Source organism: Mesorhizobium sp. M7A.F.Ca.US.011.01.1.1, from assembly GCF_003998295.1.
Lineage (GTDB): Bacteria > Pseudomonadota > Alphaproteobacteria > Rhizobiales > Rhizobiaceae > Mesorhizobium.
The window spans coordinates 1-89,035 of the sequence record NZ_RZRT01000022.1 but is presented as its reverse complement, the minus strand read 5'-3'; the positions used below and the strand labels follow the sequence as shown (position 1 = coordinate 89,035).

Here is an 89,035-nt window from a genome sequence, read left to right as displayed (position 1 = left end):
TTCAGGTTGATGGTTCACCGGTGGGAAGGGACCGAGCCATGCCACGGCCTGTCCTCGAAAGGACGACCAGGATCCCCTCGGTCTCCTTCCCACTTCAGACATAGCATGGGAACAACACACAGGATCCTAGGGTCTCCGCGGCGTCGGTTCGCGACTGCTACGCCCTAGGATGACGAAGCGTGGGGGCTTCTGGCTAGTCACAGAGATGGAGTTTGGCATCGTAGCAATAGCCGACTTTCGAGGTTGGCCGAGGCATCTTTCTCTTCGTCATCCTAGGGCGGAGCAAGGAGCGAAGCGACGCGGCGCAGACCCTAGGATCCATGCCGTTACTGCGGCCGAAGAGTGAGGCGGTCCAGAATCTTCAAACGCGCGGCTTTCCTGTCCAGCCCAATCCTCAAATAGCCTTCATCCAATTTGCCAGCCGGTGCGCCGCTTCCTCGACCTGGTCGAGGCGGCGGTGGAAACACAACCGCAAAAACGCCTCGCCGCCGGGGCCGAAAGCGGTGCCTGGCGCCAGGCCGACATTGGCCTTGTCGACAATGTCGAAGGCAGCGGTGCGTGAATCGGTGATGCCGTCGACAGTGAAAAACAGATAGAACGCGCCCTGCGGCACCGTGAACCGGGCGCGGCCGGTGGCGCCGAGAATGCCGCAGACAAGGTCGCGCGCCTTGCGCGCCCGCTCCACCTGTTCGGCAACGAAGGCATCGCCCCCGTCAAGCGCGGCGGCCGCGCCGCGCTGCATGAACTGGGCGACGCCGGAGTTCGAATACTGGATCAGGTTCTCGAACACCTGCTGCAAGCTCGGATGCGTCTTGATCCAGCCGACGCGCCAGCCGGTCATCGCCCAGTTCTTGGAGAAGGAATTGACGTACAGGATGCGGTCTTCCGCCGACGCGATGTCGAGGAAGGACGGCGCGCGGCCGTGGCCATAGTGGAAAAGCGAATAGATCTCGTCCGCGATGATCCAGAGGTTTTTCGCGCGCGCCAGATCGAGGATGGCCTGCAAGGTCTCATGATCGGCGGTCCAGCCGGTCGGATTCGACGGCGTGTTGATGAACAGCGCCTTTGTGCGCGGCGTAATCGAAGCCGCGATCTTCTCGACGTCGCAGGACCAGCCATTGCCGGAATGATCGAGCGTGACCGCCACCGGAACGGCTCCCGCTATCCCTGCTGCGGCGTCGAAATTCGGCCAGGCCGGCGACAGATAGACCACTTCGTCGCCGGGGCCGGCGAGCGCGTCGAGCGCCAGCTGGATGGCATGCATGCCGGAGCCGGTGACGATGAATTCTTCCTCCGGGAAGGTCTTGCCGAAATGCCTGGCATAGTAGCGGGAGAGCGCCTGCCTGAGATCGGGGATGCCCCTTTGCCAGGTGTAGAATGTCTCGCCGCCGGCCAGCGCCTTCGACGCGGCATCGGTGATGAAGGCCGGCGTCGGCAGGTCGCCCTCGCCGGCCCAGAGCGGAATCATGCCTTCGCGCAGGCGGCCGTAATTGACGACGGCGACAATGCCGCTTTCGGGTGCCGCACGGGCCTCGGTGCGCAAGCTGTCGATCAGGGTCATTGGCGGGTCCGTTTTGGTCTGCGGTTTTCGTCAGCGGTCCTTATCAGATGCGAAAACAGAAAACCCCGGCCGCGAACGACCGGGGTTTTGGTCCAGCAAATGCCGGCCGCGGTCAGCGCCTGGCGAGCAGATCGCGAATTTCGGTGAGCAGCGCGACGTCGGCTGGCGGCGGAGCGGCCGGTGCAGCGGGCTTCTCGCGCTCAAGCCGCTTGCGCATGTTGTTCACCGCCTTGACCATCAGGAAGATGATAAAAGCGAGGATGAGGAAGTTCAGCGCCACGGTGATGAAGCTGCCATAGGCAAAGACCGCGCCTTGCTTCTTGGCGTCCGCCAGCGAGGTCGCGTTGACGGCTGAGGACAATCCGAAGAAATAGTTGTTGAAGTCCAATCCGCCGAAAATCGCACCGACGATTGGCATGATGATGTCGTTGACAAGGGAATCGACGATCTTGCCGAAGGCCGCGCCGATGATGACGCCGACCGCAAGGTCCATCACATTACCCTTGGAAATGAATTCCTGGAATTCTTTCAGCATTCGACCCTCCTTGTCGTGACTGGCCGAGCTGCCGTTTCCGTCCTTGCGGCGTCGACCTGAGGCAACATAACAAAAACCTCCGGTTGCAACATCGATAAAAAGGAGAAAGCAACCGGTTTCTCCTTACCGGGATCCGGCCAGGTTGCCCGCCAAGACCCCGGTTCGGTTGTTCGAGGCCCACGGCTTGGCAGGAGCAGAGTTGAATTTCCGGCAATCATAGGCGTTTTCGCCTATAATGTTCTCATGAACATGCTCGAAACCATCAGCATTGATGTTTATCCGTGGGCGGCTCCAACAAAGGAGCAGCGCGCTTGGTTTGACGCGCTTTCGCCCGATGAGAAGCGGAAAGCGATTCAGGCGGCGATCAACGAAGGTTTCGAGAGCCCCGTCAGCGAAAAGTCGATCGATGACATTATTCGGGAAGCGCGTGCCGAATAACGCATCGCGCCGAACGCGATCTGAAAGACATTTACCGCCACACCTTCGAAAACTTCGGCCACACCCAGGGCGAAAAGTACCTGCGCGAACTCGATGCGGTGTTTGAGTTGCTCGGCGATTACCCGAATATGGGCAGGCTCTATGAAGGCAGGACCCATCAGTTCGTCCATGGCAAGCACATCATTCTCTACCATATGGGTTCGGAGGAGATCATTGTGGGCCGCATTTTCCACGGCGCTCAGCGGCGATCTTCACCATAACGACACCGACGCGCCGGCCTGAGAACCGTCCTATGCAGCTCCGCAATGGACTCCGACGCCAAGCTGTGATTGCGTCCGGGCAAGCCGGATAAAAAGGCGGCAGAGGAGGAAAGTCCAGGCGTGCAGGGCTTGTTCATCGTCATCATCGCGGTCGCCTATGTGACGCTGCTGTTTGCCATCGCCAGCCTCGGCGACCGCCGCTCGGCCATTTCAGGGCCGAGCCGGGGGCGGCCTTTCATCTACGCGCTTAGCCTCGCGATCTACTGCACATCCTGGACTTTCTTCGGCTCGGTCGGCCTCTCTTCCGAACGCGGCCTCGAATTCCTCGGTATCTATACCGGCCCGGTGCTGGTCTTCGTGTTCGGCTTCCCGCTGCTCAACCGCATCGTGCGGCTGGCCAAGACCGAGAAGATCACCTCGATCGCCGATTTCCTTGGCGCCCGCTACGGCAAGAGTTTCACCGTCGCGGCGATCGCCACGCTGATCGCCACCATCGGCGCGGTGCCCTACATCGCACTGCAGTTGAAGGCGATCTCCGGTTCGGTCAGCCTTATGGTCGAGCACTATACCGGATCGCCGCCCTCCTTCGATCCCTTCGTCAGCGACATCTCGCTGGTCGTCGCCATGCTGCTGGCGCTGTTTGCGGTGCTGTTCGGCACACGCCACGCCGACGCCACCGAACACCAGGACGGGCTGGTGCTGGCGGTGGCCGTCGAAACCGTGGTCAAGCTTGCCGCCTTCCTGGCCATCGGCCTGATGGTCACCTTCCTGATCTTCGGCGGCCCGGGCGACATGTTCGACAAGCTCGCCCAGAATGCTCAGGTTCGGCAGGCGATGAGCTACAACACCTCGCTCGCCACCTGGCTGGTGCTGACTTGCCTGAGCGGCTTTGCCATCATCATGCTGCCGCGGCAGTTCTACGTCACCATCGTCGAGAACCGCGGCGAGGCCGAACTGCGCACCGCGACATGGGTGTTTCCGCTCTACCTCGTGGCGATCAACCTGTTCGTACTGCCGATCGCCTTCGCCGGCCTTTCGCTGGTCGGCACCGGAACCAGCAGCGATCTCTACGTGCTGTCGCTGCCCCTGTTCAGCGGCCATGATTTGCTGGCGATGGCGGCTTTCATCGGCGGCCTGTCGGCGGCGACGGCGATGGTGATCGTCGAAAGCGTGGCGCTGTCGATCATGATCTCCAACGACCTCGTCATTCCGCTGTTCGTGCGCCGCCTGCTCAAGACCTCGACCTCCGAGACGGAGGACTGGTCGACGCTGATCCTCAATGTGCGGCGCGGGGCGATCTTCATCCTCTTGTTCATCGCCTTCCTCTATTATCGCGAGAGCACCGACAGCGCGCGGCTGTCGTCGATCGGCCTGATGTCGTTCGCGGCCATCGCGCAGTTCGCGCCCGCCCTGATCGGCGGGCTGATCTGGCGCGGCGCCAATGGCCGGGGTGCGGCACTCGGCATGATCGCTGGCATCCTCGTCTGGGGCTACACGCTGCTGTTTCCGTCGCTTGCCGCCCCTGATACCGGCATCATCGTGCACGGGCTGTTCGGCTTCGAGGCGCTGCGGCCGCAGGCATTGTTCGGCACCGTCGCCGAACCGCTGAACCACGGCGTGCTGTGGAGCCTGTCGATCAACGCGGTGTTCTTTGTGCTCGGTTCGCTGTCGCGCGCATCGGTGCCGCTGGAACGCATACAGGCGTCGATCTTCGTGCCGCGCGATGCCGGCCCGATGCCAAGCCTGCGCCGCTTCCGCACCGCCATCACCGTCAACGACCTGAAGGACACGATCGGGCGCTATCTCGGTGTCGAGCGCACCGAGCGCTCTTTCCAGTCGTTCGAAAAAACCAACGGAACCTCGCTGCACGGCAACGAGCAGGCGAGCATGGACGTCATCCGCTTCTCCGAGCAATTGCTGGCCAGCGCCGTCGGTTCCTCTTCGGCGCGGCTGATCCTGTCGCTGCTGTTTCGGCGCCACGACCGCGAATCCCGGGATGCTTTCCGCTTGCTCGACGACGCCACCGAGGCGCTGCAGCACAACCGCGACCTGCTTCAGATCGCGCTCGACCAGATGGAACAGGGCATCACCGTCTTCGATCGCGATTTCCGCCTGATCTGCTGGAACCGCCAGTACCGGGCGCTGTTCGACCTGCCCGATGAAATGGGCCAGGTCGGCGTCTCGCTCGACCGCATCCTGCGCCATCTCGCCGAGCGCGGCGACATCCCCGCCGATCAGCGTGTGGCCATGCTCAACCGGCTGACCAGTTTCGTCAGCCCGTGGCAGATGGAGCTGAAAACCTCGGGCCGCATCCTGGAACTGCGTTCCAACCCGATGCCGGACGGCGGCATCGTCGCCACCTATGCCGACATTTCCGGACGCGTCGAGCAGGACCTGGCACTGAAGCGGGCCAATGAATCGCTGGAGCAGCGCGTCAAGACCCGCACCATCGAGTTGACCCGGGTCAACGAGGAGCTGGCGCAGGCGCAGATGCTGGCCGAGGAGGCCAATCTCGGCAAGACGCGCTTCCTCGCCGCCGCCGGCCACGACATCCTGCAGCCGCTGAACGCTGCCCGGCTCTATTGCTCCTCGCTGATCGAGAAGGCCGGCAAAGGGCCTGCCGGCAAGGCGGCCGTCAACATCGAATCCTCGCTGGAATCGGTCGAGACGATTCTCGGCGCCGTGCTCGACATCTCCCGCCTCGACGCCGGCGCGATGAAGCCGGACGATACCGCCTTCAACCTCGACGGATTGCTGCGCCAGATCGGCAACGACTTCCGGCCGCTCGCCGCCGAAAAGAAGCTCGAGCTGACCATCATTCCGTCCTCGCTGACAGTGACGACGGACCGCAATCTGCTGCGCCGCCTGATCCAGAATCTCGTCTCCAACGCCATCAAATACACGCGCCACGGCCGCGTGCTGGTTGGCGTCAGGCGGCGCGGCGAACTGGCCGAGATCCAGGTGATCGATACCGGCATCGGCATCGCCGGCGACAAGCTGAACACCGTCTTTCGCGAATTCACCCGGCTCGACGAGGGCGCGCGCGAGGCCGAAGGCCTCGGTCTCGGCCTCTCCATCGTCGACCGCATCGCCCGGGTGCTGCGCCTGGAGATCCGGATCTTTTCCACCCCTGGCAAGGGCACGCGCTTCTCCGTCATCCTGCCCGTGGCGGCCGTGCAGGAGCCGCGGCGCGAGATCGAAACCAGGGCTCCTGCCCGCGCGACCGCTTCGCTGGCCGGGCTGCACGTGCTGTGCATCGACAACGACGCCCGCATCCTCGAAGGCATGCGGCTCCTGCTCGAAGGCTGGGGTTGCAACGTCGACACCGTGTCCGGCTCAAACGACCTCGACAGCGCCGCGATGCACCGCCCGGACATCGTCCTTGCCGACTATCATCTCGACGGCGAAACCGGTCTCGAACTCATCGTCAGGCTGCGCGCGATCCATGGCGATAACCTGCCGGCCGTGCTGGTCACCGCCGACCGCTCCAACGAGGTGCGCACGGCCGCGGGCGGGCTCGAGATTGCGGTGATCAACAAACCGCTCAAACCAGCGGTACTGCGCTCGATGATGGCCAGGGTGAGGCCGCTGGCACCGGCGGCCGAATAGCATCAAAGGCGCCCGGTCTCAGCCCTGGTGTCCGAGGGTGGGTCCTAGAGCATTTCACCGTTTCACCGAAACGGCGTTCTGCTCTAACTCTTTGTTTTAACGCAATTCTAGACGGAAAACCGCTTCACACTTCTCCTAGAATTGCTCTAGGCCAGGCCGTCGACCATCTGGGAACTGCGGAATCGAGGCCGTCCGGCATTGCCCGCCACAGGCGGACGATGCTCGCGAAAGGCCATTGCAAGCGTCCTCAGCGCCTCGCGGGACTTGGCGTCCGTCAGCGTCGAAAGCAGCACGATCTCGGAAGGCGGCAGCGCCGGCAGCCCGAATTTCCGGCTGACCTCGATGGTGCCGGATGGGGCGAGCCGGCAGGAAAATACCGAGGCTGCGAGGCCGGCCGAGACGGCCTCGGCAACGGCGAAGGAGCCGCAGCCGAGGAACACCTCCGTCCACGGTATTCCGACAGCGTCGAGCGCGCGGGTCGTGATGTTACGAATACCGCAGGATGGCGAGGATGCCGCCAGGCGCAGCGGCTCGTCGGCCCGGTGGACGAAGCCGGGCGCGGCGTACCAGCCGAAATGTTCGGGCGCCAGCACTTCACCATCGCGCCGGTCGTCCTCCCGACGGATGATCGCCGCGTCGATCTCACCGCGATCGAAAGCGTCCAGCAGGTCGCGCGAATCATCGAGCCGCACTTCGATGGTGAGCGCCGGGTCATGCGCATTGAGCCGCGCCAGCAATGTCGGGACTTCCGCGCCTCCGACATGGGTGGCGATGCCCAGTGTGAAGCGGCGGCGCACCGAAGACAGGCTGGCAATGGCGCGATCGTGTGCGGCGAGGAAGTCGCGTGCGGGCTGGAGAAACACCGCGCCCTGCGCCGACAAGCGAACCAGCCGAGGCGTGCGCTCGATCAATTTCTGGCCGACGCGCTCTTCCAGCCGCTTCAGCTTCACGCTGATCGCCCCTTGCGTGCTGCCAAGAGCCTCGGCCGCACGCGTAAAGCTCTGAAGATCGGCGATGGCGACGAATGTTTTCACAGCGTCTACGTCCAGCGTCATGTCAGCTATCCGCACTTGTTGTCTCTGAAATAGAGAACCATGCAATTCTAAAATGATCAAGCCTCGCCTACCCTGGGCCATACGCGCCGGGCGAGCTGAGATGGATTCGCCGATTGCCGCCAAATACGTTCGAAAGGTTGAACCATGCCCACTGTACCGACCCGCCGCGGCATCATCGTTCTGTTTGCCGCCTGCCTGGCGTGCCTGATGTTCGGCCTGGAGATTTCAAGCGTTCCCACGATCCTGCCGACACTGGAGCAGGTGCTGCACGCCGACTTCAAGCAACTGCAATGGGTGATGAACGCCTATACGATCGCGGTCACGACGGTGCTGATGGCGGTCGGCACGCTTGCCGATCGCTACGGACGCAAGCGTGTCTTTCTGGTCGCCATCGCCGCCTTCGGCCTGACGTCACTGATCTGCGGTCTCGCCGAAAGTGTCTCCACGCTCATCGTCGCCCGGTTTCTGCAGGGCCTGAGCGGCGGTGCGATGCTGATCTGCCAGCTTGCCGTGCTGTCGCATGAATTCCGGGAAGGGCGCGAACGCGCCGTCGCATGGGGCTGGTGGGGCGTCATCTTCGGCACCGGCCTCGGCTTCGGCCCCATCATCGGCGGCGGCATCGTCGCGGTCTCGAACTGGCAATGGGTATTTCTTGTCCACGTGCCGGTTGCGGCGCTGGCGTTCGCCCTCGCTCTGATGGGCGTTCACGAATCGAAGGATCCACAGGCGGGCAAGCTCGACATAGCAGGCATCCTGACGCTGTCGCCGTCGGTTTTCTGCCTCGTTTTCTACATCATCCAGGGGCCGGATCTGGGTTTCTCCAGCCCTGCCGCGCTGGCGATCCTCGCTATCTCGATAGTGAGCTTCATCGCCTTCCTCATTGCCGAGAAGGTCAGCCAGCGGCCGATGTTCGACTTCTCGGTCTTCCGGATCCGGCCTTTTTCCGGCGCCATCGTCGGCTCGGCCGCGATGAACCTCAGCTATTGGCCTTTCATGATCTACCTGCCGATCTGGTTCCACGCCGGGCTCGGCTATGACACTGTCTCCACCGGCCTTGCCCTGCTTGCCTACACGCTGCCGACGCTTGTGCTGCCGCCGTTGGCAGAGCGCTTTTCGCTGCGTTATCGGCCCGGCATCATCATTCCGGCGGGCCTCGTCATCATCGGCGTCGGGTTCATCCTGATGAAGTTCGGCAGCGCCGCCGCGCAACCGGACTGGCTGACGATGCTGCCCGGCTGCCTGATCGCGGGGATGGGTCTGGGGATAACCAACACACCTGTCACCAACACGACGACGGGTTCCGTTTCGAGCGATCGCGCCGGCATGGCCTCCGGCATCGACATGAGCGCGCGCATGGTTTCATTGGCGTTGAGCATCGCGGTGATGGGCTTCATCCTGGCCAGCGGTGTGCTGGCGCATTTGGGGCATGCGCTGCCCGACCTCGACGCTGCCCAATTGCGTCTTCTCGCCGAAGCTATCGCTGCTGGAAATCCCATCTCCGGGCTCGCCGGGACCGTCGCCCAGGATGCGCTGCGCAACGGCTTTGGCTGGGTCATGCTCTATGGCGGGATCGGCGTCTGGATCATGGCCGCCATCAGTTTCGCAAGCTTCAACGCCCGGCCGATGCGGCGGACGGAGGTTCAGTGCTCTGATTGAACTCTATTCTGATTGAACAGGCGCCCTGGCGATCAACTTGCCGGCTGCAGCGGGTCGCTGCCGATCTTGGACAGCAGGATCACCGCCTGCGTGCGGCTGTCGACGCCGAGCTTCTGCAGGATGGCCGAGACATGCGCCTTGATGGTAGCCTCGGAGACGCCGAGTTCATAGGCGATCTGCTTGTTGAGCAGGCCCTCGGCCAGCATGCCCAGCACCCGTGTCTGCTGCGGCGTCAAAGCCTGCAGCCGCTTGATAAGGTCCGATATTTCGGGATCGCGCTCCACGCCGAGATCGACGCCGGCTGGTGCGGCGATGTCGCCGGCAAGCACCGATTGCACCGCGCTGCGGATCTCCTCCATGCTGGCCGATTTGGAGATGAAGCCGGAAGCGCCGAGATCGAGCGCCCGCCGGATGGTCGCCGGATCGTCATGCGCCGACACCACGACCAGCGGCACCGCCGGATGGATGCCACGCAGCGAGACCAGGCCGGACAGGCCGCTGGCGCCCGGCATCGACAGGTCGAGCAGCACCAGATCGACGTCCTCGTTGGCCACGACCAGCGCCTTGGCGCTCTCGAAATCGCCGGCTTCATGGATGGCGGCGACATTGCCGATGCCGGCGAGTGCTTCGCGCAGCGCACCGCGAAACAGCGGGTGATCGTCGGCGATGACGAAAGAATAGCCTGCCGGCAAATGTCCCTCCCCAAATCCCCGATGATTTTTGGCTTTTCGGGTTCAATTGGACGATTATGAGGGGCTGCGCGCTGTTTTCAAGCGGCAAAGCCAGCGCGCCGCCTCCCGTGGTTGAAACGCTCAGGTCTTCTGCGAATTGGGCTGGGCGCCGTTGTCCTTGTCCATATCCCTGACGATGCCCATGAAGCCGCGAAGGAAGCGCTCCATGTAGCCCATCGTCTTGTTGAAATCCTCCTCGCTCGGCAGTTTCGATTCGAGGCGGGCGGAGAGCGAATTCTCGAGCTTGGTGACGCGCTCGTCCATCGCCTTCATCGAGGTCTGCAAGCGGTCGACCTCGTCCTGGAAAGCAGCGCGTTCGTCGGCCGCCATCTTGCAGACGAGCTGGCCCGAACGCTCCTCGCAAATCGACATGGCGCCGGTCTGCGTATCGATACGGACAAAGCCGTTATCGGACTTTTCCAGCCGGTAGCGGTCGGTTTCTTCCGAATAAGCTGAAGCCGCGATCAGCGAAACGAGCGCGGCGGGGATCAAGATGTGCTGCAGACGCATGTTGTCCTCCTTGGCCAAGGCCTCAGATATCGCATGTTTGCGCCGGAAATGGGGAAGACCCTTGGCGTGGCCTTTCCCGAATGGCTGGTTCGGAATCTTCTTGACGCAATTCCCAAGGGAAAGCGCTATGCGCTTTTCCCGGGAAAACCGTTTCACACTTTTCCTGGAACTGCTCTATAGCGCAACCATGTCTCAGATTATCTACAAGATAACCCCGCAAGCGCCATGGCGCGAGGCCGAAACACATGGCCGCTTCACCGGCGCGCCGATCGATGTCGCCGACGGCTTCATCCACTTCTCCACGGCAGCACAGGTCAGGGAAACGGCGGCAAAGCACTTTGCCGGCCAGACAGACCTTTTGCTGGTCGCCGTCGGCGGCGCCGGCTTGGGCGCTGCGCTGAGATACGAGGTCTCGCGCGGCGGCGAACTGTTTCCGCATCTCTACGACGTTCTGGACCTGAAAGCAGTGCTGTGGGTCCGACCACTGCCGCTTGGCGCCGATGGTGTGCACCAGTTCCCGGCACTGGAGGGGCAATGAGCGTGCTCGACCGGCTCGGCCAGAAGCTGCTGTTCGCCTTCGATCCGGAAACCGCGCATGGTATGTCGATTGCGGCGCTGCGATGCGGCGTTCCGGTTGGTGCGCCGGCGGTCCGCGATGACAGGCTGAAGATTACGGTCTGCGGCCTCGAGTTTCCGAACCCGCTCGGCATGGCAGCGGGCTACGACAAGAATGCCGAAGTGCCCGACGCGCTGATTGGCCTGGGCTTCGGCTTCACGGAGGTCGGTACCATCACGCCGCTGCCGCAAGCCGGTAACCCGAAGCCGCGTATTTTCCGGCTGACTGCCGATGATGCGGTGATCAACCGATTGGGCTTCAACAATGAAGGCCATGCAGCGGCCGAAAAGCGCCTTGCCGCACGTAAGGGCCGCTCCGGCATCGTCGGCGTCAACATCGGCGCCAACAAGGACAGCAGCGACCGCATCGGCGACTATGAGCGCGGTGTCGCCCGGTTTGCGCAATACGCCAGCTATCTCACCGTCAACATCTCCTCGCCCAACACGCCGGGCCTGCGCAACATGCAGGCGCGCGAGCAGCTCGGCGAACTCTTGTCGCGGGTCATGGCCGCGCGCGCCACGGGAACGGCGCAGCCGCCGGTGTTCCTGAAGATCGCGCCGGATCTGGTCGAGGCAGAGCTGGAGGACATCGCCGCCGAGGTCACCGAAAAGCAGGTGGACGGCGTCATCGTCTCCAACACCACCATTTCCCGACCGCCGCTGCGCAGCGGCGACACCAAGCACGAGACCGGGGGACTCTCCGGCAAGCCGCTGTTCGAGCGTTCGACCATCGTGCTGGCGAAGATGCGCAAATTACTCGGGCCGGAGCTTGCCATCATCGGCGTCGGCGGCGTCGATTCCGCCGATACGGCGCTGGACAAGATCCGTGCGGGCGCTGATCTGGTGCAGCTCTACACCGGCATGATCTATGCCGGGCCCTCGCTACCAGCCCGCGTTCTTTCCGGAATGATCCGTTTCGTCGAAAAGGAACGGTTGAAGTCGATTTGCGAGTTGCGCGACAGCCGCCTCGACTTCTGGGCGTCCAGGCAACTCTGAACCGCTCTCAGGAGCGTAGATTGCGACTGACGGCCCCGCTCGCAGATGGTGCCGCCGATGGCAGGCAACACTCCGAAGAGAAGCAACTGTGCGGTTCCGCCGATGCCAGAAACCGCGGAGAGAATGAACGCAGCGAGCAATCCCAGCGCCGCGCCCAAGACATATGGCAGGTAGCTTCGCATAAGCTTGCCCTGGAACAATTGGTGCATCAAGTCTGTTGGAAATCGACTGGAAGTGCAAGTGCATCCGACCGCACAGCATTGGCAACGAACCCGGGTTAACGAGCTGCTTCGGAGCCTCGCGGGCGCGTTGGCTGACGGAGCATCAAACGAAAAACCCGCCTGTGCGGCGGGTCACTGGCGCAAATCAGCACCATAAACAAATATGTACCATAGCTGAGGTCACCGAGTCAAGAAAAAATTCCTATCGCGAACAGGTGCCGTTCGGTGCCATGGACGACGCAGGGCCTTCCGGGGACACCGTCTAAAACGCCGTCCGCACCCTGAGCCTCAGGATTGTCAGCAGGCTGAAGCCTCGCACCAGCAGGAAGACGTGCAGCGCCGCCCACAGTCCATTGTTGCCGAAGGCGGGCGCAAGGGTCAGCAGCGCGGCGGCGAAAAACAGGAACGACAGCAGCATCATGTTGCGCATGTCGCGGGACCAGGTCGCGCCGATGAAGACGCCATCCATCTGGAACGCCAGCACACCGCTCAGCGCCGTGAATGCCGCCCACGGCAGGTAGATGTCGGCCACCGAACGGACGTCCTCCGATGTCGTCACGAGAGCGACCAGATTGGCGCCCCCAGACAGCATTACCAGCGTCGCGGCTCCCGCCAGTCCGAAACCCCAGAACAGCGTCAGCCGCACGGCCTGGCGGAACGGTGCGGCGGCACGTGCGCCGACGGCACGGCCCGCCAGCTGTTCGGCGGCGGTGGCAAAGCCGTCGAGGAAATAGCCGGCGACGAGGAAGAAGTTCATCAGCACGGCGTTGGCGGCCAGCGTCACCGTGCCGAACTGCGCGCCCTGGCGGGTGAACAATGCGAAGGCGGCGAGCAGCGAGAACGAGCGGATCATGATGTCGCGGTTGAGCGACAGCATGCGCAGGAAGGCGGCCATGTCGAGCAGGCGGTGGCGCGGCAAGGATGGGGCGGCCCGGAACCGGCGGATGACGATCGCCAGGCCGAGCAGCATGGCCAGGAACTCACCGGTGACGGTCGCCCAGGCAACGCCGGCGACACCCCAGCCAAGTTCCAACCCAAGCAGGAAGCAGAGCGCGATGTTGATGCCGTTCAGCACCAATTGCAGCATCAGCCCGAGCCCGCCCTCGCCGCGCCCCAGCACATAGCCGAGGATGGCGTAGTTGATCAGCGAGAACGGCGCCGCGAGCAGCCTGATCCTGATGTAGACGCCCATCGCCTCGCTGACGCGCGGTTCGGCGCCCATGAACTTTTGCCCGACGATGGCGACCAGCGGCGCAAGGGCAGCGAGCACGATGCCGGCGATAACCGCGATCAGCACGGCTCGCCAGAACACCGCCTGTTCCTCCAGGGCATCGCCACGCCCAAATGCCTGTGCGACAAGGCCAGTGGTGCCCGAGCGCAGGAAATTGAAAGAGGTGAAGACGACGTCGAAGATCAATGCGCCGGCCGCCAGGCCGCCAAGCAAGGCGGCATCGCCGAACTGTCCGACGACAGCCGTGTCGACCAGGCCGAGCATCGGCGTCGTCAGATAGGCAAGCGTCATCGGCACGGCGATGGCGAGCACGGAACGGTTGGTGACGACAAAGTATCTGGCGTCGGCTGGTGTTGCACCTTTGTCCAAGGATTGCTGCCTTGCTGATTGCGGCTTGATAGAACCGTCGATGTGCCCCATTTTCCGGCCACCGCGCAATCACCTATCCCTTGACGGCCAACCGAAATCCCGGTCTGGCGTGAGCCAGCCGGATACGATTTCATGCCTCTGCAGATCGTCCATCATCCCGACTACGACGCCGGCTTCGCCGTCAACCATCGCTTTCCGATGAGCAAATATCCCTTGCTGATGGAGGCGCTGCGTGCGCGCGGCCTCGCCGGCCCCGACGGGCTCAGCACCGCCGAACCGGCACCGGCGTCATGGCTGGAGCTTGCGCATGCGGCGGACTATGTCGACCAGGTCGTCAACTGCTGCGTGCCCGAGAAGATCGAGCGCGAGATCGGTTTTCCGATCGGACCCCGCGTCTCGCTGCGCGCGCAGCTTGCCACCGGCGGCACCGTGCTGGCGGCGCGGCTGGCCTTGCGCCACGGTATCGCCTGCAACACCGCCGGCGGCAGCCACCATGCACGGCGCGCGCAAGGCGCGGGATTCTGCACCTTCAACGATGTCGCCGTCGCCGCGCTGGTCCTGCTCGCCGAAGGCGCGGCACAAAACATCCTGGTCGTCGATCTCGACGTGCACCAGGGCGACGGCACGGCGGATATTCTCGCCGATGATCCGCGCGTGTTCACCTTTTCCATGCATGGCGACCGCAACTACCCCGTGCGCAAGATCGCCTCCGACCTCGATGTCGCGCTGCCCGACGGCACGGGTGACGTCGCTTACATGAAGAGGCTCGCCGCCATCCTGCCGGAACTGTCCGCCCAAGCCCATTGGGATATCGTGTTCTACAATGCCGGCGTCGACGTCCATGCTGAGGACCGGCTTGGCAGGCTGTCGTTATCGGATGACGGCCTGCGCGCCCGCGACGACATGGTGATCAGCCACTTTCGCACGCGGGGCGTTCCGGTGTGTGGCGTCATCGGGGGTGGCTATTCAACTGATGTGCCCGCACTCGCGGCGCGCCACGCCATCCTGTTCGAGGTCGCCGCGGGCTACGCCCGGTAGCACGATCTTGTCCAAAAACCGTGTGCCAGGGTTCGCTGACGCGGACCTGCGGTTCGAGCTCATGCTCTACTTCCGGTAGTTGGCGAGCCTCAACAGGATGAACGCCGGCACGACGATAGCCGCGCCCAGCAGGATATAGCCGAGGAAGCGGTCGATGGCGTGGAAGCCGAGATTCCACAGGTCCATGAAGAACTTCCGGATGCCATAGAGCACATCCATCGGCGACCAGCCGAAGGCATTCATGACCAGGCCGACGAGGAAAGACACCACCAGCAGTTTCAGGATCACCTTGAGCGGCGAGTCGCCAAGAAAGCGCGTCAATGCGGACAAGGCCCGTCTCCAGATTGAGGTACCCAGACTCGAGGGCGTCGGCTCAGACATACGCACTTGGCTTGCCCGCTTCAAGCCGGCAGTTTTGCGGGATGCAAAAGGCCTCAGCGAGCATGTGTGGCCCCCAAGCAGCGCCGAGACACCTGAAAGACAGCTGACCTACGGCCCGCGGCCGATCCCGCTGGCTTATCTGTTTTCTAACCAATTGCCGCTATTCCCAATCGAATAGCGGGAGCAAGGCTTTGGTGGAGACGGAGAAAAACACCGCGCGACGCGGCGTCATGCTGTCGGTGGTCATCCCATGCTACAACGAGCTGGATGGCGTGGCCGAACTGCATCGGCGGGTAACGGCCGCATGCCTTGAACAAGGCCCTTCCTACGAGATCGTCCTTGTCATCGATGGCGCGACCGACGGTACGCGCGAGGCCATTCTGCAGCTGGCCGAAAAGGACGACCATGTCGTCGCCATCGACCTTGCCCGCAATTACGGCCACCAGATCGCGTTGAGCGCCGGGCTCGAATTCTGCCGCGGCCAGCGCATTCTCATTCTCGATGCCGACCTGCAGGATCCGCCTGAACTGCTCGGCGCGATGATGACGAAGATGAACGAAGGCTTCGATGTGGTTTACGGCCAGAGGCTGACGCGCGATGGCGAAAGCTGGTTCAAGCTCGCCTCCGCGTCCATGTTCTATCGCTTGCTGCGCCGGATGGTCGACGTCGACATAGCCCCGAATACCGGTGATTTCCGGCTGATGAACCGTCGCGCGCTCGACCATCTGAACGCGATGCCAGAACGTTACAGGTTCATTCGCGGCATGGTGAGCTGGATCGGGCTGAGACAGGTGGCTTTCCCCTATGAGCGGCACCGCCGCTTTGCCGGCACCACCCACTATCCGCTGAAGAAAATGCTTCTTCTGGCGGTCGACGCGATGACCAGCTTCTCCATCGTACCCTTGCGGTTCGCCTCGCTGCTCGGAATGATGTTCGGGCTTCTGGGGCTGGTCGTGCTCGGCTACACCCTGTTCGAATGGTCGGTCGGAAACGTCTTGCCCGGCTGGACCAGCCTTGCCGCGATCATGCTGATCCTGGGCAGCGTCCAGCTCATGGTGCTTGGCATCTTCGGCGAGTATCTCGGGCGCATGTACATGGAGACGAAGCGGCGGCCGCTTTATTTCGTCAACGAGATCGTTTCGCGCAGCCAGGCAGCCGAGGACAAGGAGCTGCCCGTCCACCGCCTGCAAGAGATGGCAAAGAAGGCCGCACGTGCTTGAGACGGTGTTCTACCGATAGGCGCTGGCACACCAGGAACAGCATGCTGTCAAGTCTGCCATCCGATTTGTTGAGAATGTTGCGGTTTGGCGCCGTGGGGGTGCTCAATACCGCGCTAGGATATGCAACAATACTGGCTGGGCTTGCGCTGGGCCTTGGTGACATCGTTTCCAATGCAACAGGCTATGCTGCCGGCCTCATCCTTGGTTTCTTCCTCAATCGGCAATGGACCTTCAACAGAGAGGGGGGCTTTCGCCCCGGCACCGCCCAACGATATGTGATAATTTTTGTTGTCGCCTATGGCGCCAACCTGGCCATCGTGGTTGCCGCCGTTTCGGGAGGCATCCTCGAAAACCCATTCGTCCACTTGGCCGGAAACTGCCTTTACTCGATCATTTTTTACTTTGGTTCGGCCCGCTTTGTGTTCGTGGGAAATACGGATGGTAGCGCAGCGGCCATTCGGGCGACGTCAATGGACCACATTCCTTGATTGAGGTGCAATGCAATGGCTTTGGGGCATGATGTGAGCGAGATTCAATCGACTGTGCACGCCTTGCCGTCATTCGAGGATTCGCAGCGCATCCGGCTGATCTTCTGCCTGCTTGCGGCCTTGGCGATGGCGGGAGCACTGGCTGCCCAGGCCGCTTCCACCCTGCAGGATCCCGACAGCTGGTGGCAAATCAAGGTCGGGCTGGATTTCCTGGAAAACCGGACATTTCCGGCAGTCGACCCTTATTCCTACACTTTTGCCGGCCAGCCGTGGATTGCCAAGGAATGGCTGGGGCAGGTCCTGCTGGCTCTTGGCTACCGGGCAGGAGGCTGGAACGGGGTGGTCACGCTGATCATCGCCTCGATCTCCCTGACGGTGCTCCTGATGGGGTGGTTTCTCAGCACATGGCTGAAGCCGATGCTGGCGATTACGCTGGCCTTCGCCGCAGTGTTCCTGATCAATCCGATTTTCACCTCGCGTCCGCATGTCTTCACGTTCCCGATCATCGTCATCTGGACGGAGATGCTCTTTCGTGCGGCACGGGAAGAGCGGGCGCCGCCATGGTGGCTGCTTGTGCTGGTTGTGTTGTGGGCGAACCTGCACGCCACCTTCACCTTGAGCTTCGTCATCGCGGCTTTCGCCGGTCTCGATCTGCTGGAGCGCACAGGCCTGTCGAAACCTGCCCTCGTGGCGAAATGGATCGCATTCGGGCTGCTTTGCCCGCTGGTCAGCCTGATCCACCCCTATGGCGTCCAGGCCATACTGGCGACCCTGACCGTGGCCTATGGCAATGAGGCCGTGCCGCTGATCATGGAATGGAAACCCTTCAGTCAGCCGGATGGCCCCGTCCAGGAAGCTGCGATTCTGCTGGCGCTTTTCGGGCTTCTGGTGTCACGGCTGCGAATTGGCTGGGCCAAGGCGTTGTTCGTCGTCTTCACCTTGCATGTCTATCTCGCCCATGTGCGTTTCATGTATCTGTTCTTCCTGCTGGTTCCCCTGATGATCGCGGTCGAGGTCGCACAGCAATATCCCTCGCTTTCGGCCACCACATGGCTGGCCGAAAAGCGCGACGGACTGGAAAATTTCCTCGCCAGGCGGTTCTATGCGATCTGCGGCGCGGCAGCCGTCTTGCTGATCGGCGCGGTCGCCGTGCTCGGCAGTGCCTATCAGGTCGCGCCAAGCCCGAAGACGTCGGCCAGCGGAGCGCTGGCATTCGCCGAAAGCCATCATCTATCCGGCAACGTGCTGAATTCCTACAATTTCGGCGGCACGCTGATTTTCCACGGGTTCAAGACCTATATCGACGGAAGGACGGACCAACTGTTCCTGGGCGGTTTTACAAAGAACGACAACGAGACAGGACAAAGCGGCGGCAGGCCACTCCTCGAAGCCCGCCTGAAGAAATACGCAATAGGCTGGGCGCTGCTGTCGGCCGACGACAGCCGCATTCCCTTCTTCGACCAGTTGGGCTGGAAACGGGCCTACTCGGACGACTACGCGGTAATCTATCTGCCCGGCGTCTAATCCTGGTGCGTTCCTGGCGGATTTCGCGACAGCCAATATATGCCTTGACACCCATGTTGCAGCGCAGCAAAATTGCTGCCTGAGGGTAAGCCTGTGAGATCGACGAGCCGGGATTTTCAGCACGACCGAAGGCATCGCCGCATGAGCGTGTCGGGTGCGGCCGCACGGATCCTGGTGGTCGCGCGCGAGCCGGCCGGATGAACTACCGGCGCGACATCGACGGCCTGCGGGCCGTTGCGGTGCTGCCCGTCGTGCTCTTCCATTTCGGCGTGTCCGCCATTCCTGGCGGCTTCACCGGTGTCGACATCTTCTTCGTCATATCGGGCTATCTGATCAGCGGCAGCCTGCTCGATGATCTTGAGCGGGGCCAATTCTCGATCGGCCGCTTCTACTGGCGCCGCGCACGGCGCATCCTGCCGGCGCTGACCTTCGTCATCCTGCTCGCGAGCATTGCCGCCTGGTTCATCCTTCTGCCTTCGGATCTCCACGAATTCAGCCTTAGCGTGATCGCCGCCTCGACCTTCTGGTCGAACGTCTATTTCTGGAAAACGACGAACTATTTCTCCATCGACGCCGAACTGCGGCCGCTCCTGCACACATGGTCGCTTTCGGTGGAAGAGCAGTATTATATCTTCGCGCCGATCCTCCTTTATCTGATCTACCGATACGTCTCGAAGCGCTGGCTGACGGTACTTCTGCCGATGGCCATCGGCAGCTTTGCCCTGGCAGTCATAGCAACCTCGCTGGCACCGACGGCAGGGTTCTATCTCTTGCCGACGCGCATATGGGAGCTGGCGCTGGGCGCCATGCTGATGTTGCGGAAGCCTCCGGTCCTAGCCAGTCGGCTGGCGGCGGACCTGATCGGCCTCGCCGGCTTTGCCCTGATTGCATTTGGCTTTGTGATGATTTCGGACAGCGATCCGTTCCCCGGCTACAACGCCCTATTCCCCTGCATCGGAACAGCTTTGCTGATCTATGCTGGCCAGGATAGCGCCGACAGGCCGGCATCTGTCGCCACTCGCGTGCTTCGGTTGGCGCCGCTGGTCTGGGTCGGCCTCATTTCCTATTCGCTTTACCTCGTCCACTGGCCGATCAACTCGTTCGTCCATTATCTCTCCCTGAAGACTGTCGGTGTGCCAACGATTATCGCGATGACGGCGGCCAGTTTCGCCTTGGCGGCATTCTCCTGGAAATATGTCGAGCAACCCTTCCGCCACAAAGGAGCCTATACTGCCCCGCTGCCTATCTTCGCCTTTTCGGCGACGGCAATCGCGCTGCTGTGCGCCGGTGGTTTGGCCGGCGCACTGGGCAACGGTTTCCCGCAACGGTTTCCGGATTTCTCGACCGAACGTATCCCGGTCGGCGACTGGCGCAACGGCATCTGTTTCAACGAAAACGGGACCCGCATCGAAGACTGGAACCTTGCCGACTGCACCCGTACAACGGGCTTTGCCACCAATGTGCTGCTGTGGGGCGATTCTTTCGCTGCCCATTATGTTCCGGGACTTGAGCCCAACGCCCAGAAAATCCAGGCCAATGTCATCCAATACACCTATGCCGGCTGTCCGCCCGACCTGACCTATTTTTCCTATGCTCGGCCCGCCTGCACCCGCTTCAACGAACGGGCCTTGTCGATCATTCGCGACGCCAACATCCAGGCGGTGATCTTGAGCGGCCGATGGACCGACTACCAGGCCAGGGGCTTCGACGGCCTGCAGAAGACGATCGATCGGCTTCGCGAGATGGGGGTCAAGGTCTATACCGTCGGCCAGTCTCCGGAATTCATCGCCGACGTCCAGAAGATCGCTTTCTTGGTGAAACGGGAGCATGCCGGAACCACATCCTGGCCGATGGCTATGGATCCGGACATCAACTCACGGGTTCTGCCGTTCACCAAAGGGGCCGATTTCATAGATCCGCTGACGTATCTGTGCGACTCGGCCGGTTGTTCATACGCCGATGCCACGACCAATGAATTTCTCTACTTCGACTATGGCCACTTCTCTTCCGCCGGCGCGACGCTGGCCATCTCGAAATACTGGCCAAGCTTCGCCCCCGGCAATAAGGTCGCGGAGGCAAAACGGCAATTCACGGCCGCGGGCGCGCCGTGATCCGCAGCACGACCGTCGTGAGAACAGACCGCTTTGCGATTGCCCGAAGCCGGGCCGTCATGGTAACGAGGGCGCACGCGGGTATGATGTAATGGTAGCTTGTCAGCTTCCCAAGCTGAACGCGAGGGTTCGATTCCCTCTACCCGCTCCAGTCTAAGGCGTCAGAACCATTTCAGCGCCTGCCTGTTCGTCGAACACAACCGAGCAGCCTCGCGCAAGCGCCACCGTTGCGAGGGCGTTTGCCGCCACGTCATCCGATGAAACGAAATCGCCGGTCAACACCCGCAATTCTTCCACGCCTTCAGCCATGGAAACGAAATTCCCGACCGATCGATCGTGCTTGCAGGCCTCGATCACGCAAAGCAGATCGATGATTTCGAAGCTGCGCATGTTCAGCCTCCAGAAGAAATCGTCCCTTGCAAGATCATGAACGCATCGGCGGGAAACAATGTTCCCAGTTCGCTTTCGCTAGAGCAATTGCAGGAAGAGTGTGAAACGGCTTTCCGTCCGGAATTGCGTCAAAACGAGGAGTTAGAGCGGGTCGCCGTTTCCGTGAAACGGTGAACTGCTCTAGCCTCGGCCTGGCGGTGCTTTCGCCGGGCAACCTTACCCGAGCGAGCCATCATCCCACTTCTCTCAGAATGAAGTCGTGCAGCATCTTGGCGGCCGGCGACAGCGCGCGATTCCTGACCGTGATCAGGCTGTAGGGCCTGACCTCGATGTCGAATTCGGTCTGGACGACGTCGATGGCGCCGGCCAGCCCGTCAGGGTTCTGGATGAATTTCGCCACCTGGACAGAGACCGGTGCGATGGCATCGGATTGCGCGACCATGACCAGGGTCAGGAGCAGCGAACTGGTGTTCAGGATACGATCCGGCAAAGCGATGTTGCGGTTGAGGAAGTTGCTCTCCATGGCCTGGCGCAAGGGCGAGCCGCCAGACTGGAAAACCCAGTCATAGGCGGCGGTCTCTTCCAGCCGCACCGCCTCGCCCTTGGTGAGCGGATGGCCCCGGCGCACGATCAGGCAGGCCTTCTCGACGCCGATGACGCGCGACTCGAACAGCCGCGGATTGAGATCGTCCGGTATGCGCGCGATGATGAAATCATGACGCGTGGCGATCAGCTCGCGTGCCAGCACATTGGAGGTCTCGACCTGCATGGTGATCTCGATGCGCGGATAGATGCGGCGGATCTCACGAATTGCCGGCACCGCCAGCTCGATAGCCGGCGCGGTCACGGCACCCAGGAAAACCGAACCACCCTTGCCCGCCTTGAGCTCGGAAATCTCGCGGTCCACCTCGCGCATCTCCAGCAGGATCGAGCGCGCGCGCCTGGCCAAAGCCTTGCCGTATGGCGTCAAGGTGATACCGCGCGGCAGCCTCTCGCACAGCTTGACCTCCAGCACCGCCTCCATCTCCGCGATCATGCGCGAGGCCGCCGGCTGCGAAATGTTCAGAACCTGGGCTGCCGCGCTGACTCGGCTGTGGTCGTCGAGCGCGACGATCATGCGCATGTGACGCAGACTGAGACCGCTGCGCAGCAGGGTTTCGCCATCGCCCGGTGCTTCTCTGTAACCACTTGAAGTTGTTGTCAGATTCCCGGGCCGCGCCATCGCTTTTCCCTGCCTTCTGCTCGTGCAAGGTCGACCTTGGAGTCAGCCCGTCACGTCCCAATACATATACCAACCATGATATAGCAACCATCAAAGATCGCATTTGACAGTTATGGCAAAGACCCACACCCTCCGCGCGTTCCAAGACGTGACGGTCGCTGACGAGAAAAATCGTATCGATTGAATCAGCGTCTCGGGGCCATGGGAGGATACCGGAGATCGATATGACGGCAGCAGTGCCTTGGCGCTTCTGCACGATTGCGCGGCCCGCGACCCCCGGGGTGCCGCGTCCATCAAACAGGGAGAGTTGAAGTGAAAATCATCAAGACACTGGCCGCCGTCGCGGCCCTTGGCATCGCTGCCATGACCTACTCGGCGCACGCAGCCGACAAGGGTCTCGTCGGCGTGCTGATGCCGACCAAGACCTCGCAGCGCTGGATCAACGACGGCGATGCCGTTAAGTCCCAGCTCGAGGCTCTCGGCTACACCGTCGACCTGCAATACGCGCAGGACGACATCCCCAACCAGCTCAGCCAGCTGGAAAACGAAATCACCAAAGGCCCGAAGGCGCTGATCATCGCTTCGATCGACGGCACCACCCTGTCGGATGCTCTGCAGAAGGCCGCTGACGCGGGCGTCGTCGTCGTCGCCTATGACCGCCTGATCAAGAAGACCGCCAATGTCGACTACTACACCACCTTCGACAATTTCGGCGTCGGCGTGATCCAGGCGAATTCGCTGGTCAAGGGCCTCAAGGAGCGTTTCCCGAACACCAAGCCGTGGAACGTCGAACTGTTCGGCGGCTCGCCCGACGACAACAACGCCTTCTTCTTCTACAATGGCGCCATCTCCGTCCTGCAGCCGCTGATCGACGACGGCTCGATCAAGATCAAGTCCGGCCAGACCGGCATGGACAAGGTCGGCACGCTGCGTTGGCTCGCCGCCACCGCCCAGGCGCGCATGGACAATCTGCTGTCGGCCAACTATTCGGACGGCAGCCGCGTCGATGGCGTTCTGTCGCCCTATGACGGCCTGTCGCGCGGCATCACCGCCTCGCTGCGCGCCGTCGGCTACGGCACCGAGGCTCAGCCGTGGCCTGTTGTGACCGGCCAGGACGCCGAGACCGCTTCGGTCAAGCTGATCATCTCGGGCGAGCAGTACTCGACCGTGTTCAAGGACACCCGCGAACTGGCCAAGGCCACCGTCGAACTCGTCGACAAGGTGCTCTCGGGCGGCAAGCCGGACGGCCTCGATGAAAAGACCTACAACAACGACGTCAAGGTCGTTCCCTCGATCCTGTTGACGCCGCATGAGGTCGACAAGTCGAACTACCAGGCGCTGGTCGTCGACTCCGGCTACATCAAGGCCGACGAACTGAAGTAATCCCGGTTACAAAGTCAGGGGGTCCTGCGCAACGCAGGGCCCCTTTTCGTTCACCAGCGAGCCCGGTATTGTCACCGACCTCGCCGGCAATGTTTGCCGAGCTCTCAAGGAGCGGTAGTCCCCATGGCCCCGACGATTTTGGAGATGCGCGACATCACCAAGACGTTCCCTGGCGTGAAGGCGCTGTCGAACGTCAATCTCAGCGTCGAGGAAGGCGAAATCCATGCCGTGGTCGGCGAAAACGGCGCCGGCAAATCGACGCTGATGAAGGTGCTGTCGGGCGTCTATCCCACAGGCACCTATGACGGCCAGATCATCTTCCAAGGCCAGGAATGCCAGTTCAAAGGCATCCATGACAGCGAACACAAGGGCATCGTCATCATCCACCAGGAGCTTGCGCTGGTGCCGATGCTGTCGATCGCGGAAAACATCTTCCTCGGCAACGAACACGCCAAATTCGGCGTCATCGACTGGGATGCCAACGAGGCGCGCACCAGCGCGCTGTTGAAGAAGGTGGGCCTCAAGGAGGACCCCAAGACGCTGATCACCAATATCGGCGTCGGCAAGCAGCAGCTGGTCGAAATCGCCAAGGCGCTGAGCAAGGAAGTCAAGCTGCTGATTCTGGACGAGCCGACGGCTTCGCTGAGCGAGAAGGACAGCCAGGCGCTGCTCGACCTTCTGCTCGAGTTCAAGCGGCAAGGCATGACCTCGATCCTGATCTCGCACAAGCTCAACGAGGTGAACCGGGTCGCCGACAAGGTGACGGTGATCCGTGACGGGCGCACCATCGAGACGCTGGCCAAGAAGGACATCTCGGAAGACCGCATCATCACTTCGATGGTTGGCCGCTCACTCGACGACCGCTATCCGCCGCGCGAGCCTGATATCGGCGAGGTCGTGTTCGAAGTGAAGAACTGGTCGGTCTATCACCCGATCCATGCCGAGCGGCAGGTGATCAAGGGCATCGACATCAACGTGCGCAAGGGCGAAGTGGTGGGCATTGCCGGGCTGATGGGCGCTGGCCGCACCGAATTCGCCATGAGCCTGTTCGGCCGCTCCTACGGCCGCCGCATCTCCGGCGAGGTGCTGCTCAAGGGCAAGCCGGTCGACGTATCCTCCGTGAGCAAGGCGGTCCAGCACGGCATCGCCTACGTCACCGAGGATCGCAAGACTTACGGTCTCAATCTCATCGACCACATCAAGCACAACATCACGCTGGCCAATCTTGGCGGCGTGTCGCGCCACAGCGTGATCGACGACATGCGCGAACTCGCCGTTGCCAACGATTATCGCAAGAAGACCAATATCCGCGCGTCCAGCGTCTATCAGATGACCGGCAATCTCTCCGGCGGCAACCAGCAGAAGGTGGTGCTGTCGAAATGGCTGTTCGCCGACCCGGACGTGCTGATCCTCGACGAGCCGACACGCGGCATCGATGTCGGCGCCAAGTACGAAATCTACACGATCATCGCGCGGCTCGCCTCGGAGGGTAAGGCGATCGTGGTCATCTCGTCGGAAATGCCGGAATTGCTCGGCATCACCGACCGCATCTACGTCATGAACGAAGGGCGCATCGTGGGCGAAATGCCCGCCGCGGAAGCAAGCCAGGAAAAAATAATGCGCGCCATCGTTCGTGGAGAAGGAAAAGCAGCATGAGCACCGAAAGCGCCCCCGCCCCGCAGGGCAAAGTCGCCGAAGACGTGCAGCAGGGTCCACGCATCGCCGTCTCGGCGCTGGCGACGAACCTGCGCGAGTACGGCCTGATCCTGGCGCTTATCGCCATCATGGTGTTCTTCCAGGTCACCACGAACGGAACGCTGTTCAAGCCGGTGAACCTGAGCAATCTGGTGCAGCAGAACTCGTTCATCATCGTGATGGCGCTGGGCATGCTGCTGGTGATCGTCTCCGGCCATATCGACCTCAGCGTCGGATCGGTCGCCGGTTTCATCGGCGCGCTGGCGGCGATGATGATGGTCATCTGGCCGCTCGGCCCGTTCAGCAATCCGCTGGTGGTGTCGATCATCTGCCTGATCGTGGGCGGCGCGATCGGCGCCGCGCAAGGTTACTGGATCGCCTATCACCGAATACCGAGCTTCATCGTCACGCTGGCCGGCATGCTGATCTTCCGCGGCATCTGCCAAGCCCTGCTGGGCGGCGGCTCCTCGGTGGGGCCGCTACCCGATGGCTTCAAGGCGCTCAGCTCCGGCTTCATTCCGGATGTCATCGGGCCACTGACGCTGATCCCGCCGACGGTGAACGCGGCCGGCAAGACCATCATGGGCAGCGGCCTGACGCTGCACATGACGACGATCGTGCTGGGCCTGATCGCTGTGCTGGCCTACGCCTATTTCGGGGTGAGGACGCGCCGCAAGCGCGAACGCCATGGCTATGAGGCCGAGCCCTTTGCCCTGTTCGTCGTCAAGACGCTGGTCGGCAGCGCGCTGGCGCTGTTCCTGGTCTACCAGTTCGCCAGCTACAGGGGCCTGCCGGTGGTGCTGCTCGTCATGGGCGTGCTGATCTCGCTGTTCGTCTTCGTCACCAAGCGCATGACCATCGGCCGCCGTATCTACGCCATGGGCGGCAATTCCAAGGCCGCGCAGCTGTCGGGCATCAACACCGAGCGGCTGACGCTGATGGTGTTCATCAATATGGGCGTGCTGTCGGCGCTCGGCGGCCTGATCATCGCGGCGCGACTGGGACAGGCGGTGCCGGCCGCGGGCCTCGGCAGCGAGCTCGACGTCATCGCCGCCGTCTTCATCGGCGGCGCCTCGGCCATGGGCGGCGTCGGTCAGGTCATCGGTGCGGTCGTTGGCGGCTTCATCATGGGCGTGATGAACAACGGCATGTCGATCATGGGCGTCAATGTCGACTGGCAGCAGGTGGTCAAAGGCCTGGTGCTGCTCGGTGCCGTGATCTTCGACGTCTACAACAAGAACAAGGCCTGAACGGGCTTAAGAGCAATTCCAAGGAAAAGTGTGAAACGGTTTTCCGCCTGGAATTGCACCAAGACAATGAGTTAGAGCGGTTCGCCGTTTCCGTGAGACGGTGAACTGCTCTAGTCGAGGCAAGCAGGAGGCATACGATCGCGGCGCTGCCGGCAACCCGGTAACAGAAGTCCCTGAGGGACCAGGCCCGCGAGCGCAATCCGAACTGAGAATTTAAACCGTGGCATGGACGAGGTCCCGGCCGCGCCGAGCAAGGTCTGCCGTTTTGGCAGCCCTGCCAGGCAAATGAGAGAGGATTCATCATGCTGATCTCCCAGATCCTTGACGACGCCGAGACCATCCGCGTCGTTGCCCGCAATAGCGGCAAGACCCGGATCATCAATGGCGCCCGCAGCGTCTATTCGCTGGCGATGGAGGCCGCCCGCACCGGCGTCGGCCTCGTCGCGCTGATCGAACGCAAAGGACTTGGCGAGACGGTCGATCTCGAGGCCGCTTACAAGAAGGGGCGGCTGCTGTCGCCGATCAATCACCCCGATCCGGCGCATCTGCACCTGACCGGCACCGGGCTGACGCATCTCGGCTCGGCGGCGACGCGCGATTCCATGCACAAGAAGCTGAGCGCCGACGGCGAGGAGCAGCTCACAGATTCCATGAAGATGTTCCGCATGGGGCTGGAGGGCGGCAAGCCGGCGAAAGGCCAGATCGGCGTGCAGCCGGAATGGTTCTACAAGGGCAATGGCACGATGGCGGTGGCGCCAGGTGCCGCACTCCTGTCACCGGCCTTTGCCAAGGACGCCGGCGAAGAGCCCGAGGTGGCCGGCATCTATGTCATAGGCGATGACGGCGCACCTTTCCGCGTCGGCTTCACGCTGTCGAACGAGTTTTCCGACCACGTCACCGAGCGCGTGAACTATCTGTTCCTCGCCCATTCCAAGCTGCGCAACGCCTCGTTCGGTCCGGAAATCCTGATCGGCGACCTGCCGCCCGATATCCGCGGCACCTCGCGCATCGTGCGCGACAGCGAGGTGCTGTGGGAAAAGCCGTTCCTGTCCGGTGAAGCGAACATGTCGCACACCATCGCCAATCTCGAGCATCACCATTTCAAATACGCGGCCTTCCGCCAGCCGGGCGACGTGCATGTGCATATGTTTGGTACGGCGACGCTGTCCTTCGCCGACGGCATCAAGACCGAGGCCGGCGATGTGTTCGAGATCGAGGCCGGGGACTTCGGCCTGCCGCTGCGCAACCCGCTGGAGATCGAGCTGCCCGTGAAGGTGGCTGTGAAGGCGCTTTGAAAGGGTGATCTCCCCCTCGTGGGGGAGATGTCGCCGAAGGCGACAGAGGGGGTCGTCGCGCGTGGAGCGCCACCTCCATCTGTCGCAAGAAGGTTGCATCCGGTCGAACCGACCCCCTCTGGCCTGCCGGCCATCTCCCCCTCAAGGGGGGAGATTGCTGCTTCAATAGATATCGAAGTCGAAATACTTGGCCTGGATCTTCTTGTAGGTGCCGTCGGCGACGATCGCGTCGATGGCCGCGTTGAGCTTGTCGCGCAGGGCCGTGTCTTCCAGGCGCACGGCAATGCCGGCTTGCGTCTCCGTACCCTTGACGTCTCCAATCATCTTGCAGCAGCCTTCGCTCGCCTTCTTCATCCAGTCCACCAGCACGAACTTGTCCGAAATGACCGCGTCGAGGCGGCCATTCTGCAGATCGGTGATCGCCTCTTCCTGGGTGGGATAGAGTTTGGCCTCCGCGCCGGCCTTGCCATATTCATTCTGGGCATAGTCGGCCTGCGTGGTCGAAGCCTGGGCGCCGACCGTCTTGCCGGCAAGGGCCGCCGGTTCGGTCGAGGTCAGGTCGCTGTCCTTCGGCGCCACCAGAGCGAGCGGTGTCGTATAATATTTGTTGGTGAAGGCGACCTGCTTCTTGCGCTCCTCGGTGATGCTCATCGAGGCGATGATGGCGTCGAATTTCTTCGCCTGCAAAGCGGGAATGATGCCGTCCCAGTCCTGCGTGACGATCTCGCATTCGACCTTCATCTGCGCGCACAGCGCATTGGCGATGTCGATGTCGAAGCCTTCGACCTTGCCGTCAGCGGTAATGGTGTTGAACGGCGGATAGGCGCCCTCGGTGCCGATCTTGATTTTCTCCTGCGCCTGCGAAAGCGAGCCGGCCGCCATCACCAGCATGGCAGCGCCTGCCGCCGATATGATCCATTTCGAAATCTGCATTTTCTTGGTTCCCCTTGAACGCCGGCATCTTGACGACCAGCAAGGCAGCCAAGCATGGCGAGCCGGTACAGGCAAGTATTTTGCCTGACGGCGGCGCTCAGCGCGCGGCGCGGAAATGCTTGGACAGCTTCAGGCCCTGCGCCTGGTAGTTGGAGCCGAGATCGGTGCCGTAGAGCGCCTGCGGCCGCTTCAGCATGTGCTCGTAGACCAGCCGGCCGACGATCTGGCCATGGTCGAGGATGAACGGCACTTCGTGGCTGCGCACTTCCAGCACCGCCCGGCTGCCGGTACCACCGGACGCGGAGTGGCCGAAGCCCGGATCGAAGAAGCCGGCATAGTGGACGCGGAATTCGCCGACCAGCGGATCGAAGGGCGTCATCTCGGCGGCGTAGAGCGGTGGCACGTGCACCGCCTCCTGGCTGACGAGGATGTAGAACTCGTCGGGATCGAGCACCAGTTCCCCGGCGCCGCTCTTGTGGATCGGCTCCCAGAAGTCGACGACTTCCTGGGCCCCGCGCTTGTCGACATCGACGAGGCCGGTGTGATGCTTGCCGCGGTAGCCGACCAGCCCGTTCTGATCGCCGTTGAGGTCGATCGACAGCGCGATGCCGCCGCCGGAAATGTTCGGCGGCTCGGTGGCGACCAGCGTCTGCGCGCGATGCAGCTCGTGCAGCTCGGCTTCCGAGAGCAGCGCATTGCCGGTGCGGAAGCGTATCTGCGACAGGCGCGAGCCGGTGCGCACGACGATTGGGAAGGTGCGGGGGCTGACTTCCAGAAAGAGCGGGCCATGATAGCCGGCAGCGATCTTGTCGAACTCGTGGCCGCGATCGGTCATGACCCGGGTAAAGATGTCGAGCCGCCCGGTCGAGCTCTTCGGATTGGCCGAGGCCGAAATGTCCGCCGGCAGCGCCAGGCTTTCAAGCAAGGGCACGATATAGACGCAGCCGGTCTCCAGCACCGCGCCCTCGGCAAGATTGATCTCGTGCAGCTGCAGCCGGTCGAGTTTTTCCGAGACCTTGTGGTTGGGGCCGGGCAGGAAGGAGGCCCGCACCCGCCAGGCCTTGTCGCCGAGCCTGAGATCAAGGCTGGCCGGCTGGATCTGGTCGGCGTCGAGCGCACGCGCCGACTTCAGCGCGCCGGACTGGAACAGCGCCGATATGTCCTGATCGGGAAGAATGCCTGTCTGCCGCAAGGCTCTGCTCCTAGAGTGCAGGCTTTTGCGGAACCTGCTGGTACAAACCTCTTAATGAAGCCGGCAATTGACGCAAGCGTGGCACGGGTCTAAAGGGTCATTATCCCGTGGTGATTTGGCCGGTCGGCTTGCAGCCACGTTAAACAAGTCGCTAAAGGACCGTCGGGCCGCAAGGCCGTATGGACCGGTTGCGACTTTCGCGGCCGGTTTTTTTGTGTCTGGAAGAAAAGTGATGAGCACCAACAAGCGCAACTGGAAGCCTCAGACGGCACTCGTGCACAGCGGAACGCTGCGTTCCGGTTTCGGCGAAACGTCGGAAGCGATTTATCTCACCCAGGGCTACGTCTACGAAACGGCGCAGGCCGCCGAAGCCCGTTTCAAGGGCGAGGAGCCGGGCTTCATCTATTCGCGCTACGCCAATCCGACCGTCGACATGTTCGAAAAGCGCATGTGCGCGCTGGAAGGTGCGGAGGACGCCCGCGCCACCGCCTCCGGTATGGCGGCGGTGACGGCCGCCCTTCTGTGCAGCGCCAAGGCCGGTGACCATATCGTGGCGGCGCGCGCCCTGTTCGGCTCCTGCCGCTGGGTGGTCGAGACGCTGGCGCCGAAATACGGCATCGAGGCGACGCTGGTCGACGGCACCGACATCGCCAACTGGGAAAAAGCGGTGAAGCCGAACACCAAGCTGTTCTTCCTGGAAAGCCCGACCAACCCGACGCTGGAAGTGGTCGACATCGCCGCTGTCGCTTCGCTTGCCAATTCGATCGGCGCAAGGCTGATCGTCGACAATGTCTTCGCCACGCCCTTGCAGCAGAAGCCCTTGCAGCTCGGTGCCCATATCGTCGTCTATTCGGCGACCAAGCACATTGACGGCCAGGGGCGCTGTCTCGGCGGGGTGATCCTGTCGGACAAGAAGTGGATCGACGAGAACCTGCACGACTATTTCCGCCATACCGGTCCAAGCCTGTCGCCCTTCAACGCCTGGACGCTGCTGAAGGGCCTGGAGACGCTGCCGCTGCGCGTGCGCCAGCAGACGGAAAGTGCCGGCCGGATCGCGGATTTCCTGGCCGACCGGCCGGAGATCGCCCGCGTCATCTATCCCGGGCGCGCCGACCATCCGCAGGCCGACATCGTCAAGAAGCAGATGTCGGGCGGCTCGACGCTGATCTGCCTGGACGTCAAGGGCGGCAAGCAGGCGGCCTTCGCCTTGCAGAACGCGCTCGACATCGTCTTGATCTCCAACAATCTCGGTGACGCCAAGAGCCTGATCACGCATCCGGCGACGACGACGCACAAGAATCTGAGCGACGAGGCGCGCGCCGAACTCGGCATCGGGCCGGGCACGCTCAGGCTGTCGGTCGGGCTGGAAGACACCGACGATCTGCTTGAGGACATCGCGCAGGCGCTGAAGGCCAGGTAGGGCCTTCAGGCGCCGGACGGCGTCTCTTCCAGCGCGGCCGTCTTGGTGCCGATGGTCATCGCGTTGCCGCGCCAGTCGACGGCGCCGCCGAGCCAGCCGCGCGCCCACATCGCCGGAAGGATCAGGTCGCGCGCCATGATCGCCGTGACCATGCGTGGCGACAGGTACCAGCCCTTGGACCAGGCCAGGGCGCACTCCGGAAGGTAGAAGGCCACCAGTACGGCAATGGCGGTTGCCCAGAGGCTGAAGCCGGCACTGGCCGCGGCAATCAGCGCAAGCACCAGAGGCACCACGGCGCCGGTCAGGATTTCGGGTGCGAAGAACAGCGGGAAAGTGACGCGGCGCAGGCGCGCCCAACGGGCCTGACGCGACCAGATCTCGTCAAACGAGCGCCGGCCAAGCGGCTGCTCGAAGGGGGCGGCGACGAGATTGACGCGCAGGCCGAGACTGTTCACCAGCTTGGTCGCGGCGGCGTCCTCGGCGATCTCGGCGGCCAGCGCGCGGATGCCGCCATTGGCGTCGAGCATCGGCTTGTTCCAGAGCATGCTCTTGCCCTGGGCAAAGCCAAGGCCGAGCGCCTCGCCGGCATATTGCCAGCGCGCCTGCAGCGTGTTGAGGAAAGCGCATTCGACCTCGGCCCAGAAGCCGGCCGGCCGCGAGCCAATGGGCGTCGAGCAGACAAGGCCGGTGCCGGGCCGCCAGGCAGCCATCAGGTGCTGGACGTAGTCTCTCGGCATCAGCACGTTGGAATCGGCCAGGACGACCCAGTCGTGTCGCGCCGCTTCCCAGCCCTTGACGCAATTGTTGAGTTTCGGATTGGCGCTGATGCGGTCGTCGCCGACAAGCAGCCGGGCCGGCACTTTCGGAAACAGGACGATCGTCCTGTTTATCAATTTGACCACCGGATCGTCGGCATGGGCAACGCAGAAAATCAACTCGTAGCGCGGCCAGTCGAGCGAGAAGGCGCGCTCGAGCGTCTCCTGCGTGAACGGCTCGACGCCGCGCGACGGCACGACGATCGACACCGGCCGTGGCTTGCCGGCCGGCGCGGCAATGGCGCGGCGCCGTTTCAGACGCGAAGCGGCGAGCACGATGCTGGCGAGATTTGAGAGGATGAGGGCAGTTGAAAGCGTGGCGGCTATGAGAGTGAGTTCCATCGAGATCCGGTCACTCCAGGAAAACCGGTCCGCCAGAACAATCTGGCTGGCATGACGACCGATTCAACAGTTCGACAGAGCGCCCGAGTCGCGCGGCACTGGTCGGCGCACACCATCATTGTCATGTGTCACTTAAATGACATTCTTTGCCGCCACCTGCGGTTCCGTCCGCAATGACAGGACGCGCACCGTTGACCAGCCCGCGTGGAGCGCCGAAAGTTCGACCTAGAGCCTGTTCCATCCCGATTGAACCGGGATGGGGCTCTATCTCTGTTTCTTTGAGCATGATCTCTTCTGAAAACCGGTTCCCACTTTTCAGGATCATGCTCTAGATTGTTTTGGAGCCGCTTATGTATAGCGCCGTCACGCGCAACATCGAAGTGCAGGTCAGGCCGTTCTATCTGGAGGACCGTTCGGATCCCTCGGAGAACCGCTATGTCTGGGGCTATCAGATAACGATCGACAATCAGTCGGACGATTTCGTGCAGCTTCTGTCGCGCTATTGGCACATCACCGACGGCACCGGTCGGGTGGAGGAGGTGCGCGGCCCCGGCGTTGTCGGCGACCAGCCCGAACTCAATCCCGGCGACAGCTACCAATACACGTCCGGTTGCCCGCTCTCGACACCATCCGGCATCATGGTCGGGCACTACACGATGCGCAACAAGCGGGGCGAGACGTTCGACATCGCCATTCCGGCGTTTTCGCTGGACCTGCCGGGGACGCGGCGGACGGTGAATTGATTTCGCCTCACCGGCCGCGGAGCGGTCGGTGAGGCGTGGTTTTTTCTCTACTGGGCCGCAAATTCCGCCGGATCGAAGTCATATTGCTTCGAGCAGAATTCGCAGGCGACGTGGATGCCGCCGTCCTCTGTACTGTCCTTGATCTCCTGCGCGGAAAAACCCTCGAGGATGCCGCGGATCTTGTCCCTGGAGCACGAGCACTGGTCGGCGACCGGAACGCCGCCGAAGACGCGCACGCCATGTTCGTGGAACAGCCTGTAGAGCAGCCGCTCGGCGCCGATCGTCGGGTCGATCAGTTCGGTCGGCTCGATCGTACCGAGCAGCGCCAGCAACTCCTGCCAGGAATTGTCGACCGGGTCGTGGATCTCCTCGCGCGGATCGCCATCGCCACCCGGCAGGTCCGGGACGCGCATGCGCTCGGGCGACTGCGGCAGGAACTGCGCCAGGATACCACCGGCGCGCCACTGCTCGCGGGCACCGCCAGGACCGGGCGTCAAAAGCTTGGCCACCGACAGCCTGAGATCCGTCGGGATCTGCTCCGACTGACGAAAATAGGTGCGCGCAGCATCCTCCAGCGTCTCGCCGTCGAGCTGGACGATGCCCTGATAGCGCTGCGTGTGAGCGCCCTGGTCGATGGTCAGCGCCAGCACGCCGCTGCCGAGCAGCGTCTGCTGGGAGGTTTCGCCGGCCGCGACCAGCGCTTCCAGCCGGTCGGCATCGAAACGCGCATAGGCGCGCAATGCCGAGGGCGTGGAAAAATCCGCGACCAGCATGTCGACAGGCCCGTCGGTGCGGGTCTGCAGGATGAACTTGCCCTCGAACTTCAGCGAAGTGCCGAGCAGCACGGTCAGCACACAGGCCTCCGCCAGCAGGCGGGCGACCGGCTCGGGATAATCGTGGCGGCCGAGGATGGCGTCCAGCATCGGCCCGAGTTGGACCGTGCGGCCCCGCACATCGAGAGGGCCGACCTCGAACGGCACGACGTGATCGTCGCCGGCATAGCCGAATTCGCCGAGTTTGGGGTGATGTTCAGTCACTTGATAGGTTTCCAACATGACAAAGCTCCGGGGCGCGGCCATGCCGCCCTCCGGGGCGCATGCGTCGAAACGCGCTGTTTTTGCGTGATGGCCCGCAGATAGGCATCACACCTCCGGAGATCAAGCGCCGAGGCACCAGGCGAGCACGGCCTTCTGGGCATGGAGCCGGTTCTCGGCCTCGTCGAAGACCACCGAATGCGGTCCGTCGATGACCTCGTCTGTCACTTCCTCGCCGCGATGCGCCGGCAGGCAGTGCATGAACAGCGCGTCCGGCTTGGCCCTGGCCATCAGCTTGGCATTGACCTGGTAGGGCGAGAACACATTGTGGCCGCGGGCGCGATGCTCCTGGCCCATCGAGACCCAACAATCGGTGACGATGCAGTCGGCCTGGTCGACGGCTTCCTCGGGCGAGCGGGTGAAGTGCAGCTTGCCGCCATGCGCCTGCGACCAGTCGATATGCTTCCGCGCCGGCTCGCTGCCTTCGGGAACGGCGACGTTGAGGTTGAAGCGGAACCGGGCCGAGGCCTCGAGCAGCGAATGCAGCACATTGTTGCCGTCGCCGGTCCAGGCGATGGTCTTGCCCGCGACCGGACCGCGATGTTCCTCGAAGGTCATGATATCGGCCATCAGCTGGCAGGGATGGGTGTCGTCGGTCAGTCCGTTGATCACCGGCACGGTGGCGTTCTCGGTCAATTCCAGCAGCCGCTCATGCGAGGTGGTGCGGATCATGATCGCATCGACATAGCGCGACAGCACCTTGGCGGTGTCGGCGATGGTCTCGGAACGGCCGAGCTGCATCTCGGTGCCGGTCAGCATGATGGTCTCGCCGCCGAGCTGCCGCATGCCGACGTCGAAGGAGACGCGCGTGCGCGTCGACGGCTTGTCGAAGATCATCGCCAGCACCTTGCCTTCGAGCGGTTTGGTGCGCTCGCCGGCCTTGAGCCGGGCCTTTCGCACCACCGCATCGTCCAGCATCAAGCGCAGATCGCCTTCGGAAACGGCGGAAAGATCGGTGAAATGGCGAACTGACATCAGCAATGGTTCCGGGATTACTTCGCCGCGGCGGAAGCGATCGCCTCCGCCAGGCCCTTGGCGCCGGCGCGGATGCGGTTGAGCGCGTCATGGAGCTCGGCGTCGGTGACGGTGAGCGGCGGCAACAGGCGAATGACGTTGTCGCCGGCCGGAACCGCCAGCAGGTGCTGGTCGCGCAAGGCCATGTTCACCTTGGTGTTGGGCATGGCGCATTTGAGCCCGAGCATCAGCCCGGCACCCCTGATGTCCTCGATGATTTCGGGAAACTCGTCGGCGACCGACGCCAGCCCCTGCTTCATCAGCAGCGCCTTGCGTTGGACATCTTCGAGGAAGCCGTCTTCCAGCACGACGTCGAGCACGGCGTTGCCGACTGCCATGGCCAGCGGGTTGCCGCCGAACGTGGTGCCATGCACGCCAGCGGTCATGCCGACGGCCGCTTCATCCGTGGCAAGGCAGGCACCCATCGGGAAGCCGCCGCCAATGCCCTTGGCGATCGCCATGATGTCTGGCGTTACACCTGACCATTCATGCGCGAACAGCTTGCCGGTACGGCCGATGCCGCACTGGACCTCGTCGTAGATCAACAGCAGGCCGTGCTGCTCGCACAATTGCCTGAGCCGCTTCAGCGACTGCGTCGGCACCGGGCGGATACCGCCCTCGCCCTGCACCGGCTCGATCAGGATCGCGGCCGTCTCCGGCGTGATCGCCTTTTCGGCGGCGTCGATGTCGTCGAAGCCGACCTGATCGAAACCTTCGACCTTGGGGCCGAAGCCCTCGAGATATTTGTACTGGCCGCCGGCCGCGATGGTCGCCAGCGTGCGGCCATGGAAGGCGCCTTCGAAGGTGATGACGCGGAAGCGCTCGGGATGTCCGTTGACGAAATGGTAGCGCCGTGCCGTCTTGATCGCGCATTCCAGCGCCTCGGCGCCGGAATTGGTGAAGAACACCTTGTCGGCGAAGGTGGCGTCGGCCAGCCGCTCGCCGAGCCGGTTCTGCCCGGGGATCTCGTAGAGGTTGGAGACATGCCACAGCTTGGCGGCCTGCTCGGTGAGTGCGGCGACCAGATGCGGATGACTGTGGCCCAGCGAATTGACAGCGATGCCGCCGGCAAAGTCGAGATATCGCTCGCCCTTGTCGGTAATCAGCCAAGTGCCTTCCCCGTGGTCGAAGGCCAGGGGTGCGCGAGCAAAGGTCTCGTAAAGCGCCGAACCGCTCATTATATGCGTCTCCGGTACCGGAAAATCAAAAAAGCCGCCAAAGCGGCGGCCTGTGCGGCTTATCCTGTTTTTCGGCCATGAAGTCAACGAAAACGTCGCGTAGTGGCGCGCGGCAAGCCCCCTGACGGGACGCCGGCTCATAAGCGACCGGGCAAGTTGGGGAAAACCGAAAAAACCGATTCGTGTTGCACTTGGGACTCTTGTCACCGAGTCAGCGCATAGAGTAGTTGTAGTCGAGAAATAACTAGATTTCGTGCGGCGGACCTAATCACCAGATATATGTGGTGTCTGCCCCGGCAAATGTTGCCGGGTCGGGAGAAGGATTCCGATTGCCGCACGCTTAGAGGAGCGCGGTCTCATGAACTGGACTGACGAGCGGGTAGAACTCTTGAGAAAACTGTGGTCGGAGGGTCTGAGCGCAAGCCAGATTGCTGCGCAGCTTGGAGGGGTCAGCCGCAATGCGGTCATCGGGAAGGTGCATCGGCTGAAACTGTCGGGCCGCGGTCGCTCGACCGCCACGCCGGCACGCCAGAAGAAGGCGGCACAAGGATCGACCGTCCAGAAATCGGTATCACGTGCAGCAACCACGGCACGCCATGTCACGACATCGATCGGCGCGACGGCCTTGCAGACACAGTTCGACGCCGAACCAGTGGCGCGCCATTACATCCGCCCGGTCGAAAATGTCGTGCTGCCGATCTCGCGGCATCTGCAGCTGGTCGAGCTGACCGAGCGGACCTGCAAATGGCCGAACGGCGACCCGCTTTCAGAGGACTTCCATTTCTGCGGCAACGATGCCGCCGAAACCGGTCCCTACTGCAAGTACCACGCCCGCGTGGCGTTCCAGCCGGCATCGGAGCGGCGGCGGAGCAGATAAGGGAGTAGGGGAATAAGGGAATAGGGCAGTAAGGGAGTATGTTGGGAGCTGCGCCCACAAAGGCGCTATTTTTACCTACTCCCGTACTGCCCTACTCCCTGATTCCCCTCTCTTCTCACAGCCACCCGTTCTTCCTGAACCGCCAGTAGAGAAACGTGCAGATCAGCACGATAGCGCCCAGAACCACCGGATAGCCGTATTCCATCTTCAGTTCCGGCATACTGTCGAAGTTCATGCCGTAGATGCCGGCGAGCGCCGTCGGCACCGCCAGGATTGCGGCCCAGGAGGCGAGCTTCTTGGTGTTCGCCGTTTCCTGACTCTGGCCGACCAGCAAGCTGGCCTCGAAAGCGAACGCCAGCACCTCGCGCAGGCTGTCGATCTTCTCCTGGACGGTGCGGATGTGATCGGTGACGTCGCGGAACAGCGGATGCATGGCGGTATGTATCTGCGGCAGCTCGGCGCTGGTCAGCCGTCGGCAGACTTCGACCAGCGGAAGCGCGGCATTGCGCAGGCGCAGGAGATCGCGGCGCAGCATATAGAGCCGTTCGATGTCGGGAGCGGTCATCGGCTTCAGCAGAACCTTGTCCTCGATCGCCTCGACTTCGTCCTCGATCTGCTCGAGCACCGGCATGTAATTGTCGACGATGAAATCGAGAATGGCGTAAAGGACGAAATCCTCGCCCTTGGCCAGCGAATGCGGGCAGCTTTCCCAGTGCTGACGAACGGCGGCATAGGACGTCGAAGGACCGTGCCTGACGCTGACGATGTAGCCTGAGCCAACAAACAAATGGGTCTCGCCGAAGGTGACCCGGCCGTCGATCAACTGCGCCGTGCGAGCGACGATGAACAAGGCGTCGCCATATTGCTCGATCTTCGGCCGCTGGTGCGGGTGCTCGGCATCCTCGATCGCCAGCTCATGCAGGTGAAACTGCGCCTGGACGCGCAGCAACAGGTTACGGTCGGGCTCCAACAGGCCGATCCAGACGACATGACCGGATTTCTTTGCCCATTCGCCGGCTTCCTCGATGGGAATGTCGGCGATGCGGCGCCCGGCCGTGTAGACGCCGCAAGCGATAATGCCGGATATCGGCCCAGGCGCCGGGGTCAGGTTCCGAACATTTTCCATCACGACCTCCCGGAGCAAATCCACGGACGAGGATAGAGCAAAGCCCGGAAAGCTTAGCGTAAATCGGATTACGGTTCGAGAGGCGCGTTCACTTCACCGGCTGCGTCTCGGAAAGGCTGATTTTGTCGGTCTTGTCGCCCTTGGGCCGCTCAGCCGGCAACTGATCGCCGGTGACGATGTAGTAGATGGTCTCAGCTATGTTGGTGGCGTGATCACCGATACGCTCGATGTTCTTGGCGCAAAACAGCAGATGCGTGCAGGGCGTGATGTTGCGCGGATCTTCCATCATGTAGGTCAGCAATTCGCGAAACAGCGATGTGTACATGGCGTCGATCTGGTCGTCGCGATCGCGCACGAAGCCGATTTTCTCCACCGAGCGAGACGCGTAGACGTCGAGCACTTCCTTGAGCTGGGTCAACGCCAGGTTGGACAGAGCCTCGAGGCCGCGGAACAGGCTGGTCGGCTGGCGTCCGTCGGTGACGGCGACCACCCGCTTGGCAACGTTCTTGGCGAGATCGCCAACCCGTTCGAGGTCGGCGGAGATGCGAATGGTCCCGACGATCTCGCGCAAATCCCCCGCCATCGGCTGACGCTTGGCAATGATGATGATCGCCTTGTCGTCGATTTCGCGCTGGCCCTCGTCCAGTACGGTATCGTCGCGGATGACCTTCTGGGCAAGGCCTGGGTCGGCATTGACGAGAGCGGCGACCGCCTGTTCGACCATGCGCTCGGCATGGCCGCCCATCGCGGCGATACGCTTCGACAGATATTTCAACTCCTCGTCATAAGCGCTGACGATGTGCACGGACTGCATGGCAAAATGCCTTCCCACGGGGTGTTTTGATTTTGAGTCGTTTCCTCGAATCCCCGCTGATACGCTAGCCGGATGACAGAAAAAAGAAACAGTCCCCTTGAATTAGGGCGATATCAGTGCGTCGGCAAATGAACCGAGAATGCCGCGCCGTTGCCGACTTCGGACTTGATCGAAAGCCGGGCGTTGTGGCGCGTCAGGATATGCTTGACGATCGACAGGCCCAGGCCGGTGCCTTTCTGGGTCCGGCTGGTCTCGACGTCGACGCGGTAGAAGCGCTCGGTAATGCGCGGAATGTGCTCCTCGGGAATGCCAGGCCCAAAGTCCCTGATCGTCACGTCGATGCCCGGCTCTGATCCGGCATCGCTATGCGCTATGGATACAACCACGCGCCCACCCGACTGCCCGTATTTGCAGGCGTTTTCCAGGAGGTTCTCGAAAACCTGGAAAAGCTCATCGCGATCGCCAGGCACATGAAGCGGCCCATCGGCGTAGTGCCGCTCGATGGCAACGGCGTTTTCGCTGGCCAGCGGTCCGAGCGAGTCGATGACGCTGTCGACGGTCTGGCGCAGGTCCACCTCGGTTCCCGGCCTCAGATAAGGTTTCATCTCGAGCCGCGACAGCGACAACAAATCGTCGATCAGACGCGCCATGCGACCGGTCTGGCTCTGCATGATCTGCAGAAACTGGTCGCGCGCCGCCGCGTCGTTGCGGGCTGGCCCGCGCAGCGTTTCGATAAAGCCGGCGATTGAGGCGAGCGGCGTGCGCAGTTCATGGCTGGCATTGGCAATGAAATCGGCGCGCATGCGGTCGATCCTGCGTGCTTCGCTCTGGTCCTTGAACACCAGCACATAGAGATCGGTGGCGTGACCGACCGAGGACACACTCACCCGGTAGGCCCGTTCGACCGGCAGCTTCTCCATGTAGTCGACGACATCGGAGGCGATATCACCAGATAGTACGCCATCCAGCAGGGTCTGCATCTCCGGTGCCCGGAATTTCAGCGACAGCGACATGCCTGGCGCGATGCCACCGAAAGCGGCGAAGGCGGCGGCGTTGGCATGCACGATGGTGGCAGCCCGGTCGAAGATGATCAGCGGATCGGCGACGGCGGCGGCCAGATATTCACCCGAGAGCCGCTGCAGGCCGATGGCCTCGATGGCAGCGCCGCTGCCGGTGGATTGGCGCGCGCCGGCGGTCGGCAGTATTGCCGCTGCAAGCAGCAACAGCAGCGCCGCGGGGACGACATAGGCTGAAATCCCGGCCAAGGCATAAACAGCGAGAACCGCAACAATACCGGCCGCAAGCAGCCAGCGGCTATGCCACAGCCGTGCGGCCATGGTTTGCGTGATGCCTCTCTGCTCTGTGTCCAGGTCAGCCATTCGCTCGTGACCTGCCCCCCAATGTCTTCGCACCCGGTCGCACTGTGGCGGAAAACTTCCACCAGATCGCTTGCCGCATGACCCCGAAAATCGGGAATCGATTTTCGGAAAGGATCATGCGCAAATTAAAAGTGCTACAGCGTCCTTTGCGCATCCAAACGGACGCGCGGCGCTGTAGTGGCTCCCCATAGCATGAGTCCGGAAGCTGGAAAGGGTTCGTCTCGATGAAAAAAGCCAAGGAAAGTCCCGCCGCGCCAACTTCGGGGCCGCTGAAGATCAGGATCGGCGGCAAGGAGCGGGAGTTCGACATCGAAAATCCCGTGCTTCCCGACTGGGTCGAGGACAACAAGCTGACCGCCGGCGGCTATCCCTACGACAAGAAGATGAAAAGCGACGAGTATGACGAGACGCTCGAGAAGTTGCAGATCGAGCTGGTCAAGGCGCAGGCCTGGCTGCAGTCGACCGGCAAACGGATGATGGCGCTGTTCGAGGGTCGCGATGCTGCCGGCAAGGGCGGCACGATCTTCGTGGTGCGCCAGTACCTCAATCCGCGCACGGCACGCAACGTAGCGCTGACCAAGCCGACCCCGACCGAGCTTGGTCAATGGTACTACCAGCGCTATGTCGACCACTTCCCGACTTCAGGCGAATTCGTCACCTTCGACCGGTCCTGGTACAACCGCGCCGGTGTCGAGCCGGTGATGGGTTTCTGCACGCCGCAGCAGCACGAGCAGTTTCTCGACGAGACGCCGCATTTCGAACGGATGATCTCCAACGAGGGCATCCACTTTTTCAAATTCTGGCTGAACATCGGCCGGGAAACGCAACTCGAGCGCTTCCATGACCGTCGCTACAGCCCGCTGAAGAGCTGGAAGTTTTCGCCCATCGACGTTGCAGGCATCACCAAGTGGGACGACTACACCAAGGTGCGCGACACAATGTTCGAGCGCACCCACAAGGAATTCGCGCCGTGGATCATCGTACGGGCCAATGACAAGCGGCGCGCGCGGCTGGCGATCATGCGGCGGATCCTGTCGTCTCTGCCCTATGAGGGGCGCGATCTCGAAATCATCGGCAAGGAAGACAAGAAGATCATCGGCGAAGGGCCGTCATTCCTCGGCAAGCAGGATTGACGCTTCCGCGCCGCGCGGCCTTGGCTGCGCGGCGCGTTCCTTGATGCTTTCGCTCAGGCCGCGAGCCGGGCGATGCGCTGCAATCGCCGCAGCGTGGTGTCGTCCTGCAGCGCCTGCTGGAAAAGCGAAATCTCCTGATCGATGCGGTCGCAGAGGGCCTCGGTGTTCCCCTTCAGCAGGCCGCGCGTCTGCAGCAAGGCGGCGACCGGCTTCTTGACGAGTTGTCTTGCCCGGCCGAGGGCCGCCTCCTCGACGGTGCCTCCCGGCACGATCTCCGCGACAAGGCCGAGCGCCCTGGCATCTTCGGCGCGAAGCGTGTCGCCGAGGCAGAAGAAGCGGAAGGCACCGGCATAGCCGAGCTTCTGCGGCGCCAGGATGCTGGTCGCCGCATCCGGCACCAGACCGAAATCGACGAACGGCACCCTGAACGTGCTCTCATCGGACGCGATCACCATGTCGCAATGGAACAGGATGGTGCAGCCGACACCGACGGCATCGCCATCGACGCAGGCAAGGATGGGCTTGGGAAACGTCGCCAGCGTGCGGAACAGGTCGGTGACGGCGGCAATCAGTTTCTGGTGCTTGGTGGCGTCGAGGAATTCGGAGAAGTCGCCGCCCAGGCAGAAACAGCCTGCCAGGCCGCGCAGCACGACAACGCGAACCTCCTCATTGTCGGCGGCTTCATGGAAGGTCCTTGCCAGGCTTTCATAGGCCCTCCTGTCCAGCACCGGCCGACCGTCACTCGACGACACGGTGACCACCAGCGTGTGGTTGCGAAGTTCAGGTTGCGGGTGTGTGCTCATGACTGTCTCCGATCTCATGACGCACGCCTTTGCCCGAGCATGTCAGGATATCCCCTGGCCAGCACGGGAGCAAAATGATTGCGGCGCGACCGCACCACATCGAGGGTGTGTTCGTTGAAGGTCAGCAAGGTGGCGACGACCTGCTGGTTGCCATAGGTGCGCTGATAGCCCAGCGGGGTCGCCAGGAAATGCAGTTGCAAGGCGCGCAGCACCCACATCGGCTCGAACTCGATGATCACCTTGTCGACGCCGCGCTTCAGCCCCCACTCGACGAAACCGGCAATCAGTTCGGTGCCGACGGTCGAAACGCCGCGACGGCCGTCACGAAAACCGGGAGCCACCGCGTAGCGGGTCAATTCCCAGATGTTTGGACCCGATGGCGGCGTTCCTTCGGAAAGATCGGTCAAGACCTCGGTCAGCAGATGTGGCCGCGTCGTCGGCAACATCCTCTGATAACCCGCCACTTCACCGCCCCTGATGACGATCTGATGGACAGCCTCGTCGTGATCGAACTGGTCAAGTTCGAGCCCGTCGGGGCGCCTGAGGTCATCCCACCCCATCTCTTCGACGAATATCTTGTAGCGCAACCGATGGACGGCCTCCCAAAGGTCGGGACGTTCCATCAATTCCTGGGTTGTAAGGGAAAAAAGCATTCCGCCGTCTCCTGCGTTCAGAGGAAGATACGGCCGTGCTTTGATGAGAAAATTGCGTGATCGCGTAGGCAAAAATTCCAGGTCGGCACGGCCGACCTAACTAATGTAGCCGCGCCGTATCGCTTCCGCGACGGCCTGCACCCTGTTGACGGCACCTAGTTTGCTTTTGGCGTTAAGAAGATGTTTCTCCGAGGTGTGTTCGGAAATGCCGAGGATTTGCGAAATCTCCCATTCGGACTTGCCGACGGCGGCCCATTGCAGGCATTCGCGCTCGCGCGGCGTCAGCACGATATGATCGATGGTGCTGTTCGCCATGGTGTGGAGTTGCATGGCGCGGCCAACCGCGTAGGTCGAGACCAGCGACACCTGGCCGAATTCGGCGACGGACAATTCCACGGCCTCGCCGCCGAGCGACACCATGACGATCTGGCCGTCGAGCGTGATCAACGGAAAGGCCAATCCATCACGCAGTTTGAAGGCGCCGGCATCGCCCATCACTTCGCCGCTGCTCTTGTCGATCCGGGTGCCCTGCGACGCCTCGTGCCATTGGAAGGGCGCCTGCAACTGTTTCATATGGCTGACGACTGGGTCATGATCGACATAGTTGCGCGCGACATAGCGTTCCAGCCACTCTCCCGGCCAATCGCAGAGAAGCACATGCTGCTTTTGCTGGCCGGCCGGCGTGCCTGGCTGCGGTACGGTTCCCGCCATCAGCGCGGTGAGGCCGAAATCCGATGTTATGCCCAGCAGCCTTTCACAGACCGCCGCCGCCGTTGCGGCGTGCTGCAGTTGGTCTATGTATTCCAGCGTGCGATCGAACTGACCCATCGCAACATCAACCCCATGTTGCCTCGTGCATTGCGGCCAATGATGCGTGCCTGATTTACACTTCGCCACCGACCACGGATTGCAAATCGCATACTTATTCTGTGGCTCCCCTCACCGAGGCGGCCGAAGCTGATTTGCAAACCGGTTGAATCATATCCTGAAATCGGCGGGTTGAAATCAAAAACCATTGTGCCTGTACCATTTTCGTACCAAAACCGGTGCGAGCACGACTGTGGCGGAGTTTTATCTTGGCGTTCCGGTGGAGATCCTTCGCCTTTGCGATGCTGATCGGGTTGCTGTCGTTCGCCGACGGTGCGCGCGCCGCGCCTCCTCAGGTTCCGGTGCTGTGGGACGCCAAGGAGCGGCTGCCCAAACCAGACCTTTCGACGCTGCCCCGGCTGAGATTCCTGACCACCACGGACTTCCCGCCCTTCAACTTCCTCGACGGTGCGGGAAAGCTGTCCGGCTTCCACATCGATCTGGCACGCGCCATCTGCGCCGAGCTTGGCATCGTCGAAAAATGCCAGATCCAGGCCCTGCCTTGGGCCGAGCTGGAAGGCGCACTGCGGAAAGACGAAGGCGAGGCGATCATCGCCGGCATCGCCGCAACACCGGAATCGCGCACGACCTACGCCTTCTCGCGCTCCTATCTACAGTTTCCAGCGCGCTTCATCATGCCGAAGAGCAAGGCACTGACCGAGCCCGTCTTTGACAAATTGCACGGCAAGCGTGTCGGCGTGATATCAGGCTCGGCGCATGAGCGCATGCTGCGCGACTATTTCAGCACGGTTCAGGTCATCCCTTTCGACAGGCCGGAAGACCTCTATGCCGATCTCAAGGCCGGCAAAGTCGACGCCGCCTTCGGCGACGGCATGCGCCTGGCTTTCTGGCTGGGCGGCTCGGACGCGGCGGGCTGCTGCCGCTTTGCCGGCGGGCCCTATCTGGCGCCCGAATATCTGGGCACTGGCATGGCCATCGCCACCAAAGCGGACAATCCGGCGCTGGCCGCCGCGATCGATTACGCGCTGCAGGAAATTTCGATGAAAGGCACGTTCGCCGAATTTTATCTGCGCTATTTTCCGGTCAGCTTTTTCTGAACCGGTTCGGTCAGCTTTGCCGGCCTGAGCTGAATCTCAACAACGCCGGCCAGGGACTTTCAGGTCAGCGTGCGCAGCCGCGCCTTGGCCGCGCGGCCGATGGCAGCAACCGTCAGCGTGTCGAGATCGAGCTGACGCCGGATCAGCTGCAGCACCCGCACCTCTTCCATGCGCATTTCGAGGTCGACGGCGGCAACCTCGAAGGCGGCGGCATAGGCGGTGTCGCGCAGCCGCTCAGGCAAGATCTCCGAGACTTCAGCCAGCACGCCCTCCAGCCCATCCTTTTCGTGCAGGCGCTTCTGGCAGTCCTGGGCGACGCCGACCAGCCTGTCGTGGTTGAAATCCTCGAACACCGGCCAGGAGCGGACGACCTCGCCGATCCGCGCCAGTTCGACATCGGTCATGTCGCGGTCGGAGGCCGAGGTGATGACCATCAGATAGATCAGGGCTTCATGAGGTGTCGGCAATTTTTTCTCCTTGAACCGGGCCTCGAAGTTAGGAACGCCCATTCTGCACCGCAAGGAAAAAGCGCCGCACGCGTTGACGCTCCGGCGCTGCACGCCTAGAGACCGGTTGAAAAACCCTTGCTGCGGCCCGCCTTCGGGCCGGCAAATGATTTGGAAAACTGTGACATGGCGGGATCAAACATCATCGATCTCAACCCCGAGCTACTGGCGGCCGCGACCGAAAGCAAGGCGTGGCCGTTCGAGGAGGCCAAAAAGATCATCGAGCGCTACAAAGGCGCCGACTTCCCGCAAACAGTCCTGTTCGAGACCGGCTACGGACCGTCCGGCCTGCCCCATATCGGCACGTTCGGCGAGGTGGCGCGCACCTCGATGGTGCGCCATGCCTTCCGCGTCCTGACGCAGGACAAGGTCGCGACCAAGCTGCTGTGCTTTTCCGACGATATGGACGGCATGCGCAAGATACCCGACAGCGTGCCGGACCGCGCCGCGCTCGAGCCGCATCTGCACAAGCCGCTGTCGTCGGTCCCCAACCCCTTCGGCGGCGACTATGCCAGCTTCGCCGACCACAACAACGCGATGCTTTGCCGCTTCCTCGACACGTTCGGCTTCGACTATGAGTTTGCCAGCGCGACGCAATACTACAAGGCCGGCCGTTTCGACGCGATGCTCAAGCGCGCCGCCGAACGCTATGAGCAGATCATGGCGGTGATGCTGCCGACGCTCGGGCCCGAGCGGCAGGCGACCTACAGCCCGTTCCTGCCGATCTCGCCGAAGAGCGGCCGCGTGCTTTACGTGCCGATGAAGCATGTCGACGCCAAGGCCGGCACCATCACCTTCGACGACGAGGGCACCGAGACGACGCTTTCGATCACCGGCGGTCGCGTGAAGCTGCAGTGGAAGCCGGATTTCGGCATGCGCTGGGCAGCGCTTGGCGTCGATTTCGAGATGTTCGGCAAGGACCACCAGACCAATGCGGTGGTCTACGACCGCATCTGCAACATTCTGGGCGGACGGGCGCCGGAGCATTTCGTCTACGAACTGTTCCTCGACGAGAATGGCCAAAAGATTTCGAAGTCTAAAGGCAACGGGCTGACCATCGACGAGTGGCTGACCTATGCGCCGACCGAAAGCCTCGGGCTCTACATGTACCAGCGGCCGCGGCAGGCCAAGAAGCTGTATTTCGACGTCATCCCACGGGCCGTGGACGAATACTATACGTTCCTCGCCGCCTATCCCCGGCAGGACTGGAAGGAACGGCTGGGCAATCCGGTCTGGCATATGCATGACGGCAACCCGCCCGCGATCGACATGCCGGTGCCGTTCTCGCTGCTGCTCAATCTGGTCAGCGCCTCCAACGCGCAGAACAAGGATGTGCTGTGGGGGTTCATTTCACGTCATACGCAAGGCGTGACGCCAAAGACGCATCCCGAGCTCGACCGGCTGGTCGGCCATGCGATCCGCTATTTCGACGATTTCGTGAAGCCGACGAAAACCTTCCGGCCCGCCGACGAGGTCGAGCGCGAGGCGCTGGCAGCCCTCGACGAAGCGCTTGGCGCGCTGCCGATGGACGCCAGCGGCGAAGCGATCCAGAACGCCTCTCTCAATGTCGCACGCAGGATCGAGCGCTATCAGGATCATTCCAAGCAGAGCCCGGAAGGCGGCCCCGGCGTATCGGGCGCCTTCTTCCAGATGATCTACCAGGTGCTGATCGGCCAGGAGCGCGGCCCGCGCTTCGGCTCGTTCGCAGCACTCTATGGCGTTGCCGAGACACGTGCGCTCATTGAGCGGGCGCTGGCTGGTCAGCTGGCTTGAGCACGCCATCGACCTCTTCGAGGATCGAACCCGGCGCCTGAGGCGCCGGGCCGGGCGGGGCCGGCATCGCCGGCATCCCGGACAAATCGGGCGCCGATCCGAAAATGCCCTTTTTCGCCGTGCGCGCCTTGTCGCCGGCCTCGATATAGGGGCCGCCCTTGGCGGCGCGCGCCCAGCCATTTTCGACCAGCCACTGACCGACATCCTGCTTGCCGATCCGGCACTCGGCTGCGATCAGGTCGCGGCCACCTTCCGGCGGCACCGTGCAGACCACCGCGCGGCCGCGCAGTAAGGCGCGGAACGCCGTCCGCGCCCGGACGCCGCACGGCCAGGGCTTGCCGTCCTCGCTGCAGGTCTCGTCCTGCCTGACGATATCGATGCCGGAAACCGCGACCGAGTAACCCTTTGCCTCGATCAGGCCGGCGGCCGGCGCAACCGGCTGGAACAGCTTTGTGCCGTTCCAATCGTCAGGCATTTTCGGCTTGGGCGGCACAGCCAGCGCGAGCTTGCTCAACGGTTCGCGCGGCTCGACCCGTTCAAGCCCGTCGGCGGGCAGTTCCGGCGGCGCGACGATTTCGGGATCGATTGCCCTTGAATGCGGCCCCGGCTTCGGCGGCTGTGGAGCTGCGATGGCTGAGGTGGCCGGCTCCTGCGGCACCGTCCCGGCAGCCTGCTGCGCCATCGTATCGGCGCCCGGATCAAGCTGGTCCACGGCAATGACGCTTTCACTTCCTTTCAACGTGCGACCGCCGGTGACGACCATGGCCGCCATCACAGGGACCATCAGAACCGCCAGCGCATGATGGAGAAGCCGCACCAGCTTGACCTATTGGCTTGCCCAGACAATCCGCGCCACCCACTCGACATCGCGCATGGGAATGTCGCGGTCGGGATGATCGGGATTGAGCGAGACCAGCGCAATCGACTTGACGCTCTGGCGCTCGAGCACCTTGGCCATCACCTCGCCTGATGTGGTCTTGACGACGACGCGATCGCCCTTGCGGGTGACGGCGCCCGGTTCGACGATGAGGACGTCGCCATTGCGGTAGAGCGGCAGCATGGAATCGCCCTGCACCTGCAGCGCGTAGGAGCTCTCGGTCGATTGCGCCGGCAGTTCGACCAGATCCCAACCCTGCCCGACTGGAAAGCCGGCATCGTCGAAGAAGCCGCCTGCGCCGGCTTGGGCAAAGCCGAGCAACGGCACGGAGCTTCTGCGGGCGACCGAAGCGGCATGGCTGGTCGAAGCACCATTGCTTATCCCGGGCCGGCCTTCGATCAGAACGGTGAATTCGTCGAGTGAAGCGCCCGTCGCCTCGATGATCTTGGCCAGTGATTCGGTCGAGGGCCAGCGCGGCCGGCCATCCGACGACAAACGCTTCGACTTGTTGAAGGCAGTGGAATCGAGCCCCGCACGCTTGGCCAAACCCGAGGCCGAAAGCGAATAGCGCTTGGCAAGAGCATCGATGGCAGCCCAGACTCGGTCGTGCGAGAGCATGCTCGCTCTCCTTCGAACAGGAAAAAATACCTTCCCCGTTCTAACCCCGGACCACCATCTTGTCCACACTGCAAAACTGACTCACGCCGCTTTCCTGGCCTCGTCTTTCGCATAGGGATCGAAGCGCTGGTAGAAGGTCTCACCCTTCTCGGCCATGTCGAGCAGCAGCTTGGGCGCCTTGAACTCGGCGCCGTATTTCTTCTGCAAACCCTTGGCGATCTTGACGAATGCCTTGGCGCCGATGCCGTCGATGTAGGACAGCGCGCCGCCGGTGTAGGGCGCGAAACCGAAGGCCAGGATCGAGCCGACATCGGCTTCGCGCGGGTCGGTGACGATACCCTCTTCCATCACCCGCGCCGCTTCCAGCGCGATGGTGACCAGCAGCCGCTGCTGCAGCTCCTCATAGTCGACCTTCTCGGGTGCAAGCTGCGGATAGAGTTCCCTAAGGCCCGGCCACAGCTTCTTCTTGGCCGGTTTGGCGGGATAATCGTAAAAACCCTTGCCGTTCTTGCGGCCGAAGCGGCCGTGATCGTCGACCATGGTGTTGATCAGCGCCATCTGCTTGGGATCGACCGCCTTGTCGCCCAAATCCCTGATGGTCTGCTTCATGATCTTCTGGGCAAGGTCGATGGCCGTCTCGTCGGTTAGCGCCAGGGGGCCGACCGGCATGCCGGCCGCCTTCGCCGCGTTCTCGATCATCGGCGCGGGAACGCCTTCGATCAGCATCTTGTAGGCTTCCGACATGTAGCGCAGCACGCAGCGATTGACGTAGAAGCCGCGCGTGTCGTTGACGACGATCGGCGTCTTCTTGATGGCGCGAACGAAGTCGATCGCGGTGGCCAGCGCCTTGTCGCCGGTCTTCTTGCCCAAAATAATCTCGACCAGCATCATCTTGTCGACCGGCGAGAAGAAATGGATGCCGATGAAATTCTTCGGCCGCGCCGAATTCTTGGCCAGCGCCGAGATCGGGATGGTGGAGGTGTTCGAGGCGAAGATCGCCGATGGCTTCAACACGGCTTCCGCCTGTTCGGTGGCGCTCTTCTTCACGCTCGAATCCTCGAAAACGGCCTCGACCACCAGATCGCAGCCGGCAAGATCGGCATAGTCCGCCGTCGGCGTGATCAGCGACAGCAGTTTGTCCTTGTCCTCCGGCTTGGCGCGGCCCTTCTTAACCTGATCCGAGATGAGGCCGTCGGAATGCGCCTTGCCCTTGGTAGCCGACTCCAGATCACGGTCGAGCAGCACCACCGGGATGCCGGCCTTGGCGGTGACATAGGCGATGCCCGCGCCCATGAAGCCAGCCCCGAGAATGCCGATCTTCTTGAACTTGGTTTCAGGCATGCCTGCCGGGCGGCGGGCGCCCTTGTTCAGTTCCTGCAGCGACACAAACAACGAGCGGATCATCGCCGCCGCTTCCTTGGTCTGCATGATCTCTGTGAAATAGCGCTGCTCGATGCGCAAGGCGGTGTCGAACGGCACCAGCAGGCCTTCATAGACGCATTTGAGGATCGCGGCGGCGGCCGGATAATTGCCGTAGGTCTCGCGACGCAGGATGGCGATGGCCGGTGGCCACAGATTGGCGCCCGCCACCGAGTAGATCGGGCCGCCGGGCAGCTTGAAACCTTTCTCGTCCCATGGCGCCACCGGCTTCAGGCCATTCCTGATCATCGCCTTGGCGGTCTCGACCAGTCTGACCGGCTCGGCGATCTCATGGATCAGGCCCATAGACTTGGCTTTCTGCGGCGACAGTGTCTGGCCGGAGGTCAGCATCTGCAGCGCCTGCTGCTGATCGGTCAGCCGCGGCACGCGCTGGGTGCCGCCGGCGCCCGGGAAGATGCCGATCTTCACCTCCGGAAGCGCCATCTTCACCTTGTCGTTGTCGGCGGCGACACGGCCGTGGCAGGCGAGCGACAATTCGAAGGCACCGCCCATGCAGGTGCCGTTGATCGCCGACACCCACGGCTTTCCGCAAGTTTCCAGCTTGCGGAACAGGCCGGTCATCATGCCGGCATTGTCGAACAGCGCCTTGGTCGCCTTTTCGGCGTCCTTGCCCTTTTCCGCAGCGAAGGTCGTCAGCATCTTCTGCAGCAGGGTGATGTCTGCACCGCCGGAGAAGGTATCCTTGCCGGAAGTGATCACGGCGCCCTTGATGGCGGCATCACCAGCCACCTTGTCGACAATGGCGTTCAATTCCCGCATCGCCTCTTCGGTGAAAACGTTCATCGAGCGGCCAGGCATGTCCCAGGTGACCAGCGCAATGCCGTCGGCGTCGATGTCGAGGGTGAAATTGGTGTAGCTCATCGTTTCTCTCCCCGTCAGACGCGTTCGATGATGGTTGCGGTTCCCATGCCAGCGCCGATGCACAGCGTCACCAGAGCAGTGTTGAGATCGCGGCGCTCGAGTTCGTCCAGCACCGTGCCGAAGATCATCGCGCCGGTGGCGCCGAGCGGATGACCCATGGCGATAGCGCCGCCATTGACGTTGATCTTGTCGTGATCGATGTCGAACGCCTGCATGTAGCGCAACACCACCGAAGCGAAGGCTTCGTTGAGCTCGAACAGGTCGATGTCCGAGAGCTTCATCTTGGCTCGCTTCAACAGCTTCTCGGTGACGTCGACCGGGCCGGTCAGCATCAGCACCGGCTCGGAGCCGATGTTGGCGAAGGTACGAATGCGCGCGCGCGGCTTCAGCCCCATCGCCTTGCCCGCCTTCTTCGAACCGAGCAGCACGGCTGCGGCGCCATCGACGATGCCGGAGGAATTGCCGGCATGATGGACGTGATTGACCTCTTCCACCTCGGGATGCTTCTGCACGGCGACGGCATCGAAGCCGCCCATTTCGCCTGGCATGACGAAGGACGGGTTGAGCGAGGCCAGCGACTGCATGTCGGTGGACGGGCGCATATGTTCGTCATGGTCGAGGATGGTCAGGCCGTTCTGGTCCTTGATCGGGACGACGGAATTCTTGAAGCGGCCATCGGCCCAGGATTTGGCGGCGCGCTTCTGGCTCTCGACCGCATAGGCGTCGACGTCGTCTCTGCTGAAGCCGTATTTGGTGGCGATCAGGTCGGCCGAGATGCCTTGCGGCACGAACCAGCCGGGCAGGCCGACCGAAGGATCCATGAACCAGGCGCCGCCCGAGGCGCCCATGCCGACACGCGACATCGATTCGACGCCGCCGGCAATGACGATCTCATCGGCGCCCTGCGCGATCTTGGCGGCGCCGAAATTGATGGCGTCGAGCCCGGAAGCGCAGAAGCGTGAGATCTGCATGCCGGGCGCCTTGGTGTCGTAGCCGGCCTCGAAGGCGGCGGCGCGCGGAATGACCGAGCCGGCTTCGCCGACCGGATCGACGCAGCCGAAGATGATGTCATCGACATTGCCGGTGTCGAGCCCATTGCGGTCGCGCAGCGCCTCGAGCGTCTTGGCGGCAAGCCGCACCGCCGGCACCTCGTGCAGCGATCCGTCCTTCTTGCCCTTGCCGCGCGGTGTGCGCACAGCGTCATAGACATAAGCTTCAGCCATTTGCTTGCTCCTTGGGTTTGCCGGTCGTTGCCCTCAGAGAGAGCGGCCGATCAGCAATTTCATGATCTCATTGGTGCCGCCGTAGATGCGCTGGACGCGAGCGTCGCGGAACATGCGGGCGATCGGATATTCATTCATGTAGCCATAGCCGCCATGCAGTTGAAGGCATTCGTCGACGACTTTTCCCTGCAGGTCGCTGAGCCAGTACTTGGCCATCGACGCGGTCACAGGATCGAGGCCGCCGGCGATGTGGCGGGTGACGCAATCATTGTAGAAGACGCGGCCGATGGTGGCCTCGGTCTTGAGTTCGGCCAGCTTGAACTGGGTGTTCTGGAAATCGATGATCGCCTTGCCGAACGCCTTGCGCTCCTTGACGTAACGAATAGTCAGCGCCAGCGCCCGCTCGATCATCGCAATGGCGCCGGTGCCGATCTGCAGTCGCTCCTGCGGCAGTTGCTGCATCAACTGTACGAAGCCCTGCCCTTCCTCGTGGCCGAGCAGGTTGGAGGTCGGCACGCGCATGTCGTTGAAGAACAGCTCCGACGTGTCGTTGGCCTTGAGCCCGATCTTGTCGAGGTTACGGCCGCGCTGAAAACCTTCGACCTCGTCGGTCTCGACGACGATCAGCGAGGTGCCCTTGGCGCCCTTCTCCGGATCGGTTTTGGTGACGACGATGATGAAGTTCGCAAGCTGCCCATTGGTGATGAAGGTCTTGGAACCGTTGATCTTGTATTGATTGCCATCCTTCTGCGCCCGCGTCTTGACGCCCTGCAGGTCGGAGCCGGCGCCGGGCTCGGTCATGGCGATGGCGCCGATCAGCTCGCCGGTCGCCAGTTTCGGCAGCCATTTCTTTTTCTGCTCCTCGGAGCCGTAGTGGAGGATATAAGGGGCGACGATCGAATTGTGCAGGCCGATGCCGAACCCGTCGACACCGACATGGCCGATGGCCTCGATGATAGCGCTCTCATGCGCGAATGTGCCGCCGGAGCCGCCATATTCCTCCGGCATCGAGGCGCAGAGCAGGCCGGCGGAACCTGCCTTCAGCCAGCTTTCGCGATCGACCATCTCGTTCTTCTCGAACTCGTCGTAGCGCGGCGCGATCTCCTCCGACATGAAGCGATGCGCCATGTCGTAGAGCATGCCGACCTCGTCCGCCGCCCAAGCGGGCTTCGGAAGGCCAAGGATTTCAGCTGGGTTGGTCATGCTGGTATGATACTCCTCCCGAGATGCATCATCGAAACTGAAGTCGGCGCACTGCCGCAACGACCCCTCCCGGCCCTTCGGGCCACCCTCCCCTCAAGGGGGAGGGGGACGCCGATCATCTTTAGAACGCTTCCGCCGGCAGTGCCATCAATGTGTCGGCGCCGCTCGAAATGCGGGCGAGATGCGCCGACGTCTCCGGCATGATCCGCTCCATGAAGAAGCGCCCCGTCACGACCTTGTTGTCGTAGAAAGCCACGTTGTTTTCATAAGAGGATTGCGCGCCATTGGCGTCAGTCTTGCCAAGTGCCACCTTGGCCATCTGCGCCCACATATAGCCCAGAGCGACGAGGCCGAAGAGATGCATGTAGTCGGTCGAGGCCGCACCGGCATTGTCGGGCCTGGCCATACCGTTCTGCACCAGCCACATGGTCGCCGCCTGCAAATCGTTGAGACCTTTCTTCAACGCCTTGGTGAACGGCGCCATCTTCTCGTTAGCGCGGTTCTCCTCGCAGAATTCGCCGACCTCCTTGAAAAAGGCCTGCACGGCGCGGCCGCCATTCAGGCCGAGCTTGCGGCCGACGAGGTCGAGCGCCTGGATGCCGTTGGCGCCTTCATAGATCATGGCGATGCGGGCATCGCGCACGAACTGGCTCATGCCATGCTCTTCTATGTAGCCGTGACCGCCGAACACCTGCTGCGCCATGACGGCGTGGTAGAACCCTTTGTCCGTGAGCACGCCCTTGACCACCGGTGTCATCAGGCCGGTGTAATCGTCAGCGGCCTGGCGGTCCTTGTCGTCGCCGGAGCGGTGGGCAATATCGGACTTAATCGCCGTCCACAGCGCCAGCGCGCGGCCGGCCTCGTTGAAGGCTTTCATGGTCATCAGGCTGCGGCGGATGTCGGGATGGACGATGATCGGGTCGGCCTTCTTGTCCGGCGCCTTCGGCCCCGACAACGAGCGGCCCTGCAGGCGGTCCTTGGCGTAGGCAACTGCGTTCTGATAGGCGATCTCCGACAGCGACAGCCCCTGCAGGCCCACACCAAGGCGCGCCTCGTTCATCATCGTGAACATCGCCTTCAGGCCGCCATTGGCCTCGCCGAGCAGCGTGCCCTCAGCCTCGTCATAGTTCATGACGCAGGTCGAATTGCCATGGATGCCCATCTTCTCTTCGATCGAGCCGCAGGAGACGGTGTTCCTCTCGCCCGGATTGCCCGATGCGTCGAGCTTGAGCTTCGGCACGATGAACAGCGAGATGCCCTTGACGCCTTCCGGCGCGCCCTCGATGCGGGCCAGAACCAGATGGACGATGTTGTCCGACATGTCGTGTTCGCCGGCCGAGATGAAGATCTTCTGGCCTGAAATTTTATAGGTGCCATCGCCGTTCGGCACCGCCTTGGTGCGCAACAGGCCGAGATCCGTGCCGCAATGCGGCTCGGTCAGGTTCATGGTGCCGGTCCAGGCGCCTTCGATCATCCTCGGCAACCATGTTGCCTTCTGCTCGTCGGTGCCGTGGGTGATGATCGCGGCGATCGCCCCCTGCGTCAGGCCCGGATACATCATCAAGGACATATTGGCCGACACCATATATTCGGCGACGGCGGTATGCACGGCATAGGGCAGGCCCTGGCCGCCGAACTCGACGGGTGCGGCCAATCCCATCCAGCCGCCCTCGCGGTACTGGTCGAAGGCCTCCTTGAAGCCTTTCGGCGTGGTCACTGAGCCATCATCGTGACGCACACAACCTTCCATGTCGCCGGCACGGTTCAGCGGATGCATGACGTTTTCGGCGAGCTTGGCGCCTTCGGCCAGGATCGCCTCGAGCACATCGGGGGTGGCGTCGGCAAATCCGGGAAGGTTCGAATAACGCTGATAACCCAACACCTCGTTGAGCACGAACAGCGTATCCTGGACCGGAGCCCTGTATGTCGGCATGCTTTTTCTCCACGCTGCAAACCCGGTCCGAATACCCCGAAGACAAGCCAGGGGCGGCATGCGGACCCACATTGGGAGCGGGATAGCAAAAATTGACGTTTGCGTAAACGTCAATTTTTTCGATGCGACAAGATTCCCCACCCACCAGAGCAATGAGCGTAGCGGCGCGACGTTGTGCAAGCCAGCGCCGAGAGGCCATAAGAGTGGCCAGGACACGAAAAGCCGCGTGGCAGGCCACGCGGCTCGACAGAACTCAGACAATCAGCAGACGACTTGGTGTCTGGCGCAATTCCGAACGGAATTGCTTTAGCTGGCGGCGCTCGCCTGCGGCGCCGAACGCTCGCTCAGCATCTGGCGCACCGCCGACATCGAGCCGCTCAACTCGTTGATGGCGTCGTCGATCAGCGCCCGTTGCTTCTGCAGGCGGGCAAGCTGCTTTTCCGACTTGTCCAGCGCGAGCTTGAGCTGCTTGGTGTTTGAACCGGTCGGATCGTAGAGATCCATCATCTGCTTGACATCGCGCAGCGAGAATCCAACCTTGCGGCCAAGCAGGATCAGCTTGAGGCGGGCCTTGTCGCGGCGCGTGTAGAGACGGGTCGATCCGTCACGCTGCGGGTTGAGCAGGCCTTTGTCTTCGTAGAAACGCAGCGTGCGCAGCGTCACTCCATATTTCTTCGCCATCTCGCCGATGCGGACGAGGTCCTCGCCGGCTTCGGCAGACATATTGGTATTGGCCGCGGTCTCGCCGGCCGAGATAAGCTTCATGGTCACTGGCTTCCCCGTCTGGTGGCGTCGCGGTCCCGGACCGTGCGTCGCCTGACTGGAAGCGGGGGCCTGCTTCCAGTCGTGGTTTCAACAAACAAATCGCAAACATGCGCTCAATGCGCCTTTTACGTTTACGTCAATTCTATACCGATTGCCGCATGATGACGCAAGGGCGTTCTGCGCGCCGCCCTTTATGCCGCACCGTCAGGCCGGCAGCCGACATCCTTTCAATTTCTTAAGTTTGGTTAACGCGTTGTTTACCACGTTGGGGGAAATGTGGGCGGGTCGGCTACCCGTGTTTATCCTGTATCGAATTTTTCACGGTTTTTCGGAGCGCGGGCGAGAGCCTGGGAAGCTCGTCTTCCGCCGCGGCATCGCCGCCGGTCGCCTTCGTTCCGATAGGGACCTGGGGGAACTGGCCGCGAGCCAGCCATTCTGAAAGACGGACGCACCGATGAACAGCAAGCGGTCCTATCTCGATACACTCAATGCCGGCAGGCAGCGCAGGCCGCAGACCACGCTCGAGCAGTTGAACCAGTCGCTGGAGACGCTGGAGCAGCGGCTGGAGCGGACGCGCGAGGATCCGATGGCACGTCCCGATCCCCGCCAACCAGATCTGCGCCAACCCGATCCCCGCCAATATGGTGCCGATGCGCGCTATCCCGCCGCCCGGCCCTCTGGCCAGCAGCGCTGGTATGAGGACCCGCAGCCCGCGCCGCGTCCGAAGAGCCCGATGCAGGGAGCCGCCGCTTTCGAGCAGAATTACCAGGCCATTGCCCGCGATATCGATCGCGTGCGCGGCCAGGAGGACGGCGTTGCCATGGTCGGCAAGATCGCCGGCGAATTGCGCGGCATGCGCGAGGAATTGCGCCACCAGATGACCGCGGGTCTGCAGCGGGAATTCGAAGCGCTGCGCAAGGACATCGAACGGGCTTTCCAGTCTGGCGCAAGGCCCGGTGCTTCGGCCAAGGGCAGCGCTGAACTCGGCCTTGAGTTCGAGCGGCTTTCGGGCGCCATCCAGACCTTGGCCGAGAAGAGCGACGACAGAAGCGTCAACATGCTGCGGCTCGAACTCGAACAGGTCAAAGCCGCGCTCGACACGCTGGCACGCGAAGAGAGCGTGCAGAAGGTCGACCGCCGCTGGGACGATTTCGATCGCCGCTGGACGGCGTTCGAAGACCGCGTCGACGCCGACCAGCGCAAGCGCTCGGACGACCCGGGCCTGTCTGCTCTGACGGCCCGGCTGGAGCAAATCAGCAATGCCGTCAACAATTTGCCGGAATCGTTGTCGCTGCGTTCGCTGGAGGAGAAGGTGCGCACGCTTGCCGGCGCTGTCGACCATTTCGCCAGCCAGCAGGACAATCGCGGCAGCGACACGCTTGGCATGATCGACGAGCGGCTGGACGAGATTTCCCGCGCCATCGTTGCATCCACGGTCGCCGCGCAAGCCAATTCATTCGACCACGAGGCTTTCGAGCGCATCGAGAGGCGGATCGACTCGCTTGCCAGCCAGATCGAGGAAGTGGCGCAGGATCGGCCGGGCAACGCGGTCATGGACCGGCTGAGCACGCTATCCGGTCGGGTCGACGAGCTCGCCGGTCGCGCCAATCTGCCCGAGCAGGCGATGGAGCGCCTGGCCAAGCAGATCGCACTCATCGCCGACAAGATCGACCAGGCGCCCGCCATGCCTGACGCCGACTACATCTTCCATGGGCTGGAGCAACGCTTCGACGTGCTGTCGAGCATGATGGAACGCCGCCAGGGTGACGCCATCGAACAGGGCAACATGCTGTTCCGCGATCTCGAGCGCAGACTGGACGAGGTTGCCGACAGGCTCGACCAGCGCATGCCGCAGGTCGACAGCGCCGGCATCATGGAAGCCATCGATGCCCGCTTTACGGCGCTCGCCAAGCGTATGGAAACGCGTGTACCCGATCCCGCGGGCGAAGCCGCGATCCGCGGTCTGGAGAGCCGGCTCGAAGACATTTCAAGCCGGCTGGACGCGTCGGCCGCACAGGTCGCCGGCATCGATCCGGCGCTGATCCGCAGCCTGGAAGCACAGGTTGCCGGCCTGTCCGCTCATCTTTCCAAGCCCAGCACCCCGCTGCCGGAATTCGAGGACATCAGCCCGCGTCTCAACGAAATTGAAAAATCGCTCGCAGGAACCCGCGATTCCATCCTTGGCGCGGCGCGCGAAGCGGCCGAGAACGCAGTGCAATCGCTGGCCGGTTCGAGCGCCAATACGAGCGCGGTTTCCGGCCTCGCCCAGGATTTGAAGACGCTTGAAACGCTGACGCGGCGCTCCGACGAGCGCAATTCGAGAACGTTCGAGGCCATCCACGACACGTTGCTCAAGATCGTCGACCGGCTGGGTTCGCTCGAACCCGGCGAGCCGGTCGAGGCGATGAGCGAATTGCTGGATGCGGCACCGGCCGAGCCGAGCAACTGGCGCGGCGCACGGCGGCCCAAAATGGCCGTCGACGCGCCGTCGATGGACATCGATCAGCCCCTGCCGCTGACTGGGGACATGGCCGATCTCGATGGCCGCGCCGCCGCCATCCTGCGCAACGAGCCGGGTGCGCGTGGCGACCTGGGTACGCGTAGCGACCTGGGTACGCGTGGCGACCTGGGTATTGGCATCGGCACGCGCACGCCGGCCGAGGCTGCCGCAGCGGCGGCCATGGCCGCGCTCGGTTCGGACACGATCGCCGAGAAAGGCGAACAGGCAGGCGGCCGCAAGTCGTTGTTCGGTGGCCTGGCTCGCGCCTTCAAGGGCAAGAAGGAGGCGGACATGCCGCCACTGGCCGGCTCGGCGCCGAGTGCCCCGATCCCGAGCGTCGATCTCGACGAGCCGCTCGATCCGAAAATGGCCAACCGGCCGCTGGAGCCCGGCTCCGGCGCACCTGACCTCAATGCCATCATGAAGCGCGTGCGTGACGAGCGCGGCCAGCCGGCCAAGCCCAGCGACACCGATGCCGCCAAATCGGACTTTATCGCCGCGGCCCGGCGCGCGGCGCAGGCCGCGGCCGCCGAGGCCGATGCGCTGAAGCGCCAGTCGACGGTGACCGGACCGGTGAAGGCGCTGCGGATCGGCGACCTGCTCAAGGCACGGCGCAAGCCGATCCTGATGGGGACAACCGCGATCCTGCTGGCGCTGGGCGCTCTGCAACTGGGCAAGGCCTTCTTCGCCGATCCGGCCCAGGTGGCGAGCAACGATGTCGCGCCGATCGTCGCCTCGCAGCCGGTGCAGACCGCCTCGCTCGATGCCGCGAGCCAGCCAAAGACGGACGCGCAGCCCGCGGCAGTGGAAAGCGCGCCGGACCATGCCGTCAGACAGGCCGAGCCGTCCGCACCGGCAACCAAGGATGACATGGCCGCGCAAAGCACTCCGTCGGGCGCCGAGCCGTCGATGGGTGCCGCGCCGACCGCCGAGCCGGTTCCCGCGCCCGTCGCCTTGGCCACATCGGCCGATGCGAACCCAGCGGTGTCCGAGACGACAGCCCCGGCTGCGCCGCCCTTGACCGTTCCGGTCGCCCCGGAAGCTGCCGATACCGACGCCGGCATCCAGCCTGTGGCGGCAGAGCCGACCACCGCCAAGGACACCACGGGCGCGGTTCCGCCGGTGGACGCTTCGCCGGCGACGACGGCAAAGTTCGACATTCCCGCTGACGCCGGCCCGGCCGCCTTGCGCGATGCCGCCGCCGGCGGCGACGCCAAGGCGCTGTTCGAGATCGGCTCGCGCTATGCCGAGTCGCGCGGCGTCAAGGAAGACATGGCGGCAGCGGCCAAATGGTACGAGAAATCGGCGGAACTCGGCTTCGCGCCGGCCGAATACCGCATCGGAAATTTCTACGAAAAAGGCATCGGCGTCGCGCGCGACATCAAGAAGGCGAAGACCTGGTACCAGCTTGCCGCAGCACAGGGCAACGCCAGCGGCATGCACAATCTGGCCGTCCTGTTCGCCATGGCGGCGGACGGCGTGACCGACAATGAATCGGCCGCGCACTGGTTCCAGGCGGCGGCCGATGTCGGCGTCAAGGACAGCCAGTTCAATCTCGGCATCCTCGCCGCCAAGGGCGTCGGCATGAAGCAGAACCTCGAGGAGTCCTACAAATGGTTCGCGCTCGTCGCCAAGACCGGCGACAAGGATGCGGCGGCCAAGCGTGACGAGATCGCCAATGCGCTGCGGCCCGAGCAGCTCGAGCGCGCCCGCGCCGCGACTGAGCTGTGGAAGGCCAAGCCGCTGGATGCGGCGGCCAATTCGGCCGATATTCCTGAATCCTGGCAGGACGGCACACCGCAGACGACAGCCAGCATCGACATGAAGAAGGCCGTCCAGAACATCCAGCGCATTCTCAACAAGAACGGCTACGACGCCGGCGGCGCCGACGGCAAGATGGGCCAGAAGACGAAGACCGCGATCATGGCTTTCCAGACCGACAACAAGATGCCGGCGACCGGCGAAGTCGACGAAAAACTGGTCAAGGCGCTGCTGGCGCGCAAATAACGGCGGAGGCGTCGTTTCCACGACGCCCTTGCCACACATTCGCCTGTTAACTGATTGAGATGTTTTTTGTTTCGGCGGCGTAGCGCGGTTTGACTTCGCAGCACCTCCGGCGCAAGAACGAATTGGCTTGTCGGTCCAAGATGCCCGCAACGGTTGCATTCGCCGACAGGCAGAACTGATCGAGACTGACGGGTGGGCATCTATCTCCCGATCGCGGAAATTTCCGTCAATATCTTCGTCCTGCTGGCCATGGGCGCGGCGGTGGGTTTCCTGTCGGGCATGTTCGGTGTCGGCGGCGGCTTCCTCATCACGCCGCTCTTGATCTTCTACAACATACCCCCGGCGATCGCGGTCGCCACCGGCGCCAACCAGGTCATCGCCTCCTCCGTCTCCGGCGTCCTTTCGCACATGAAGCGCGGTACGCTCGACTTCAAGCTCGGCGGGGTATTGCTGGCCGGCGGCATTGTCGGCTCCACCGGCGGCATCTACGTCTTCGCCTTCCTGCGCAGGCTCGGCCAGCTCGACCTGTTCATCTCGCTGCTCTACGTCGTGCTGCTCGGCACTGTCGGCGGGCTGATGCTGGTCGAAAGCGTCAATGCGCTGCGCGCCACGCGCAGCGGTGCGGCGCCGGTGCTGAAGAAATCCGGCCAGCACAACTGGATCCACCGCTTGCCGCTGAAGATGCGCTTCAGGGCGTCAAAACTGTTCGTCAGCGTCATCCCCGTACTTGGCCTTGGCGCCGGCATCGGCTTCCTGTCGTCGATCATGGGCGTCGGCGGCGGCTTCATCATGGTGCCGGCACTGATCTATCTGCTGAAAGTGCCGACCAACGTCGTCATCGGCACCTCGCTGTTCCAGATCATCTTCACCTCCGCCTACACGACGCTGGTCCACGCCACCACCAACCAGACGGTCGATGTCGTGCTGGCCTTCCTGCTGATGGCGGGCGGCGTCGCCGGCGCGCAGTACGGCGCCAAGGCCGGCCAGAGGCTGCGCGGCGAGCAGCTCAGGGCGTTGCTGGCGCTGCTCGTACTGGCGGTGGCGATACGATTGGCGATCGATCTGTTCGTCACCCCACCCAACCTCTATTCGCTGTCTGCCGCGGGCCTCAACTGATGAGGGCTCGCAACACATTCGCAACCGCTATTGTCCTGTCGCTGCTTGCGGCCGCCTTGCCGGCGAAGGCACAGGTCCCGCTGACCGAAGGCATCCAGATCGGGCTCTCCACCGACAACGTCTCGATCACCGCCGGCTTTTCCGGAGCCGACCTGACCATCTTCGGTTCGCTGGAAAACCCGGATCCACTCGTCGCGCGCCAAGGCCGTTACGACGTCATCGTCGTGCTCGAAGGCCCGCCCAAGCCGGTGGTGGTGCGTCGCAAGGACAGGGTGCTCGGCGTCTGGGTCAATCTGGACTCCGAAACCTTCGAAAACGTGCCGGTCTCCTATTCGGTGGCGACGACGCGGCCGCTGCAGGACATCACCGAACCCAACAGCTATAAGCAGCTGTCGCTCGGCGCCTCCAACCTCTACATGCAGCCCGCCGATGCCGGCGACAGCCCGGCGACGATCGAGGAGTTCACGGCGGCACTGCGGGAGCGCAAGTCGGCGACCGGCCTCTACAGCGAGAATGTCGGCGGCGTGCAATTCCTGTCGCAGAACCTTTTCCGCGCCACGGTGAGGCTGGCGCCAAATGTGCCAGTTGGAACCCATAAAGCCCGCGCGTTCCTGTTCAAGAGCGGCCTGTTCATCAAGGAAAGCTCGGCCCAGCTCGAAATCCGCAAATCCGGTTTCGAACAGTCGATCTTCCGTGTCGCCCACAATTATTCCTTCCTCTATGGCGTGTTCGCGATCTCGCTGGCCATGCTGACCGGCTGGCTCGGAAGGCTGATCTTCCGGCGAGATTAATGCATGTCGCCCAAAAGTGGCCCCGGTTTTGGGAGAACGACATGCATCGAATCAAAGACCTGAAGTGCGTCGCGTGAATCCGCTCAAACGCGACGCACTTCAGAACTTTCCCCGAAAAGTGGTTTCCCTTTGCCGAGGCATGCGGTAGACCGCGCTCCCCAGCCAAATGGCAGACACAAACAATTCGGTTCGGCAGAGCAGCCTGTCCCCGGGCAGCGCGCGATTTCTCGGCGCCTGTCGGCTCGCCGACGACAAATACAGGAACTTGTCATGCGACCAGCCTTCGGCGGCATCGACTTCGGGACTTCGAACTCCACCGTTGGCGTGGTCCGCAACGGGCAGCCGCGCCTTGTCGCGCTGGAGGACGGCCAGGTCACGCTGCCCAGTGCCGTGTTCTTCAACTTCGAGGACAACCGCACCTGCTTTGGCCGTCACGCCATCGCCAACTACACCGACAGCATCGAAGGCCGGCTGATGCGTTCGCTGAAGAGCGTGCTCGGCAGTTCGCTGGCCCATGAAAAGACCCGCATCAAATCGCGGTCGATCGGCTTCATGGAGATCGTCGGCCTGTTCCTCGGGCATCTTAAGAAACAGCTGGAAGCAGATGCCGGCGATACGGTCGAGACAGTCGTTCTTGGCCGGCCGGTGCAATTCGTCGACGACGACACGGAAGCCGACGCGAAGGCGCAAATCGAACTCGAGAACGCCGCCCGTGCCCAGGGCTTCAAGCACATCGCTTTCCAGTTCGAGCCGATCGCGGCGGCGCTCGACTACGAGCAGAAGGTGACGCGCGAGGAACTGGCGCTGATAATCGATATGGGCGGCGGCACGTCGGACTTCTCGATCGTGCGCGTCTCGCCGCAGCGCTCCCGGTCGCTCGACCGCAAGGACGACATCCTGGCCAGCCGGGGCGTCCATATCGGCGGCACGGATTTCGATCGGCTGCTGAGCATCGCCCATGTGATGCCGCAGCTCGGCTATTTGACGCCGACCAAGGACGGCAAGCGCAATCTGCCGGCCAGCTACTTCATCGACCTCGCGACATGGCAGCGCATCAATCTGGTCTACACGGCCAAGGCGATGACGCATCTGCGCCAGATCCGCTACGAGGCCGAGCGCGCCGACCTGGTCGACCGCTTCATCCACATCGTCGAGCACCGCTACGGACATGCGCTGGCGGCTCTTGTCGAAAAGGCCAAGATCGAGCTGACCGACGGCTCGTCCGCCCATGTAGCCGTGAAGCTGGCGGGTGCGGAGTTCGCCGCCGAAATCACGCGCAACGGGCTGGATGCCACGATCGCCAGGAATATCGAGCGTGTCACAGCAACGGTGGCGCAGACCATCCGTGACGCTGAGGTGAAGCCATCCGACATCACCGCGGTGTTCCTGACTGGCGGATCGACCGCGATCCCGCTGGCCAGACGAGAAATCCTGTCGCTGGTGCCGCAGGCGTCCGTCATCGAAGGCGACATGTTCGGCTCGGTCGGACTTGGCCTGGCGCTAGATGCCCAACGGAAGTTCGGCTGATCAGGGTCCATTGATATTCAGGTGATGCCGGCCTGCAAATGGCTGGTACCTGCGCTTCCGGTGCTCACGTACTTTAAGTACGCTCCGCTCCGGTTCTCGGCATCAGCCATTTTCGACTCGGCCTGACCTGAATTTCAACGGACCCTACCTTGGCGCGGACCCGTTCATCTCCGTACCCAAATGCGCCTTGAGCGCCATCTGGGCCAGGCTGGCCTGGCGATCGCGATGGGTGATCATGGCGAAGTCGCGTTTCGGCAGTTCCAGCGGCACGGATTTGAGACTGCCTTCGGCGACGGCGCGCGCCACGACAAGTTCGGAAATGATGGTCGCGCCGGCCCCCGCCTCGACGGCCTGGCGAATAGCTTCATTGCTCGGCAGCACCAGAAATATCTGCAGGTCGGCGAGCGAAATCCCTTCGTGGCGCGCCAGATCCTCCAGCACCTCGCGCGTGCCCGAACCACCCTCACGGATGATCCAGCGCAGACCCTTGATGTCAGGGCGGCCGGGCGTGACTTCGGGGATCTCCGGATGCGCGCTGGCAACCACCAGCATCAGCCTGTCGACGTCGACCTTGGTGCGGCGCAGTATGTCGGACTCGGTGCGGCCTTCGACCAGGCCGAGATCCGCAGCGCCATCGAGGACATTGGCCTCGACCTGCCTGGTGTTGCCGATGGAGACGCTCAGCCTGACGGCCGGATAGGCTTCGTGGAAGGAAGCCAGCCGGCGCGGCAGCCAATAGCTGGCGATGGTCTGGCTGGCGGCGATCGAGAGGCTGCCGGTGACGGTCTGTGAGACATGCTCCAGCACATTGCGCGCGGCGGCGGCCCGCTCGAGCACGGCCTTGGCCTCCGGCAGGAACCGGTGGCCGGTCTGGGCAAGCTCGATGTTGCGGCCGACGCGGTTGAACAGATGGACGCCGTGCTGTTCTTCAAGCGCCCGGATGGCGGCCGATGCGGCCGACTGCGAAATGCCCAGCAGTTCCGCCGCCTTGGTCATATGGCCGCGCTCTGCGACGGCGACGAAAATCCGCAGCTGGTCCAGGGTCATGTCTGCATTAAGAACCAATATCGATCGAATTTACAAGAACAACTGATTAGACAGATCGATAGCTTTATTCTAAGTTTTTGAACGAAGTTAGAAAAAATTCGCCGAGAGATCGCAGAGAGCAGAATGATCGGGCGGTTCAGATCCCTGCTTGCGCATTGGACCCGCGGCATAAGACGGCGGCTGGCCGGCGATCGCTACCACCCGGAAGAGCATTACATGCGCGGCCCCGGACCGAAGACGCGGGCCAAATCCATGGGTCGTACAGGCGCCACCGGATCATGATGCAGGGACCGCCGCGCGGCGCGAATTCGGCACCATCGCAACGCCCGCTTGCCGACACGCGCGCGCCTGACGAAGGCGACGGCGTCGACACCTCGCCTGATGTTTCCGACAGCGTCGCCAAGACGACCTGCTACATGTGCGCCTGCCGCTGCGGCATCGATGTGCACATCAAGAATGGCAAGGTCCGCTACATCAACGGCAACAAGGACCACCCGGTCAATCGCGGCGTGATCTGCGGCAAGGGCAGCTCCGGCATCATGCAGCACTACAGCCCGGCAAGGCTGAAGAAGCCATTGCTGCGCACCGGCCCTCGCGGCTCCGGCGAATTCCGCGAGATCGAGTGGGAAGAGGCGTTTTCGATCGCCACCGAACGGCTCTCGGCCATCCGCCGGACCGACCCTAAGAAACTGGCCTTCTTCACCGGCCGCGACCAGTCGCAGTCGCTGACCGGCTGGTGGGCGAGCCAGTTCGGCACGCCGAACTTTGCCGCCCATGGCGGCTTCTGCTCAGTCAACATGGCGGCCGGCGGTCTCTACACGATCGGCGGTTCGTTCTGGGAATTCGGTGAGCCCGACTGGGACAACACCCGGTATTTCATGCTGTTCGGCGTCGCCGAGGATCACGATTCCAACCCGATCAAGATCGGCCTCGGCAAACTCAAGGCGCGCGGCGCCAAGGTCGTCTCGATCAATCCGTGCCGCACCGGCTACAATGCCATCGCAGACGACTGGATCGGCATTCGGCCCGGCACCGATGGGCTGTTCGTGTTCGCCCTCATCCACGAATTGCTCAAGGCGGGCCGCGTCGATCTCGATTATCTGCTGCGCTACACCAATGCCCATGTTCTCGTCGTGCAGGAGCCGGGTGCCGCCGATGACGGGCTGTTCGTGCGCGACGCCGACGGAAATCCCCTGGCGTGGGACAGGGTTGCGAAGACGCCTGTCGGCGCCACTGATGCCAGTGCGAAGCCGGCACTGACGGGCAGCTTCACGATCGGCGGGCGCCACTGCGTCCCGGTGTTCCAGCTCATCGCCGACCGCTACCTCGATGAGAGTTATGCGCCGGACGCGGTCGCCGAGCGCTGCGGCATTGCCGCCGATACGATCCGCAGGATCGCCGCCGAACTTGCGCATGTCGCCTTCGAACAGACGATCGAACTGCCGATCGCCTGGACCGATTGGGCCGGACGCCGGCATGAGACCATCAAGGGGCGGCCTGTCTCGATGCACGCCATGCGCGGCATCTCGGCCCATTCGAACGGCTTTCACACCTGCCGCGCCATCCATCTCCTCCAGGTGTTGCTGGGCACGGTGGATGTTCCCGGCGGTTTCCGTTTCAAGCCGCCCTACCCCCGCTCCGCGCCGCCCGGTCCGAAGCCGGCAGGCAAATCCATCAAGCCGATGACGCCTCTCGACGGCATGCCACTCGGTTTCGTCTGCGGGCCGGACGATTTGCTGGTCAATGAGGCCGGCACGCCTCTTCGCATCGACAAGGCCTATTCATGGGACGCGCCGCTGGCCGCGCATGGGCTGATGCACACGGTCATCCGCAACGCCTGGGCCGGCGATCCTTACCCGATCGACACGTTGATGATGTACATGTCGAACATGGCGTGGAATTCCTCGATGAACACCGTCGAGACCATCGCCATGCTGACCGACCATGATGATGCGGGCAATTACAGGATCCCCTTCATCATCTATTCCGACGCCTATTATTCCGAGACCGTGCCATTCGCCGACCTGGTGCTGCCGGACACCACCTATCTCGAGCGGCATGACTGCATCAGCCTGCTCGACCGGCCGATCAGCCATGCCGACGGACCGGGCGACGCCATCCGCCATCCCGTTGTCGAGCCGGACCGCGATGTCCGGCCCTTCCAGTCGGTGCTGATCGAACTCGGCGCCCGGCTCGGCCTGCCCGGTTTCGTCAACGATGATGGCTCGGCCAGATATGCCGACTATGCCGACTACATCGTCAACCATGAGCGTACGCCTGGCATCGGCCCCCTGGCCGGCTGGCGCGGCAAGGACGGAACCTCGACCGGCAGGGGCGAGGCCAACCCGGACCAGCTGCAGCGCTACATCGACAATGGCGGTTTCTGGCACCATGATTTCGCCGACGACCAGCGCTACTATAAGATGGCCAACCGCTCCTATCTCGACTTCGCGGTGCAGATGGGCTTCATCCCGAAGGCGGAGCCGATCGTCTTCCAGCTCTACTCCGAGCCGCTGCAGCGCTTCCGCCTTGCCGCACGTGGGCATGGCCCTGTCTTGCCACCAAAGGGTGACCGCCAGCGCATCGAGACCTACATGGACCCGCTGCCGTTTTGGTACATGCCCTTCGAGGAAGCGGTCGTCGACCTCGAAAAATATCCGCTGCATGCGCTGACGCAGAGGCCCATGCACATGTACCATTCCTGGGGATCGCAGAATGCGTGGCTGCGGCAGATCACCAGCCAGAACCGGCTGTTCGTGCATCACCGGACGGCAGCCGGCCTCGGACTTGTCGACGACGACTGGGTGTGGATCGAAAGCATCAACGGCAAGGTTAAGGGGCAGATCAAGCTGATCGACGGGGTCAACGAAAGCACGGTCTGGACCTGGAACGCCATCGGCAAGCGGCGCGGCAGCTGGGGGCTGAAGGACGACGCGGCCGAGAGCAACCGTGGCTTCCTGCTCAACCATATCATCGGCGACCAGACCTCGGCTGACGCTCAGGGCAAGCGCTATTCGAATTCCGATCCGGTCACCGGCCAGGCGGCATGGTTCGACCTGCGCGTGCGCATCGTCAAATGCGCGGCTGAGGAAGCCGGCTTCACTGAGCCGCAGTTCCAGCGTTTCCAGCAGCCACCGCATTTCGAACCTTCACCCGACAGACTGACTTTCGGCGCTGAATTCCGCAGGGCGAGAGAGGCGACCGAATGACCTGTCTGCCAAGCCAAAGCGGCAAGAAGCTCGGCCTCGTCATCGATCTCGACACGTGCGTCGGCTGCCAGGCCTGTGTCACCGCCTGCAAGGAATGGAACACCGGCGGCCACATGGCGCCGCTGACCGACATCGACCCCTATGGCGGCCACGTCGACGGCGTCTGGTTCAACCGCGTGCACGCTTACGAGCACACGACCGAGATGGGCGGGCGCACCGTCAATTTTCCGCGTTCCTGCCTGCATTGCGAGACACCGGCCTGCGTCACCGTCTGCCCGACCGGCGCCTCCTACAAGCGGGCCTCGGACGGCATCGTGCTGATCGACGAGGACAAGTGCATCGGCTGCAAATTGTGCAGCTGGGCCTGTCCCTATGGCGCGCGAGAATTCGATACGGACGTCGGGGTGATGAAGAAGTGCACGCTGTGCGTCGACCGCATCTACAATGACAATCTGGCCGAAGAGGACCGCGTACCGGCCTGCGTCGCCGCCTGCCCGACCAGCGCCCGGCATTTCGGCGATCTCGGCGATCCCCTGTCGGCGGTTTCGCAACTGGTGGCGGAGCGTGGCGGCGTCGACCTGATGCCTGAGCTCGGCTATCGCCCGACCAACAAATATCTACCGCCGCGCGCCCACACCAATCGCGCCGCATCGGTGGCAGCACCCGCACTCGAACCGGTGCGGGCCGAAGGCGGTTTCCTCGGCTGGGTCGACCGCATGCTTTCGAACTGACCCATGCATCCAGCCTTCTCCGTCGTCTTCTTCACCACCGCCACCGGTGCGGGCTACGGCCTGCTCGCGCTGCTGGGCGTGCTCGGAGGCTTCCAGATCATCCCGCCCGATTTCTGGCTGGGCTTCATCGGCATGGGGCTGGCGCTCGGCCTGATCGTAGCCGGACTGTTGTCCTCGACCGGCCACCTCGGCAGACCCGAACGCGCCTGGCGGGCCTTCTCGCAGTGGCGCAGTTCCTGGCTGTCGCGCGAAGGTGTTGCCTCGGTCATCACCTTCATTCCGGCGGGACTGTTCGGCATCGGTTGGATATTCTTCGGCAAGACCGATGGCTGGGTCGGCATCGCCGGATCTCTGGCCGCCATCGGCGCAATCATCACCGTCTGCACCACCGGCATGATCTATGCGTCGCTGAAGCCGATCGCCCAATGGCACAGCCACTTCACCCTGCCCGGCTACCTCATCTTCTCGACGATGACCGGCAGCGTGCTGCTGAACGCGCTGCTGCAGGGCTTTGCCTTCGGTTCGAAGATGCTTCTGGCGGCTTGCTTGCTGCTTACTTTGCTCGGCTGGGGCTGGAAAGTGGCGACCTGGCACTACAACGACCGATTGGAGATCGCGACCACCGCCAACACCGCGACCGGGTTGGCCGGAGGCACGGTGCGGTCGCTGGAATGGCCGCATACCGAGGAAAATTATCTGCTCAAGGAAATGGGTTTCCGCATCGCGCGCAAGCACGGCACGCGACTGCGCCAGATCACCCAGCTTCTGGCCTTCGTGTTGCCCTTGGGGCTGCTCGCCATTGTGTTCGCCCTGCCATGGCCGCTGGCAGCGTTGCTGACGGTACTTGCTGCTGCAATCCAGTTCGCCGGCATGCTGGTCGAACGTTGGCTGTTCTTCGCCGAGGCGAAGCACACGGTTACGCTCTACTATGGCAGGTAAGGTTGTTTAGCCCGGCCGCAGCATCGAGCCGGAAATGGCAAAGATGCGTTGGGCGCCCAGCATATAAGCCATCAGCGTGTCCAGCCGGAACAGCCCGGCATAGGCGCGGTCGAGCACGTTGAGCGAGCCGGTATAGGCGCCAAAGGCTGGCATGATCATGCGACCGCCGTCGCCGGCAAAGCAGCGGCGCCTCACCGAGCGGCCCTGCTGGACTATGCGGGCGCAGGGATGCAGATGGCCCGCTATTTCGCCTTCGACACGCTGCTTCGACGGCTCATGCCGGAACAGCAGCGAGCCTATAGCAAGTTCCCGCACCGTTTCGCCAGGCAGGTCGGCCGGCGCTTCCGGGTCGTGATTGCCGGCGACCCAGAACCAGTCTCGGCCTGCCATCAGCGCTTCCAGCCGCTCGCGGAAACTTGCGTGCATACGTTGGGCGCCGCCGCCATCGTGAAAGCTGTCGCCCAGGCTGATGACGATCGACGGCTGGTAGTCCGATATCACGGCCTGAAGCCGCAGCAAGGTCGCACCGGTGTCGTAGGGCGGGATCAACGTGCCGCGCCGTGCCAGCGACGAACCCTTTTCCAGATGCAGATCGGACACGGCCAGAAGCTTAAGCTCAGGAAAATAGAGCACGCCGCGCGGGTCGCAGACAGCGCGCTCGCCAGCGATGCCGACGAGATCGGCCTCGGCGATCAGCGATGTGCGCGCCAGCGAAAAATTCATTCCACACTCATTCCCGGCCCCATGGCCTCCTCGACCAATGTCGCCGCATCCATCAAAAGCGTTTCATCGGCTTCGCCATGGACCGGCATCTTGCCGATCTCGAGCATGATCGGCACGGCGAGCGGCGATATCTGTTCGAGTGCCTTATGCACGATTCGACCCTGGATGCGCGAGAGCATGTCGGCAAGTCTGCTGACATCGAGCAGGCCGGTGGCCGCATCGGCACGTGTCGCCTGAAGCAGGATGTGGTCCGGTTCATGGCTGCGCAGCACGTCGTAGATCAGGTCGGTCGAGACCGTGACCTGGCGACCGCTCTTTTCCTGTCCGGGGTGGCGTTTCTCGATCAATCCCGAAATCAGTGCACAATTGCGGAAAGTGCGCTTGAGAAGCCAGCTGTCGGCCAGCCAGGCTTCGAGGTCATCGCCCAGCATGTCCTGGTCGAAAAGCGCGCCAAGCGAAGGCTTCCTGGCTTTGAACATCGCGCCCATGTCGCCCAGCGACCATATCGCCAAGGCATAATCGGTGGCGACGAAGCCGAGCGGCCTGGCTCCTGCTCTGTCGAGGCGGCGGGTTAGCAGCATGCCGAGCGTCTGGTGCGCCAGCCTGCCCTCGAACGGGTAAGCCACCAGATAGTGGCGGTTGCCGCGCGGAAAGGTCTCGATCAGCAGGTCGTCACGTTTGGGCAGCACCGATTTGTCGGCCTGAAACCGCAGCCAATCGGCGACCTGCTCGGGCAGTTTCTTCCATCGCTGCGGGTCGTCCAGCATGATGCGGACCTGTTCGGCGAGATAGGTCGAAAGCGGGAACTTGCCGCCGCCATAGTAAGGCACCTTGGCATCGCTGCCGGGCGCGTTCGACACGAAGCATTCATTCTCGCGGATGCCTTCGAAGCGCAGAACCTTGCCGGCGAACATGAAGGTGTCGCCATGCGTCAACGTTTCGAGGAAGGCCTCCTCGATCTTGCCGAGAACCCGGCCGCCGCGCGAAGCCGCGCCCTTGCTGCCTGCTTGCACATAGCGCACGTTAAGCGCCGGCACCTCGATGATGGTGCCGACATTCAGCCTGTATTGCTGGGCGACGCGCGGATTGGACACCCGCCAGAACCCATCCTTGTTCAGGCGTATGCGGGCGTAGCGCTCGTAATTCTTGAGCGCGTAGCCGCCGGTGGCGACGAAATCGATGACGCGATCGAAAGTCGGCCGGTCGAGGCTGACATAGGGCGCAGCCGTTCGCACTTCCTCGAACAGATCATCGGCACGGAATGGCGCGCCGCAGGCGCAGCCGAGCACATGCTGGGCCAGCACGTCGAGCCCGCCATCGATCAAGGGAGGCGTGTCCTGCGCGCCGAGATAGTTGGCGTCGAGGGCGGCCCGGCATTCCAGCACCTCAAAGCGATTGGCCGGGATGAGGATCGCCTTGGACGGCTCGTCCATGCGGTGGTTGGCGCGGCCGATGCGTTGCGCCAGCCGGCTCGCCCCCTTCGGCGCACCGACATGCACAACCAGATCGACATCGCCCCAGTCGATGCCGAGGTCGAGCGTCGAGGTGGCGACGATGGCGCGCAGTGCGTTTTCCCCCATCGCCTTTTCGACGCGCCGACGCTGGGCGACGTCGAGCGAACCGTGATGCAGCGCGATCGGCAACGTATCCTCGTTGACCCGCCACAATTCCTGGAACAGCAGCTCCGCCTGGCTGCGCGTGTTGACGAACAACAGGGTCGTCTTGTGGCGCTTGATCTCGCGATAGATTTCCGGCGTGGCGTAGCGCGCCGAATGTCCCGCCCATGGCACCCGCTCTTCGGAATCGAGGATGGAAATCTCCGGTTTCGCGCCCCCGGTGACGACGATCAGTTCCGCCATGTCATGGCCTGTCGAACCCTTGGGCGGATTCTGGCTGACCAGCCAGCGCCGCAACTCGTCCGGCTCGGCCACCGTCGCCGACAGCCCGATGGTTTGCAGACCAGGGACAAAGCTGCGCAACCGCGCCAGACCGAGCGCCAGCAGATGTCCGCGTTTCGACGTCACCAGCGAGTGCAGTTCGTCGAGCACGACGTAGCGCAGATCTTCGAAGAAACGTTTTGCATCGCCTGCCGCTATCAGCAGCGCCAGTTGCTCGGGCGTGGTCAGCAGGATGTCGGGCGGCACCAGCTTCTGGCGCTGGCGCTTGTGCGCCGGCGTGTCGCCGGTGCGCGTTTCGATGATGACGGGCAGGCCGATCTCTTCCACCGGCTTGCCGAGATTGCGCTCAATATCGACGGCAAGCGCCTTCAGCGGTGAGATGTAGAGCGTGTGGATACCGCGACGCGCCTGGCCCGGCTTTCTCTTGGGCCGGTTGGCCAGTTCGGTCAGCGAAGGCAGGAACCCGGCCAGCGTCTTGCCGGCACCGGTCGGCGCAATCAGCAGGACTGATTGCCCGGCCTGGGCTTTCGCCAGAAGTTCGATCTGATGGGCGCGCGGCGACCAGCCTTTCTCGCCAAACCATCTGATGAATGGTTCGGGCAGGGCCACGGCGGCATTCTGTTCGGCAAGGCGCGGCTGCTCTGTCACCTGCCAGAGGTAGCGCGACGGCAGTCAATCGCCAAGAAGAATCGGAACAAAAGGGGATCGTTCTTCCCTAAGGCCGCCGAAACCCTGTCGGACCGCCGTAGAGGTATCCGATGCGGGCGACGGCGTCCTTCAGCCCTTCGCGCGACACCAGCATGGTGTGGCCGTTGGCGTGGATCATCGTGTCGGCATCGGTCATGACGGCGACATGGCCCTTCCAGAACACCAGATCGCCGCGTCGCAACCCGGAGAAATCAGGTCCCGGTTCCAGCGGCTCGCCGAGTGTCGCCGCCTGCATGTCGGTATCGCGCAGCACGTCGCTGCCGGCCATGCGCATCGCCAGTTGCACCAGCCCCGAACAGTCGATGCCGAAACCGGAAGTGCCACCCCAGAGATAGGGCGTGCCGAGAAACGCCTCGGCAACCGCGACATAGTCGGAGGCAGCTTCCCTGAGCGGCCGCAGGTGACCTGCGATCAGCGCCTCGCCGGAAGGCAGGACCGCATAGTGCGTACCGCGCGTCTCGGCAGCCTCCGTCACTGTCACCGTCGATCCCATCGACAATTGTCCGGCGATTGGAAAGCGCAGATCCGGCCCGGGGTAGAGGAAGGTGCGCGGCACGCAGACGATGTGAGTGGCCGCATGATCCCGGCCCCCGAGCATCGTGTCGGCGACATAGCCGACATAGCCGTCGCGTTCGGCCTGGACCCAAGCCCAGCCTTCAGCGACATCGAAGACCAGAACATCGTCGCCGAACAGCGCCTGCGTGTTGATGCCGGCATCCGGCCGCGGCGCCTTGCGCATATCGGCCACTGACGCGATGACCCGCGCCGGCCGGCCGGCGACGAAGCGGTCGGCGACGACCTCGCCCTTCAGCCTTGCATCGGCGAGGTCGGAACGAAAAGCGTGAAGGCGGGCATCCCTGGCAGTCAAATCGAGCACCTATGCTGAAAAGGTAATCCGCTCACATCGGCAGTTCGAGCGCCTTGGCGATGATACCATCGCCGAAGCGCTCGACAAAGAGCGCGCCCTCGACCGTGCGCCTGATCAGAACATTGCGCTTGTCGAGTTCGTCGCGATGGCGCGAGACGAGTTTCAAAGCGCCCATCGTGTCGAGCGCGCGGGTGATCACGGGCTTGGTGACATTGAGGCGCGCGGCGAGCCCGCGCACGGTGTGCGGCGGCGGGTCGAGATAGATGGTGAACAGGATTGCCGTCTGGCGCATGGTCAGATCGGGCGCGTCGTCGCGCACCTGCGACAGCATCACCTGCTGCCACAGTCGCAAGGCCTGGCTCGGGCGCATCGCAATCGACATCGCGCCAGCATGACGGCAAATTGTTTCGGTTCCGTTTCAGTCAAAGCGATTGCCGTCTCTCGCCTGCGACTGTCAGCCGTAGCGTTTCGCGATGATCCGCTCCAGCGCGCGGATGCCTTGCGCCTCGCCGCCGGCGGGGCCATGCGGACGGTCGGCCGGGTTCCAGGCGAAGATGTCGAAATGCGCCCAGCCCGCAGTTTTTTCGACGAAGCGCTTGAGGAACAGCGCCGCCGTGATCGAGCCGGCGAAACCATCCGGGGTGACATTGTTGATGTCGGCGATCTTCGACGACAGTTTTGCATCGTAGGGCCGCCACAGCGGCATGCGCCACAGCGGATCCTCGACCGCGACGGAAGCCGCCGCAAGATCGGATGCCAGCGCTTCGTCACTTGTGTAAAACGGCGGCAGATCGGGGCCGAGCGCGACACGGGCAGCCCCGGTCAGTGTCGCCATGTCGACCAGAAGCTGAGGCTCCTCCTCGTCGGCCAGCGCCAGCGCATCGGCCAGCACCAGCCGTCCCTCGGCATCCGTGTTGCCGATCTCGACAGTGATGCCCTTGCGGCTCACCAGCACGTCGCCAGGCCGGAAGGCGTTGCCGGCAATCGAATTCTCAACTGCGGGAATGAGCACGCGCAGTCGCACATTCAGCCCGGCAGCCATGATCATCGAGGCGAGGCCAAGCACATTGGCGGCACCGCCCATGTCCTTTTTCATCAGCAGCATGCCGGACGATGGCTTGATGTCGAGACCGCCCGTATCGAAGCAGACGCCCTTGCCGACCAGCGTCACCTTCGGCGCCCCTTGCTGCCCCCACTGCATATCGATCAGGCGCGGCGCGCCGGCCGACGCACGGCCGACAGCATGGATCATCGGGAAATTCCGGTCGAGGAGATCGTCACCCTTGACCACCGAGACTTCGGCCTTGTGCCTGGCGGCCAGGGTCCGCACCGCCTGCTCCAAATCTTCCGGGCCCATATCGCTGGTCGGCGTGTTGACCAGATCGCGTGTCAGGAAGACGCCATCGGCAATGCGGCGAACGCGCCCGGCATCGACGCCTGCCGGCAGGCCGAAGCGCAGCGCCCTGCCTGACTTCTTGCCGTAACGGGTGAAGATATAGCCGCCGAGCACCAGCGCGATCGCCGCGAGATCCGGCTCGGCCGGCGTCGAGGCGAAATGCCAGTCGCCTTCCGGCAAGGCTTTCGACAGTGCGCCGAGGGCGAGCGCGCCTTCGCCATCGCCGACGCCGAACAAGGCGCCGCCGAGCGCCCCGTTTTCGCCGGGCACGACCAGCGTCTTGCCTGCCTCGCCGGAAAAGCCGTTGGCCCTGGCCCAGGCGACAGCGGCCGGCGCAAGGCCGGCCGCGTCCAGACCGTCCCTGGCGATCAGATGGACCGGCAGCGCGCCCGGCAATGTCTTCCCAACGAGTTCGACAGGCATGCGATGTTCTCCGTGTGAGTCGCCGTTCTTAACCGTCCGTTAGGGTTAACAGAATATTTCTGCGGGAGGGAAGACGGCCACGCTATGGCCGCGCATGAATGGAGGCTTAGGTGGCCATGCCGACCAACCGCAGGATCGATGCCAGGGGAAAACGGCTCATCATCACGGCCCTTGTGCTGGCGCTGGCGGCGGGCGTCGCCGGTTGCGGAACCGACAAGCTCTCCACCGGCTCTATCGCACGCACCGGCGGCAAGCCGCTGGAAAGCATGTCGGCCGGGGAACTGCACAATGCCACCGGCGCACTCGGCCAATCCTACGCGAAGAACCCCAACGACAAGCGGATCGCGACGAATTATGCGGCGGCATTGCAGATGGATGGCGACGCCGATCAGTCGCTCGCCGTGATGCGCAAGCTCGCCATCGCTTTCCCCAAGGATCGTGACGTTCTTGCCTCCTATGGCAAGGCGCTGGCCGCCAATGGCCAGTTCGAGGCGGCGCTCGACGCCGTGCGCCGCGCTCAAACACCGGAATATCCCGACTGGAAGCTGGTGTCGGCCGAAGCGGCCATTCTCGACCAGACCGGCCAGAAGGACGATGCACGCCAGCTTTACCGCAAGGCGCTCGACCTCAAGCCGAACGAGCCTTCCGTGCTCTCCAATCTTGGCATGTCGTATGTGCTGGAAGGTGACCTGCGCACCGCCGAAACCTATATGCGCTCGGCCGCGCAACAGCCGAATGCGGACAGCCGCGTCCGCCAGAACCTGGCACTGGTCGTCGGCCTGCAAGGCCGGTTCGACGAGGCCGAGAAGATCGCCTCGCAGGAGCTCTCGCCCGAACAGGCGCAGGCAAACGTCGCCTATCTCAGGCAGATGTTGGCCCAGCAGAATGCCTGGAGCCAGCTCAAGGACCAGGACAAGCCGAAATCCGCGACCAACTGAGACCACAATCCCGATGCCCAACGAAGAAGCCGCGCTGCATGCGCGGCTTCTTCGTTTGAGGGAATGCAGGAATTTACCTCGCCGCTACTGGGCGTTTGTTGCCGGCGTCGCATGATCGCCGAAGATACCGCGTTGGCTGACCTGAATGCCGGCAGGACCCAAAATGATGGCGAAGAGCACCGGCAGGAAAAACAGGATCATCGGCACGGTAAGTTTTGGCGGCAGGGCGGCCGCCTTCTTCTCGGCCGCATTCATGCGCATGTCGCGGCTTTCGGCGGCAAGCACGCGCAGTGCATGCGCCACCGGCGTGCCGTAACGCTCGGCCTGGACGAGCGCCTGCGACACCGACTTGACCGAATCCAGGCCGGTGCGGCTTGCCAGGTTCTCGTAGGCCTGCTTGCGCTCCGGCAGATAGGAAAGCTCGGCGTTGGTGAGGATGAATTCTTCCGCCAGCGGCACCGATTGCGCACCGATCTCGTCGGCGACCTTGCGCAGTGCCGCTTCCACCGACATGCCCGATTCGACGCAGATCAGCATCAGATCGAGCCCATCCGGCCATGCCATCTGGATCGACTGCTTGCGCTTGGTGGCGCGGTTGTTGACGTAGATGACCGGTGCGTAGAAGCCGCTGTAAGCAACGAGGACGCAGACGAACAGCCTGATGACCAGTGGCTTGTCGGGCAGCCCTCCGAGCACGAAGATGTAGATTGCGGCCAGCGCGAAACCGACAAAAGGAAGCACGAGACGGAAGAAAAGGAACCGCGTCAGCGGATTCTGTCCACGAAAACCGGCCACCTTGAGTTTCTGCAATGTGCTCTCATCGGCGAGCGCGCGTCTCAGATCCAGCCGGTCGACAATGTTGCGCATGCCGATCGACTGTTCCTCGCGCAAGCCCTTGCGACGGCGGTCGGCCTCGACCGCAAGCCGGGCGCGCTGTTGCGCACGCAGTTCGTCGCGTTCCAACGCAACGGATTTCATGCGTGACTTGAGCTGGTTTCCGCCAAACGCCGGCAGCAAGGTGAGGACGGTCGCAAACACCGCTATCGCGACCAGCATCGCGATCAGGAAGCTCGGATCCGTCAGGGTCTTGATGACTTGCTCGGTCATGCCAGCATCCTAGACTTCGAAGTTCATCATCTTGCGCATCACCAGGATGCCGATCGACATCCAGACCGCAGAGCAACCAAGGATCAGGTTTCCGACGCTGGTGTTGAAGAGCGGCACCAGGTAGGCCGGGCTCGACAGGTAGACGAGAAAGGCGACGATGAAGGGCAGCGCACCGATGATCGCGGCAGACGCCTTCGCTTCCATCGACAGCGCCGCGACCTTGGCTTTCATCTTCTTGCGATCGCGAAGCACGCGCGAAAGATTGCCCAGCGCCTCGGAGAGATTGCCGCCGGCCTGCGATTGAATCTGGATAACGATGCCGAAGAAGCTTGCCTCGGTGCAAGGCATGGTTTCGGGCATGCGCAAGGTCGCGTCGGGGATAGAGAGGCCCATCTGCTGTGAATCGACGATGCGGCGAAACTCGCTCTTCACGGGTTCGGGCGATTCGTTGGCGATCAGGCGCACGGCATCGTTCAGCGGCAGGCCGGATTTGACCGCGCGCACGATGATGTCGAGCGCGTTTGGAAATTCGTTGAGGAATGCCTTGACCCGGCGGGCGCGACGAAACGTGACGAACCAGCGCGGCAGGCCCAGCCCCCCGGCCAACAGAACGCCCGGCAAGGCGATCAGCGGGGCTCCGGCCACAAAGGCGACCATGGTCAAAACGATGCCGCATATTGCGGAATATATATAGAAACGCTCGACGGTGGTCTTGAGGCCGGCCTGACGAAGCTGGGCTTTCAGCGGCGGTTTCTTGACGCGGCTGTCCTTGGTTTTCTGCTTGGCGTCGAGTTCGTTGAGAGAATCCTGAACCGATTTGCGCCGCTTGGTGGCTTCCGCCACGCGATCGCGCGAGGCCTTGACGACGGAGCGATCCGTCTCGGCGGTCCTGATCGTTTCGAGCCGCTTGCCGACCTGTTTCTCGTTGCTGATCCGGGTGAACAGAAATGCATAGGCGACGGCGCCGGCGCTGAAGCCGGCGAGCACGACAAACGCCAGTACTGTGCCGTCAATTCCAAACATTGGCCCGAACCCTTACACCCCAGCACACGTCAGTCAGCGCGTTTCTCCATCGCCTCGAGCGCAATGGCGAGACGCTGCTCCTCGCCGTAATAACGTGCGCGCTCCCAGAAATGCGGACGGCCTATGCCGGTCGATACGTGCTCACCCAACAGCCGGCCGTTGGCGTCCTCACCCTTGATGTTGTAGAGGACGATATCCTGCGTGATGATGACGTCGCCTTCCATCCCGATCACCTCGGTGATGTGGGTGATGCGGCGCGATCCGTCGCGCAGGCGCGCCGCCTGGATGATCACGTCGATGGAACCGACGACGATTTCGCGCACTGTCTTCTGCGGCAGCGAATAACCGCCCATGGCAATCATGGATTCTATGCGGTTCAGGCATTCGCGCGGGCTGTTCGAGTGGATCGTGCCCATCGAGCCGTCATGGCCGGTGTTCATCGCCTGCAGAAGATCGAACACTTCGGGTCCGCGCACTTCGCCGACGATGATGCGCTCGGGACGCATGCGCAGGCAGTTCTTGACCAGGTCGCGCATCGTCACCTCACCCTCGCCCTCCAGATTGGGCGGGCGGGTTTCGAGGCGCACCACATGCGGCTGCTGCAATTGCAGCTCGGCCGAGTCTTCGCAGGTGATGACGCGCTCCTCGCGGTCGATATAGTTGGTCAGGCAATTGAGCAGCGTGGTCTTGCCCGAACCGGTACCGCCCGAGATCACGATGTTGCAGCGAACACGGCTGATGATCTTGAGAACTTCGGCGCCCTGCGGCGAGATGGCGCCGAACTTGACCAGTTGATCGAGCGTCAGCTTGTCCTTCTTGAATTTACGGATGGTGAGCGTGGCGCCGTCGATGGAGAGCGGCGGCGCGATGACGTTGACGCGGGAGCCGTCGGGAAGGCGCGCATCGCAGATCGGGCTGGATTCATCGACGCGGCGGCCAACCTGGCTGACGATGCGCTGGCAGATGTTGAGGAGCTGCTGGTTGTCACGAAAGCGGATGCCGGTCTGTTCGACCTTGCCGTTGACTTCGATGTAGACGTTCCTGGAGCCGTTGACCATGATGTCGGCGATGTCGTCGCGGGCGAGCAGCGGCTCGAGCGGCCCATAACCGAGCACGTCGTTGCAGATATCCTCGAGCAGCTCTTCCTGCTCGGCGATCGTCATTGCGAAGTTCTTGATCGCGATGATGTCGTTGACGATGTCGCGGATTTCCTCGCGCGCACTTTCAGGATCAAGCTTGGAAAGCTGCGACAGGTCGATGGTGTCGATGAGCGCGGAGAAGACCTGGCTCTTGGTATCGTAATAAGTTTCGCTCTTTTCGCGCTGTGCCCGCTTCGGCTCAGGCGCCAATGGCGGTGCTTCGACCGCACGGCGCGCCTGCGGCGCGACAGGCGCGCTTGGCGCCGCCGCGGGCCGGGTCAGAACCGCCGTGTCCATGGAACTTGCAGCCGGCGGCGCAACAGGCGCCGGTGCTGGCTGGCGAAATTCCGGCGTGAACCGGTTGCCGTCGTCGCTGCCTCTTTTACCAAACATGATCGACTACCGATTCCACTGCTGAAGCGTCACTTCTTGTTGCGCGAGAGCTTGCCGAGCAGGCTGCCGAGCCCGGCCTTCTTCTTGATCTTGATTTCGCTGCGCCCGGTCAGCACATGCGCCATTTCGTTGATCATCGCGACAACCGGGTTCTTGGCATCCATTTCGCCAAGCATGCGTCCGTTGTTGGCGGCATTGCCGAACAGCAACGGATCAAAAGCAATGACCGACATCGGCGACAAGCCGAGCGGCTCGGCGAAGTCCGACGGCGAAATCTCCGGGCGCTTCGGCACGCCGGCCTGGTTGATGATCAGCTTGGGCGGCGGATCATTGGGACGAAGCCGCTTGAGCATATCGACGAGGTTCTTGGTGTTGCGCAGATTGGCAAGTTCCGGTGTCGCGGTGATGACGATCTCGTCGGCCTTGACCAGGGTGTTCTTGGTCCAGCCCGTCCAGGCATGGGGGACGTCTAGCACCAGAAGCGGCACGCTGCGCTGGGCGGTGTCGATGAGCTGAACGAAGGCCTCGGCATCGAAATCATAGACCCGTTCGAGCGTCGAAGGCGCGGCCAGCAGCGACAGATGCTCGGCGCACTGGGTCAGCAGCCGGTCGAGATAGACTTCATCGATGCGTTCCGGTGAAAACACCGCCTCGGCGATGCCTTGCGCCGGATCCTGGTCGAAATTCATGTTGGCGGTGCCGAAAGCCAGATCGAGATCGGCGACGACCACTTCGGACTTGAACAGGGAGGACATCGCCCAAGCCACATTGTGGGCGATCGTCGAGGAGCCGACACCGCCCTTGGCCCCGACGAAGGCGATCGAGCGGCCGAGCGGCTCGGCTTCCGGATCGATAAAAATCGACGACACCACGCTGACGATGTCGGCCATCGAGACCGGCGCGATCACATATTCGGAAATGCCGTTGCGGATGAGCTCGCGGTAGAGACCGACATCATTGTAGTGACCGATCACCACCACCTTCGACGTCGGATCGCAATATTCCGAAAGCTGGGCGAGTTGTTCCAGCAATTGTTTGGGCTCGCTGCGCGATTCCAGCAGGATCAGGTTGGGCGTCGGCGCCGATTGGTAGAATTCGATGGCAGTGGGGACGCCGCCCATATGGACCTTGAGATGCGCCTTTGTCATACGGCGGTCCTCGCCGGCGCGCTCGACCGGGTTGGCGACACCCTCGGTCTCGCAGAATGCCTGGATCGAGATGCGCGGGATCGGCCGCAACGCCTGCATCGCGGCGATGTCCTGCTGCGAGGTATCGCTGCCGTCCACCGGGGCGTCATAGGCAAGGTTGCTCATCGTCATGCTCTTTCCCGTGGCCTGTTCTATCCGAGACTGGCGGCTCAGTACGTCACTTCCGAATTGCCCAGGAACTCATCGGAAATGCCTCTTGCACGGTAGACATCGATCACCGCGCCGCGATTTTCAGCATCGATTGTGGACGGCTTGCGCGGGCCGAGCAGATCGGCCGGGTTGGCCATCTGGGCGGCAAGATTGTTCTGATAAGAGCAGCCGAAGTCGGCATAGTGCTTATTCTCCGACGTATCGACGAGGTCGGCTGGCCAGCGTCCGCATTTGTCGGTCTGCGCCCTCACCGCAACATAAGCGACGCGGACCGGCGAGGATATCTCGCTGGAGGCGGCCTGATAGGAGGTGACGACAAGCCGGTTGCGCTTGACGCCGCTGGCGATTGCGAGCCGGGCGAAATCGCGGGCCGCCGCGGTCGCGGCGACCTCGTTGGCCGATCCGCTCGGGACCTGGATCGTAAGCGTCGGGGCGGCACTTCTGTCATAGCCATCCAGGAAGCCAAGAAGTGTGTCGCGCTGGGAGCCAGTCATGCCGCGGTCACCGGCGCCCACCGGGAGGTCGATCTTTTGATTCTTCTCGGCGATCACGATCGGATGGTTGGTGCGGTAGTCGTCCGGGATGGCGCCGACCGTGATGCTGTCGCGCTGGGCGCAGCCGGCCAGCAGAGCCGCCACCGCAACCGCCAGGACAGGAACGGCTCGCCGGCAGACCCGCGAGCGGTCAAAGCGCATCGCTGCCGCGATGGTGCTTGCCTTCAATGCTGACTGAGACATGTCCGCTTCCCCGCTCACTTGTAGATGAAGCCGACAACGCCGTGGTAGCGGCCGTTGGGCTTGTCTGTCTGCATGGTGCCGTAGACGCGATTGACGCGGCCAAGGAACATGCCGGCGCCATCGCTGGCGGCGTTGAAATTGTCATCCGGCTTGGCAAGATCGTTGCGGGCCACCGGCTTCACCAGATAGGGCGTTATGATGATGACGAGCTCGGTCTCGTTGCGGACGAAGTCCCTGCTGCGGAAGAGCGAGCCGAGCACCGGGATCTTGGCCAGGCCAGGCAGGCCTGAGATAGCCTGGCGAACGTCGTCGCGAACGAGACCGGCGATCATCATCGACCCGCCCGAAGGCAATTCGACAGTGGTATCGGCAAGCCTTTTGCGGATCGACAATATCGTCATACCGGGTTGAGTGCCCGATCCTTCGAGGGTCGGCGCACCATCCGTCGTCGGCTCCGAAACAGCCGTCCTGACCTTGAGGCTTATGCGCCCCGCCGACAACACGACCGGCTGGAACTCGAGGCCAATGCCGTATTCGATCTTTTCAAACGAATATGTCGTCAGGCCGGTCTGATTGTCGGTCGAGACATTGCTCGAGCGACCGGTGGCCAGATTGTACTCGCCGCCGACCTTGAACGTTGCCTTCTCGCCCGACACGGCGGTGAGGGTCGGCTCGGCCAGCGTCTTCATCACGCCGCTTTGCTCCATGGCATTGATGTAGGCCTGGAGGCCGTTTCCGATCCCGTCTCCCAGCAACAAACCGGAACTGGCCGAAATCGGCTTGCCTAACCCGAAAGCAGGCGAACTTGCCGCGCTGTAGGAAATGCCGTTGGAGCTGCCGCTGCCGACCATGTTGACGCCGAGCTGCTTCATCACGGAGCGGCTGACTTCGGCGACCGTGACCTTCAGCGTGACCTGGTCGTCGCCAATGATCTGCAGCAGGTTGACGATCTTGCTGGTGCGGCGCTCCTGGTCCGGGTTGTTGATGTCGACACCGCTCTGGGCCGAACCGCCGGCCGCCGTCTGCGAATATTGTCCCGTCGTCGCTTCACCACCCGAAACGAAGATCGTCGCCAGGTCGACCGCGCGTTTTGCGTCCAGCGGCGTGTCGACCGTTCCGGTCAGGACGACGTTGTCGTTGAGCAGTTCCACCTTGATGGTCGACGTCGGCAGGAAGCGCCTGATATAATCCTCAAGGCCGGCAACATCGCGTTCGACAGCCAGGTCCAGGCTGACGATCTGCTCGCCATTCGGGCCGAAGACAAAAATGTTCGTCTCGCCGACCGCCTTGCCGAACAGATAGATGCGCCGCGCGGTGCGGGTCACCGCATCGGCAACCGCCGGGTTGGCGACGAGAATGTCGTAGGCATCGCTCGGCAGGTCGATGACCACAGACTTGTTGAGGCCGAGCTTGACGCGCTGGGTGGCCGTCGATGCCGTGACCTGCGCGTTCTTTGCCTCGACGACGCTGCCTTGCAAATTCGATCCGACGAGCAGCAGGCCGAACGCCGCGGCTACTATTGCCGGCAGTTTACCGCTTAGCCTCATTTCCTTGCTCCCACTTCGGAAACTTCGCCCGACTTGATCAGCCTCACCGTTCCCCTGCGGCCATTGCCGGAAACGAGATAGTCGGCCTCACCCAGATTCTTTTCCTGCGTGTCCGCGACTGCCCGCAGCGCCAGGGTCAGGCGATCCGCCATCTGTTGGGCGACGGTGATGATCTCCGCCTGCTTGGGCGTCAGTTCCAGCGTTGCAGTCTGGCCTACCCTGGTCTTCTTGCCTTCCTCGTCCTCTTGAATGGTCTGGTCGATGGCCAGGACGCGGATGTTCTTGAGGATGGTCTCGGTGTTGAAGCCGGCGGCGCCGCTGGCGGCATCGGCCCTGCGGGTCATGATGACGTCGACGAAATCGTTGGGAAGAATGAAGCCGCCGGCCGAGGTATCGGCCGAGATGGCCGTGGCGACCGCCCGCATGCCGGAAGGCAGGATCGACGACATGAAGCTCTGCCCCTCGCCGATCAGCTTGGAGCGCCGCAGGGGTTCTCCGGCATACATCGCCACACGGGCGACGGAACTCTTCAGCTTGTCCAGCGCCTCGGGCTCGGCGGTGCGGGTGATGAAATTCGCGTTGACGCCGTCGGCGGGCCAGGATTGCCAGGCGATGTTGTTTTGGATCGGGCTGCCCATCGGAACGTCGCCTGAAAGCACAAGCACATCCTGGAGTGCCACCGCCGGGGCCTGGGGGCCGGAATCGACGACGATCTGGGGCGGCGGTGCCACCATGTTCTTCGCAACATAGCCAGCGCCACCCGCCGCGGCCACCGCCACGCTCAGAATTATCAATCGCGATGCTGGCATCTGTCCGAACCCTTGCCCTGGCAAACCACGTAGCCAAGCCGGACTTTGCAGCGGCAATCGTCAAAACAAGGTTAATGTAATACTTACGATCGTGATTAATTTAAGGTTTACACAAATTGGCGGGAATGTGGCCTGATCGGCCAAAACAACCGGGCCGGCCCTGCTGAGAAGGGGTTTCGGCAATGCTGACAGACAATAAAAATAAGATCGTGCTCAAGCCGCCAGCCTGGCAAGCGCCCATACCATCAAAGGCGAATCTGGATAGGTCAGCAACCCGCCAAGGCCGAGCGCGACGCCGTAGGGAACACCTTTTGCTTCGTCGGCGAAATGGCGCAGAAACGGATTTTGGCCGGTAACGGCCGCAAGCAGCGACTTCCGGTAGAGGATGATCGCCAGCGTCAGCAGGCCACCGATGATTGTCGAGGCGACAAGATATTCGACGAGATTGATATTGAGGCCCATCCACATCGCGGTGGCGGCCAGAAGCTTGGCGTCGCCGCCGCCCATGCCGCCCATTGCAAACAGGCCGAACGTCACGGCCAGGACCAGGGCGCCGGCGGCGAAATGTCCGCCATAGGCCGCCCAATCCATGCCTGTCAGCGGCGCGACCAGCGCGAAAACGACGACGAGCAGCGCCGGCACGCGGTTGGCGATCGTCATCGACAGCATGTCGGAGATCGCGGCAAACAGCATGCAGAACGGAAAAACGACGAAGATCAAGGCTTCAAGCATCGGCGCTATGCCTATTGTCCAACGGAGCTCACTCTACTCATGTTCGATTAACGATTGATGAGGCCCGGAACGGTAAAGAGGACGGTGTTGGCAGCGGCATAGAACAAGGGCCGCACACGGCGGCCCTTGTCCAGAACGCAATCTGAGCGCTCAGTATTAGTTAGTGGCTGGCAAATTGACGTCGTTCAGGGCGGTTCCGATAGCGGTGAACTTGGCGTTGATCGAGTTGCCGAGCGCGCCGGCGCCGGTGATGATGGCGAGCGCGATGAGAGCGGCGATCAGACCATATTCGATAGCGGTCGCGCCGGATTCGTCCTTCACAAAACGTGCGATGAGATTAGACATTCGAGAGCTCCTACTCCACGTGTTACAGCACTTCCGTCAACTTCTGTGATGGTTGATCGGATGCTGCCAATCTAGGGAGAAGCTCTTTCGATCGGCTTAAGAAACAGCCTTACCGATTCCTTTCCCGGTTCGAACATATTGCGTGGTTAACTTCGGGCTAAAGTACCGCCGCGCCTTCCAGTCCCAGGCTTGACCCGACCGGACCGCGCCTCGCGGGCGCCCTTGTCGGCCATTGCACGATTGGCAACATCGCATGCTTAACCGTTGGTTCACCAATCTCGTTCATGTTCCGTTGATCAGTCCGCCTGCGTGGAGCGCCTCAATGGCCCAGCCGAGATCGTCAATCCTGATTGCCGCGCTTTTTGCCGTCTTGAGCTTCGTCGCGCCCGCCATGGCCGGCGCCGGCATCGAGGTGACGATGAACCAGGCCAAGATCGTCAAACTGTCGCGTCCCGCCGACACCATCGTGGTCGGCAACCCGGCAATCGCCGACGCTTCGGTGCAGGACGCTTCAACGATCGTGCTCACCGGCAAAGGCTTCGGGGTCACCAATCTGGTCGTGCTCGATACGGACGGCAGCCCCATTGTCGACGAGCAGGTTACCGTGGTGCGGCAAGCCGCCTCGTCCGTGCGCATCTATCGGCGCGCCGAAATCCAGACGATGTCGTGCACACCCTATTGCGAAAGCTCGTACAAGAGCGAAGCGGAGAAGTCTTCGGAAGCGGAGATGAGCGTCAGCCGATAGGTGGCGTTGCCGACTGCCGTTCCGGTTATTGTCTGGTTAAGAGGCCTGCGCCGACTTTAACGATCATCCAAACCGGACCTCAATCGGTTTGCGCTAATGCTCCTTCCGAGACCGCATAGAGATCGGCAGGATCGGACATGAGCAAGGAATTCGGTCGCGCAGGCGACCACAAAGTGAGACGCCCAAGGTTTTTCGCCCGCTTCCTTCGTGACCGGCGCGGCGCCACGGCAATCGAATTCGCGATCCTTTCAGTCCCCTTCGCGCTGCTTGTCTTTGCCATTCTGGAAAGCTGCATCTCGTTTGCCGGCCAGGAGGTGATGGCCAACGTCACCGACGATGTCGCGCGCAAGCTGCGCACCGGCCAGTTGAGGGCGGCTGACGTTGCCGGAACCAATTTGCGGGACATGATCTGCACGAAACTGCAGATCATCGTCTCCCAGGATTGTCCCAATCAACTGCTGGTGGATCTTCGCCAATATACGTCGTTCGCCGATGCGGCCACGGCTGGCTTCAAGATCCAGAACGGCGATGTCGTACTGACGAAAGGCACCGCAACCCAATCGTTCTCAGTGACAGCGGGTGCGGCGGAGTCGAGGAACATGCTTCGGGTCTTCTACAAGTGGCCGATCATGACCGATCTGCTGGCGCAGTCGATGGGCGGCAACAAGACCCTGCATTTCGCATCGGTGACCTGGCAGAACGAGCCGTTCGACAACTGAGCGGAATGCACGAGCAGTATAAGAAAAGGGCAAGGGCATGATGCGTGCGGGGGCACATCTTATGATTACGGGAGTTTGGCGGAAAGCAAGCCGATTCTGGTCCGATCGCCGCGGCATCGCGGCGGTTGAATTCGCGTTGATCATGCCAATTCTGCTGATCATGTATTTCCTGACAATGGAAGCGTCGCAAGCCATCGAGACCAGCAAGAAGGTCAGTCGTATCGGCAGCATGGTGGCCGATCTCGTCACCCAGCAGACAAGCGTCCTCAAAGCGGATGTCGACGCCATCATGCAGATCGGCAGCGTCACCCTTCAGCCCTACAACCGCTCGCCCCCTAGCATCACCATCACGGCGATCCAGGTTACGCCCGATGCGACGAGGGCACTGGTGGTGTGGTCACGCAAATTGGTCGCCGGCGTCGCCAGCCGTGGCGCCGGCGCCACCACCGAGACAACGATCCCGACGTCGCTCAGAGTCGCCAACACGTTTCTCATTCGCGTCGAAAGCAACCTCGGCTATACGCCGGTCATCGCGTGGAGCGCGAGCAGTCAACAGAAGCTTGGACTGACCTCGGCTTTCAGCAACATAACCATGGGCGAAACCTATTATCTGCGCCCCCGCAGAAGCGTGACGATCCCTTGCAGCGACTGTTGAACAGAACCAGCTAGAGCGGGATGAAATGAGACTGAATCGGCTTGGGATTCCCTTAGGCGTGCAAATCTGATTCAACCTTCATGCTGGGCAAGGAGGTCAGCATGGATGGGCAAGCCTTATTCGATGGATCTTCGCGAACGGGTTGTTGCGTCAGTTGAGCAGGGTGGCCTGTCGCGGCGGCAGGCGGCAGTGCGCTTTGAGGTTGGGATCAGCACCGTCATCAGATGGGTGAGCCGGTTGCGCGAAACGAACAGTCTTGCGCCCGGCAAGATGGGTGGGCACAGGCCGAAGAAGATTGCCGGAGAGCATCGGGAGTGGCTGCTGCTGCGCTGCCGGGCCGCCGATTTTACGCTACGCGGCCTTGCGGTCGATTACCGCTCGGTGTGGGAGTTCGTCCACGCCGAGAAGCTCAGTCACAAAAAAAGACGCTGATCGCGGCTGAGCAGGATCGCCCGGATGTGGCGCGCCGGCGGGCACAGTG

Annotated in this window: 76 protein-coding genes, 1 tRNA gene, 1 pseudogene and 1 riboswitch; of the genes and pseudogenes, 32 read left to right on the top strand and 46 right to left on the bottom strand. The window is 62.7% G+C overall.

The window, feature by feature from the left end; translation table 11 throughout:
• Positions 1-394 precede the first annotated feature (394 nt).
• The 3 genes from EOA13_RS20405 to EOA13_RS38815 all read right to left on the bottom strand — a co-directional run bounded on the left by EOA13_RS20405 (position 395) and on the right by EOA13_RS38815 (position 2,704).
• Positions 395-1,561 carry a pyridoxal phosphate-dependent aminotransferase gene (locus EOA13_RS20405; protein ID WP_127295364.1) on the bottom strand — a complete coding sequence of 389 codons (1,167 nt, stop codon included), beginning with the start codon at positions 1,559-1,561 and terminating at the stop codon, positions 395-397.
• A gap of 112 nt (positions 1,562-1,673) precedes the next feature.
• Positions 1,674-2,096, bottom strand: coding sequence for a large conductance mechanosensitive channel protein MscL (gene mscL / locus EOA13_RS20400; protein ID WP_027038576.1), 423 nt, complete (start codon positions 2,094-2,096; stop codon positions 1,674-1,676).
• Between the two features lie 353 nt (positions 2,097-2,449).
• The gene (locus EOA13_RS38815) at positions 2,450-2,704 is read right to left on the bottom strand and encodes a hypothetical protein (RefSeq protein ID WP_245490432.1); all 255 of its coding nucleotides are present in this window, start codon (positions 2,702-2,704) and stop codon (positions 2,450-2,452) included.
• A 210-nt stretch (positions 2,705-2,914) separates the two neighbouring features.
• Between EOA13_RS38815 and EOA13_RS20390 the strand changes: the two genes are divergently transcribed.
• Positions 2,915-6,403: a PAS domain-containing hybrid sensor histidine kinase/response regulator gene (locus tag EOA13_RS20390; protein ID WP_127295362.1), complete on the top strand. Its 3,489-nt coding sequence runs from the start codon at positions 2,915-2,917 to the stop codon at positions 6,401-6,403.
• Between the two features lie 146 nt (positions 6,404-6,549).
• Here the strand turns inward: EOA13_RS20390 and EOA13_RS20385 are convergent, their stop codons facing one another.
• Positions 6,550-7,458: a LysR substrate-binding domain-containing protein gene (locus EOA13_RS20385; protein WP_027038578.1), complete on the bottom strand. Its 909-nt coding sequence runs from the start codon at positions 7,456-7,458 to the stop codon at positions 6,550-6,552.
• Between the two features lie 144 nt (positions 7,459-7,602).
• On the opposite strand from EOA13_RS20385, the gene EOA13_RS20380 reads away from it, so the two are divergent.
• On the top strand, positions 7,603-9,114 hold the full coding sequence (locus EOA13_RS20380; RefSeq protein WP_127295360.1) for an MFS transporter: 1,512 nt from the start codon (positions 7,603-7,605) through the stop codon (positions 9,112-9,114).
• 32 nt (positions 9,115-9,146) lie between these two features.
• Here EOA13_RS20380 and EOA13_RS20375 read toward each other — a convergent pair whose 3' ends face one another.
• Positions 9,147-9,806 carry a response regulator transcription factor gene (locus tag EOA13_RS20375; protein WP_127295358.1) on the bottom strand — a complete coding sequence of 220 codons (660 nt, stop codon included), beginning with the start codon at positions 9,804-9,806 and terminating at the stop codon, positions 9,147-9,149.
• A gap of 120 nt (positions 9,807-9,926) precedes the next feature.
• On the bottom strand, positions 9,927-10,355 hold the full coding sequence (locus EOA13_RS20370; RefSeq protein ID WP_023813892.1) for a hypothetical protein: 429 nt from the start codon (positions 10,353-10,355) through the stop codon (positions 9,927-9,929).
• Positions 10,356-10,542: 187 nt separating this feature from the next.
• On the opposite strand from EOA13_RS20370, the gene EOA13_RS20365 reads away from it, so the two are divergent.
• The gene (locus EOA13_RS20365) at positions 10,543-10,893 is read left to right on the top strand and encodes a DUF952 domain-containing protein (protein WP_164780204.1); all 351 of its coding nucleotides are present in this window, start codon (positions 10,543-10,545) and stop codon (positions 10,891-10,893) included.
• Complete coding sequence (locus EOA13_RS20360; RefSeq protein WP_127295354.1) at positions 10,890-11,966, top strand: quinone-dependent dihydroorotate dehydrogenase; 1,077 nt, start codon at positions 10,890-10,892, stop codon at positions 11,964-11,966. Before EOA13_RS20365 ends, EOA13_RS20360 begins: the two co-directional genes overlap by 4 nt.
• A gap of 483 nt (positions 11,967-12,449) precedes the next feature.
• On the opposite strand, the gene EOA13_RS20355 is transcribed toward EOA13_RS20360, so the two are convergent.
• Positions 12,450-13,787, bottom strand: a complete 1,338-nt coding sequence (locus EOA13_RS20355) for an MATE family efflux transporter (protein WP_127295352.1) — start codon at positions 13,785-13,787, stop codon at positions 12,450-12,452.
• Positions 13,788-13,919: 132 nt separating this feature from the next.
• Between EOA13_RS20355 and EOA13_RS20350 the strand changes: the two genes are divergently transcribed.
• Positions 13,920-14,825 (top strand): histone deacetylase, encoded by a 906-nt coding sequence (locus EOA13_RS20350; RefSeq protein ID WP_127295350.1) that lies wholly within the window; start codon positions 13,920-13,922, stop codon positions 14,823-14,825.
• Positions 14,826-14,891: 66 nt separating this feature from the next.
• Here EOA13_RS20350 and EOA13_RS20345 read toward each other — a convergent pair whose 3' ends face one another.
• Entirely contained in the window at positions 14,892-15,206 is a 315-nt protein-coding gene (locus EOA13_RS20345) for a DUF6460 domain-containing protein (RefSeq protein ID WP_206535301.1), read from the bottom strand.
• 230 nt (positions 15,207-15,436) lie between these two features.
• Between EOA13_RS20345 and EOA13_RS20340 the strand changes: the two genes are divergently transcribed.
• The 5 genes from EOA13_RS20340 (at position 15,437) to EOA13_RS20320 (ending at position 20,700) form a co-directional block, all read left to right on the top strand.
• The gene (locus EOA13_RS20340) at positions 15,437-16,426 is read left to right on the top strand and encodes a glycosyltransferase family 2 protein (protein ID WP_206535300.1); all 990 of its coding nucleotides are present in this window, start codon (positions 15,437-15,439) and stop codon (positions 16,424-16,426) included.
• Between the two features lie 41 nt (positions 16,427-16,467).
• Positions 16,468-16,914 carry a GtrA family protein gene (locus EOA13_RS20335; protein ID WP_127295346.1) on the top strand — a complete coding sequence of 149 codons (447 nt, stop codon included), beginning with the start codon at positions 16,468-16,470 and terminating at the stop codon, positions 16,912-16,914.
• A 33-nt stretch (positions 16,915-16,947) separates the two neighbouring features.
• Complete coding sequence (locus EOA13_RS20330) at positions 16,948-18,438, top strand: hypothetical protein (RefSeq protein WP_206535298.1); 1,491 nt, start codon at positions 16,948-16,950, stop codon at positions 18,436-18,438.
• A 197-nt stretch (positions 18,439-18,635) separates the two neighbouring features.
• Complete coding sequence (locus tag EOA13_RS20325) at positions 18,636-20,549, top strand: acyltransferase family protein (protein ID WP_127295344.1); 1,914 nt, start codon at positions 18,636-18,638, stop codon at positions 20,547-20,549.
• A gap of 77 nt (positions 20,550-20,626) precedes the next feature.
• Positions 20,627-20,700, top strand: a tRNA-Gly gene (locus tag EOA13_RS20320).
• A gap of 2 nt (positions 20,701-20,702) precedes the next feature.
• Here EOA13_RS20320 and EOA13_RS20315 read toward each other — a convergent pair.
• On the bottom strand, positions 20,703-20,939 hold the full coding sequence (locus EOA13_RS20315) for a hypothetical protein (protein ID WP_127266711.1): 237 nt from the start codon (positions 20,937-20,939) through the stop codon (positions 20,703-20,705).
• 232 nt (positions 20,940-21,171) lie between these two features.
• Positions 21,172-22,161 (bottom strand): LysR family transcriptional regulator, encoded by a 990-nt coding sequence (locus EOA13_RS20310; protein ID WP_127295342.1) that lies wholly within the window; start codon positions 22,159-22,161, stop codon positions 21,172-21,174.
• Positions 22,162-22,473: 312 nt separating this feature from the next.
• Between EOA13_RS20310 and chvE the strand changes: the two genes are divergently transcribed.
• From chvE to araD1, 4 genes are all read left to right on the top strand, one after another.
• The gene (gene chvE, locus EOA13_RS20305) at positions 22,474-23,544 is read left to right on the top strand and encodes a multiple monosaccharide ABC transporter substrate-binding protein (RefSeq protein ID WP_023813878.1); all 1,071 of its coding nucleotides are present in this window, start codon (positions 22,474-22,476) and stop codon (positions 23,542-23,544) included.
• A 123-nt stretch (positions 23,545-23,667) separates the two neighbouring features.
• Complete coding sequence (gene mmsA / locus EOA13_RS20300) at positions 23,668-25,200, top strand: multiple monosaccharide ABC transporter ATP-binding protein (RefSeq protein WP_127295340.1); 1,533 nt, start codon at positions 23,668-23,670, stop codon at positions 25,198-25,200.
• Positions 25,197-26,489 (top strand): multiple monosaccharide ABC transporter permease, encoded by a 1,293-nt coding sequence (mmsB, locus tag EOA13_RS20295; protein ID WP_127295338.1) that lies wholly within the window; start codon positions 25,197-25,199, stop codon positions 26,487-26,489. The genes mmsA and mmsB overlap by 4 nt, the downstream gene beginning before the upstream one ends.
• Positions 26,490-26,791: 302 nt before the next feature.
• Positions 26,792-27,784 carry an AraD1 family protein gene (araD1, locus tag EOA13_RS20290; protein ID WP_127295336.1) on the top strand — a complete coding sequence of 331 codons (993 nt, stop codon included), beginning with the start codon at positions 26,792-26,794 and terminating at the stop codon, positions 27,782-27,784.
• Positions 27,785-27,946: 162 nt separating this feature from the next.
• On the opposite strand, the gene EOA13_RS20285 is transcribed toward araD1, so the two are convergent.
• Both EOA13_RS20285 and EOA13_RS20280 read right to left on the bottom strand, forming a co-directional pair.
• Entirely contained in the window at positions 27,947-28,717 is a 771-nt protein-coding gene (locus EOA13_RS20285; protein ID WP_127295334.1) for an ABC transporter substrate-binding protein, read from the bottom strand.
• Between the two features lie 97 nt (positions 28,718-28,814).
• Positions 28,815-29,909, bottom strand: a complete 1,095-nt coding sequence (locus EOA13_RS20280) for a 2'-deoxycytidine 5'-triphosphate deaminase (protein WP_127295332.1) — start codon at positions 29,907-29,909, stop codon at positions 28,815-28,817.
• Between the two features lie 97 nt (positions 29,910-30,006).
• Positions 30,007-30,084: riboswitch (SAM riboswitch) on the top strand.
• Between the two features lie 57 nt (positions 30,085-30,141).
• Here EOA13_RS20280 and EOA13_RS20275 point away from each other — a divergent pair.
• Positions 30,142-31,329, top strand: coding sequence for an O-succinylhomoserine sulfhydrylase (locus EOA13_RS20275; protein ID WP_127295330.1), 1,188 nt, complete (start codon positions 30,142-30,144; stop codon positions 31,327-31,329).
• A gap of 5 nt (positions 31,330-31,334) precedes the next feature.
• Here the strand turns inward: EOA13_RS20275 and EOA13_RS20270 are convergent, their stop codons facing one another.
• Together EOA13_RS20270 and EOA13_RS37955 are read right to left on the bottom strand one after the other, a co-directional pair.
• On the bottom strand, positions 31,335-32,486 hold the full coding sequence (locus tag EOA13_RS20270; RefSeq protein WP_127295328.1) for a ceramide glucosyltransferase: 1,152 nt from the start codon (positions 32,484-32,486) through the stop codon (positions 31,335-31,337).
• 121 nt (positions 32,487-32,607) lie between these two features.
• Positions 32,608-32,811, bottom strand: a complete 204-nt coding sequence (locus EOA13_RS37955; protein ID WP_155930578.1) for a hypothetical protein — start codon at positions 32,809-32,811, stop codon at positions 32,608-32,610.
• Positions 32,812-32,836: 25 nt separating this feature from the next.
• On the opposite strand from EOA13_RS37955, the gene apaG reads away from it, so the two are divergent.
• Complete coding sequence (apaG, locus tag EOA13_RS20265; RefSeq protein ID WP_013533640.1) at positions 32,837-33,229, top strand: Co2+/Mg2+ efflux protein ApaG; 393 nt, start codon at positions 32,837-32,839, stop codon at positions 33,227-33,229.
• A 47-nt stretch (positions 33,230-33,276) separates the two neighbouring features.
• On the opposite strand, the gene EOA13_RS20260 is transcribed toward apaG, so the two are convergent.
• From EOA13_RS20260 to EOA13_RS20250, 3 genes are all read right to left on the bottom strand, one after another.
• A complete protein-coding gene (locus EOA13_RS20260; RefSeq protein WP_127295326.1) occupies positions 33,277-34,308 on the bottom strand; it encodes an Hsp33 family molecular chaperone in 1,032 nt (343 codons plus the stop codon).
• 78 nt (positions 34,309-34,386) lie between these two features.
• Positions 34,387-35,298, bottom strand: coding sequence for an ornithine carbamoyltransferase (gene argF / locus EOA13_RS20255; protein ID WP_127295324.1), 912 nt, complete (start codon positions 35,296-35,298; stop codon positions 34,387-34,389).
• 17 nt (positions 35,299-35,315) lie between these two features.
• A complete protein-coding gene (locus EOA13_RS20250; protein WP_127295322.1) occupies positions 35,316-36,515 on the bottom strand; it encodes an aspartate aminotransferase family protein in 1,200 nt (399 codons plus the stop codon).
• Positions 36,516-36,873: 358 nt separating this feature from the next.
• Between EOA13_RS20250 and EOA13_RS20245 the strand changes: the two genes are divergently transcribed.
• Positions 36,874-37,392, top strand: a complete 519-nt coding sequence (locus EOA13_RS20245; protein ID WP_023811342.1) for a GcrA family cell cycle regulator — start codon at positions 36,874-36,876, stop codon at positions 37,390-37,392.
• 115 nt (positions 37,393-37,507) lie between these two features.
• Here EOA13_RS20245 and EOA13_RS20240 read toward each other — a convergent pair whose 3' ends face one another.
• The 3 genes from EOA13_RS20240 to EOA13_RS20230 form a co-directional block, all read right to left on the bottom strand.
• Positions 37,508-38,518, bottom strand: coding sequence for a magnesium and cobalt transport protein CorA (locus tag EOA13_RS20240; RefSeq protein WP_127295320.1), 1,011 nt, complete (start codon positions 38,516-38,518; stop codon positions 37,508-37,510).
• Between the two features lie 88 nt (positions 38,519-38,606).
• On the bottom strand, positions 38,607-39,332 hold the full coding sequence (gene phoU / locus EOA13_RS20235) for a phosphate signaling complex protein PhoU (RefSeq protein WP_127295318.1): 726 nt from the start codon (positions 39,330-39,332) through the stop codon (positions 38,607-38,609).
• Between the two features lie 113 nt (positions 39,333-39,445).
• Complete coding sequence (locus tag EOA13_RS20230) at positions 39,446-40,711, bottom strand: ATP-binding protein (protein ID WP_127295316.1); 1,266 nt, start codon at positions 40,709-40,711, stop codon at positions 39,446-39,448.
• 224 nt (positions 40,712-40,935) lie between these two features.
• Here EOA13_RS20230 and ppk2 point away from each other — a divergent pair, with 224 nt between their 5' ends.
• Complete coding sequence (gene ppk2, locus EOA13_RS20225; RefSeq protein ID WP_127295314.1) at positions 40,936-41,844, top strand: polyphosphate kinase 2; 909 nt, start codon at positions 40,936-40,938, stop codon at positions 41,842-41,844.
• A 53-nt stretch (positions 41,845-41,897) separates the two neighbouring features.
• Here ppk2 and EOA13_RS20220 read toward each other — a convergent pair whose 3' ends face one another.
• From EOA13_RS20220 to EOA13_RS20210, 3 genes are all read right to left on the bottom strand, one after another.
• Positions 41,898-42,647, bottom strand: coding sequence for an enoyl-CoA hydratase-related protein (locus EOA13_RS20220; protein WP_013533649.1), 750 nt, complete (start codon positions 42,645-42,647; stop codon positions 41,898-41,900).
• A 14-nt stretch (positions 42,648-42,661) separates the two neighbouring features.
• Positions 42,662-43,300 (bottom strand): acyl-homoserine-lactone synthase, encoded by a 639-nt coding sequence (locus tag EOA13_RS20215; RefSeq protein WP_013533650.1) that lies wholly within the window; start codon positions 43,298-43,300, stop codon positions 42,662-42,664.
• Positions 43,301-43,396: 96 nt separating this feature from the next.
• Positions 43,397-44,128: a LuxR family transcriptional regulator gene (locus EOA13_RS20210; RefSeq protein WP_127295312.1), complete on the bottom strand. Its 732-nt coding sequence runs from the start codon at positions 44,126-44,128 to the stop codon at positions 43,397-43,399.
• A 248-nt stretch (positions 44,129-44,376) separates the two neighbouring features.
• Here EOA13_RS20210 and EOA13_RS20205 point away from each other — a divergent pair, with 248 nt between their 5' ends.
• Positions 44,377-45,225, top strand: a complete 849-nt coding sequence (locus EOA13_RS20205) for a transporter substrate-binding domain-containing protein (RefSeq protein ID WP_127295310.1) — start codon at positions 44,377-44,379, stop codon at positions 45,223-45,225.
• A 59-nt stretch (positions 45,226-45,284) separates the two neighbouring features.
• On the opposite strand, the gene EOA13_RS20200 is transcribed toward EOA13_RS20205, so the two are convergent.
• Positions 45,285-45,734: a tellurite resistance TerB family protein gene (locus tag EOA13_RS20200; RefSeq protein WP_127295308.1), complete on the bottom strand. Its 450-nt coding sequence runs from the start codon at positions 45,732-45,734 to the stop codon at positions 45,285-45,287.
• Positions 45,735-45,857: 123 nt separating this feature from the next.
• On the opposite strand from EOA13_RS20200, the gene EOA13_RS20195 reads away from it, so the two are divergent.
• Complete coding sequence (locus tag EOA13_RS20195; RefSeq protein ID WP_127295306.1) at positions 45,858-47,504, top strand: lysine--tRNA ligase; 1,647 nt, start codon at positions 45,858-45,860, stop codon at positions 47,502-47,504.
• Here the strand turns inward: EOA13_RS20195 and EOA13_RS20190 are convergent.
• The 7 genes from EOA13_RS20190 to EOA13_RS20160 form a co-directional block, all read right to left on the bottom strand.
• On the bottom strand, positions 47,470-48,321 hold the full coding sequence (locus EOA13_RS20190; RefSeq protein ID WP_348629760.1) for a thermonuclease family protein: 852 nt from the start codon (positions 48,319-48,321) through the stop codon (positions 47,470-47,472). The genes EOA13_RS20195 and EOA13_RS20190 overlap by 35 nt on opposite strands.
• Before the next feature lie 9 nt (positions 48,322-48,330).
• Entirely contained in the window at positions 48,331-48,999 is a 669-nt protein-coding gene (locus EOA13_RS20185) for a helix-turn-helix transcriptional regulator (protein WP_127295304.1), read from the bottom strand.
• Between the two features lie 81 nt (positions 49,000-49,080).
• Positions 49,081-51,300 carry a 3-hydroxyacyl-CoA dehydrogenase NAD-binding domain-containing protein gene (locus EOA13_RS20180; RefSeq protein ID WP_127295302.1) on the bottom strand — a complete coding sequence of 740 codons (2,220 nt, stop codon included), beginning with the start codon at positions 51,298-51,300 and terminating at the stop codon, positions 49,081-49,083.
• A 14-nt stretch (positions 51,301-51,314) separates the two neighbouring features.
• Entirely contained in the window at positions 51,315-52,523 is a 1,209-nt protein-coding gene (locus EOA13_RS20175) for an acetyl-CoA C-acetyltransferase (RefSeq protein ID WP_127295300.1), read from the bottom strand.
• 33 nt (positions 52,524-52,556) lie between these two features.
• Positions 52,557-53,726 carry an acyl-CoA dehydrogenase family protein gene (locus EOA13_RS20170; protein WP_023811355.1) on the bottom strand — a complete coding sequence of 390 codons (1,170 nt, stop codon included), beginning with the start codon at positions 53,724-53,726 and terminating at the stop codon, positions 52,557-52,559.
• Between the two features lie 121 nt (positions 53,727-53,847).
• Positions 53,848-55,659 (bottom strand): acyl-CoA dehydrogenase, encoded by a 1,812-nt coding sequence (locus EOA13_RS20165; protein ID WP_127295298.1) that lies wholly within the window; start codon positions 55,657-55,659, stop codon positions 53,848-53,850.
• A gap of 306 nt (positions 55,660-55,965) precedes the next feature.
• Positions 55,966-56,424 (bottom strand): MerR family DNA-binding transcriptional regulator, encoded by a 459-nt coding sequence (locus EOA13_RS20160; protein WP_013533661.1) that lies wholly within the window; start codon positions 56,422-56,424, stop codon positions 55,966-55,968.
• Between the two features lie 454 nt (positions 56,425-56,878).
• Between EOA13_RS20160 and EOA13_RS20155 the strand changes: the two genes are divergently transcribed.
• The 4 genes from EOA13_RS20155 to EOA13_RS20140 all read left to right on the top strand — a co-directional run bounded on the left by EOA13_RS20155 (position 56,879) and on the right by EOA13_RS20140 (position 64,365).
• Positions 56,879-60,931 (top strand): peptidoglycan-binding protein, encoded by a 4,053-nt coding sequence (locus EOA13_RS20155; RefSeq protein ID WP_127295296.1) that lies wholly within the window; start codon positions 56,879-56,881, stop codon positions 60,929-60,931.
• A gap of 192 nt (positions 60,932-61,123) precedes the next feature.
• On the top strand, positions 61,124-62,047 hold the full coding sequence (locus EOA13_RS20150; protein ID WP_023811359.1) for a sulfite exporter TauE/SafE family protein: 924 nt from the start codon (positions 61,124-61,126) through the stop codon (positions 62,045-62,047).
• Positions 62,047-62,838, top strand: coding sequence for a TIGR02186 family protein (locus tag EOA13_RS20145; protein WP_127295294.1), 792 nt, complete (start codon positions 62,047-62,049; stop codon positions 62,836-62,838). The genes EOA13_RS20150 and EOA13_RS20145 overlap by 1 nt, the downstream gene beginning before the upstream one ends.
• A gap of 270 nt (positions 62,839-63,108) precedes the next feature.
• Positions 63,109-64,365, top strand: a complete 1,257-nt coding sequence (locus EOA13_RS20140) for an Hsp70 family protein (RefSeq protein ID WP_127295292.1) — start codon at positions 63,109-63,111, stop codon at positions 64,363-64,365.
• Between the two features lie 144 nt (positions 64,366-64,509).
• On the opposite strand, the gene EOA13_RS20135 is transcribed toward EOA13_RS20140, so the two are convergent.
• Complete coding sequence (locus EOA13_RS20135; RefSeq protein WP_127295290.1) at positions 64,510-65,412, bottom strand: LysR family transcriptional regulator; 903 nt, start codon at positions 65,410-65,412, stop codon at positions 64,510-64,512.
• A gap of 278 nt (positions 65,413-65,690) precedes the next feature.
• Between EOA13_RS20135 and EOA13_RS20130 the strand changes: the two genes are divergently transcribed.
• The 3 genes from EOA13_RS20130 to EOA13_RS20120 are packed head-to-tail and all read left to right on the top strand — an operon-like array spanning position 65,691 to position 70,291.
• Entirely contained in the window at positions 65,691-68,621 is a 2,931-nt protein-coding gene (locus EOA13_RS20130; RefSeq protein WP_164780197.1) for a molybdopterin oxidoreductase family protein, read from the top strand.
• Complete coding sequence (locus EOA13_RS20125) at positions 68,618-69,352, top strand: 4Fe-4S dicluster domain-containing protein (protein WP_127295288.1); 735 nt, start codon at positions 68,618-68,620, stop codon at positions 69,350-69,352. Before EOA13_RS20130 ends, EOA13_RS20125 begins: the two co-directional genes overlap by 4 nt.
• Positions 69,353-69,355: 3 nt before the next feature.
• A complete protein-coding gene (locus tag EOA13_RS20120; protein ID WP_127295286.1) occupies positions 69,356-70,291 on the top strand; it encodes a DmsC/YnfH family molybdoenzyme membrane anchor subunit in 936 nt (311 codons plus the stop codon).
• Positions 70,292-70,297: 6 nt separating this feature from the next.
• Here the strand turns inward: EOA13_RS20120 and pdeM are convergent, their stop codons facing one another.
• The 5 genes from pdeM to EOA13_RS20095 all read right to left on the bottom strand — a co-directional run bounded on the left by pdeM (position 70,298) and on the right by EOA13_RS20095 (position 76,307).
• The gene (gene pdeM / locus EOA13_RS20115; protein ID WP_127295284.1) at positions 70,298-71,014 is read right to left on the bottom strand and encodes a ligase-associated DNA damage response endonuclease PdeM; all 717 of its coding nucleotides are present in this window, start codon (positions 71,012-71,014) and stop codon (positions 70,298-70,300) included.
• Positions 71,011-73,560, bottom strand: coding sequence for a ligase-associated DNA damage response DEXH box helicase (locus EOA13_RS20110; RefSeq protein WP_127295282.1), 2,550 nt, complete (start codon positions 73,558-73,560; stop codon positions 71,011-71,013). The genes pdeM and EOA13_RS20110 overlap by 4 nt, the downstream gene beginning before the upstream one ends.
• A 67-nt stretch (positions 73,561-73,627) precedes the next feature.
• Positions 73,628-74,488 carry an NlpC/P60 family protein gene (locus EOA13_RS20105; protein ID WP_127295280.1) on the bottom strand — a complete coding sequence of 287 codons (861 nt, stop codon included), beginning with the start codon at positions 74,486-74,488 and terminating at the stop codon, positions 73,628-73,630.
• Positions 74,489-74,519: 31 nt separating this feature from the next.
• The gene (locus EOA13_RS20100) at positions 74,520-74,870 is read right to left on the bottom strand and encodes a MarR family winged helix-turn-helix transcriptional regulator (protein ID WP_013533675.1); all 351 of its coding nucleotides are present in this window, start codon (positions 74,868-74,870) and stop codon (positions 74,520-74,522) included.
• Positions 74,871-74,942: 72 nt separating this feature from the next.
• Complete coding sequence (locus EOA13_RS20095; RefSeq protein WP_127295272.1) at positions 74,943-76,307, bottom strand: leucyl aminopeptidase family protein; 1,365 nt, start codon at positions 76,305-76,307, stop codon at positions 74,943-74,945.
• 116 nt (positions 76,308-76,423) lie between these two features.
• Here EOA13_RS20095 and EOA13_RS20090 point away from each other — a divergent pair, with 116 nt between their 5' ends.
• Entirely contained in the window at positions 76,424-77,245 is an 822-nt protein-coding gene (locus tag EOA13_RS20090; RefSeq protein ID WP_127295366.1) for a tetratricopeptide repeat protein, read from the top strand.
• 84 nt (positions 77,246-77,329) lie between these two features.
• Here the strand turns inward: EOA13_RS20090 and EOA13_RS20085 are convergent, their stop codons facing one another.
• The 9 genes from EOA13_RS20085 to EOA13_RS20045 all read right to left on the bottom strand — a co-directional run bounded on the left by EOA13_RS20085 (position 77,330) and on the right by EOA13_RS20045 (position 86,435).
• Positions 77,330-78,352 carry a type II secretion system F family protein gene (locus EOA13_RS20085; RefSeq protein WP_127295270.1) on the bottom strand — a complete coding sequence of 341 codons (1,023 nt, stop codon included), beginning with the start codon at positions 78,350-78,352 and terminating at the stop codon, positions 77,330-77,332.
• Between the two features lie 9 nt (positions 78,353-78,361).
• Positions 78,362-79,375 carry a type II secretion system F family protein gene (locus EOA13_RS20080; protein WP_127295268.1) on the bottom strand — a complete coding sequence of 338 codons (1,014 nt, stop codon included), beginning with the start codon at positions 79,373-79,375 and terminating at the stop codon, positions 78,362-78,364.
• A gap of 29 nt (positions 79,376-79,404) precedes the next feature.
• Positions 79,405-80,907, bottom strand: a complete 1,503-nt coding sequence (locus EOA13_RS20075; RefSeq protein WP_127295266.1) for a CpaF family protein — start codon at positions 80,905-80,907, stop codon at positions 79,405-79,407.
• 29 nt (positions 80,908-80,936) lie between these two features.
• Positions 80,937-82,226, bottom strand: a complete 1,290-nt coding sequence (locus tag EOA13_RS20070; RefSeq protein ID WP_127295264.1) for a CpaE family protein — start codon at positions 82,224-82,226, stop codon at positions 80,937-80,939.
• Positions 82,227-82,264: 38 nt separating this feature from the next.
• On the bottom strand, positions 82,265-83,002 hold the full coding sequence (locus tag EOA13_RS20065) for a CpaD family pilus assembly protein (RefSeq protein WP_127295262.1): 738 nt from the start codon (positions 83,000-83,002) through the stop codon (positions 82,265-82,267).
• Between the two features lie 14 nt (positions 83,003-83,016).
• The gene (locus EOA13_RS20060; RefSeq protein WP_127295260.1) at positions 83,017-84,549 is read right to left on the bottom strand and encodes a type II and III secretion system protein family protein; all 1,533 of its coding nucleotides are present in this window, start codon (positions 84,547-84,549) and stop codon (positions 83,017-83,019) included.
• Positions 84,546-85,358, bottom strand: coding sequence for a Flp pilus assembly protein CpaB (cpaB, locus tag EOA13_RS20055; RefSeq protein WP_127295258.1), 813 nt, complete (start codon positions 85,356-85,358; stop codon positions 84,546-84,548). Before cpaB ends, EOA13_RS20060 begins: the two co-directional genes overlap by 4 nt.
• Positions 85,359-85,571: 213 nt before the next feature.
• Positions 85,572-86,090, bottom strand: a complete 519-nt coding sequence (locus EOA13_RS20050) for a prepilin peptidase (RefSeq protein WP_127295256.1) — start codon at positions 86,088-86,090, stop codon at positions 85,572-85,574.
• Positions 86,091-86,246: 156 nt separating this feature from the next.
• Complete coding sequence (locus tag EOA13_RS20045; protein WP_127295254.1) at positions 86,247-86,435, bottom strand: Flp family type IVb pilin; 189 nt, start codon at positions 86,433-86,435, stop codon at positions 86,247-86,249.
• A gap of 322 nt (positions 86,436-86,757) precedes the next feature.
• Here EOA13_RS20045 and EOA13_RS20040 point away from each other — a divergent pair, with 322 nt between their 5' ends.
• The 4 genes and pseudogenes from EOA13_RS20040 to EOA13_RS20025 all read left to right on the top strand — a co-directional run.
• Entirely contained in the window at positions 86,758-87,180 is a 423-nt protein-coding gene (locus EOA13_RS20040) for a pilus assembly protein N-terminal domain-containing protein (RefSeq protein ID WP_127295252.1), read from the top strand.
• A gap of 137 nt (positions 87,181-87,317) precedes the next feature.
• Positions 87,318-87,899, top strand: a complete 582-nt coding sequence (locus EOA13_RS20035; protein ID WP_127295250.1) for a TadE/TadG family type IV pilus assembly protein — start codon at positions 87,318-87,320, stop codon at positions 87,897-87,899.
• Positions 87,900-87,936: 37 nt separating this feature from the next.
• Positions 87,937-88,554, top strand: a complete 618-nt coding sequence (locus EOA13_RS20030; protein WP_127295248.1) for a TadE/TadG family type IV pilus assembly protein — start codon at positions 87,937-87,939, stop codon at positions 88,552-88,554.
• 105 nt (positions 88,555-88,659) lie between these two features.
• Positions 88,660-89,035 (top strand): annotated as a pseudogene (locus tag EOA13_RS20025) (transposase); the annotation flags it as partial.

Bases quoted from the DNA above. Each gene is read 5' to 3' on its own strand.
- EOA13_RS20405 (WP_127295364.1), bottom strand. From the start codon at position 1,561: ATGACCCTGATCGACAGCTTGCGCACCGAGGCCCGTGCGGCACCCGAA.
- mscL (WP_027038576.1), bottom strand. From the start codon at position 2,096: ATGCTGAAAGAATTCCAGGAATTCATTTCCAAGGGTAATGTGATGGAC.
- EOA13_RS38815 (WP_245490432.1), bottom strand. From the start codon at position 2,704: ATGGACGAACTGATGGGTCCTGCCTTCATAGAGCCTGCCCATATTCGG.
- EOA13_RS20385 (WP_027038578.1), bottom strand. From the start codon at position 7,458: ATGACGCTGGACGTAGACGCTGTGAAAACATTCGTCGCCATCGCCGAT.
- EOA13_RS20380 (WP_127295360.1), top strand. From the start codon at position 7,603: ATGCCCACTGTACCGACCCGCCGCGGCATCATCGTTCTGTTTGCCGCC.
- EOA13_RS20370 (WP_023813892.1), bottom strand. From the start codon at position 10,355: ATGCGTCTGCAGCACATCTTGATCCCCGCCGCGCTCGTTTCGCTGATC.
- EOA13_RS20365 (WP_164780204.1), top strand. From the start codon at position 10,543: ATGTCTCAGATTATCTACAAGATAACCCCGCAAGCGCCATGGCGCGAG.
- EOA13_RS20360 (WP_127295354.1), top strand. From the start codon at position 10,890: ATGAGCGTGCTCGACCGGCTCGGCCAGAAGCTGCTGTTCGCCTTCGAT.
- EOA13_RS20350 (WP_127295350.1), top strand. From the start codon at position 13,920: ATGCCTCTGCAGATCGTCCATCATCCCGACTACGACGCCGGCTTCGCC.
- EOA13_RS20345 (WP_206535301.1), bottom strand. From the start codon at position 15,206: ATGTCTGAGCCGACGCCCTCGAGTCTGGGTACCTCAATCTGGAGACGG.
- EOA13_RS20340 (WP_206535300.1), top strand. From the start codon at position 15,437: ATGCTGTCGGTGGTCATCCCATGCTACAACGAGCTGGATGGCGTGGCC.
- EOA13_RS20335 (WP_127295346.1), top strand. From the start codon at position 16,468: ATGCTGTCAAGTCTGCCATCCGATTTGTTGAGAATGTTGCGGTTTGGC.
- EOA13_RS20325 (WP_127295344.1), top strand. From the start codon at position 18,636: ATGAACTACCGGCGCGACATCGACGGCCTGCGGGCCGTTGCGGTGCTG.
- EOA13_RS20315 (WP_127266711.1), bottom strand. From the start codon at position 20,939: ATGCGCAGCTTCGAAATCATCGATCTGCTTTGCGTGATCGAGGCCTGC.
- EOA13_RS20310 (WP_127295342.1), bottom strand. From the start codon at position 22,161: ATGGCGCGGCCCGGGAATCTGACAACAACTTCAAGTGGTTACAGAGAA.
- mmsA (WP_127295340.1), top strand. From the start codon at position 23,668: ATGGCCCCGACGATTTTGGAGATGCGCGACATCACCAAGACGTTCCCT.
- mmsB (WP_127295338.1), top strand. From the start codon at position 25,197: ATGAGCACCGAAAGCGCCCCCGCCCCGCAGGGCAAAGTCGCCGAAGAC.
- araD1 (WP_127295336.1), top strand. From the start codon at position 26,792: ATGCTGATCTCCCAGATCCTTGACGACGCCGAGACCATCCGCGTCGTT.
- EOA13_RS20285 (WP_127295334.1), bottom strand. From the start codon at position 28,717: ATGCAGATTTCGAAATGGATCATATCGGCGGCAGGCGCTGCCATGCTG.
- EOA13_RS20275 (WP_127295330.1), top strand. From the start codon at position 30,142: ATGAGCACCAACAAGCGCAACTGGAAGCCTCAGACGGCACTCGTGCAC.
- EOA13_RS20270 (WP_127295328.1), bottom strand. From the start codon at position 32,486: ATGGAACTCACTCTCATAGCCGCCACGCTTTCAACTGCCCTCATCCTC.
- EOA13_RS37955 (WP_155930578.1), bottom strand. From the start codon at position 32,811: ATGATCCTGAAAAGTGGGAACCGGTTTTCAGAAGAGATCATGCTCAAA.
- apaG (WP_013533640.1), top strand. From the start codon at position 32,837: ATGTATAGCGCCGTCACGCGCAACATCGAAGTGCAGGTCAGGCCGTTC.
- EOA13_RS20260 (WP_127295326.1), bottom strand. From the start codon at position 34,308: ATGGCCGCGCCCCGGAGCTTTGTCATGTTGGAAACCTATCAAGTGACT.
- argF (WP_127295324.1), bottom strand. From the start codon at position 35,298: ATGTCAGTTCGCCATTTCACCGATCTTTCCGCCGTTTCCGAAGGCGAT.
- EOA13_RS20250 (WP_127295322.1), bottom strand. From the start codon at position 36,515: ATGAGCGGTTCGGCGCTTTACGAGACCTTTGCTCGCGCACCCCTGGCC.
- EOA13_RS20245 (WP_023811342.1), top strand. From the start codon at position 36,874: ATGAACTGGACTGACGAGCGGGTAGAACTCTTGAGAAAACTGTGGTCG.
- EOA13_RS20240 (WP_127295320.1), bottom strand. From the start codon at position 38,518: ATGGAAAATGTTCGGAACCTGACCCCGGCGCCTGGGCCGATATCCGGC.
- phoU (WP_127295318.1), bottom strand. From the start codon at position 39,332: ATGCAGTCCGTGCACATCGTCAGCGCTTATGACGAGGAGTTGAAATAT.
- EOA13_RS20230 (WP_127295316.1), bottom strand. From the start codon at position 40,711: ATGGCTGACCTGGACACAGAGCAGAGAGGCATCACGCAAACCATGGCC.
- ppk2 (WP_127295314.1), top strand. From the start codon at position 40,936: ATGAAAAAAGCCAAGGAAAGTCCCGCCGCGCCAACTTCGGGGCCGCTG.
- EOA13_RS20220 (WP_013533649.1), bottom strand. From the start codon at position 42,647: ATGAGCACACACCCGCAACCTGAACTTCGCAACCACACGCTGGTGGTC.
- EOA13_RS20215 (WP_013533650.1), bottom strand. From the start codon at position 43,300: ATGCTTTTTTCCCTTACAACCCAGGAATTGATGGAACGTCCCGACCTT.
- EOA13_RS20210 (WP_127295312.1), bottom strand. From the start codon at position 44,128: ATGGGTCAGTTCGATCGCACGCTGGAATACATAGACCAACTGCAGCAC.
- EOA13_RS20200 (WP_127295308.1), bottom strand. From the start codon at position 45,734: ATGGGCGTTCCTAACTTCGAGGCCCGGTTCAAGGAGAAAAAATTGCCG.
- EOA13_RS20195 (WP_127295306.1), top strand. From the start codon at position 45,858: ATGGCGGGATCAAACATCATCGATCTCAACCCCGAGCTACTGGCGGCC.
- EOA13_RS20185 (WP_127295304.1), bottom strand. From the start codon at position 48,999: ATGCTCTCGCACGACCGAGTCTGGGCTGCCATCGATGCTCTTGCCAAG.
- EOA13_RS20180 (WP_127295302.1), bottom strand. From the start codon at position 51,300: ATGAGCTACACCAATTTCACCCTCGACATCGACGCCGACGGCATTGCG.
- EOA13_RS20175 (WP_127295300.1), bottom strand. From the start codon at position 52,523: ATGGCTGAAGCTTATGTCTATGACGCTGTGCGCACACCGCGCGGCAAG.
- EOA13_RS20170 (WP_023811355.1), bottom strand. From the start codon at position 53,726: ATGACCAACCCAGCTGAAATCCTTGGCCTTCCGAAGCCCGCTTGGGCG.
- EOA13_RS20165 (WP_127295298.1), bottom strand. From the start codon at position 55,659: ATGCCGACATACAGGGCTCCGGTCCAGGATACGCTGTTCGTGCTCAAC.
- EOA13_RS20160 (WP_013533661.1), bottom strand. From the start codon at position 56,424: ATGAAGCTTATCTCGGCCGGCGAGACCGCGGCCAATACCAATATGTCT.
- EOA13_RS20155 (WP_127295296.1), top strand. From the start codon at position 56,879: ATGAACAGCAAGCGGTCCTATCTCGATACACTCAATGCCGGCAGGCAG.
- EOA13_RS20145 (WP_127295294.1), top strand. From the start codon at position 62,047: ATGAGGGCTCGCAACACATTCGCAACCGCTATTGTCCTGTCGCTGCTT.
- EOA13_RS20140 (WP_127295292.1), top strand. From the start codon at position 63,109: ATGCGACCAGCCTTCGGCGGCATCGACTTCGGGACTTCGAACTCCACC.
- EOA13_RS20135 (WP_127295290.1), bottom strand. From the start codon at position 65,412: ATGACCCTGGACCAGCTGCGGATTTTCGTCGCCGTCGCAGAGCGCGGC.
- EOA13_RS20130 (WP_164780197.1), top strand. From the start codon at position 65,691: ATGATGCAGGGACCGCCGCGCGGCGCGAATTCGGCACCATCGCAACGC.
- EOA13_RS20125 (WP_127295288.1), top strand. From the start codon at position 68,618: ATGACCTGTCTGCCAAGCCAAAGCGGCAAGAAGCTCGGCCTCGTCATC.
- EOA13_RS20120 (WP_127295286.1), top strand. From the start codon at position 69,356: ATGCATCCAGCCTTCTCCGTCGTCTTCTTCACCACCGCCACCGGTGCG.
- pdeM (WP_127295284.1), bottom strand. From the start codon at position 71,014: ATGAATTTTTCGCTGGCGCGCACATCGCTGATCGCCGAGGCCGATCTC.
- EOA13_RS20100 (WP_013533675.1), bottom strand. From the start codon at position 74,870: ATGTCGATTGCGATGCGCCCGAGCCAGGCCTTGCGACTGTGGCAGCAG.
- EOA13_RS20095 (WP_127295272.1), bottom strand. From the start codon at position 76,307: ATGCCTGTCGAACTCGTTGGGAAGACATTGCCGGGCGCGCTGCCGGTC.
- EOA13_RS20090 (WP_127295366.1), top strand. From the start codon at position 76,424: ATGCCGACCAACCGCAGGATCGATGCCAGGGGAAAACGGCTCATCATC.
- EOA13_RS20085 (WP_127295270.1), bottom strand. From the start codon at position 78,352: ATGACCGAGCAAGTCATCAAGACCCTGACGGATCCGAGCTTCCTGATC.
- EOA13_RS20080 (WP_127295268.1), bottom strand. From the start codon at position 79,375: ATGTTTGGAATTGACGGCACAGTACTGGCGTTTGTCGTGCTCGCCGGC.
- EOA13_RS20075 (WP_127295266.1), bottom strand. From the start codon at position 80,907: ATGTTTGGTAAAAGAGGCAGCGACGACGGCAACCGGTTCACGCCGGAA.
- EOA13_RS20070 (WP_127295264.1), bottom strand. From the start codon at position 82,226: ATGACGATGAGCAACCTTGCCTATGACGCCCCGGTGGACGGCAGCGAT.
- EOA13_RS20065 (WP_127295262.1), bottom strand. From the start codon at position 83,002: ATGTCTCAGTCAGCATTGAAGGCAAGCACCATCGCGGCAGCGATGCGC.
- EOA13_RS20060 (WP_127295260.1), bottom strand. From the start codon at position 84,549: ATGAGGCTAAGCGGTAAACTGCCGGCAATAGTAGCCGCGGCGTTCGGC.
- cpaB (WP_127295258.1), bottom strand. From the start codon at position 85,358: ATGCCAGCATCGCGATTGATAATTCTGAGCGTGGCGGTGGCCGCGGCG.
- EOA13_RS20050 (WP_127295256.1), bottom strand. From the start codon at position 86,090: ATGCTTGAAGCCTTGATCTTCGTCGTTTTTCCGTTCTGCATGCTGTTT.
- EOA13_RS20045 (WP_127295254.1), bottom strand. From the start codon at position 86,435: ATGTCTAATCTCATCGCACGTTTTGTGAAGGACGAATCCGGCGCGACC.
- EOA13_RS20040 (WP_127295252.1), top strand. From the start codon at position 86,758: ATGGCCCAGCCGAGATCGTCAATCCTGATTGCCGCGCTTTTTGCCGTC.
- EOA13_RS20035 (WP_127295250.1), top strand. From the start codon at position 87,318: ATGAGCAAGGAATTCGGTCGCGCAGGCGACCACAAAGTGAGACGCCCA.
- EOA13_RS20030 (WP_127295248.1), top strand. From the start codon at position 87,937: ATGATGCGTGCGGGGGCACATCTTATGATTACGGGAGTTTGGCGGAAA.